The 113,426-nt window shown below is 71.5% G+C and carries 106 protein-coding genes and 1 riboswitch (2 of these 107 only partly in view); of the genes, 31 read left to right on the plus strand and 75 right to left on the minus strand.

Annotation, left to right across the window (positions count from 1 at the left end; genetic code table 11):
• Nucleotides 1-603, minus strand: the 5' portion of a protein-coding gene (locus JYK18_RS41925; protein ID WP_206809525.1) for a nitrate- and nitrite sensing domain-containing protein. The gene continues 3,327 nt to the left of window position 1, outside the view; the window shows 603 of its 3,930 coding nt (coding positions 1-603); it begins with the start codon at nt 601-603; its stop codon lies beyond the left edge, outside the window.
• Between the two features lie 850 nt (nt 604-1,453).
• On the opposite strand from JYK18_RS41925, the gene JYK18_RS41930 reads away from it, so the two are divergent.
• Genes JYK18_RS41930 through JYK18_RS41950 form a run of 5 tightly spaced genes read left to right on the plus strand, consistent with a single transcriptional unit; the run spans nt 1,454 to nt 5,852 of the window.
• Nucleotides 1,454-1,873: a DUF485 domain-containing protein gene (locus tag JYK18_RS41930; protein WP_206809526.1), complete on the plus strand. Its 420-nt coding sequence runs from the start codon at nt 1,454-1,456 to the stop codon at nt 1,871-1,873.
• Complete coding sequence (locus tag JYK18_RS41935) at nt 1,870-3,456, plus strand: cation acetate symporter (RefSeq protein WP_206809527.1); 1,587 nt, start codon at nt 1,870-1,872, stop codon at nt 3,454-3,456. Before JYK18_RS41930 ends, JYK18_RS41935 begins: the two co-directional genes overlap by 4 nt.
• A 15-nt stretch (nt 3,457-3,471) precedes the next feature.
• Nucleotides 3,472-4,617 (plus strand): type III PLP-dependent enzyme, encoded by a 1,146-nt coding sequence (locus JYK18_RS41940; protein ID WP_206809528.1) that lies wholly within the window; start codon nt 3,472-3,474, stop codon nt 4,615-4,617.
• Nucleotides 4,607-4,999 carry an adenosylmethionine decarboxylase gene (gene speD, locus JYK18_RS41945; protein WP_206809529.1) on the plus strand — a complete coding sequence of 131 codons (393 nt, stop codon included), beginning with the start codon at nt 4,607-4,609 and terminating at the stop codon, nt 4,997-4,999. The genes JYK18_RS41940 and speD overlap by 11 nt, the downstream gene beginning before the upstream one ends.
• 1 nt (nt 5,000) lies before the next feature.
• Complete coding sequence (locus JYK18_RS41950) at nt 5,001-5,852, plus strand: spermidine synthase (RefSeq protein WP_206809530.1); 852 nt, start codon at nt 5,001-5,003, stop codon at nt 5,850-5,852.
• On the opposite strand, the gene JYK18_RS41955 is transcribed toward JYK18_RS41950, so the two are convergent.
• Complete coding sequence (locus JYK18_RS41955; RefSeq protein WP_206809532.1) at nt 5,838-6,374, minus strand: TetR/AcrR family transcriptional regulator; 537 nt, start codon at nt 6,372-6,374, stop codon at nt 5,838-5,840. The two genes, JYK18_RS41950 and JYK18_RS41955, sit on opposite strands and share 15 nt — an antisense overlap.
• Before the next feature lie 148 nt (nt 6,375-6,522).
• Between JYK18_RS41955 and JYK18_RS41960 the strand changes: the two genes are divergently transcribed.
• Nucleotides 6,523-7,947: an MFS transporter gene (locus JYK18_RS41960; RefSeq protein ID WP_206809534.1), complete on the plus strand. Its 1,425-nt coding sequence runs from the start codon at nt 6,523-6,525 to the stop codon at nt 7,945-7,947.
• On the opposite strand, the gene JYK18_RS41965 is transcribed toward JYK18_RS41960, so the two are convergent.
• The 7 genes from JYK18_RS41965 to JYK18_RS41995 form a co-directional block, all read right to left on the minus strand.
• Nucleotides 7,913-8,245, minus strand: coding sequence for a DUF3817 domain-containing protein (locus JYK18_RS41965; RefSeq protein ID WP_206809535.1), 333 nt, complete (start codon nt 8,243-8,245; stop codon nt 7,913-7,915). The two genes, JYK18_RS41960 and JYK18_RS41965, sit on opposite strands and share 35 nt — an antisense overlap.
• Nucleotides 8,246-8,248: 3 nt before the next feature.
• The gene (locus JYK18_RS41970) at nt 8,249-8,623 is read right to left on the minus strand and encodes a hypothetical protein (RefSeq protein WP_206809536.1); all 375 of its coding nucleotides are present in this window, start codon (nt 8,621-8,623) and stop codon (nt 8,249-8,251) included.
• 96 nt (nt 8,624-8,719) lie between these two features.
• Nucleotides 8,720-9,517, minus strand: a complete 798-nt coding sequence (locus JYK18_RS41975; protein ID WP_206810024.1) for a lytic transglycosylase domain-containing protein — start codon at nt 9,515-9,517, stop codon at nt 8,720-8,722.
• A gap of 140 nt (nt 9,518-9,657) precedes the next feature.
• Nucleotides 9,658-10,143 carry a helix-turn-helix transcriptional regulator gene (locus tag JYK18_RS41980; RefSeq protein ID WP_153030810.1) on the minus strand — a complete coding sequence of 162 codons (486 nt, stop codon included), beginning with the start codon at nt 10,141-10,143 and terminating at the stop codon, nt 9,658-9,660.
• Nucleotides 10,144-10,475: 332 nt separating this feature from the next.
• Nucleotides 10,476-10,643, minus strand: coding sequence for a hypothetical protein (locus JYK18_RS41985; RefSeq protein WP_206809537.1), 168 nt, complete (start codon nt 10,641-10,643; stop codon nt 10,476-10,478).
• A 258-nt stretch (nt 10,644-10,901) separates the two neighbouring features.
• Nucleotides 10,902-12,044 (minus strand): CaiB/BaiF CoA-transferase family protein, encoded by a 1,143-nt coding sequence (locus JYK18_RS41990; RefSeq protein WP_206809538.1) that lies wholly within the window; start codon nt 12,042-12,044, stop codon nt 10,902-10,904.
• A 1-nt stretch (nt 12,045) separates the two neighbouring features.
• Complete coding sequence (locus JYK18_RS41995; protein ID WP_206809539.1) at nt 12,046-13,194, minus strand: acyl-CoA dehydrogenase family protein; 1,149 nt, start codon at nt 13,192-13,194, stop codon at nt 12,046-12,048.
• Between the two features lie 106 nt (nt 13,195-13,300).
• Between JYK18_RS41995 and JYK18_RS42000 the strand changes: the two genes are divergently transcribed.
• The 4 genes from JYK18_RS42000 to JYK18_RS42015 all read left to right on the plus strand — a co-directional run bounded on the left by JYK18_RS42000 (nt 13,301) and on the right by JYK18_RS42015 (nt 17,516).
• Nucleotides 13,301-13,903 carry a TetR/AcrR family transcriptional regulator gene (locus JYK18_RS42000; RefSeq protein ID WP_206809540.1) on the plus strand — a complete coding sequence of 201 codons (603 nt, stop codon included), beginning with the start codon at nt 13,301-13,303 and terminating at the stop codon, nt 13,901-13,903.
• A 79-nt stretch (nt 13,904-13,982) separates the two neighbouring features.
• A complete protein-coding gene (locus JYK18_RS42005) occupies nt 13,983-14,900 on the plus strand; it encodes a hypothetical protein (RefSeq protein WP_206809541.1) in 918 nt (305 codons plus the stop codon).
• A 145-nt stretch (nt 14,901-15,045) separates the two neighbouring features.
• Nucleotides 15,046-16,656 (plus strand): succinic semialdehyde dehydrogenase, encoded by a 1,611-nt coding sequence (locus JYK18_RS42010; RefSeq protein ID WP_206809543.1) that lies wholly within the window; start codon nt 15,046-15,048, stop codon nt 16,654-16,656.
• A 14-nt stretch (nt 16,657-16,670) separates the two neighbouring features.
• A complete protein-coding gene (locus JYK18_RS42015; RefSeq protein ID WP_206809544.1) occupies nt 16,671-17,516 on the plus strand; it encodes a carbon-nitrogen hydrolase family protein in 846 nt (281 codons plus the stop codon).
• Here the strand turns inward: JYK18_RS42015 and JYK18_RS42020 are convergent.
• The 6 genes from JYK18_RS42020 to pyk form a co-directional block, all read right to left on the minus strand.
• Nucleotides 17,513-20,515, minus strand: a complete 3,003-nt coding sequence (locus tag JYK18_RS42020) for a helix-turn-helix transcriptional regulator (protein WP_206809545.1) — start codon at nt 20,513-20,515, stop codon at nt 17,513-17,515. The two genes, JYK18_RS42015 and JYK18_RS42020, sit on opposite strands and share 4 nt — an antisense overlap.
• A 69-nt stretch (nt 20,516-20,584) precedes the next feature.
• Nucleotides 20,585-20,770, minus strand: a complete 186-nt coding sequence (locus JYK18_RS42025; protein ID WP_206809546.1) for a hypothetical protein — start codon at nt 20,768-20,770, stop codon at nt 20,585-20,587.
• A gap of 160 nt (nt 20,771-20,930) precedes the next feature.
• Complete coding sequence (locus JYK18_RS42030) at nt 20,931-21,137, minus strand: DUF397 domain-containing protein (RefSeq protein ID WP_153030800.1); 207 nt, start codon at nt 21,135-21,137, stop codon at nt 20,931-20,933.
• Between the two features lie 12 nt (nt 21,138-21,149).
• On the minus strand, nt 21,150-22,013 hold the full coding sequence (locus JYK18_RS42035; protein WP_153030799.1) for a helix-turn-helix transcriptional regulator: 864 nt from the start codon (nt 22,011-22,013) through the stop codon (nt 21,150-21,152).
• Between the two features lie 632 nt (nt 22,014-22,645).
• The gene (gene tesB, locus JYK18_RS42040) at nt 22,646-23,551 is read right to left on the minus strand and encodes an acyl-CoA thioesterase II (RefSeq protein ID WP_206809547.1); all 906 of its coding nucleotides are present in this window, start codon (nt 23,549-23,551) and stop codon (nt 22,646-22,648) included.
• Nucleotides 23,552-23,593: 42 nt separating this feature from the next.
• Complete coding sequence (pyk, locus tag JYK18_RS42045; RefSeq protein ID WP_206809548.1) at nt 23,594-25,018, minus strand: pyruvate kinase; 1,425 nt, start codon at nt 25,016-25,018, stop codon at nt 23,594-23,596.
• Between the two features lie 110 nt (nt 25,019-25,128).
• Between pyk and JYK18_RS42050 the strand changes: the two genes are divergently transcribed.
• On the plus strand, nt 25,129-26,229 hold the full coding sequence (locus JYK18_RS42050; protein WP_206809549.1) for a hypothetical protein: 1,101 nt from the start codon (nt 25,129-25,131) through the stop codon (nt 26,227-26,229).
• On the opposite strand, the gene JYK18_RS42055 is transcribed toward JYK18_RS42050, so the two are convergent.
• Together JYK18_RS42055 and JYK18_RS42060 are read right to left on the minus strand one after the other, a co-directional pair.
• Nucleotides 26,207-26,872, minus strand: coding sequence for a DUF2461 domain-containing protein (locus JYK18_RS42055; protein WP_206809551.1), 666 nt, complete (start codon nt 26,870-26,872; stop codon nt 26,207-26,209). The genes JYK18_RS42050 and JYK18_RS42055 overlap by 23 nt on opposite strands.
• An 81-nt stretch (nt 26,873-26,953) precedes the next feature.
• The gene (locus JYK18_RS42060; protein ID WP_206809552.1) at nt 26,954-28,201 is read right to left on the minus strand and encodes a glycoside hydrolase family 18 protein; all 1,248 of its coding nucleotides are present in this window, start codon (nt 28,199-28,201) and stop codon (nt 26,954-26,956) included.
• A 203-nt stretch (nt 28,202-28,404) separates the two neighbouring features.
• Here JYK18_RS42060 and JYK18_RS42065 point away from each other — a divergent pair, with 203 nt between their 5' ends.
• Complete coding sequence (locus tag JYK18_RS42065) at nt 28,405-29,847, plus strand: aromatic amino acid ammonia-lyase (protein WP_206809553.1); 1,443 nt, start codon at nt 28,405-28,407, stop codon at nt 29,845-29,847.
• A gap of 68 nt (nt 29,848-29,915) precedes the next feature.
• Here the strand turns inward: JYK18_RS42065 and JYK18_RS42070 are convergent, their stop codons facing one another.
• Complete coding sequence (locus JYK18_RS42070) at nt 29,916-30,941, minus strand: 6-phosphofructokinase (RefSeq protein ID WP_206809554.1); 1,026 nt, start codon at nt 30,939-30,941, stop codon at nt 29,916-29,918.
• A 475-nt stretch (nt 30,942-31,416) separates the two neighbouring features.
• On the opposite strand from JYK18_RS42070, the gene JYK18_RS42075 reads away from it, so the two are divergent.
• Nucleotides 31,417-32,490: a 3-deoxy-7-phosphoheptulonate synthase gene (locus tag JYK18_RS42075; protein WP_206809555.1), complete on the plus strand. Its 1,074-nt coding sequence runs from the start codon at nt 31,417-31,419 to the stop codon at nt 32,488-32,490.
• 252 nt (nt 32,491-32,742) lie between these two features.
• Here the strand turns inward: JYK18_RS42075 and JYK18_RS42080 are convergent, their stop codons facing one another.
• Together JYK18_RS42080 and JYK18_RS42085 are read right to left on the minus strand one after the other, a co-directional pair.
• On the minus strand, nt 32,743-33,243 hold the full coding sequence (locus JYK18_RS42080; protein WP_206809556.1) for a polyadenylate-specific 3'-exoribonuclease AS: 501 nt from the start codon (nt 33,241-33,243) through the stop codon (nt 32,743-32,745).
• 32 nt (nt 33,244-33,275) lie between these two features.
• A complete protein-coding gene (locus tag JYK18_RS42085) occupies nt 33,276-34,037 on the minus strand; it encodes a 1-acyl-sn-glycerol-3-phosphate acyltransferase (protein ID WP_206809557.1) in 762 nt (253 codons plus the stop codon).
• A gap of 225 nt (nt 34,038-34,262) precedes the next feature.
• Here JYK18_RS42085 and JYK18_RS42090 point away from each other — a divergent pair, with 225 nt between their 5' ends.
• The 3 genes from JYK18_RS42090 to JYK18_RS42100 are packed head-to-tail and all read left to right on the plus strand — an operon-like array spanning nt 34,263 to nt 36,707.
• Nucleotides 34,263-35,033: a carboxylesterase gene (locus tag JYK18_RS42090; RefSeq protein ID WP_206809560.1), complete on the plus strand. Its 771-nt coding sequence runs from the start codon at nt 34,263-34,265 to the stop codon at nt 35,031-35,033.
• A complete protein-coding gene (locus tag JYK18_RS42095) occupies nt 35,030-35,542 on the plus strand; it encodes a hypothetical protein (RefSeq protein WP_206809562.1) in 513 nt (170 codons plus the stop codon). The genes JYK18_RS42090 and JYK18_RS42095 overlap by 4 nt, the downstream gene beginning before the upstream one ends.
• A 22-nt stretch (nt 35,543-35,564) precedes the next feature.
• The gene (locus JYK18_RS42100) at nt 35,565-36,707 is read left to right on the plus strand and encodes a glutamate--cysteine ligase (RefSeq protein ID WP_206809564.1); all 1,143 of its coding nucleotides are present in this window, start codon (nt 35,565-35,567) and stop codon (nt 36,705-36,707) included.
• On the opposite strand, the gene JYK18_RS42105 is transcribed toward JYK18_RS42100, so the two are convergent.
• The 7 genes from JYK18_RS42105 to JYK18_RS42135 form a co-directional block, all read right to left on the minus strand.
• Nucleotides 36,700-37,539, minus strand: coding sequence for an NUDIX domain-containing protein (locus tag JYK18_RS42105; protein WP_206809566.1), 840 nt, complete (start codon nt 37,537-37,539; stop codon nt 36,700-36,702). The two genes, JYK18_RS42100 and JYK18_RS42105, sit on opposite strands and share 8 nt — an antisense overlap.
• 107 nt (nt 37,540-37,646) lie before the next feature.
• Nucleotides 37,647-38,672 (minus strand): ROK family protein, encoded by a 1,026-nt coding sequence (locus tag JYK18_RS42110; protein ID WP_206809567.1) that lies wholly within the window; start codon nt 38,670-38,672, stop codon nt 37,647-37,649.
• Nucleotides 38,673-39,077: a hypothetical protein gene (locus JYK18_RS42115; protein WP_206809568.1), complete on the minus strand. Its 405-nt coding sequence runs from the start codon at nt 39,075-39,077 to the stop codon at nt 38,673-38,675.
• Entirely contained in the window at nt 39,077-40,252 is a 1,176-nt protein-coding gene (locus JYK18_RS42120; protein WP_206809569.1) for an ArsA family ATPase, read from the minus strand. The genes JYK18_RS42115 and JYK18_RS42120 overlap by 1 nt, the downstream gene beginning before the upstream one ends.
• A 2-nt stretch (nt 40,253-40,254) precedes the next feature.
• Complete coding sequence (locus JYK18_RS42125; protein WP_206809570.1) at nt 40,255-40,692, minus strand: SRPBCC family protein; 438 nt, start codon at nt 40,690-40,692, stop codon at nt 40,255-40,257.
• A gap of 27 nt (nt 40,693-40,719) precedes the next feature.
• The gene (locus JYK18_RS42130) at nt 40,720-41,508 is read right to left on the minus strand and encodes a metallophosphoesterase (RefSeq protein ID WP_206809571.1); all 789 of its coding nucleotides are present in this window, start codon (nt 41,506-41,508) and stop codon (nt 40,720-40,722) included.
• A gap of 14 nt (nt 41,509-41,522) precedes the next feature.
• Nucleotides 41,523-41,921 (minus strand): polyketide cyclase / dehydrase and lipid transport, encoded by a 399-nt coding sequence (locus JYK18_RS42135; protein ID WP_206809572.1) that lies wholly within the window; start codon nt 41,919-41,921, stop codon nt 41,523-41,525.
• 120 nt (nt 41,922-42,041) lie between these two features.
• Here JYK18_RS42135 and JYK18_RS42140 point away from each other — a divergent pair, with 120 nt between their 5' ends.
• Entirely contained in the window at nt 42,042-43,838 is a 1,797-nt protein-coding gene (locus JYK18_RS42140; RefSeq protein ID WP_206809573.1) for a long-chain fatty acid--CoA ligase, read from the plus strand.
• Between the two features lie 25 nt (nt 43,839-43,863).
• Here JYK18_RS42140 and JYK18_RS42145 read toward each other — a convergent pair whose 3' ends face one another.
• Nucleotides 43,864-44,580 carry a TetR/AcrR family transcriptional regulator gene (locus JYK18_RS42145; RefSeq protein WP_206809575.1) on the minus strand — a complete coding sequence of 239 codons (717 nt, stop codon included), beginning with the start codon at nt 44,578-44,580 and terminating at the stop codon, nt 43,864-43,866.
• A gap of 112 nt (nt 44,581-44,692) precedes the next feature.
• Between JYK18_RS42145 and JYK18_RS42150 the strand changes: the two genes are divergently transcribed.
• Nucleotides 44,693-45,655: an ATP-binding cassette domain-containing protein gene (locus tag JYK18_RS42150; RefSeq protein WP_206809576.1), complete on the plus strand. Its 963-nt coding sequence runs from the start codon at nt 44,693-44,695 to the stop codon at nt 45,653-45,655.
• Entirely contained in the window at nt 45,652-46,476 is an 825-nt protein-coding gene (locus tag JYK18_RS42155; RefSeq protein WP_206809577.1) for an ABC transporter permease, read from the plus strand. Before JYK18_RS42150 ends, JYK18_RS42155 begins: the two co-directional genes overlap by 4 nt.
• Before the next feature lie 12 nt (nt 46,477-46,488).
• On the opposite strand, the gene JYK18_RS48200 is transcribed toward JYK18_RS42155, so the two are convergent.
• Together JYK18_RS48200 and JYK18_RS48205 are read right to left on the minus strand one after the other, a co-directional pair.
• Nucleotides 46,489-48,135: a DUF885 domain-containing protein gene (locus JYK18_RS48200; RefSeq protein ID WP_307796306.1), complete on the minus strand. Its 1,647-nt coding sequence runs from the start codon at nt 48,133-48,135 to the stop codon at nt 46,489-46,491.
• Nucleotides 48,132-49,784 carry a DUF885 domain-containing protein gene (locus JYK18_RS48205; protein ID WP_307796307.1) on the minus strand — a complete coding sequence of 551 codons (1,653 nt, stop codon included), beginning with the start codon at nt 49,782-49,784 and terminating at the stop codon, nt 48,132-48,134. The genes JYK18_RS48200 and JYK18_RS48205 overlap by 4 nt, the downstream gene beginning before the upstream one ends.
• A gap of 83 nt (nt 49,785-49,867) precedes the next feature.
• Between JYK18_RS48205 and JYK18_RS42165 the strand changes: the two genes are divergently transcribed.
• A complete protein-coding gene (locus JYK18_RS42165) occupies nt 49,868-50,869 on the plus strand; it encodes an AsnC family protein (RefSeq protein WP_206809578.1) in 1,002 nt (333 codons plus the stop codon).
• Nucleotides 50,870-50,875: 6 nt separating this feature from the next.
• Here JYK18_RS42165 and JYK18_RS42170 read toward each other — a convergent pair whose 3' ends face one another.
• The 7 genes from JYK18_RS42170 to JYK18_RS42200 all read right to left on the minus strand — a co-directional run bounded on the left by JYK18_RS42170 (nt 50,876) and on the right by JYK18_RS42200 (nt 58,680).
• A complete protein-coding gene (locus tag JYK18_RS42170; RefSeq protein ID WP_206809579.1) occupies nt 50,876-51,799 on the minus strand; it encodes an RluA family pseudouridine synthase in 924 nt (307 codons plus the stop codon).
• Nucleotides 51,796-52,386: a signal peptidase II gene (gene lspA / locus JYK18_RS42175; RefSeq protein WP_206810025.1), complete on the minus strand. Its 591-nt coding sequence runs from the start codon at nt 52,384-52,386 to the stop codon at nt 51,796-51,798. Before lspA ends, JYK18_RS42170 begins: the two co-directional genes overlap by 4 nt.
• Nucleotides 52,376-53,158, minus strand: coding sequence for a hypothetical protein (locus tag JYK18_RS42180; protein WP_206809580.1), 783 nt, complete (start codon nt 53,156-53,158; stop codon nt 52,376-52,378). Before JYK18_RS42180 ends, lspA begins: the two co-directional genes overlap by 11 nt.
• 4 nt (nt 53,159-53,162) lie before the next feature.
• Nucleotides 53,163-54,593 carry a pyridoxal-dependent decarboxylase gene (locus tag JYK18_RS42185; RefSeq protein WP_206809582.1) on the minus strand — a complete coding sequence of 477 codons (1,431 nt, stop codon included), beginning with the start codon at nt 54,591-54,593 and terminating at the stop codon, nt 53,163-53,165.
• A 32-nt stretch (nt 54,594-54,625) separates the two neighbouring features.
• Nucleotides 54,626-55,957: an aminotransferase class V-fold PLP-dependent enzyme gene (locus JYK18_RS42190; protein ID WP_206809583.1), complete on the minus strand. Its 1,332-nt coding sequence runs from the start codon at nt 55,955-55,957 to the stop codon at nt 54,626-54,628.
• A gap of 37 nt (nt 55,958-55,994) precedes the next feature.
• Nucleotides 55,995-56,109, minus strand: a riboswitch (SAM riboswitch).
• Nucleotides 56,110-56,173: 64 nt separating this feature from the next.
• A complete protein-coding gene (locus tag JYK18_RS42195) occupies nt 56,174-56,851 on the minus strand; it encodes a M23 family metallopeptidase (protein WP_206809584.1) in 678 nt (225 codons plus the stop codon).
• A gap of 350 nt (nt 56,852-57,201) precedes the next feature.
• Entirely contained in the window at nt 57,202-58,680 is a 1,479-nt protein-coding gene (locus tag JYK18_RS42200; RefSeq protein WP_206809585.1) for a potassium/proton antiporter, read from the minus strand.
• 182 nt (nt 58,681-58,862) lie between these two features.
• Here JYK18_RS42200 and JYK18_RS42205 point away from each other — a divergent pair, with 182 nt between their 5' ends.
• On the plus strand, nt 58,863-59,372 hold the full coding sequence (locus tag JYK18_RS42205) for an MOSC domain-containing protein (protein WP_307796309.1): 510 nt from the start codon (nt 58,863-58,865) through the stop codon (nt 59,370-59,372).
• Here the strand turns inward: JYK18_RS42205 and JYK18_RS42210 are convergent.
• Both JYK18_RS42210 and ileS read right to left on the minus strand, forming a co-directional pair.
• The gene (locus JYK18_RS42210) at nt 59,359-60,933 is read right to left on the minus strand and encodes a penicillin-binding transpeptidase domain-containing protein (RefSeq protein WP_307796310.1); all 1,575 of its coding nucleotides are present in this window, start codon (nt 60,931-60,933) and stop codon (nt 59,359-59,361) included. The genes JYK18_RS42205 and JYK18_RS42210 overlap by 14 nt on opposite strands.
• A gap of 221 nt (nt 60,934-61,154) precedes the next feature.
• Nucleotides 61,155-64,319 carry an isoleucine--tRNA ligase gene (gene ileS, locus JYK18_RS42215; RefSeq protein ID WP_206809587.1) on the minus strand — a complete coding sequence of 1,055 codons (3,165 nt, stop codon included), beginning with the start codon at nt 64,317-64,319 and terminating at the stop codon, nt 61,155-61,157.
• Nucleotides 64,320-64,746: 427 nt separating this feature from the next.
• Between ileS and JYK18_RS42220 the strand changes: the two genes are divergently transcribed.
• Nucleotides 64,747-66,480, plus strand: a complete 1,734-nt coding sequence (locus tag JYK18_RS42220; RefSeq protein WP_206809588.1) for an FUSC family protein — start codon at nt 64,747-64,749, stop codon at nt 66,478-66,480.
• Here JYK18_RS42220 and JYK18_RS42225 read toward each other — a convergent pair whose 3' ends face one another.
• The 11 genes from JYK18_RS42225 to JYK18_RS42275 all read right to left on the minus strand — a co-directional run bounded on the left by JYK18_RS42225 (nt 66,481) and on the right by JYK18_RS42275 (nt 75,715).
• A complete protein-coding gene (locus JYK18_RS42225; RefSeq protein WP_206809589.1) occupies nt 66,481-67,140 on the minus strand; it encodes a hypothetical protein in 660 nt (219 codons plus the stop codon). It abuts the gene before it with no gap.
• An 89-nt stretch (nt 67,141-67,229) separates the two neighbouring features.
• A complete protein-coding gene (locus tag JYK18_RS42230; RefSeq protein ID WP_153030760.1) occupies nt 67,230-68,090 on the minus strand; it encodes a DivIVA domain-containing protein in 861 nt (286 codons plus the stop codon).
• Between the two features lie 48 nt (nt 68,091-68,138).
• Nucleotides 68,139-68,423: a YggT family protein gene (locus JYK18_RS42235; protein WP_113693163.1), complete on the minus strand. Its 285-nt coding sequence runs from the start codon at nt 68,421-68,423 to the stop codon at nt 68,139-68,141.
• Between the two features lie 148 nt (nt 68,424-68,571).
• Nucleotides 68,572-69,219, minus strand: coding sequence for a cell division protein SepF (locus JYK18_RS42240; protein WP_206809590.1), 648 nt, complete (start codon nt 69,217-69,219; stop codon nt 68,572-68,574).
• 111 nt (nt 69,220-69,330) lie between these two features.
• Nucleotides 69,331-70,071, minus strand: coding sequence for a YggS family pyridoxal phosphate-dependent enzyme (locus JYK18_RS42245; protein ID WP_206809591.1), 741 nt, complete (start codon nt 70,069-70,071; stop codon nt 69,331-69,333).
• Entirely contained in the window at nt 70,071-70,775 is a 705-nt protein-coding gene (gene pgeF / locus JYK18_RS42250; RefSeq protein WP_206809592.1) for a peptidoglycan editing factor PgeF, read from the minus strand. The genes JYK18_RS42245 and pgeF overlap by 1 nt, the downstream gene beginning before the upstream one ends.
• Nucleotides 70,776-70,804: 29 nt before the next feature.
• Nucleotides 70,805-72,139, minus strand: coding sequence for a cell division protein FtsZ (gene ftsZ / locus JYK18_RS42255; protein WP_206809593.1), 1,335 nt, complete (start codon nt 72,137-72,139; stop codon nt 70,805-70,807).
• 220 nt (nt 72,140-72,359) lie between these two features.
• Nucleotides 72,360-73,121: an anti-sigma factor domain-containing protein gene (locus tag JYK18_RS42260; RefSeq protein WP_206809594.1), complete on the minus strand. Its 762-nt coding sequence runs from the start codon at nt 73,119-73,121 to the stop codon at nt 72,360-72,362.
• Entirely contained in the window at nt 73,118-73,729 is a 612-nt protein-coding gene (sigK, locus tag JYK18_RS42265; protein WP_206809595.1) for an ECF RNA polymerase sigma factor SigK, read from the minus strand. Before sigK ends, JYK18_RS42260 begins: the two co-directional genes overlap by 4 nt.
• Nucleotides 73,722-74,456, minus strand: a complete 735-nt coding sequence (locus tag JYK18_RS42270; protein ID WP_206810028.1) for a DUF1365 domain-containing protein — start codon at nt 74,454-74,456, stop codon at nt 73,722-73,724. Before JYK18_RS42270 ends, sigK begins: the two co-directional genes overlap by 8 nt.
• Nucleotides 74,450-75,715, minus strand: coding sequence for an FAD-dependent oxidoreductase (locus JYK18_RS42275; protein WP_206809596.1), 1,266 nt, complete (start codon nt 75,713-75,715; stop codon nt 74,450-74,452). The genes JYK18_RS42270 and JYK18_RS42275 overlap by 7 nt, the downstream gene beginning before the upstream one ends.
• A 72-nt stretch (nt 75,716-75,787) precedes the next feature.
• Between JYK18_RS42275 and JYK18_RS42280 the strand changes: the two genes are divergently transcribed.
• Together JYK18_RS42280 and JYK18_RS42285 are read left to right on the plus strand one after the other, a co-directional pair.
• Nucleotides 75,788-77,050: a cyclopropane-fatty-acyl-phospholipid synthase family protein gene (locus JYK18_RS42280; RefSeq protein WP_206809597.1), complete on the plus strand. Its 1,263-nt coding sequence runs from the start codon at nt 75,788-75,790 to the stop codon at nt 77,048-77,050.
• Nucleotides 77,047-77,844 (plus strand): DUF1295 domain-containing protein, encoded by a 798-nt coding sequence (locus tag JYK18_RS42285; protein WP_206809599.1) that lies wholly within the window; start codon nt 77,047-77,049, stop codon nt 77,842-77,844. Before JYK18_RS42280 ends, JYK18_RS42285 begins: the two co-directional genes overlap by 4 nt.
• On the opposite strand, the gene JYK18_RS42290 is transcribed toward JYK18_RS42285, so the two are convergent.
• Nucleotides 77,819-78,331, minus strand: a complete 513-nt coding sequence (locus tag JYK18_RS42290) for a DinB family protein (RefSeq protein WP_242584014.1) — start codon at nt 78,329-78,331, stop codon at nt 77,819-77,821. The genes JYK18_RS42285 and JYK18_RS42290 overlap by 26 nt on opposite strands.
• Before the next feature lie 249 nt (nt 78,332-78,580).
• Here JYK18_RS42290 and JYK18_RS42295 point away from each other — a divergent pair, with 249 nt between their 5' ends.
• Nucleotides 78,581-79,198 (plus strand): hypothetical protein, encoded by a 618-nt coding sequence (locus JYK18_RS42295; protein WP_206809600.1) that lies wholly within the window; start codon nt 78,581-78,583, stop codon nt 79,196-79,198.
• Between the two features lie 2 nt (nt 79,199-79,200).
• Here JYK18_RS42295 and JYK18_RS42300 read toward each other — a convergent pair whose 3' ends face one another.
• From JYK18_RS42300 to JYK18_RS42395, 20 genes are all read right to left on the minus strand, one after another.
• Nucleotides 79,201-80,007, minus strand: coding sequence for an FtsQ-type POTRA domain-containing protein (locus JYK18_RS42300; protein ID WP_307796311.1), 807 nt, complete (start codon nt 80,005-80,007; stop codon nt 79,201-79,203).
• Between the two features lie 3 nt (nt 80,008-80,010).
• Nucleotides 80,011-81,429: a UDP-N-acetylmuramate--L-alanine ligase gene (murC, locus tag JYK18_RS42305; protein WP_206809602.1), complete on the minus strand. Its 1,419-nt coding sequence runs from the start codon at nt 81,427-81,429 to the stop codon at nt 80,011-80,013.
• Nucleotides 81,426-82,550 carry an undecaprenyldiphospho-muramoylpentapeptide beta-N-acetylglucosaminyltransferase gene (murG, locus tag JYK18_RS42310; RefSeq protein WP_206809604.1) on the minus strand — a complete coding sequence of 375 codons (1,125 nt, stop codon included), beginning with the start codon at nt 82,548-82,550 and terminating at the stop codon, nt 81,426-81,428. Before murG ends, murC begins: the two co-directional genes overlap by 4 nt.
• Nucleotides 82,547-84,043 carry a putative lipid II flippase FtsW gene (gene ftsW, locus JYK18_RS42315; RefSeq protein ID WP_206809605.1) on the minus strand — a complete coding sequence of 499 codons (1,497 nt, stop codon included), beginning with the start codon at nt 84,041-84,043 and terminating at the stop codon, nt 82,547-82,549. The genes murG and ftsW overlap by 4 nt, the downstream gene beginning before the upstream one ends.
• Complete coding sequence (murD, locus tag JYK18_RS42320; protein ID WP_206809607.1) at nt 84,030-85,430, minus strand: UDP-N-acetylmuramoyl-L-alanine--D-glutamate ligase; 1,401 nt, start codon at nt 85,428-85,430, stop codon at nt 84,030-84,032. The genes ftsW and murD overlap by 14 nt, the downstream gene beginning before the upstream one ends.
• A 17-nt stretch (nt 85,431-85,447) precedes the next feature.
• On the minus strand, nt 85,448-86,530 hold the full coding sequence (gene mraY / locus JYK18_RS42325; protein WP_206809608.1) for a phospho-N-acetylmuramoyl-pentapeptide-transferase: 1,083 nt from the start codon (nt 86,528-86,530) through the stop codon (nt 85,448-85,450).
• Nucleotides 86,527-87,993: a UDP-N-acetylmuramoyl-tripeptide--D-alanyl-D-alanine ligase gene (murF, locus tag JYK18_RS42330; RefSeq protein WP_206809609.1), complete on the minus strand. Its 1,467-nt coding sequence runs from the start codon at nt 87,991-87,993 to the stop codon at nt 86,527-86,529. The genes mraY and murF overlap by 4 nt, the downstream gene beginning before the upstream one ends.
• Nucleotides 87,990-89,528 carry a UDP-N-acetylmuramoyl-L-alanyl-D-glutamate--2,6-diaminopimelate ligase gene (locus JYK18_RS42335; protein ID WP_206810031.1) on the minus strand — a complete coding sequence of 513 codons (1,539 nt, stop codon included), beginning with the start codon at nt 89,526-89,528 and terminating at the stop codon, nt 87,990-87,992. The genes murF and JYK18_RS42335 overlap by 4 nt, the downstream gene beginning before the upstream one ends.
• Before the next feature lie 146 nt (nt 89,529-89,674).
• The gene (locus JYK18_RS42340; protein ID WP_307796347.1) at nt 89,675-90,163 is read right to left on the minus strand and encodes a hypothetical protein; all 489 of its coding nucleotides are present in this window, start codon (nt 90,161-90,163) and stop codon (nt 89,675-89,677) included.
• A 289-nt stretch (nt 90,164-90,452) separates the two neighbouring features.
• Complete coding sequence (locus JYK18_RS42345; protein ID WP_307796312.1) at nt 90,453-90,941, minus strand: hypothetical protein; 489 nt, start codon at nt 90,939-90,941, stop codon at nt 90,453-90,455.
• 26 nt (nt 90,942-90,967) lie between these two features.
• Nucleotides 90,968-92,209: an MCE family protein gene (locus JYK18_RS42350; RefSeq protein ID WP_206809610.1), complete on the minus strand. Its 1,242-nt coding sequence runs from the start codon at nt 92,207-92,209 to the stop codon at nt 90,968-90,970.
• Entirely contained in the window at nt 92,206-93,369 is a 1,164-nt protein-coding gene (locus JYK18_RS42355; RefSeq protein ID WP_206809611.1) for an MCE family protein, read from the minus strand. Before JYK18_RS42355 ends, JYK18_RS42350 begins: the two co-directional genes overlap by 4 nt.
• Complete coding sequence (locus tag JYK18_RS42360; protein WP_206809612.1) at nt 93,366-94,559, minus strand: MCE family protein; 1,194 nt, start codon at nt 94,557-94,559, stop codon at nt 93,366-93,368. The genes JYK18_RS42355 and JYK18_RS42360 overlap by 4 nt, the downstream gene beginning before the upstream one ends.
• Nucleotides 94,556-95,587: an MCE family protein gene (locus tag JYK18_RS42365; protein ID WP_206809613.1), complete on the minus strand. Its 1,032-nt coding sequence runs from the start codon at nt 95,585-95,587 to the stop codon at nt 94,556-94,558. Before JYK18_RS42365 ends, JYK18_RS42360 begins: the two co-directional genes overlap by 4 nt.
• On the minus strand, nt 95,584-96,618 hold the full coding sequence (locus JYK18_RS42370; RefSeq protein WP_206809614.1) for an MCE family protein: 1,035 nt from the start codon (nt 96,616-96,618) through the stop codon (nt 95,584-95,586). Before JYK18_RS42370 ends, JYK18_RS42365 begins: the two co-directional genes overlap by 4 nt.
• Complete coding sequence (locus tag JYK18_RS42375) at nt 96,615-97,931, minus strand: MCE family protein (RefSeq protein WP_206809615.1); 1,317 nt, start codon at nt 97,929-97,931, stop codon at nt 96,615-96,617. Before JYK18_RS42375 ends, JYK18_RS42370 begins: the two co-directional genes overlap by 4 nt.
• A complete protein-coding gene (locus JYK18_RS42380) occupies nt 97,928-98,782 on the minus strand; it encodes an ABC transporter permease (protein ID WP_206809616.1) in 855 nt (284 codons plus the stop codon). Before JYK18_RS42380 ends, JYK18_RS42375 begins: the two co-directional genes overlap by 4 nt.
• Nucleotides 98,782-99,567 (minus strand): ABC transporter permease, encoded by a 786-nt coding sequence (locus JYK18_RS42385; RefSeq protein ID WP_153030734.1) that lies wholly within the window; start codon nt 99,565-99,567, stop codon nt 98,782-98,784. The genes JYK18_RS42380 and JYK18_RS42385 overlap by 1 nt, the downstream gene beginning before the upstream one ends.
• A 16-nt stretch (nt 99,568-99,583) precedes the next feature.
• Complete coding sequence (locus JYK18_RS42390; RefSeq protein ID WP_206809617.1) at nt 99,584-100,345, minus strand: glucose 1-dehydrogenase; 762 nt, start codon at nt 100,343-100,345, stop codon at nt 99,584-99,586.
• 37 nt (nt 100,346-100,382) lie between these two features.
• The gene (locus tag JYK18_RS42395) at nt 100,383-101,255 is read right to left on the minus strand and encodes a 3-oxoacyl-ACP reductase (RefSeq protein WP_206810034.1); all 873 of its coding nucleotides are present in this window, start codon (nt 101,253-101,255) and stop codon (nt 100,383-100,385) included.
• Nucleotides 101,256-101,517: 262 nt separating this feature from the next.
• Between JYK18_RS42395 and JYK18_RS42400 the strand changes: the two genes are divergently transcribed.
• The 3 genes from JYK18_RS42400 (at nt 101,518) to JYK18_RS42410 (ending at nt 104,835) form a co-directional block, all read left to right on the plus strand.
• The gene (locus JYK18_RS42400; RefSeq protein WP_206809618.1) at nt 101,518-102,699 is read left to right on the plus strand and encodes an acyl-CoA dehydrogenase family protein; all 1,182 of its coding nucleotides are present in this window, start codon (nt 101,518-101,520) and stop codon (nt 102,697-102,699) included.
• A 13-nt stretch (nt 102,700-102,712) separates the two neighbouring features.
• The gene (locus JYK18_RS42405; protein WP_206809619.1) at nt 102,713-103,774 is read left to right on the plus strand and encodes an acyl-CoA dehydrogenase family protein; all 1,062 of its coding nucleotides are present in this window, start codon (nt 102,713-102,715) and stop codon (nt 103,772-103,774) included.
• A gap of 74 nt (nt 103,775-103,848) precedes the next feature.
• Nucleotides 103,849-104,835 (plus strand): isopenicillin N synthase family oxygenase, encoded by a 987-nt coding sequence (locus JYK18_RS42410; RefSeq protein WP_242584017.1) that lies wholly within the window; start codon nt 103,849-103,851, stop codon nt 104,833-104,835.
• Nucleotides 104,836-104,842: 7 nt separating this feature from the next.
• Here JYK18_RS42410 and JYK18_RS42415 read toward each other — a convergent pair whose 3' ends face one another.
• From JYK18_RS42415 to JYK18_RS42425, 3 genes are read right to left on the minus strand one after another with little or no spacing between them, the layout of a single operon-like run.
• A complete protein-coding gene (locus JYK18_RS42415; protein ID WP_206809622.1) occupies nt 104,843-107,554 on the minus strand; it encodes a bifunctional GNAT family N-acetyltransferase/acetate--CoA ligase family protein in 2,712 nt (903 codons plus the stop codon).
• 2 nt (nt 107,555-107,556) lie between these two features.
• Complete coding sequence (locus JYK18_RS42420; protein WP_206809623.1) at nt 107,557-108,729, minus strand: acetoin utilization protein AcuC; 1,173 nt, start codon at nt 108,727-108,729, stop codon at nt 107,557-107,559.
• A 29-nt stretch (nt 108,730-108,758) separates the two neighbouring features.
• Entirely contained in the window at nt 108,759-109,607 is an 849-nt protein-coding gene (locus JYK18_RS42425; protein ID WP_206809624.1) for a sulfurtransferase, read from the minus strand.
• A gap of 126 nt (nt 109,608-109,733) precedes the next feature.
• Here JYK18_RS42425 and JYK18_RS42430 point away from each other — a divergent pair, with 126 nt between their 5' ends.
• From JYK18_RS42430 to galE, 3 genes are all read left to right on the plus strand, one after another.
• Nucleotides 109,734-110,429: a metal-dependent transcriptional regulator gene (locus JYK18_RS42430; protein WP_153030725.1), complete on the plus strand. Its 696-nt coding sequence runs from the start codon at nt 109,734-109,736 to the stop codon at nt 110,427-110,429.
• A complete protein-coding gene (galK, locus tag JYK18_RS42435) occupies nt 110,426-111,613 on the plus strand; it encodes a galactokinase (RefSeq protein ID WP_206809625.1) in 1,188 nt (395 codons plus the stop codon). Before JYK18_RS42430 ends, galK begins: the two co-directional genes overlap by 4 nt.
• A gap of 92 nt (nt 111,614-111,705) precedes the next feature.
• The gene (gene galE, locus JYK18_RS42440) at nt 111,706-112,707 is read left to right on the plus strand and encodes a UDP-glucose 4-epimerase GalE (RefSeq protein ID WP_206809626.1); all 1,002 of its coding nucleotides are present in this window, start codon (nt 111,706-111,708) and stop codon (nt 112,705-112,707) included.
• Nucleotides 112,708-112,817: 110 nt separating this feature from the next.
• Here the strand turns inward: galE and JYK18_RS42445 are convergent, their stop codons facing one another.
• On the minus strand, nt 112,818-113,426 hold the 3' portion of the coding sequence (locus JYK18_RS42445; protein WP_206809627.1) for a DUF4192 domain-containing protein. 465 nt of this gene lie beyond the right edge of the window; the window shows 609 of its 1,074 coding nt (coding positions 466-1,074); its start codon lies off the right edge, out of view; its stop codon occupies nt 112,818-112,820.

Raw genomic sequence — 113,426 nt, forward strand, 5'->3', positions numbered from 1 at the left:
CACCAGCAGGTCGTGCAGCGCGGTCGGCGTGCCGCCGATGGCGTCGTCGCTGACGCCCGCGGTGAGCGCGGTGTCCAATTTGAGCAGTCCGGTGGTCACCGCGGTGTACTCGGTGATCGCCTCGACCGGTTCCAGCTGCCCGCCGTCGACCTGCTCGCGGATCTGCGTCAGCCGCGAGACCTGCGCGTCGGCCTCCTTGGCCGCGCCGACCACACCGGTGTCCAGCGCGGTGGCCCGCTCGATCGCGGAGTCCAGTCCGGGCAGCGCGCCGTCGGTGCGCAGGCGGATCTCGGCCAGCTCGGGCGAATCGCGCACCGTCGTCTGCACCAGCAGTTCGGCCGTGCGCACGCGCTCGGCCTGCAGGTGTTCCAGCGTGGTGCGGACCTCACCGCCGAGGGAGACCAGCCGGTCCATCCGCTGGTAGCTGCTCGAGCGCTCCACCTGGCCGCCGATGGTCAGCACGCCGAGCACGATCGCGATGAGGATCGGCACCAGCGTCACCGCGGCCAGCTTGACCGGCAGGTTCCAGTCGCGCCAGCGCGCCAGCGAGCGCCATCTGGACGGCCTCCGGGGTGGCCGGCCGAGCAGCTTTCCAACAGGCACTTGGCCTTCTCCTGCACCAGTCACGAAAGTGACTCCCTGTTCGCCATCGTCGAGCACGTCGATCCACACCCGGCGTGCGGCCACCGGCTTCGCTCAGCTGCTGCGGCTCGTGCATCGCCCCGAGCGGATGCACGGCACAACGCAACATGCCATCTGCACGTGCACGGGGACAACAGCAGCACCCAATCGATCACAAAAGTCAGCGTGGTGCCGGAATCGTACACCAATAGTGTGATTGTTCGAACGGCTCAGCAAACAGGGACTGACCTGCAAAAATGGCGATCGGGGCGGCCGGGCGGCCGGACATTGCGCACCCGGACGGGCGGCGGCCGGAATTCCGGTTACAGACCTCACCCCTTTCCCCGAACGCCGTGTCACCCACATAGCCCAGCACCCGCTGTCACCACCGGCAAACTCATACCTACCGTGCCACTTGGACCGGACTTGAGCTGCAATTTATCCCCGATGATGTGGTGTTGATCCTGGTTCAACGGAAGTCGGGATCTTCTTTCCATCCACTGTCGTGAATGGAGAATCATTCCCGCGGAGCACCGGAGACGCGGCGGGTCACCACCGGCTCCGCGGTACACACAACCACGGTCACCTGTGGTGATCCAGCCGGGTGACACATATCCGGAACAGGGGCGCCGATGTCGCACAGGCCACCCTAAAAAGGAACGGTGCGTCACCACTACCTTCACTAATTCGTGTGACGGCGCGCATTTTTACCTGCTTTCTTTACGCTCCGAAGATCATTTTTCGGACTCCCACGATTCAGGTCCGGTCGCTTTCCGGACACGAAACGGCCGTAGTTACGATGACCGCCGCCCAAGCTCGTGGAGGAGGAACGATGCCGGAGCTCACCAACGAGCCCCACGCCCGGAACGCCATGGAGGACACCGGGCAGCTCCCGATCATGTTCGGTGGCCCCGGCCCGTCGCTGCTCCGCGACGTGCCCGCCGAGCCAGCCGGTCCGGACTACGAGGCGATCCAGCGCAGCCCGGAGTTCACCAGCCTGCGCTCGCGGCTGCGCCGGTTCATCTTCCCGGTCAGCCTGCTGTTCTTCGCCTGGTACCTGGCGTTCGTGCTGCTGGCCGCCTACGCGCACGAGTTCATGAGCACCAGGGTCTTCGGCGCGGTGAACGTGGCCATGCTGCTCGGGCTGGCCCAGTTCGCCTCCACCGTGCTGATCACCGCCGCCTACCTGCGCTTCGCCAACCGGCGCCTGGACCCCCAGGTCGCCGCGATCCGCCGGAGCGCGGGCCGGTGACCGCGCTCGCCGCCGGGGTCCCGGAGAGCGAGCCGGTGGTCAACATCGCCGTGTTCGCCCTGTTCGTGGCGATCACCCTGTACGTGGTCTACCGGGCCAGCAGCCGCAGCTCGTCCACTTCGGACTACTACGCCGCGGGCAGCGCCTTCACCGGACGGCAGAACGGCATCGCACTTTCGGGTGATTTCCTGTCCGCCGCCTCGTTCCTGGGTATCGCCGGCGCGATCGCGATCCACGGGTACGACGGATTCCTCTACTCCATCGGGTTCCTCGTGGCGTGGCTGGTCGACCTGCTGCTGATCGCCGAGCTGCTGCGCAACACCGGCCGGTTCACCCTGGGCGACGTGCTCAGCTTCCGGATGCGCCAGCGCCCGGTGCGGGCCGCCGCGGCCACCTCGACGCTGGTGATCTCGCTGTTCTACATGCTCGCGCAGATGGCCGGGGCCGGTGGGCTGATCGCCCTGCTGCTGGACATCGACAGCGGGTTCGGCCAGGCGCTGGTGATCGGCGTGGTCGGCCTGGTGATGGTGATCTACGTGCTGGTCGGCGGGATGAAGGGCACCACGTGGGTGCAGATCATCAAGGCCGCCATGCTGCTCCTCACCGTGGCGCTGATGACGGTGTTCCTGTTCGGCAAGTTCGGCTTCAGCTTCTCGAACCTGCTCTCCTCGGCCGCCGACAACAGCCCGATGGGCGACGCCCTGCTCGAACCGGGCGGGCTCTACGGCGCCACCGAGACCAGCAAGCTCGACTTCGTCTCGCTGGCGATCGCGCTGATCCTCGGCGCGGCCGCGCTCCCGCACGTGCTGATGCGCTTCTACACCGTGCCCAACTCGAAGGAGGCCCGCCGGTCGGTGGTCTGGGCGACCGCCTGCATGCTGGTCTTCTACCTCTGCACGCTGGTGCTCGGCTTCGGCGCCGCGGCGATCGTCGGCTCCGACGAGATCCTCGGCGCGCCCGGCCGGGAGAACTCGGCGGCCCCGCTGCTGGCCCTGCACATCGGCGGCACGCTGCTGCTCGGCGTGGTGGCCGCGGTGGCGTTCGCCACCATCCTGGCCGTGGTCGCCGGGCTGACCATCACCGCGTCGGCCTCGTTCGCGCACGACGTGTACGCCAACATCTTCAAGGACGGCAAGGCCGAGCCGGTCCAGGAGGTGCGGGTGGCGCGGATCACCGCGGTGGTGATCGGCGCGCTCGCCATCGCCGGCGGCATCCTGGCCAGCGGGCAGAACGTGGCCTTCCTGGTCGCGCTCGCCTTCGCGGTGGCGGCCTCGGCGAACCTGTCCACCCTGCTGTACTCCCTGTTCTGGAAGCGGTTCAACACCACCGGCACGCTCTGGGGCATCTACGGCGGGCTGGCCGCCTGCCTGGTGCTGGTGCTGTTCTCCCCGGTGGTCTCCGGCGCGCCGGACTCGCTGTTCCCGCTGGTGGACTTCAGCTGGTTCCCGCTGAAGAACCCCGGTCTGGTGTCCATCCCGTTCTCCTTCCTCTGCGGGATCGTCGGCACGCTGCTCGGCGAGAAGGCCGATCCGCGCAAGCACGCCGAGATGGAGGTCCGCTCGATCACCGGCATCGGCAGCTGACCTACCCTCGATCGGGTGAGTGCTGATCGGATCCGGGAGTTCCTCTCGCGGGCGGACCCGCCGACGCCGTGCCTGGTGGTCGACGTCGATGTGGTGCGCGCCCGCTACCGCGAGCTGTCCACGCTGTTCGACGGGGTTTCGCTGTACTACGCGGTGAAGGCGAACCCCGAGCCCGCGGTGGTGCGCGCGCTGGTCGCGGCCGGGTCGCGGTTCGACGTGGCGAGCCCGGCGGAGATCGAGCTGTGCCTGGCGTGCGGTGCGTCCCCGTCGGCGCTGTCCTACGGCAACACGATCAAGAAGCCCGCCGACATCGCGGGCGCGTACGCGGCGGGCGTCCGCGACTTCGTCTTCGACGCCGAGGAGGACCTGGAGAACCTCGCCCGCCACGCGCCCGGCGCGTCGGTGTCGGTGCGGATCCTGGTGGACGGACCGGACTCGGTCACCCCGTTCGGCCGGAAGTTCGGCTGCGAGCCGGAGCTGGCACTGGTCCTGCTGGAGCGGGCCGCCGAACTGGGGCTCGACGCGGCCGGGGTCGCCTTCCACGTCGGCTCGCAGCAGTTGGACCCGCTGGCCTGGGACACCGGCATCGCGGCGGCCGCGAAGATCGCCGCCGAGGTGCCGGTGCGCCGGCTGAACCTCGGTGGCGGCCTCGGCACCACCTACCGCGAAGGCGCCCCGGCGCCCGCCGAGTACGCCGACGCCATCTTCGCCTCGCTGCGGCGGCACTTCCCGGCCGGGCTACCCGAGCTGCTGATGGAGCCGGGCCGGGCGCTGGTGGCCACCGCCGGGCTGATCCGCACCGAGGTGGTGCTGGTCGCCCGCAAGTCCACTGTGGATGATCACCGCTGGGTCTACCTCGACGTGGGCCGGTACAACGGCCTCGCCGAGACCGAGAACGAGGCCATCGCCTACCGCCTGGTCCCGGTCACCGCGCAGTCGGCCGGGACGGGCCCGGTGATCCTGGCCGGGCCGACCTGCGACGGCGACGACGTGCTCTACCAGCGCACCCCGTACCGGCTGCCGCTCTCCCTGCGCGGTGGTGACCGGCTGGACATCCTCGACGCCGGTGCGTACACCGCGAGCTACTCCTCGGTGGCCTTCAACGGGATCCCGCCGCTGCGCACGTATTGTCTTGGCGAGGGGGTGGAGGATGACCGCTGAGGTCGGGTTGTTCGCGGGCAGGCACGTGCTGGCCGAACTGCACGAAGTGGACCCGGCGCTGCTGGACGACGCCGCGTTCCTGCGGGCCACGCTGCGCGAGGTGATGGAGTCGGCCGGGGCGACCGTGGTCGGCACGCAGGCGCACCGGTTCGAGCCGCAGGGCGTGACCGTGCTGGCCATGCTCGCCGAGTCGCACGCCTCCGTGCACACCTACCCGGAGCTCGGCGCGATGTTCGTCGACGTGTTCACCTGCGGGGAGCGCGCCGACCCGGAACTGGCCGTGCGCCTGCTCGCCGAAGCGCTCGGCACGCGCTCGGTGATCTCGTCCACAGTCGACCGCGGACACCGCGTGGTGTTGCCGCACAACAACATCGGGAGCTGACTTGCCGAGCATCGTGGAGCCGGTCGGTGCCGGGCTGACCAGGACGTGGGAGCTGGACGAGGTCCTGCTCGACACCCGCACGGCCTACCAGCACCTGGTGATCGCGCGGACCGCGCAGGGCGTCTCGTTGTTCTGCGATGACGAGCGCCAGAGCACCGAGGCCAGCCAGCTCGTCTACCACGAGGCGCTGATGGTGCCGCCGCTGCTGCTCGCCGACGGCCGGTCGCGGGTGCTCGTGGTCGGCTCCAGCGAGGGCGTCGCGACGCAGATCGCGGTGGCCGCCGGGGCCTTCGTCGACCACGTCGACATCGACACCGAGGCGGTGCGGGCCTGCGCCGAACACCTGCCCTACGGCTACTCCCCCGCCGAACTCGCCGCCGCCGAAGCGGGTACGGACACCGAGCGGGTGTGGTACCAGGACGGCTGGTCCTTCCTCGCCGAGACCGAGCACCGCTACGACGTGGTGGTGATCGACCTGCCGGACGAGAACACCGACCCGGCGGCCCAGCACAACCGCTTGTACGGCACGGACTTCCTGCGCCGGTGCGCGAGCGTGCTGGCGCCGGGCGGGGTGGTCTGCTGCCAGGCGGGCTGCCCGACGCTCTGGCGCAACGAGACCCTGCTCGCGCTGTACCGCCGGTTCACCGAGGTGTTCGGCACCACCGTCTACTTCGGATCGGACGAGCACGAGTGGGCGTACCTCACCGGACGGCGGGACGCGGTACCGGACCCGGTGGCGACGATGACCGCGCGACTGGCCACCCTGCCCTACCGTCCGTCCTCAGTGGACTCGGAGACGCTGCGCGGCGGCACCGTGCCGCCGTACTCGGTGCGGCACTCAGGCCGGGCGTAGGCCGCTGACCACGACGTCCAGGATGCGGTCGGCTTCCTCGGGCGTCGCGCGCTCGGTGGCCACGCACAGACCGTGCCCCAGTCGCAGCAGGTCCACTCGGGTGACCTCGGGCCGAACGTGCTCCCGCGCGGCGGCGAGCACCTCGTCGGCGACCTCGTGCAACACCGAATGCGCCCAGGAGAACACCTCGCGCTCCTTGTCCAGTGACGCCTTGAGCGCCACGGTCAGCCCCTTCTTCCTGGTGAAGAACTGGACCTGCTCGCGGAACCAGAGCGGCAGGACGTCCTCGGGCGCGGCGCCGGAGACGAGCTTGCGGCCGTAGTCGGCGAGCGCCTCGATCTCCTCGCGGTAGACGGCTTCGACCAGCGCGTCGCGGTTCGGGAAGTGCCGGTACAGCGTGCCCGCGCCGACCTCGGCCCGTTTGACCACGTCGTCGAGCGGCACCTCGGTGCCCTTCTCGGCGAAGAGCTCCCGTGCGACGGCGACGATCCGCTCGTAGTTGCGGCGTGCGTCGGCCCGCATCGGCGACCTCCTCGTCAGCTAAGCGGATAGATTCTCCGGTTAGGCTTGCCGAAGCGGAGACTCTCTCCCTATGCTAACCCCACGGCTAAGTGGAGAGTTTCTCCGCTTAGTTCCTCTGGGGTTCCCGCATCCGCTTGGAGACGACTTCATGTCCGCACCCACGCTTCCGGCACCACCGGCCGCCCGGCCGGGGCTGGCGCTGGCCACCGTGCTCACCGCGCAGCTCATGCTCATCCTCGACGTCACCGTGATGAACGTGGCGCTGCCCGGCATCCAGGCCGAACTCGGCTTCAGCCAGACCGGCCTGTCCTGGGTGATCACCGCGTACAGCCTGGTCTTCGGCGGGCTGCTGCTGCTCGGCGGCCGGGCCGGCGACCTGTTCGGCAGACGGCGGCTGTTCCTGTTCGGCGTCGCCGTGTTCACCGCCGCCTCCCTGCTCGGCGGCCTCGCCGACTCGGCGTTCTGGCTGGTCACCGCGCGCATGCTGCAGGGCGTCGGCGCCGCGGCCGCCGGGCCGAGCACGCTCGCGCTGATCACCACCACCTTCACCGAACCGGCCGCCCGCACCAGGGCCCTGGCCCTGTTCACCAGCGTCGCCAGCGGCGGGTTCGCACTCGGACTGCTGGTCGGCGGCCTGCTCACCGACTGGTTCTCGTGGCGCGCGGCGTTGTTCATCAACGTGCCGTTCGGCATCGCGGTCTGCCTGCTCGCCACCCGGTACGTGGTCGAACCACCACGCACCCGCGCCCGGCTCGACCTGCCCGGCGCGCTGCTGGCCACGCTCGGCATCGCGGCGCTCGTCTACGGCTTCAACCAGGCTGCCACCAGCGGCTGGACCGCGGGCACCACGGTGCTGAGCCTGGCCGGCGGGCTGGTGCTGCTGGCGGTGTTCGTGCTGGTCGAACTGCGCACGCGGCAGCCGCTGATGCCGCTGGGCCTGTTCGCCGACCGGGACCGCGCGGCGGCCTACCTCAACTTCTTCTTCGGCCCGATGGCGATGATGTCGATGTTCTACTTCCTCACCCAGTTCATGCAGGAGCTGAGCGGGTTCGGGCCGCTGGCCACCGGGTTCGCCTTCCTGCCGATGGCGGGCGCGGTGTTCGGACTGAGCCGGTCGGTGCCGCGGCTGCTGCCCCGGTTCGGGCCGAAGGTGCTCACCATCACCGGGTGCGTGCTGATGATCGCCGGGCTCGCCTGGCTGACCCGGCTCACCCCGGACACGGCGTACTTCCCCGGGTTGTTCGGGCCGATGCTGCTGATGGGCCTGGGCGCGGGGACCGCGTTCACCCCGCTCAACGTGATCGTCATGGCGAGCGTGCGCCCGGAGGACGCCGGGGCGGCGGGCGGGGTGCTGCAGACCATGCAGCAACTGGGGTCGACCGTGGGGCTGGCCGTGCTGGTGACGGTGTTCGGGGTGGCTTCGCGAGGGGTGGAGGGGGCGCTGGGGCTGACCGAGGGCATGACCGCGGCGTTCACCGCGGCCGCCGTGATCGCCACCGGGACGCTGGTGGTGGCGCTGACCTTCCGGCGGAAGGGGGTTACAGCTTCTCGCCCGCCTGGGTCTTCGCGGTGACCTTGCGTTCGACCAGGAAGGACACGAACGGGATGCAGCCGGCCAGCAGCACGCCGGCCACGGCCTTCCACGACCAGCGGGCCTTGATCGCCAGGTCGACGGTGAGCGCGGCGTAGACCATGAAGACCACGCCGTGGATCGGCGAGTAGACCGCCGAGGGGCCCGGGTTGTCGAACACGTACCGCCAGATCATCACCACGACGAGGCCGAGGAGGCCGACGCCGGTGACGTAGGCGGCCACGCGGAACCGGGTCAGCGGCCCGCGCAGGTCGGCAACGCGCTTCTCGGTGCTCACCATCTGCTACTTCCTGCTTTCTTCGTCGCGTGCCGCCAACTCGGCGAGGTACGCGTTGTACGCCGCCAGTTCGGCGTCCTCGGGATCCGCGGGCTGCTCCTGCGCGGGCCGCGGCTTCGGGAGGCGAACCGGCTTCGGCTCGGGGGCCTCGGCCGGGGGGTTGGCTTCCGCGCGCAGGCGGAGCTGGCGGATGCGCCAGAACATGAACGCCGGGAAGAGGCCGAACAGCGGCCACTGCAGGACGTAGCCCAGGTTCTGGAAGGTGCCGTTGGCCGAGGAGAACTTCTCCCACTGCCACCAGGCGAGGCCGCAGCAGAGCACCAGGCTCAGCAGGCAGACCCCGGCGATCGCCAGGCGCCGCGCGACGGGTGACGTGGCCATGGACACCCTTCGACGCTAGCACCCCCGTCCGGGTGAGCCACCGCACACCTCCACCCGATATGCCCGATTGACCCGGGTTGCGGGAAGGGGGCCGGATCAGTTCGCGGTGAGGGTGCGCGCGGATTTCGCGTAGCCGTCCGCCAGGCCGAAGACCTTTTGCGCGTACTCGATCGAGTTGTTGTACGACATGATCCCGGCCCACCAGCCCTGCGCGGCCGCCATGTCGCGGCCGCCGGCGCACAGGTAGCGCGCGGCGGCCAGCGCGGCGTCGTCGATCTGCTGGGGGTCGCCGACGCCGTCGCCGTTGCCGTCCGAGTTGTACTTCGCCCACGTGCTCGGGATGAACTGCATCGGCCCGACCGCGCGGTCGTGCGTGGAGTCCCCGTCGAAGCGGCCGCCGTCGGTGTCGCCGATGGCCTTGACGCCCGGCGAACCGTCCAGCGGCACACCGATGATCGGCTTTGACGGCAACCCGTCGGCGCCGAGCGCGGCCCCGCCGTACTGCCCGTGGTTCGACTCGATCCGCCCGATCCCGGCCAGCGTCGCCCAGGAGAGCTTGCAGCCGGGCAGTTCCGCCCGCGCCGCCAGTTCGGCGTTCCCATAGGCCTGCAACGCCCGCGGCGGCACCCCCATCACCGGCGCCGCCCGCTGCGACCAGTCGGCCAGCAGGTCACCGGTCGAGCGCTGCTGGGGCTGCCCCTGCTGCTGCGCCCCGCCCACCGAAGCGTCCACCGGGGCCTGCGTGCCCGGCTCCACCGGCGCGGCCTGCACCTGCAGCGCGGGGATCTCCGTGGTGACCGGCCCCGACTCCGGGACGCTGGCCTGGGCGACCACCCACACCCCGGCGCCGGCCACCGCGAGCACCGCGGTCACGATCCCCGCTCGCCCGGCCATCGCGCCGGCTCGGACCTTGGTCAACTCGAAAACCCTTCGCCGACTTCGTCAGGACAACGACTCGGCGCAGGCTAGCGTTACGCACGTCCTCCCGCGGACGCGGCTCGCCAGGTGGGACTCGTCAGAGGAAAGAAGAGCTTTCAGCCCGCGTCGCGGCGCTGGCGGGCGAGCCTGGCCACGCACCACGCGGGCGCGCTGCCCCGGCGCAGGTGCTGCAACACGGTCATCGGGCCGAGCCGCTTGCCCAGATCGGCCGGGGTGAGCCCGGCCGCGCGGTAGTCCAGCGCGCGCTGGTCGAGCGGGCTGAGCCCGGCGTCCCACCACTTCTCGGCCTCGGCCACCGGGCCGATCATCTGCCACCAGCCGGCGGCGGCGCTGAGCAGTTCCACCGGAACCTCCGGCAGCCTGCCGCGCATGGCTTCCACGTACCCGGGGTCGGCCGCCTCGAGCGGCGCCCACCCGGTCGAGCCGGTCCGGGCCCGCTGGCCGGGAATGCCCGGCGGGGCCTGTGGCATGTCGGCGAGCCACGCCGACGCGATCCGGTCCGCCTCACGCTCTTCCGCGCTCTGCTCGCGCTCGGCAGCCCACTGCTGGATCAACGCGTCCACTCCGGGATCCCCGGTCATCCCTGCCTCCTTACCCATGCGCCGCGTTGGGTTCAGCCCGGGTCGAACAGCTGAGGGCTTTGTTCGAAACGGGGGAACCGAACGCGGATCCATGAGAACCAGACGATCACGCAATGTGAGCACCGTAGGGGGCCCGGGCCCGCTTCCGCCAGTGTTTGCCGCGGATGAATCGGTCTACCAGTGCATTAATCGACGATATCCACCCGGATGGTCGAGCGATCCGCCCGGATTCTGGGAATGGTGACTCAGCGTGAATTCGCCCTATCCGGACACAACTTCGGCCGGCCCCGCGTCGCACGCGCGGGGCCGGCCGAAGTGGACAGTGTTCAGGTCTAGGCGAACAAGCTCTTCACGAAGGTGACGAGGGCTTCCGCGCCGTCGCGCAGCCAGCCGAGCGCGGTCTGCACCGCCTCCGCGGACTGCGTGGGCTGGGTGATCAGCAGGAACAGCACGAGCGCGACGACGCCGACGAGCAGAATCTTCTTGATTTGCGGCGACATGGCTCCATCCTGAGGTCCCCGGCGGCCACGCGCTCAGCGTCGCCGTAGTCCACAACCACCTACGACCGTCATCCTGCCCCCGCGCCCCCGATTCGAACAGGCTTTCACGCCAATGCGCACTACCGTTCACGCCGAGTAGGTGACGATCTCCTACTCAGTGTAGAAGTCGCGGAGCCGATTACCCGGTCGGACACGCCCGGTACTCGATGGTGGAGCGAACTGACCGAGCGTGTTCCGACCACGGGCGGTTACCGCACGTTAACTAATGACTCCGGCGTTCCGAAGCTCCGCCACTCCGGTAACCCCGAACTCCGCCAGCACCTCGTCGGTGTCGGCGCCCTTTTCGTGCGGTGGCTCCGGCGTCGCGGCCGGGGTCCGGTCGAACCGCGGCGCCGGCGCGGGCTGCACCACCCCGCCGATCTCGACGAAGGTGCCGCGCGCCCGGTTGTGCGGGTGCTCGACCGCCTCCCACGGCGAGAGCACCGGCGTCAGGCAGGCGTCGGTGCCCTCGGCCTTGGCCACCAGCTCGTCCCTGGTGTGCTTGCCGATCGCCTCGGCCAGGATCTTGCGCAGCCGCGGCCATTCGTTCTTGTCCACGTGCACCGGCAACTCGGCCGGGTCGAGGCCGAGCACCTTGACCAGATCCGCCCAGAACCGCATTTCGATCGCACCGACCGCGACGTACTTGCCGTCGGCGGTCTCGTAGGTGTCGTAGAAGGGCGCACCGCCGTCGAGCATGTTGTCGCCGCGCTCCCCCGGCCACACCCCCGCCGCCCGCAGGCCGTGCAGGTGCGTGGTGAGCAGGGCCGCGCCCTCCACCATCGAGGCGTCGACCACCTGCCCCCGCCCGGACGAGGTGCGCTCGTGCAACGCGGCCAGCACGCCCATCGCCAGCAGCAGCCCGCCGCCGCCGAAATCGCCGACCAGGTTCAGCGGCGGCACCGGCCGCTCCCCCGCCCGGCCGACCGGCTCCAGCGCCCCGGCCAGGCCGATGTAGTTGATGTCGTGCCCGGCCGCGGGCGCCAGCGGACCGTCCTGGCCCCAGCCGGTCATCCGGCCGTAGACCAACCGCGGGTTGCGGGCGTGCACCTGCTCCGGGCCCAGCCCCATCCGCTCGGCCACGCCCGGCCGGAAGCCCTCGATCAGCACGTCGGCGGTTTCGGTCAGCTTGAGCACCAGCTCCACGCCCTCGGGCGTCTTGGTGTTCACCCCGATCGAGCGCCTGCCGCGCATCAGCGGGTCGTACGCGAAGCCCAGCACGTCCTCCCCCGGCTTGGCGCGATCCACCCGGATCACGTCCGCGCCGAGGTCGGCCAGGATCGTGCAGGCGAACGGCGCGGGCGCGAGCCCGGCCAGTTCGATCACCTTCAGCCCGGCGAGCGGGCCAGCTTTGGTCGGCATCTCAGAGCGTCCTCGAAATGATTTCCTTCATGATCTCGCTGGTCCCGCCGAAGATCCGGGAGATCCGGATGTCCGCCCAGGCCCGCGCGATCGGGTACTCGGTCATGTAGCCGTAGCCGCCGAACAGCTGCAGGCAGTCGTCGACCACCTTGTTGATCCGCTCGGTGGTCCACAGCTTCGCCATCGCCGCGCCCTGCACGTCCAGCTCGCCCTTGAGGTGGCGCTCGATGCACTGGTCGAGGAAGGCCCGCGAGACGGCGGCCTCGGTGGCCGCCTCGGCGAGCTTGAACTTGGTGTTCTGGAAGTTGTAGATCGGCCTGCCGAAGGCGGTGCGGTCCTTGGTGTAGGCGATGGTCTGGTCGATCGCCGCCTCCATGCCCGCCACCGCGGTGACCGCGATGATCAGCCGCTCCTGCGGTAGCTGCTGCATCAGCTGGATGAAGCCGTGGCCCTCCTCGCCGAGGAGGTTCGCCGCGGGCACGCGCACGTCGTCGAAGAACAACTCGGCGGTGTCCTGGCCCTTGAGCCCGACCTTGTCGAGCACCCGACCGCGCCGGAAGCCCGGGGTGTCGGTCTCCACCGCGATCAGCGAGACGCCCTGCGCCCCGGCGTCCGGGTCGGTCTTGCAGGCGACCACCACCAGGTCGGCGTGGTAACCGTTGGTGATGAAGGTCTTGGCCCCGTTGAGCACGTACTCGTCGCCGTCGCGGACCGCGCGGGTCTTGATGCTCTGCAGGTCCGAGCCGGTGCCCGGTTCGGTCATCGCGACCGCGCCGACGAACTCACCGGAGGCGAACTTCGGCAGCCACTCGCGCTTGCGCTCCTCGGTCGCGTAGTGCAGGAGGTAGTGCGCGACGATGCCGTTGTGCACCGTCACCCCCCAGGCGCCGTCCCCGCAGCGAGCCTGCTCCTCGTAGAGCACGGCCTCGTGGGCGAAGGTGCCGCCACCACCGCCGTACTCCTCCGGGATGGACAGCGCGAGCAGGCCGACCTCACCGGCCTTCGTCCACAGCTCGCGGTCGACCTTCTTCTCCGCCATCCAGCGTTCCTGGTTGGGCACCAGTTCCTTCTGGCAGAAGGTGCGCGCGAGGTCGCGGAAGTCCTCGAGATCGGGGTTGCTCCATGAGCTCTTCTGAATCTGCAGTGGCACGGCGGACCCTCCGGACTGGAAAACATGCCAATCGGAATGTAAGTTCTGCTCGGAATGTACATCTGGAGCCCAGGTCGGGTAAAGCCCACCGGAACGGGGTTTCGCTGTGACCGGCACAACACACCGCACCCAGGCGGAGCGACGGGCGGCCACCCGGACCGCCCTGCTCGACGCGACCATCGACTGCCTGGTCGAACTCGGCTACGCCCGCACCTCGGTGCAGGAGATCTGCGCCAGGGCCGGGGTGTCGAAGGGCGCCGTGCAGCACCACTTCTCGGCCAAGGCGGAGCTGATGGCCGCCGCCGTGGAGCACCTGACGAACCGGCTGAAGTCCGAGCTGGCCGCCTCGCTGACCCGGCTGCCCTCGGGCGCGGACGGCATCCCGGCGGCGATCGACCTGCTCTGGGAGGGCTACTCGGGCACGCTGGCCACCGCGGTCACCGAACTCTGGGTGGCCGCACGCACCGACGACGAACTGCGCGCGGCGATCCGGCCGGTGGACCGGGCACTGGGCCGCTCCACCCTGGAGCAGATCTCGACGGTGGCCGGTGACCTGCCGCAGGACCGCGCCGAAGTGCTGTTCTGGCTCACCGTCAACCTGACCAGGGGCCTGGCGCTGGACGCGGAGCTGGGCGGGGATCCCAAGCGGCGCAAGCAGTTGCTCGACGAGTGGAAGCGGATCGCGGTGCTGTTGTACGGGCACGGTTAGGTCTCGAAGGTCGCGGTCCGGCTACGCTCCGGCAGGTTTCCCGCGATGGTGAGGACGTCCCCAGGATGAGGAGTCCTCGATGACCGCAGGCGCGGCCCCACCGCAGTTCCCGCCGTACCACCAGCCACCACCACCCCCGCCGCGACGCCCCGGAGTGCACGGGTTCTCGGTGGCGGCGGGCGTGCTCGCACTGGTGGCCGCCGGACTGCTGATCTTCGGCAGTTTCCTGCCGTACCTGGAATACGTGGTGGTCAACGACGGCGAACAGGCCTTCTCCCAGCAGACCACCGGCTGGGAGTGGATCATGGAGTCGTCCGACGACGACGGCCCGTCCCTCGCCCAGGCCGAAGGGGCGCACCCGCCGCGGTTCGGCATCGTGCTCACCGTCGCCGCCGCGGTCCTGCTGATCGGCGCGTTCGTCACCGTCGCTTCGGCCGGTCGTGGCGCGAGCGCCGGGGTGCGCGCGGGTTCGCGCCTGCTGCTCAGCACCGCGACCGCGGCCGCCGCGGTCGCGGTGTGGATGGTCGCGCTGACCGCGTCGGGCATGGAAAGCATGGCCGTGGTGGACGAAGAGAGCAGCTCGTTCCGGACCGTGTACAACCTCGGCACCGGGTTGTGGGTGCTGATCTGCGGTGGCGGCACGGCACTGCTCGCACTACTGGTCTCCTGGCTGCCCAACCCCGATCGGCGGGTGGCGGCGGGTCCGGTGCCCGGCGTGCAGATGTACGTGGAGCCGAGGACGCCGCCGCACGGTTTCGCGCCGCCGATGGCGCCGCCGCCGCACGCACCGCCACCCGGACCAGCTGGACCGCCCGCGCCGCCGGCGCCCGAGCCGTACATCTCGCCGTTCACCCAGGTGGCGCCGACCGAATCGCTGGCCGCGGAACCGGCGGCGGAGACTCCCCCGAAAGAGGCGGAAGAGGCGGAAAAACCCGTCGCAGCCGAGCCGGACCAGGAGCAGGACCCGGAGAAGGACAAGGCCAAACCGGCCGAGTAGTGGCCCTCGCTGCCATGAACGGTCCACCGGGTGGACCGTTCATGGCACCCGCGTTCAGAGTAACGTGAGGCGGTTTCACGTTCTACGGTTCGTACCGTCGGTATGCTGTACTGACGAGTAACCTCGCCACGGAACGGAGCCGCTCATGACCAGCACCACGCCCGCGCCCACCGGTCAGCAGTCCTCCCGGCCGAGCACCGTGGGCGGCGTGGTCGGCGCGCCTTCGGCCGCGCGGGCGGCGCAGCTGGTCCGCCGGGCCACCGGCGGGGCCGACCGGGCGCCCGCCGAGATCACCTCGCCGTTCACCGGCCTGATCACCGCGGCGCTGCCCCAGGCGGACGACACCGAGGCCCGCACCGCCTTCGCCGCGGCCAGGGAGGCGCAGCGCGCCTGGGCGGCGGTGCCGGTGGCGGAACGCCAGCGCATCCTCATCCGCCTGCACGACCTGCTGCTCGAACGCCAGGACGAGGCGCTCGACCTGGTCCAGGTCGAGGCGGGCAAGGCCAGGATGGACGCCTTCGACGAGGTCAGCGGCTCGGCGCTGGTCGCGGCCTACTACGGCAAGCACAGCGCGCGCATCCTGTCCCCGCGCCGCGCCGCCGGGGTGATCCCGGTGCTCACCAAGGCGGGTGAGATCCGGCACCCGAAGGGCGTGATCGGGGTGATCACCCCGTGGAACTACCCGCTCGCGCTGACCGCGATGGACGTGCTGCCCGCGCTGGCGGCGGGCAACACCGTGGTGCAGAAGCCGGACAACCAGACCGCGTTGTCCGCGCTCTGGCTGCACGAACTCGCCGAGGAAGCCGGGCTCCCCGCCGGGGTGTGGCAGATCGTGCTCGGCCGCGGTTCGGCGATCGGCGACGCGCTGGTCGAGGAGTCCGACTACCTCTGCTTCACCGGGTCCACGCCGACCGGCAAACGGCTGGCCGAGCAGGTCGCCGGCCGGCTGACCGGGTACTCGCTCGAACTCGGCGGCAAGAACCCGATGATCGTGCTGCCGGACGCGAACCCGGCCAAGGCCGCCGCCGGCGCGGTCACCGCCTGCTTCTCCTCGGCCGGGCAGCTGTGCGTCTCGGTCGAGCGGATCTACGTCCACGAGAGCATTCGCGAGGAGTTCACCAAGGCCTTCGTGGCGAAGACCGAGGCGCTGCGGCTCGGCGCGAAGCTCGACCACTCCGCCGACATGGGCTCGCTGACCTCCGACAGCCAGCTCGCCACCGTCTCGGCGCACGTCGAGGACGCGAAGGCGAACGGCGCGACCGTGCTCACCGGCGGGCACGCACGGCCCGATCTCGGCCCGCTGTTCTACGCGCCGACCGTGCTCACCGACGTCACCCCGGCCGCGAAGCTGTTCGCCGAGGAGACCTTCGGCCCGGTGGTGGCGGTCTACGGCTACACCGAGATCGACGACGCGGTGGACCGCGCGAACGACACCGTCTACGGCCTCAACGCGAGCGTGTGGTGCCGCGACACCCGGGCGGGCGCGGCCGTGGCCGCCCGGCTGAAGGCGGGCACGGTCAACGTGAACGAGGGTTACGCGGCCACCTTCGGCAGCGTCGGCGTGCCGATGGGCGGGATGAAGGAGTCCGGGTTCGGCCGCCGCAACGGCGCCGAGGGGCTGCTCAAGTACACCGAGGCGCAGTCGATCGCGGTGCAGCGCGGGCTCAAGCTGCGGCCGTTCCGCGGTCTGCCGCCGAAGCTCTGGGTGAAGAGCATGACCTCGAGCATGAAAGCCTTGCGTCGCCTGCCCCGCTGACGCCAGGAGGTCCGATGCCCGAAGCCACCGTCTCGGCGCTGCAGCTCGCGGCGAGCCGGGACACCCGGACCACGCTGGACCGGATTCTCGGCTACGAGGCGGAAATCCGGGGTTCGGACGTGGTGGTGCTGCCCGAGGCCGTGCTCGGCGGTTATCCCGCCGCCGGGCTGAGCGGCGAGCGGTTCACCCGGTACTTCGAGCAGGCCGTCGAGGTACCGGGGCCGGAGATCGACGAGCTGGCCGGGTTGTCCGCGCGCACCGGGGCGACGCTCGTGGTGGGCGTGGTCGAGCGCGACGGGTCCACTTTGTACTGCACGGCGGTGTTCCTCGACCCGGTGACCGGGTACGCGGGCAAGCACCGCAAGCTGGTGCCGACCATGCGGGAACGCCTGGTGTGGGGCCGCGGTGACGGTTCGACGCTGCCGGTGGTGCCCACCGCGGCCGGGCTCGCCGGGGCCGCGCTGTGCTGGGAGAACTACCTGCCGCTGCTGCGCGCGGCCATGTACGCCAAGGGGATCCGCGTCTGGTGTGCGCCCACTGTGGACGATCGTGAGGTCTGGCGCTCGACCGTGCGGCACATCGCCGCCGAAGGGCGTTGCTTCGTGGTCAGCGCCTGTCCGTACGACCCCGAGGGGGACGACCCGTTCGCCGGGGGCAGCCTGATCGCCGGGCCGTCGGGTGACGTTCTCGCGGGCCCGCTGCTCGACGCCGAAGGCCTGGTCACCGCGAAGATCGACCCGGACGAGACGATCGCCTCACGCGTCGAGCTCGACGTGTCCGGCCACTACTCGCGGCCGGACGTGTTTTCCCTGACGGTGGACGAAACCCCGCGTCCCGGCGTCACCTTCCACCGCGACTAGGCGCTCAGCAGACCGCGGTCCTTGGCGATCGCGACGGCTTCGGCACGGCGGCTCGCGCCGAGCTTCGCCATCACGCGGGACAGGTGCACGCTCACCGTTTTCTCGCTGATGTACAGCTCTTCGCCGACCTGCCGGTTCGTCCGGCCCAGCGCCACCCGCTCCAGCACCGCGCGCTCGCGCTCGGTCAGCGGGTCCACCACGTCCCGCCGCGGTGCCTGGCCGGGCAGCTCGATCCGGGCGCGGTGGGCGAGCTCGCGAATGCTGTCACCGAGCGGTTTCGCACCGAGCCGTTCGGAAACCTCGTACGCCTTCAGCAGTTCCGCCGCGGCGAGTTCGGCGTCGGCGGCTTCGCCGGTGCTCAGCAAGGCGGTCGCGTACCGCTGCCGCGCGCCGGCCTGCTCGTAGACGGCGCCGTACCCGAATTCGGCCACCACCGCCGCCCAGGCCGCCGCGTCGAACCGGCCGTGCAGTTCCGGTGCCTCGGCCGCCAGCCGCGCGGCCCAGGCCCGGCCTTCCGGGCCCATCGTGCCCGACCGCGGTTTGCCGTGGTCGAGGCAGGCACGGCCGTGCGCCAGCAGTTCCTCGCCCTTGGCCACCGCCTCGGCCTCGGCTTCGGCGTCCCCGCGCACCCTCGCCGCCGCGGCCAGCGCCGAACAGGCACGCAGGGCCAGCGCCACCATGCGCACCCCGCCGAGCAGCCACGGCTCGAACTCCTCCAGCTTCTGGAGCACCTCGTCGGCGCGGCGCACCGCCTCGGCGTGGTCCCCGCGCCAGCACGCGACCTCGATGCCCACGGCCCCGCCCGCGATGGCGATCTGGATGTCCGAACGCCACTCCGCGCGCAGGCTCTCGACCAGCTTCTCCGCTTCGGCGAGCCGTCCCCGCGCGGCCACCAGGTACACCCAGGACGCGGTCATCCTGGCCGCCACCGCACTGGACACCCCGCGCTGCGGGCGCCCGTCCTCGGTCGGCCAGTCCCCGGTGGCGTAGCGCAGGTACAGGTGCCGGGCGCGCGCCTCCAGGCCGAACGAACTCCAGGTGAGCCCGTTTTCCTTGGCGAAATCGGAACTTTCCTGGTAGGCGGCGAGCGCCTTGTCCATTTCGGACAGATCCTCGTAGCTGGCCGCGAGGAAGTAGCGGGCCCGCAGCTGGACGTTGAGCGCGCCCGCCTGCTCCGCCTTGCGCCGGGCCTGGCGCAACCGGTCGCGGGCCTCCTCGATGTGCCCCTCGGCCTCGGCGAGCGCGCCGAGCGTGACCAGCGCGTCGGCCTCGGCCCCGTTCGCACCGACCGCGCGGGCGTCGGCCACCGCGCTCTGCGCGCTCCACAGCGCGTCGGCGATCTTGTCCTCACCGCGCTGGATGATCGCCCTGGTGGCGAGCACCCAGGCACGCGTGCTCGAGGCGGGCAGGTGCTCGACCAGTTCCCAGGCCTTGGCGATCGCCTCCACCGACTCGTCCCACGAGCCGTCCATCGCGCCGAGGACCTGCGCCAGCCGCCGCCACAGCATGGCCGCGCGCTCGGCGGGCACGCCGTCGTGGAGCGCCTCGACCGCACTGCGGGCGTAGGCGATCGCGCGCTCGGGTTCACCGGAGGTCCCGGCGAAGTAGGAGGCGTTGCTGAGCAGCTTGATCTCGTCGACCCCGTCGGGCCGGTCGCCTTCCGGCACCGCGTCCCAGATCGCCAGCGCCTGCTCGGTGTGCTTCAGCGCGGACGCCGGCGCGCCGAGTTCGTCGGCCTCGGTGGCCGCGCGCTTGGACGCGGCCAGCGCGGTGGGCAGGTCGTTGCTCTCCAGGCTGTGGTAGGCCAGCAACGCGTCCCCACCCCGGGTTTCCGGGTTGCGGCGCAGGCGGTCGGCGTACTGGGCGTGGGTGCGCGTGCGCTCGCCGGGCAGCAGGTCGCCGTAGACCGCTTCGCGCAGCAGCGCGTGCCGGAACAGGTAGAACTTCTTGTCCACCACCAGGACGTGGTGCTGCACGGCTTCGCGCAACGCCTCGTCCAGCGCGAGTTCGTCCAACCCGGACAGGTCGTTGAGCACGGCATGCGAGACCCCGCCGTTGGCCACCGAGATCAGCCGCAGCACTCGCCGCGTCTCCGCGGACAGCCGCTCCACCCTGGACAGCAGCACCTCGGCCAGCCCGATCGGCAGCTCCGCCTCGTCGGTGCAGGAGGCGATCAGCTCCTCCAGGAAGAACGGGTTGCCCTGCGACCGCTCGATCACCCCGGACATCACCTCGGGGGTCAGCGTCGCCTCGGCCAGCGCGGTGACGAACTGGCGGGCGTCGGCGTCGCTGAACGGCGGCAGCTCGATCCGCTCCACGCTGGCCAGCCGCACCAGCTCGGACAGCACCGGCCGGAGCGGGTGCCGCCGGTGCACGTCCTCCTCGCGGTAGCTGGCCACCACCAGCAGCCGCTGCGCGCGCAGCCGGGACAGCAGGAAGGAGAACAGGTTGCGGGTGGAGCCGTCGGCCCAGTGCAGGTCCTCCAGCAGCAGCACCACCGGCGTGTGCTCGGACAGGTCGGTGAGCAGGCCCAGCACCGCGTCGAACAACTGCAGCTGGCCGAGGTCGCGCTCGGCCCGGACCGGTCCCCTGGTCTCGTGGTCGCCCGCGGACACCGGGGTGTGCTCCGCGCTCGGCGGCAGCACGGTGCCCAGCTGCGGCAGCAGCCTGGCGAGCGCGTGGCGCACGCGCAGCGCGTCGGCCACCGCGCTGTCCCCCGAGGTGGCCAGCGGGGTGAGCGCCTCGGCGAAGGGCAGGTAGGGCAGGCCGCCCTCGCGCACGTCCAGGCAGCGGCCGGTGAGCACCAGCGCACCCCGGCCGGCGGCGTGTTCGGCCAGTTCCGTCAGCACGCGGGTCTTGCCGACCCCCGCGTCCCCCGACAGCAGGACGGCGCCGGCTTCGTTGCGCTCGGCACGGGCGAGCGCGGCACGAAGCCGGCGCATTTCACTGGTCCGCGCGACGAGCGGGATTCCGGATCCGAGACGGGGCACGGTGTGCATTCTTGCCTACCCGTGGTCCGGGAGCCCTGCGGTTTTCGCTCGTGGCGCACCCGCTGTGACGCACATGGCTCACGCGGCCTTGTCGTGCGCCCCGTCCCGTTGCCGCGGTATGTGCACCTGGGGCTTGTTCCCCCGCATCCAGCGGAACGCCCGGCTGCCGCGGACGACCCTGGTCAGCCTGCCCGCGCGGTACAGCTCGTCGTTGCGGTAGGCGACCTCGGCCTGCACGGCGTCCCACATCCAGTCGGTCCTCATGGTCCGTCTCCTCTGTCGATCCCGGTCTCTTCTGCCGAGTCTCAGAGTCGTGCTGAGGGGTCCGCCGGTGCATCGGGCGATCACGCAGTCCGGACGTGCGTCGGCCCCTTACTCCCGTGTCTCGCCTGCGCGACGGGGGTAAGGGGCCGAGGTGGCTGACTCAGCTGGGGTCGAGGCTGCCGGCGCGCGTGGCGTCCAGCAGCCCCTGCCAGCCCCGGGAGCTGAAGGAGAGCAGACCGCCCTCGACGTCCTTCGAGTCGCGGACGGCCGCGCCGTCACGGGTGAATGCGATTTCGACGCAGTCATTGCCACCACCGCTGTGGCTGCTCTTGCGCCATCGGGTCAGGAATACAGGGTTCTCGGACATGGTCCCCACTCCTTACTTCGCTTGCTCCGCACCGAGCCGCTCGGCCGACTCGGCGATCAGTTCGACCGAGTCATCCGGTTTCAAGGCAGTGGCGCGCAGGTGATCGAACATGAGGGTATAGCGGCGCACATCATCCGGCATCTCCAGGTAAAGGCCGCTGGAAGTGCTGTCCACGTAAACTACGTCCGGATCTGCCTGCTCCGGAAAACCGAGGATGAGAAACGGTCCCTCCATTCCCGGATGAGCACCCGCACCGAACGGCACCACCTGGAGCGTCACGTGCGGCAGTCGCGCGACCTCGAGCAACCGGGAAACCTGTTCCGCCATCACTTCGCACCCGCCGACGCGCCGGTGCAGCACCGCCTCGTCGATCACCGCCCAGTACTCCGGCGGGGCCGGATCGGTGAGCAGTTCCTGGCGGGCCATCCGCGCCGCCACCCGGCGCTTGAGCTCGGTCTCGTCCGCGTCCGGGCGCAGTGCGCGAATCACCGTCCGCGCGTAGCGCTCGGTCTGCAGCAGACCCGGTACCAGCAGCGCCTGGTAGGCCCGCAGCGAACTGGCATCGGCTTCCAGTCCGACGAAGGTACCGGTGAAGACCTCGTTGTAGGCGTGCCACCACCCGCGCTTGCGCGCCTCCCTGGCGAGCTGGACCAGCGCCTCGCGCTCGTCGCCCATCAGGCCGTACAGCTCCAGCATGTCCCGGACGTCGCGCGGGGTGACGCCGACGTGCCCGGTCTCGATGCGACTGATCTTCGACGCGGAGCACTCGAGCTTCTCGCCCACCTCGTCGATGGTCAGCTCGGCGGCCTCGCGAAGCCGGCGCAGTTCCCCGGCCAGCCGCCGACGGCGCACCGTCGGCCCCTGCCCTCGCGCCACTGCCCCACCTCCGCTGTGTTCCTCGCTTGCCGATGTCCCTGTTGCCATATCTAACCAGCCGCCCAGACTCGCCGTGATGAATTGACTACTTCAATTTCGCCCGCGTCCCCAGATGGTGGACTGCAAATTGCACATTGCCGTTGTACGCTCGCAGTGTGCTCCATTTTCCGGCCGGGAGCCAGTACATCGGGCAAAATTCGGAGAGGTCCACTTCCGGGGAGGAGCGGGTGTGCGCGTGGGTCACCCTGAGCTGAACATCGTGAACCCATTAGCGGCCATTGTGGAACGACGGCTGACCGAGCTCACCCGTTCGGCGGGCACCCACGACACGCAAGTCGCCGCGTGGGTAGCACGCCACGAAATCCCGGTTCTGGCCGAAGCATTGCGCGCGGTGCTCGCGGAGCACCGGATGGACGCCCGCGGGCGCTGTGTGGCCTGCCGCGGGCGCCGCTGGCGACAGTGGCGAAATCGTCACCCACCCGTGCCGTGTCGCGCTTTCGTGGCAGCGCGGCTCGCGCTCGGGGACGGCCTCCCGGCGGAAATCACCCACCCGGCGCAACGCCGGAAGCACCGCAGGCGCCGGGCGGCGGGCGAGTAAGGGCCCGGGTCCACCGAGGACTCCGGGTACGCGCTCACAGCACGCGCAGCAGGCCCTCCTGGACCACGGTGGCGATGAGCGTGCCGTCGGCGGCGAAGAAGCGGCCGGTGGCCAGCGCGCGGGCGTTCGAGGCGGACGGCGACTCGGTGTCGTAGAGGAACCACTCGTCGGCCCGGAACGGGCGGTGGAACCACATCGCGTGGTCCAGGCTGGCGCCGAGCACCTTGTCCAGCTCCCAGTAGGCGCCGTGGCGGGCCAGCGGGGAGTCCAGCAGGGTCATGTCCGAGGCGTAGGCCAGCACGCAGACGTGCAGCAGCTGGTCGTCGGGCAGGGTGCCGTCGGCCCGCATCCAGACCTGGTTGCGGGTGGCCGGGGTGCCGGTGCCGCGGGTCACCCACGGCGGGTCGTTGACGTAACGCAGGTCGATCGGGCGCGGGCGGCTGTGCAGCTGCTCCAGCGCGGGGTAACCCTCGATGCGCTCCAGCACGGTCGGCAGCGACTCGGGCGCGGGCACGTCCGGCATCTCGTCGGCGTGCTCGATGCCGGCCTCGGCCTTCTGGAACGAGGCGGACAACGCGAAGATGGCCTTGCCGTGCTGGACCGCGACCACCCGGCGGGTGGTGAACGACCGGCCGTCGCGGATGCGGTCGACCTCGTAGACGATCGGCACCCGCGGGTCGCCACCGCGGATGAAGTAGGCGTGCAGCGAGTGGACCGTGCGCTCCGGCGGCACCGTGCGCCCGGCGGCGACCAGCGCCTGCCCGGCCACCTGCCCGCCGAACACCCGCACCGGCGAGTGCGGCGGGCTGACGCCGCGGAAGATGTTCTCTTCGATCCGCTCCAGGTCGAGCAGGGAGACCAGGCGGTCGAGCACCACCTGGCCGCCACGGGCGGCGTCGGTGTCGAGCTCGGTGGCGGCGGCGCGGGCGGCCTCAGTCATGCCCGAAACCCTAACCCGCCGCGACCCGCGCCCGGGCTGTGCTCAGGCGTGATCGTCTTCACCGAGGCGGTGGACGCGGATCAGGTTGGTCGACCCCACCGTGCCCGGCGGGGAACCGGCCACGATCACCACCAGGTCGCCCTGCTGGTAGCGGTCCATCTCCACCATCGCGTGGTCGACCTGCTGGATCATCTGGTCGGTGGAGCCCACCTTCGGCACGATCCGGGTGGCCGTGCCCCAGGTCAGCGCGAGCTGGCTGCGCACGCTCTCCTCCGGGGTGAAGGCCAGCAGCGGCAGCCGGGTGTGCAGGCGGGCCAGCCGCCGCACGGTGTCGCCGGACTGCGTGAAGGCGACCAGCGCCTTGGCGTTGAGGCGCTCCCCGATGTCGCGGGCGGCGTAGGAGATCACGCCGCGCTTGGTCCTCGGCACGTGGCTCAGCGGCGGGACCTGCGGCGAGTCGGTCTCGACCGCCTGGATGATCCTGGCCATGGTCTCCACCGACTCGACCGGGTAGCGGCCGACGCTGGTCTCCCCGGAGAGCATCACCGCGTCGGTGCCGTCGAGCACCGCGTTGGCCACGTCGGAGGCCTCGGCGCGGGTCGGCCGGGAGTTGCTGATCATCGAGTCGAGCATCTGGGTGGCCACGATCACCGGCTTGGCGTTCTCGCGGGCGATCTGGATGGCGCGCTTCTGCACCAGCGGGACCTGCTCCAGCGGCAGCTCCACGCCCAGGTCGCCGCGGGCCACCATGACCCCGTCGAAGGCCAGCACGATGGCCTCGAGGTTGTAGACCGCCTCGGGCTTCTCCAGCTTGGCGATCACCGGGACGCGGCCCTTGCCGACCCGGTCCATCACCTGGTGCACCAGGTCGATGTCGGCGGGCGAGCGGACGAAGGACAGCGCCACGAAGTCGACGCCCAGCTCCATCGCGAACTCGAGGTCCTCGATGTCCTTGTCGGACATGGCGGGCACGGACACGTCCATGCCGGGCAGCGAGACGCCCTTGTTGTTGCTGACCGGGCCGCCCTCGGTGACCTCGCAGACCACGTCCGGGCCGTCGACCTCCTTGACCACCAGGCCGACCTTGCCGTCGTCGACCAGCAGCCGGTCGCCCGGCTTGGCGTCGTTCGCCAGGCCCTTGTAGGTGGTGGAGACGCGCTCGTGGGTCCCGGCCACGTCCTCCACGGTGATCCGCACGATGTCGCCGTTGCGCCACTCGACCGGACCGCTGGCGAAGGTGCCCAGGCGGATCTTCGGGCCCTGCAGGTCGGCCAGGATGCCGACGGCGCGCCCGGTCTCCGCCGCCGCCGCGCGGACGACGTCGTAGACCTCCTTGTGGTCGCCGTGGCTTCCGTGGCTGAAGTTCATTCTCGCGACGTCCATCCCGGCGTCGACGAGGGCCCGCACCTTCTCCGGGCTGGCGGTGGCGGGGCCAAGGGTACAAACGATCTTCGCGCGTCGGCTCACGTTCAGACAGCGTAGACCCTCGAGGCGGCTACGTCTTTACCGATCCCGAGACCGATTCAACCTGTTTCTTTCCGTGTTCGCTCAGTAGTAACCCTTTGTATGCTCCAGCGGTGCGGAAGGCCGTGGTGGTCCTGCTCAGCGGTGCCCTCGTGGCCTGCGCCCCGGCCCCGATCCCGGCTCCGCCGGCGTGGTCGGAACTCACCCCGCCGTCGCCAGGGGCACGCGTGCTCGGTATCACCGGATCGGGTGAGGAGATCCTGCTCACCGGCTCGGTCCCCGGCCCGGACGGCCGCTCCCCCGCCGCCTGGCTCGGCACCCCGGAGGCGGGCTGGCGCGCGCTGCCGCTGCACACCGGTGGCGGTTACGGCGCCCAGGCCGAACTGGTCGAACCGTCGGCGGGCGGCGGCAGGCTGCTCGCGCTCGGCCGCGCGTACGGCGGGGCGCACGGCAACGCGCGGCTGACCATCTGGTCCGGCGACCCGACCGGGCTGACCGACCACCCGCAGCCGTTCGAACTGCTCGGCGGGCCGCGGGCGATGGCGGTGAACGGCACCGCGACCACACCAGGGGCCTCCGTGCTCTCCGGGCAGTGGGAGCACCCGGCCGCCGGGGCCGGTGCCGCGGTGTGGGTCTACTCGGACGGTCAGGCCTGGTCCCGGCTCGACGAGGCGCGGGCGCTGCTCAGCTCCCCCGGCGCGCCGACCCGCGCGCTCGGCGTGGCCGCGACCGGACCGGGCTTCACCGCGGTCGGCGACGTGCGCGCGGACCGGCGGTTCTCCCCGTTGGTCTGGACCTCCGGGAACGGCCGTGACTGGCAACGCGCCGACCTCCCGCGGCCCGCCGATTCCGGTGACGTCAGCGCCTCGCGGATCGCGTGCACGGAGTCGGCCTGCGTGGCGACCGGACTGTCCCGATCGAACACCGGCCCGCAGCGCCTCGCGTGCTGGCACGGCAGCGGCGGCACCTGGTCGCTGACCGGCGGCCCGGACCTCGATCCCGCGCAGCTGCCCGAAATCACCGGCCTCGCCTTCGACGGCGAGCACGTGCTCACCACCGGCGAACTCGGCGGCCACGCTCGCTTGTGGACCGGGTGCGGGGTCGACCGGCCGCTGCCCGAACCGGCCACGCGGGCCGTCGCCCGGCCGCTCGGCGACCGGATCCTGGTGTCCACCGGCGAAAAGCTGTGGCTCAGCGCCGGGGCAGCTCACTGACGCCGACGTGGTCGCGGGCCCACTCGTTGAACGCGCGCACCTGCCGCCACGACCTGCGGACCCGGTCGAGGCAGCCGCGTTCGTGCAGGGTGTCGTCCGGTTCCCAGAGCTTCACCGCGTAGAGCGACTTGTGCCGCAGCAGGTCGATGCGCGGGTGGTCGGCGTCGTAGCCGCGTGGTTTGGTCTTCAGCGCCTCACCCTTGAGCTCCCAGCCCTGTTTGCGCAGCTTGGCCAGGATGCGCTCCAGCTCGGGGCCGTGCGGTTCGGTGTCCACCGCGCGCCGGAAGGTCGCCAGCTGGTCGGTGGCCAGGTGGAAGCAGCCGCCGCCGACGCGCAGCCCGGCCGAGCTGACCTCCACGTAGTACGCGCCCCCGCCGCGGCCCTGCTCGATCACCCCGCCGCAGTGCGTCTTGTACGGGCGCTTGTCCTTGGCGAAGCGCACGTCGCGGTGCGGCCGGAACACCTTGCCCTTGCCGAAGCCGTCGGAGAACTCCGCGTCCAGCTCGGTGAGCAGCGCCTCCATCGGCGCGCGCACGTCCTCGCGGTAGGTGCGGAGGTTGTCCTCCCAGTACGGCTTCGAGTTGTCGACCAGCAGTCCGTCGTAGAAGTCGATCGCGTATTCGCCGAAGCCCGTGAACGTCACCCGCGCACCCTAATCGCTACCCACGACAGAAAGCGGGCGGGGAACTCGGTTTCCCCGCCCGCTCCTCGGCTACCGCCACTGCTAGCCGCTCTGGATGGCGCTGATCAGCTCGCCATTCGTGGTGTCACCCGAGAGTTCCCAGAAGAAGGTGCCACCGAGGCCCTGGGTGCGGGCGTAGGAGACCTTGCCCTTGATGGTGGCCGGGGTGTCGTAGCTCCACCACTGGCTCCCGCACTTGGCGTAGGCGGTGCCCGCCACGGTGCCGGTCGCCGGGCACTTGGACTTGAGCACCTTGTAGTCCTCGATGCCCTGCTCGTAGGTGCCGGGCGCCGGGCCGGTGGCGGTGCCGCCCGGGGCGTCCTGCGTCACGCCGGTCCAGCCGCGACCGTAGAAACCGAGGCCCAGCAGCAGTTTGCTGGCCGGAACGCCCTTGCCCTTGAGCTTCTGGATGACCGCGTCGGAGTTGAACCCGGCGTTGGGGATGCCCGGGTACGAGGTCAGCGGCGAATGCGGGGCCGTGGGGCCCTGCGCCGCCCACCCGCCGAAGTAGTCGTAGGTCATCACGTTGTACCAGTCGAAGAACTGCGCGGCGCCGCCGTAGTCGGCCGCGTCCACCTTGCCGCCGGCCGAACCGTCACCGGTGATGGCCGCGGTGACCAGCTTCGAGCCGAACTTCGAGCGCAACGCCGACGCCAGGTTCTTCAGCGCGGCGGGCCCGCTGGTGTCGCAGGTCAGGCCGCAGGCGTTGGGGTACTCCCAGTCGATGTCGATGCCGTCGAACACACCGGCCCAGCGCGGGTCGTTGAGCAGGTTGTAGCAGGAGTTCGCGAACGCGGTGGGGTTCTTCGCGGCCTGCCCGAAGCCGCCGGACCAGGTCCAGCCGCCGAAGGAGAACAGGACCTTGATGTTCGGGTACATCTTCTTCAGCCGCTTCAGCTGGCCGAAGTTGCCGCGGAGCGCGCCGTTGTCCCAGGTGTCGGCGACACCGTCGACGCTCTCGGCGGCGCCGTAGAACCGGTCGTAGTCGGCGTAGGTGTCGCCGAGCACGCACTGGCCGTTGACCACGTTGCCGAAGGCGTAGTTGATGTGGGTCAGCTTGGCCGCCGACCCCGAGGTGTGGATGTTCTTGACGTGGTAGTTCCGGCCGTAGACGCCCCATTGGGCGAAGTAGCCGAGGGTCTTGCCGTGTGCGGCGATCCCGGCGTCGGCAGGCGCCGGCGCCTGCGCTGGTGCCTTGGCCGAGGCCGGAGCCACGACCGCGATCGCCATCAGTGCGGCGGCGAGCACGCCGCCCGCACCCAGCCATCTCCGTCTGCGCGATGAGAACATCGGTGTCCTCCGTGAGCCCGGCGGTGCCACGGTGCACCGCTCGATCCCGTCACGCTAAATGGGTCTAGACCAATCCGTCAATGGTTCAGACCACGGTTCGCTGAGTTGCCGGACCCGGCTACCGGGGGTCACCGGGCGGCCCGGCGGGGGCACTGGATCGGCCTAGCGGCACCCTGTGCGCAGACGGCGGGAAGGAGACCGGGTTGGTCAAGGTGGACGGACGCACGCTGCGCTGCGCGGACGTGCTGGCGGTGGCGGGGACCGAGGGCGCGCTGGAGGTCGAAGTCGAGCCGGGCGCGCTGGCAGCGGCCGCGAAGGCGTGGGAGCTGGCCGAGGAGCTGAGCACGCGGCGCGTGGTCTACGGCCGCACCACCGGCGTCGGCGCGAACAAGGACGACACGGTGGCCGGGGAGCACTCCACCGACCACGGCCTGCGCCTGCTGCGCAGCCACGCCGGCGGCAGCGGCGAGCTGATGCCGGACGGGCAGGTCCGGGCGATGATGCTGATCCGGCTGAACCAGTTGCTGGCCGGGCGCGCCGGGATCGCCACCGGGCTGATCGAAGCGCTGGCGAACGCGCTGCGGGCGGGCGCGCTGCCGGTGGTGCACCGGCTCGGCGCGATCGGCACCGGTGACCTGGCGCCGCTGGCGGAAACCGGGCTCGCGCTGGCCGGGGAACGCCCGTGGCGCCGCGGTGGCGTGGCGCCGGTGGCCGTCCAGGCGGGCGACGCGCTGGCGTTCATGAGCAGCAACGCCGCCACGCTGGCCGAGGCCGTGCTGGCCACCCTCGAACTGGACACGCTGACCAAGGCCAGCCACGCGGTCACCGCGCTGACCTACGTCGCGCTCGACGGCAATCCCGAGGCGTACGCGACGGCGGTGCACGAAGCGCGGCCGCACGCCGGTCAGGTCGCGTGCGCGGCCGACCTGCGGCGCCTGCTCGGCATGGAGAGCGCGCCCGCGCCGGGCCGCCGGATCCAGGACCCGTTCGGGCTGCGTGCCTTCCCCCAGGTGCAGGGACCCGCGCTGGACGCGCTGCACCACCTGCGGAACGTGCTGGCGGTCGAGATCAACGCCGGGACCGAGAACCCGATGATCTGCGTGCCGGAGGGCGACGCCTACCACCACGCGCACTTCCACACCGCGTACGTCTCCTCGGCGCTGGACCAGGCGCGGGCGACCGTGCACCAGGTGGCCGAACTGTCGGCGGCGCGGCTGGGCGACCTGGTCGAGCCGGACTTCACCGGGCTGCGGCCGTTCCTCGCCGACGGTCCGGCTGGCAGTTCCGGCGTGATGATCCTGGAGTACGTCGCGCACGACGCGCTGACCGAACTGCGGCAGGCGGCGCTGCCGGTGACGCTGGGCAGCGCGGTCGTGTCGCGCGGGCTGGAGGACCACGCGAGCTTCTCCACCCAGGCCGCGCGGGCGACCACCGCGGCCTGCCGGGCCTACCGGCAGCTGCTGGCGTGCGAGCTGGTCGCCGCGGTGCGGGCCCTGCGCATGCGGCGGGCGGACCTGGTGGACATCCCGGTGCGGGCGGCCTTCGACACGGCGGGCGCGGTACTCGACCCCAGCACCGCGGACCGGCCGCTGACCGAGGACGTCGCGGCCGCCGCCACCGTCCTGGACGCCCTCGCCCGCATCTGAGCCAATGCTATGAGTGGGGCATTACTTGCGTTGATTGCAAGTAATGCCCCACTCATAGCGTTCGAGCCTCAGCCGAAGAAGACTTCGGCTTCCTCGTAGCGGGAGGACGGGACCGTCTTCAGCTCGGCCGTGGCCTCCGCGAGCTTCACGCGCACGATGTCGGTGCCCTTGAGCGCGACCATCACGCCGAAGTCGCCGTCGGCCACCGCGTCGACGGCCTGCAGGCCGAACCGGGTGGCGAGCACGCGGTCGTAGGCGGTCGGGATGCCGCCGCGCTGGGTGTGCCCGAGCACCACCGCGCGCGACTCCTTGCCGGTGCGCTCGGCGATCTCCTCGGCCAGCCAGGTGCCGACGCCGCCGAGCCGCACGTGCCCGAACGCGTCCTTCTCGCCCGAGTGCAGCACCTCGGCCCCGCCCTCGGGCATGGCGCCCTCGGCGACCACGATGATCGGCGCGAACTGGCGCTCGAACCGCCGCTCCACCCACTCGACGACCTTCTCCACCGAGAACGGCCGCTCCGGCACCAGGATCACGTTCGCGCCACCGGCCAGGCCCGAGTGCAGCGCGATCCAGCCCGCGTGCCGCCCCATCACCTCGACCACCAGCGCGCGGTGGTGCGACTCGGCGGTGGTGCGCAGCCGGTCGATCGACTCGGTGGCGATGTGCACCGCGGTGTCGAAGCCGAAGGTGTAGTCGGTGGCGCCGAGGTCGTTGTCGATGGTCTTGGGCACGCCGACCACGCCGATGCCGTCGTCGGTCAGCTTCTTCGCCACGCCGAGGGTGTCCTCGCCGCCGATCGCGATCAGCGCGTCCACGCCCTGGTCGGCGAGCACGCCGCGGATCTGCTCGACCCCGCCCTCGGTCTTGTACGGGTTGGTCCGCGAGGACCCGAGAATGGTGCCGCCCCTGGTCAGGATCTCCTCGACGTCGTCGAGGCCCAGCGGCCTGCTGTTGCCGGTCATCGGGCCCTGCCAGCCGCTCCGGAACCCGACGATCTCCCAGCCATGGACCTCGATGCCCTTGCGGACCACCGCACGGATCACCGCGTTCAGCCCGGGGCAGTCGCCGCCACCGGTCAGCACACCGACTCGCATCAGACTCAGACCTCCGCTTGCCTGCTTTGTCTTGGGTCACACATCCGGCGCCAGCGTAGCGGTAGCGGACTTGATCGGTGCAGCAGCTATGGTCTAGACCATCGTAGCGGGCGGGCCTGGGCGGTTCCACCTGCTCGCGGCGAGTGCCGCCGCCGGGCCGTTCGTCGTGCTGATGGGGCAGGTGGGCGCCGGTGAGCTGGCCTGGCCGACCGCGCTCCCGCGCTGACCGGCGACGGGCTCGGCGTCCCCGTCGGTTTCGGCACTGTTGGCCTGCTGTTCACCGCGGCTGTTCGCCGGGCGGTGATCGGGGCTGTGCTAGCTTCGTGGCGTGCGGCGCTCGTATTTTTGGTTTAGCAGGCCGGCCCCGGGTGGGCCGGTCGGCGACGCCGTGCGCTGACCTTCCACCCTTCGAGCCGGTTTCCCAGCCGGCTCGGGCGGAGTGCGATCGGGCGGCTGGGCCGAAAGGACCCCCGTCATGACGATCACCTTCGACCCCACCCTCTCGCTGGACAACCAGCGCACCACCAGCATCAGCCCGCTGATCCCGCCCGCCTTGCTGCGCGAGGAGCTACCGGTCGGCGATACCGCGGCCCGAACCGTCCATAAAGGACGAACAGGCGCGGTCGGCGTGCTCGACGGCACCGACGACCGCCTGCTCGTCGTGGTCGGCCCGTGCTCGGTGCACGACACCGAAGCCGCGATGGACTACGCCCGCCGCCTCGCCGCGCACGCCGAAGGCCTCAGCGAGCAGCTCCACGTGGTCATGCGCGTGTACTTCGAGAAGCCGCGGACCACGCTCGGCTGGAAGGGCCTGATCAACGACCCCGGCCTGGACGGCAGCTTCGCGGTCAACCGCGGCCTGCGCATGGCGCGGCGGCTGCTGCTCGACGTGTCCGAGCTGGGGCTGCCGGTCGGCTGCGAGTTCCTCGACCCGATCACCCCGCAGTTCATCGCCGACATCGTGTCGTGGGGCTCGATCGGCGCGCGGACCGCGGCCAGCCAGGTGCACCGGCAGCTGTGCAGCGCGCTGTCCATGCCGGTCGGCATCAAGAACTCGACCGAGGGCGACGTGCAGGTGGCGGTGGACGCCACGCGCGCGGCGGCGGCGAGCCACGTGTTCGCCGGGATCAACGCCGACGGGGTCGCGGCGCTGCTGACCACCTCGGGCAACCCGGACTGCCACGTGATCCTGCGCGGCAGCGCCGCCGGGCCGAACCACGACGCCGCCACGGTGGCCGACACGCTGGGCAGGCTCGGCAGGGCGGGGCTGCCCGAGCGGGTGCTGATCGATGCCAGCCACGGCAACAGCGGGAAGGACCACGTGCGGCAGGCGGAGGTCGTCGGGGAGCTGGCGGACCGCATCGAGCGCGGCGAACGGGGCCTCCGCGGGGTGATGCTGGAGAGCTTCCTGGCCGCCGGGCGGCAGGATCTGACCCTCGGCCGGGCCGACGAGCTGACCTACGGGCAGAGCATCACCGACGCCTGCCTGGACTGGCCCACCACGGCCCGCCTGCTCGACCGCCTCGCCGAAGCAGTCCGAGCCCGCTGACCCGGTGCCCACCACGGCCCGGCGGCCCGACCGCCTCGCCGAAGCAGTCCGAGCCCGCTGACCCGGTGCCCACCACGGCCCGGCGGCCCGACCGCCTCGCCGAAGCAGTCCGAGCCCGCTGACCGAAGCGGTCCGAGCCCGCTGACGCTGGCCAAGGGCGGCCCAGCTGACCCTCCGCGTGTGCTGTGAATGTGGCTTTCACTGCAGATAGCGCTGTGAAAGCCACATTCACTGCACGCACGCGGGCGGGTCTCAGCCGGGGAGGCCTCGCCGGTGCCACTCCTCTTCGATGGCGCGCCAGCGGACCAGGTTGTGCCGGGCGTCGGCGAGGGCGTCGTGGGCGTTCGCCGGGGCGGCGGGCAGTTTCGGCTTGCCCACGTCCTCCCAGCGCTGCCGCAGGTCGCGGGTGAACCGGGGCAGCTGCCGCGGCAGCGCGGGCATCGGGCCCCACAGCTGCGCCAGCGCCACGTGGTCGTACGCGGCGAACCACGCCCACAGCTCGATCCCGCCGGCCGGCTTGCCGAAGAACTCCAGCAGGTCGGTCCGGATGCGCTCCCGGCCGCGCCAGGCCCGGTCCGCGGGCGAGGGCAGCTTCGGCAGCACGTTGTCGCGCACCCACGGCCCCGCCCGGTCCGGGTCGAAGTCGGTGGAAACCGCGTAGAACTCCCGGCCGTTCTCGTCCACGACACCGATCGACACCAGGTCGATCGTCACGCCGTCCTCGATGAACTCGGTGTCGTAGAAAAATCGCACCGGGCAACCCTAGTGGTCACCTTCCGGAGCGATCAGGAAGCCTTGGTCTCCGGCACCCGGTCGGCGTCCGCACCCGACGGCTGCTTCGGCACGTCGGGGCGCACCCCGGCCGCCTCGGCGGCGGCCAGCTCCTTGGCCTTCGCCGCGTAGATGTCCACGTACTCCTGCCCGGACAGCTCCATCAGCGCGTACATGATCTCGTCGGTGATCGAGCGCTCGATGAACCGGTCGCCCGCGAGCCCCTCGTAGCGCGAGAAGTCCAGCGGCTCGCCGAAGCGGACCTCGAGCCGCCGCGGCCACCACATCTTCGAGCCGATCGGGTTCACCTTGTCGGTGCCGATGGTGACCACCGGGACCACCGGCACGCCCGCCTGCAGCGCGATCCTGGCCACGCCGGTCTTGCCCTTGTACAGCCTGCCGTCCGGCGAGCGGGTGCCCTCCGGGTAGATGCCCAGCAGGTGCCCCTCACGCAGCACGCGGATCGCGGTGTCCAGCGCGGCCTGCGCGGCCGAGCCGCCGGAGCGGTCGATCGGGATCTGGCCGAGCCCGCTGAAGAACCACTTCTTGAACCGGCCCTTCACGCCCTTCTCGGTGAAGTACTCCGACTTGGCCGGGAAGGTCACCTTCCGGCGGACGTAGAGCGGCATGAAGAAGGAATCGGCGACGGCGAGGTGGTTGCCCGCGAGGATCGCGCCACCGGAGGCCGGGATGTTCTCGGCCCCGGAGACCTTGGTCGGCCACAGCAGCCGCAGCAGCGGGCCGAGCAGCACGTACTTCATCAACCGGTACAGCACCTTGCTCCAGGCCTCCTCGCAGGCGAAACGGTCTCCGACAGCCGATTCCGATCAGCAAGACTACGAACTCGTCCGTACCCCGCACAACGCCTGACCCCCGGTTGCGAGTGCCCAGCGATCGATCTCACATCCGGCCGCGTCCCCTCCAGTGTCCGGCATCGCCCCACGCCGGGCCGAACCCGTGCGAATATGGAGTTCTCGAACCCACTGGAGGAAGGCGAGAGCATGCCCGTGCTCGCCGGCGCGGAACCCTTCGCGCACACCGGCTCCACCGAGGCCGGCGTGCTGCTGTGCCACGGGTTCACCGGGACACCAGCCAGCATGCGGCCGTGGGGCGAGCACCTCGCCGGCGCCGGCTACACCGTGCGCGGGCCGCGGCTGCCCGGCCACGGCACCACCTGGCAGGAGATGAACCGGACGAACTGGACCGACTGGTACGGCTGCGTCCGCGCGGAGCTGCTGGAGCTGTTCGACACCTGCGAGTCGGTCTTCGTCTGCGGGCAGTCCATGGGCGGCACGCTGACGCTGAAGCTGGCCCAGGAGTTCGGCGACCGGATCGCCGGGCTGGTGCTGGTCAACCCCTCGGTGACCACGCTGCGCTGGGACGCCAAGCTGCTGCCGGTGCTCGGCCGCGTGCTGCCGTCGGTGCCGGGCGTGGCCGGGGACATCAAGAAGCCGGGGGTGGTCGAGCAGGCCTACCCCCGCGTGCCGGTGCGCGCGGCGGCGAGCCTGAGCCGGTTGTGGGCGCTGGTGCGCCACGACCTCGGCAAGGTGACCCAGCCGCTACTTCTGCTGCACTCGGTCGTTGACCACGTGGTGGAGCCGGTGAACGCGCGCATCGTGGCCGACGGCGTGCGCAGCTCGCGGCTGATCGACGTGGAACTGACCGACAGCTACCACGTGGCCACCCTGGACAACGACGCCCCGCTGATCTTCGAGCGCAGTGTCGACTTCTTCCGATCGATCACACGCACCGGGCAGGTGGACCCGCGATGAGCCGTTCGAACTCCGCCGACGGGCCGGAGGACATCGACGCCACGTTCGCCGAGATCGTGGCGGACCTGCGGGCCGAGGGCGTCGGCACCACGCTCGAACAGCAGGACGACGAACCCGCTCCCCCGGCCCCGCCGCCCCCCGCGCCGCCGAGCCCGCCCGCCGGTCCGCCCGGTCCGCCCGAGCAGACCGTGGCGGCCAGCGGCTGGCGCGGTTCGGAACGCGAGTGGGAAGCCACCGTGTTCGGCGACGACCCGGCCGCCGACGACGAGCACTACGTGCCGCCGGAGCCGCCGCCGCTGCCGCGGCCCCGCAAGGGCGCGCTGGTGGTGCTGCTGTTCTTCGTGCTCGGGCTGCTGTTGCTGATCGCGCCGGGGGTGATCGGGCTGTCCAGCACGCTGGGCACGCCGATCGGGCTGCTGGTGCTGGCGGTGGGGATCGGCCTGCTGCTGCTCCGCGTCCGGCAGGGCCCGCCGGACGGTGCCGACCCGGACAGCGGCGCGCAGGTCTGACCTTTGCGTCTTAGGCTTGGTCATGCGCATCGACTTCCACCCGTCGCGACGCTCGACCGTGGGCGCCGAATGGGAGCTGGCGCTGGTCGACCGCCGCAGCGGTGAGCTGACCTCGGTGGCGCAGCGGCTGCTGGACGCGGTGTGCCCGCCCGGCGAGGCCGAGCACCCGAAGATCAAGCAGGAACTGCTGCTCAACACCATCGAGATCATCACCGGCGTGTGCGACACGGTGGCCGAGGCCGCCGACGACCTGGCCGCCTCGCTGGACGAGCTGCGGGGGCACACCGATCCGCTGGGCGTGGAGCTGTTCTCCGCGGGCACGCACCCGTTCTCCACCTGGTACCAGCAGAAGGTCACCGACAAGGAGCGCTACGCCAAGCTGATCGACCGCACCCAGTGGTGGGGGCGGCAGATGCTGATCTACGGCGTCCACGTGCACGTCGGGCTCGACCACCGGGACAAGGCGCTGCCGGTGCTCAACGCGCTGCTCAACTACGCGCCGCACCTGCAGGCGCTGTCGGCGTCGTCGCCGTACTGGGGCGGGGAGGACACCGGGTACGCGTCGAACCGGGCGCTGATGTTCCAGCAGCTGCCCACCGCCGGGCTGCCGTTCCAGTTCACCGAGTGGGGTGAGCTGGAGAGCTACGTGGACGACATGTTCGTCACCGGGGTGATCGACCACTTCTCCGAGATCCGCTGGGACATCCGGCCGGCGCCGCACTTCGGCACGGTCGAGATGCGCGTGTGCGACGGGGTGCCGACGCTGGAGGAGGTGGCCGCCATCGCGGCGTTCACCCAGTGCCTGGTCGACGACTTCAGCACCCGGCTGGACCAGGGTGAGACGCTGCCGACCATGCCGCCGTGGCACGTGCAGGAGAACAAGTGGCGGGCCGCGCGGTACGGGATGGACGCGATCATCATCCTCGACGCGGCGGGCAGCGAGCGGCTGGTCACCGAGGACCTGGACGTGGTGCTCGAACGGCTGGAGCCGGTGGCGAAGCAGCTCGACTGCGTGCGTGAGCTGCGCGGGGTGGAGACCATCCTGCGCAACGGCGCGAGCTACCAGCGGCAGCGGGCGGTCGCGCGGGAGCACAACGGGAGCCTGAAGGCCGTGGTCGCCTCGCTGATCGCGGAGATGCGGGACGGCATCACGCCGCTCAGCTGAGCAGGTTCAGCAGCGGGCGCGGGCCCATGACGGTGGCCCCGGCGGCCTCGACGCGCGAGCGCAGTTCCCGGTCCGCGGTGGCCACCAGCACGTGGTCCTCGGCGCGTGCCGAACCCACCACCGAGACGATCTCCGAATCCCCGTCCCGGGTGGCCGGGACGACCTCCACCCCCGGGATCGAGGTGACGCCGCGCGCCTGGCCTTCGACCACCAGCACGACGCGTGGCCACCAGTACCACTCCCCCGGCAGCGGCGGCGCCATCCCGGTCAGTGCCAGCGGGGCCAGCTGGTCGCGCAGACGCGCCGCCGCGCCCGCGCGGTCCCGCCACCAGCCGTCCGGGCGGGAGCCCATCACGTTCGCGGCGTCGACCACCAGCACCAGTTCCCGGCCCACCTGGGTGCGCAGGTCCGGCCACGCCAGGGCGAAGTCCCGGTGGAGGCGGTACTCGGCCACCTCGTCGACCGGCACCCAGCGGAGCTCGGTGCTCTCCTTGTTCCGGACGCGCTCGCTGACCCGGTCGCGGGCGACGGCCAGCACCGTGGTGTAGTCCCAGCCGCCGTGGTCCACTGTGGACGAAGCGAGCGGGCGCACCACTTCGGGCGGCACGGCGGCTTCCTCGTCGGCCTCCCTGGTGGCCGCCTCGGCCGCGGTCTCGCCGGGCCGCTTGGCGCCGCCGGGCAGGGCCCAGGTCCGGCCGTGGTGCGTCCACCACGCGCGGCGCTGCAGCAGGACCCCGCGCTCGGGATCGGTGAGCAGGAGGCCGGCCGCCCCGTGCAGCCCCCAGTGCCGGTGCCCCTGCGCACAGGTCACGAAGGTGTCTTCGACGAACACCCGCCCTCCCGTCGCCCTCCACCGCCCTCAACGGAGCGCTCCGCGCCAACCCTGACCAGCGTCGCCCTCCACCGCCCTCAACGGAGCGCTCCGCGCCGATACCCTCCTTAGCCTGGCACACCCACCCTGGGCCCCGGAGTGGCCGCGGCCTCCCTGGCCAGCGTCGCGGCGCCGACGATCGCGGTGTCGTCGCCGAGGTGGGCGGTGCGGATGCGTGCCAGCGGCCGGTGCCCGGCGCCGGTGATCGCGGTGGCGTAGTGCTCGCGGGCCTCGTCCAGGAACAGCGGCGCCGACTCCGACACCCCGCCCCCGATCACCATGATCTCCGGGTCGAACACGTCCGCCACCAGCGCGAGCCCCTCACCGAGCCACTTCGCCAGCTCCGCCATCGCCCGCTGGGCCACCGGGTCGCCGTCACGCGCGGCCCCGGCCACCCGCCGCCCGGTCACCGAACCGGGATCACCGGCGGTCTCCCTGGCCAGCACGGTGGACCGCCCGGGGTTGCGCGCCAGCAGCTCCACCGCGGTGGCCGCCAGCGCCGTCCCGCTGCAGTAGCGCTCCCAGCAGCCGTACTTGCCGCACGGGCACGGCCGCCCGCCCGGCACCACGGTCAGGTGCCCGAGCTCGGGCCCGACACCGTGCGCGCCCCGGTAGATCTGGCCGTCGAGCAGCAGGCCCGCGCCGATCCCGGTGCCCAGCGCGATCAGCGCCGCCACCTTCGACCCGCGTGCCGCGCCGAACCGGTGCTCGGCCAGCGTCGCCGAGTTCGCGTCGTGCTCCAGGGTGACCGGCAACCCGACCCGCTTGGCGATCCGGTCGGCCACCGGCGCCGCCCGCCAGGCCAGGTGCGGGGCGAACATCACCGAACGCCGGTCGGTGCCGACGAAACCGGCCACCGCCAGGCCGACCGCGGTCACCTCGTGCCGGTTGCGCAGTTCCTCGACCACCCCGGCGATGGCGTCCTCGAGCGCGCCCTCCCCGCCCGGCGTGCCGACCCGGGTGGTGTCCAGCAGCGAACCCTGGTCGTCGACCACCCCCGCGCGCACGCTGGTGCCGCCGACGTCGACGCCGATCGCCAGCTCGGGACGGCGGAACGTCCGCTTGAGCGTCTTCTTCAACCCACGAGAACCCATCTATCGGCCGGTATCCCAGTCTTCCCGGCGCCGCACCGGGACGTGCTGCACCCGCGTCGCGCCGGTCTCCGCGCGGGGTTCCGGCCGCGGCGTGAACCCCGGCATGTGCACGCCCTCCTCCGGTGCCCAGCGATCGGCCAGCACCGCCCGCAGCAGCGCGACCAGCTGCGCGGCCTGCTCCAGCACCCGCGCGGCGATCTCCGGGCGCTCCCCGCGTGCCAGCGACACGACCGCGCAGAACGGGCACCAGCCGCAGCCACCGGCGGGCTCGGCGTGCCCGGACTCGTCGTGCCCGGCCGCGATCACCCCGTCCAGCCACGGCGCGGCCCGCTCCACCACCAGCTCGATGAGCAGGCGGAGCTCCTCGGCCAGGGAGTGCGCCCCGGTCTCCGGCTCAGCGGGCATCAGGCACCTCCGGCCGGCTCGAGCTGGACCACCAGCCCGGCGGAATCGGATTCCGCGCCGGTGATCCGGCACGGGCGCAGCAGCTCGGGCAGGGCGATCAGCCGGCGGACCCCGTCCACCGTGATCGCCAGGTCGTCACCGACCCTGGCCAGGTCCACCCTGGCCGACCGGGTCAGCGGCACGCCCACCCGCAGCTCGTGCCCGCCCTCGGTCTCGGCGACCGACAGCAGCGGGGCGACCGGCCGCGCCGAGCGGGCCAGCGGGTCCTCGGTGCCGTAGAGGTCACCGGCGATCTCCAGCAGCGCGGGCAGGCCGACCGGCTCGACCGCGCGGTGCTCGACCCGGCGCAGCGAGCGCTCCAGCCCGGCCTCGGTGAGTTCGGTGAGCACGGCGTCCTGCTGGGCGCGACGGGTGCGCAGCCACGCCGCCGCCGAACCGGGCATCCGGCCGGGCGCGGGCATCAGGCGGTTGACGATCAGCCCGTCGACGGCGATGCCGCGCAGCGCGAGGGAGCTGAGCGTGCGGCGGGTTTCGGCGACCACCAGCCGTTCCGGCGTGAGCACGAGGCGCACGGTGGTCACCGACGGATCGGTCAGCAGCGTGCGCAACCCGGCCAGGTGGGTGGCGAAGCGCCGGACGGACCGGCCCAGCCCACCGCGCCCGCGCAGCCTGCCGAGATAACCCGAGACCGCCTCGGGCAGTGAGAGCAGGCGCAGCGTCTCCGCCGTCGGCCCGCAGTCGACCACCACGTTCTCCCACGGCCCGGCCTCGGCGAGCCTGCGCACCTCGGTCAGCGCGAGCAGTTCGTCCACGCCCGGCACCACGGTCAGTTCCTCGGCGTCCAGCGCCTCGACCCCGGCACCGGAGAGCAGGCCGCGCAACTGCCCGCGCAGCTCGGCCCAGGCGTCGTCGACCAGCGCGCGCGAGTCGATCTGCGCGGCGTGCAGTGTCAACGCTCGGGGGACGACCCCCGGACCCCCGGCAAAAGCAGCTGGAGTGTCCACTTCGGACGGCTCACCACCCAGCGCGGTGGCGAAGGCGTCCCCGAGCGAATGGGCCGGATCGGTGGACACGACCAGCGTCTTCCTGCCCCGCGCGGCGAGCGAGGCAGCCGTGGCGGCCGCGAGCGTCGTTTTCCCGACGCCGCCCTTGCCGGTGAACAGCAGGATGCGCACGATCAGCCCTCAGCTCGGCGCTTGAGCTCCTTCAGCGCGGTATCCATGATCATTTTCTCCGCCTTGCGGCGCAGCAGCCCGATCATCGGCAGGGCCAGCTCCACCGACAGCGTGTAGGTGACCTTGGTCTTGCCCCCGGCCTGCGGTTCGAGCAGGTACCGGCCGTTCTGCGACTTCTGCATCTGGCCCTTGATCAGGTGCCAGCTGACCGAGAGCCCGTCGGGCGCCCAGTCGTACTCCAGGGTGTAGACGTCCTTGACCGGGCCCGCGTCGAGGGTCATCTTCACCTGCTTGGCCCGGCCGCCACCGGCCTCGGCCAGCACCTCGGTCTCGCGGACGGCCTTGGTCCACTCCGGGTAGGCCGGGAAGTCCGCGATCACCTCCATGATCCGCTCCGGCGACGCGTCGACCTCGATGGACTGCGTGGACTGCTCGGCCATGCGCCAAAGGCTACCGTCCCGTAAGGACTACCAGCGCAGCACGTACGGCTGGGCCGTCTCCTTGAAGTGACCGACGTTACGGCACTCGGTCCGGCCGAGGCGCGCACGCGCGGCCAGCGGCTGGTGCACATGGCCGAAAACGGACCAGCGCGGCTGCCCGGAACGGATGAGATCTAGCAGCGCGTCCGACCCCGGTTCGGCGCGCCGCGCCACCACGTCGTAGGTCAGCTGGGGCACCGCGGGCGGGATGTGGCTGCACAGCACGTCGATGTCCTTGAGCTTGGCCACCGCGGCGTCGAACTCCTCGCGCTGGCGCAGGTACGGCCGCCAGACCGGGTTCGCCCGCGGTTTGACCCCGTCCGGCAGCAGCGCGCCGCCGACGAACCCGAACCGCAGGCCGCCGATCTCGGCCACGTCACCGTCCAGGATCTGGGCGTCCGGCCCGGCGAACTCGGGCCACAGCGCGGGCGTGTCGACGTTGCCGGGGGTCAGGTAGACCGGGGCGGTCAACGCGGCGAACAGCGTCTCGTACTGGGCGCGGATCGCCTCGTCGACCGCGCCGCCGGGGTCGGCGAGGCTGCCCCAGAGCGAACGCGCGAAGGCGACCGTCTCGTCGCGGGTGCCCTCCCGGCGCAGCCGGGCGAACTCCCCCACCTTCTCCTCGCCGAACAACGTGCCGAGGATGCCGTTGCCGTGCCGCCGGTAGTCGACGAAGTCGAGCAGGTCGCCGAGCACGATCAGCGCGTCGGCCCCGTCACCGGCGCGTGCCAGCGCCTCGGCGTTGCCGTGCACGTCCGACACCACATGTACCCGCATCCGTGCCCCTGCCCCTACCCGGCCGGCGGCACACCCGGTGCCCGCCCGTCTTCCAAGATCTCCTTGAGCTCCAGCGCGATGGCCTTGGCCGCTCTGGCGCGCCGGTCGAACTCCCGCCGCAGCTCACGCTGGGTGACCTCGCGGGTGGGCGTGGCACGCAGGAAGTAGTGCAGCAGCGTGCCGTCGAGCACCGGCTCCAGCCACACCTCCATGGTGCCGACCAGCGCTCCGCGCACGGTCCAGCGCTGGCCGCGGTCGCCCCGGTCGGTGTAGACCTCGAGCACCAGATCCGGCCAGTACCTGGTCCAGGAGCGCGGATCGGCGAAGGCGGCGGCGACGGTCGACGGCGGCACCGCGAGAAAGGTCTCGTCGACGATGTCGAGCGCGGGCGGTGCCTGGTTCGAAGCGGACACGACGTGCAGAATGTCATGTCTCGCGTAACGGCCGTGCGCCCACCGTGGCCAATCCCGAGTACGCAAGCTAGGTTAACCCGCGAGTAACACCAAAGCCGGTGGTCGATTCGGAGGTCCCACGTGCGCGAATTCAGCGCCCCCGCTGCCCGGAAGGTGTCCGAAGAGGAGAGCCTCGCCGACGTCGTCTGGTCCAACGCCGAGCGCTTCGGCGAGGTGATCAGCTTCCGGCGCCTGGTCGACGGGTCGTGGCTCGACGTGACCGCGCGGGAGTTCGCCGCCGAGGTGCTCGCCGCGGCGAAGGGCATGGTCGCGGCGGGCATCCAGCCGGGGGACCGGGTCGGGCTGATGTCCAAGACCCGCTACGAGTGGACCCTGCTCGACTTCGCGATCTGGGCGGCGGGCGCGGTCACCGTGCCGATCTACGACACCTCCGCCGCCGAGCAGGTGCACTGGATCCTGTCCGACGCGCAGGCCAAGGCCGTGTTCGTGGAGACCGACGAGCACCGCGCCACCCTCGAGGAGGTGCGCTCGCGGCTCGGCGACCTGGCGCACACGTGGCAGATCGAGGGCGCCACCCCGGCGCTGGACGAGCTGGGCAAGCTGGGCGCCGAACTCAGCGACGACGAGCTGCACGAGCGCCGCCGGTCGGTCAGGTCCACCGACACCGCCACCATCGTGTACACCTCGGGCACCACCGGCAGGCCGAAGGGCGTCGAGCTGACGCACCACAACCTGCTCGCCGAGATCCAGGGCGCGATCCAGGCCTTCCCGCAGCTGATGGAGCAGGGCAACTCGCTGCTGGTGTTCCTGCCGCTGGCGCACGTGCTGGCCAGGGCGCTGGCGCTGACCGGGGTGACCGCGCGGGTGACGCTCGGGCACACCTCCGACGTGAAGAACCTGGTCGCCGACCTGGGCACCTTCCGGCCGACCTTCGTGGTCGCCGTGCCGCGGGTGTTCGAGAAGGTCTACAACGGTGCGAAGCAGAAGGCGCACGGCGACGGCAAGGGCAAGATCTTCGACGCCGCCGAGGCCACCGCGGTGGCCTACAGCCAGGCCAAGGACAGCGGCGGGCTCGGCCTCGGGCTGCGCGTCAAGCACGCGGTGTTCGACAAGCTGGTCTACTCGAAGCTGCGGGCGGCGCTGGGCAGCCGGTGCATCGCGGCGGTGTCCGGCGGGGCCCCGCTGGGCGCCCGGCTGGCGCACTTCTTCCGCGGCATCGGCGTGCCGGTGTTCGAGGGCTACGGGCTGACCGAGACGTCGGCGGCCTCCAACGTCAACACCGAGGCGGCCTTCCGCGTCGGCACCGTGGGCAGGCCGCTGGCCGGCACCTCGGTGCGCATCGCCGAGGACGGCGAGGTGCTGCTGTCCGGCGAGGTGGTCTTCGCCGGGTACTGGAACAACGCCGAGGCCACCGCCGAATCGCTCAAGGACGGCTGGTTCCACACCGGCGACCTCGGTGAGCTGGACGACGACGGCTTCCTCAAGATCACCGGTCGCAAGAAGGAGATCATCGTGACCGCGGGCGGCAAGAACGTCGCCCCGTCCGGGCTGGAGGACAGCCTCAAGGCGCACCCGGTGATCAGCCAAGCCATGGTGGTCGGCGACCAGCGGCCCTACATCAGCGCGCTGATCACCATCGACGAGGAGTACTTCCCGTCGTGGAAGTCCCAGCACGGCAAGGCCGAAGGCGCGACGGTGGCCGAACTCGCCGACGACGCCGACCTGCGCGCCGAAGTGCAGGCCGCGGTCGACGAGGCGAACCGGCTGGTCTCGCACGCGGAGGCGATCAAGAAGTTCGCCATCCTGCCGCAGGACTTCACCGAGGCCGGTGGTGAGGTCACGCCGAGCATGAAGCTCAAGCGCAACGTGGTGACCAAGAACTACGCCGGCGACATCGAAACGCTGTACACGAAGTAACTCGCGGCCATCGAAGCGCTGTAGCTCACTTCCCCGGCAGGTTCGCTTCGATTCCGTCCAGGATCAGTTTCAGGGCGGATTCGAAGCGTTCCTCCGGACTGCGGAACCGCGCCTCGCGCACCGTCCGCTCGAAGTACGGGTACGCCCCGCTGCCGACCACCTGTTCCACGTAGGGCGCGATCGCCGCGTGCGCGGCGTCGCGGTCCACCCCGGAGCGCCGTCGTGCCTCGCGCTCGGCCAGTTCGGCGTCGGTGGAACCGGAGACCCAGGCCGCCAGCACCAGGAAGGTCTCCAGCACCTGCCCGGTGTCCAACCCCAGTCCGTCCAAAATGGACATACCGAACTCCATGCGGCGCAACATGTTCGGCCCGGCGCTGGAGCGGCTGACGGTCATCCGGCTGAGCCACGGGTGGCGCAGCAGGGTGGCCCGGTGTCCGCGCAGCAGCTCGCTGATGTCGGCCCGCCAGCTGCCGGTGCGCGGCGGCAGCTCCGCCCCGGCGAAGCACTGGTCGATCATCAGCTCGAGCAGTTCCTCCTTGTTCGGCACGTAGCGGTAGAGGGTCATCGCGCCGGTGCCGAGTTCCGCGGCCACCTTGCGCATGGACAGCGCCTCGATGCCGTCGGCGTCGGCGAGCCGGATGGCGGTGTCCGCGATCTGGGCCCGGCTGTAGGACGGCTTCGGCCCGCGGCCGCTCCACTCGGGCCGCATCCAGATGTTCCACGGGGCACTGGGCTCGCTCATCAACCGCATCTTCCTCGGTAAAGACTGGGGGAATCATTGTTGCGTACGTCGTACCCAGTTGGCTAGCCTCTGCGTACGACGTACCCGGTCTGTTGTTGCGGAGGTCAGCGGGATGGGCGCACCAGGGCACGAGCCGATCGTGGTCGCCGAGGGGCTGCGGAAGCGGTACGGCGAAACTCAGGCGCTGGCCGGGCTGGACCTGCGTGTTCCGGCGGGCACCGTGTACGGCCTGCTCGGGCCGAACGGGGCGGGCAAGAGCACCACCATCCGCGTGCTCACGACGCTGACCAAACCGGACGCCGGGCGCGCCAGGATCGCCGGCTTCGACGTGGCTGCCCAGCCCGGCGAGGTCCGCCGCCGGATCGGGCTGGCCGGGCAGCACGCCGCGGTGGACCAGGAGCTGACCGGCCGCGAGAACCTGTGGATGTTCGGCAGGCTGTTCCACCTCACCGGCAAGCAGGCCGCGCGCCGGGCCGACGAGCTGCTGGAGCGGTTCGACCTGACCCACGCCGCCGACCGCCAGGTGCGGACCTACTCCGGCGGCATGCGGCGGCGGCTCGACGTGATCGCCAGCCTGATCATCCAGCCCGCCGTGCTGTTCCTCGACGAGCCGACCACCGGGCTCGATCCCCGCAGCCGCAACGAGATCTGGGACGCGGTGCGGCTGCTGGTGGCCGGCGGCACCACGGTGCTGCTGACCACCCAGTACCTGGACGAGGCCGACCAGCTGGCGCACAAGATCGCGGTGATCGACACCGGCCGGGTGATCGCCGAGGGCACGCCCGCGCAGCTGAAGTCGCGCATCGGCGGACGGCTCGACGTGGTGGTCGCGCCCACCGCCGACCTGATGCGCGCGGCCAGGGCGATGGCCGAGATCGCCCGCGCCGCGCCGGACGTCGACCCGGACGAGCGGCGGGTCAGCGTGGCCACCGGCTCGGCCGTGCTGAGCCTGCCGGACGTGTTGCGGTGGCTGAACATGGCCGGGATCGAGGTGGCCGACATCGGCCGCCGCACGCCCACCCTCGACGAGGTGTTCCTCGAACTCACCCAGCGCGTGGCGGAGGTACCGGCATGACCGCGTTGGCCCAGCCCCAGTGGTCGAAGCTGCGGTTCACCGTGCACGACGGCCTGACCGTGTTCTACCGGAACCTGCTCAAGCTCAAGCACAGCCCGGGGCAGGTGATCGCCGGACTGGCCTTCCCGCTGGTCGCGGTGGTGCTGTTCGGGTACGTGTTCGGCAGCGCGATCCCGATCGACAACGGCGCGAACTACCGCGAGTACCTGATGCCGGGGTTGTTCGTGATGAGCCTGACCATGTCGATCGCCGGCACGCTGACGGTGATCGCCAAGGACAACGGGCTCGGCGTGATGGACCGGTTCCGCTCGATGCCGATGTCGCGGGCGGCGGTGCCGTTCGGCCAGACCGCGGCGGACCTGCTGGTCGGGGCCACCGGCGTGGTGGTGATGTCGTTGTGCGGCCTGGCTTTCGGCTGGCGCGCGCACAACGGGTTCGGCATGACGCTGGCCGGGTTCGGCGTGTTGTTCCTGATGAACTTCGCGGTCTCGTGGGTCGGGGTGTTCCTCGGTTCGGTGATCAAGAAGGAGGAGACGGCTTCGCGGGTCGGTCCGCTGCTGATGCCGGTCACCATGATCTCGAACGTCTTCGTGCCCACCAGCGGGATGCCGGACTGGCTGGCGGTGATCGCCGAGTGGAACCCGGTGAGCGCCACGGTCGGCGCGCTGCGGGTGCTGTTCGGCAACCCCGGCATCCCGACCGGGCCGGACGTGGCTTGGCCACTGGCCAATCCGGTCCTGGCCTCGGTCGGGTGGTCGGTGCTGCTGCTGGTGGTCTTCGCGCCCCTGTCGGTCCGGAACTTCAACCGCGCGGGGTTGTAGTCCTCGACGGCCTCAGGCGGAGGCGACCCACGTCCGCACCACGTGTTCCAGCACCGGCAACGGAACGATGCCCGCGCCCAGCACCACGTCGTGGAAGGCGCGGATGTCGAACCGCTCCCCCAGTTCGCGTTCCGCGTCGGCGCGCAGGCGCTGGATCTCCAGGCGTCCCACCATGTACGCCAGCGCCTGGCCGGGGCAGCCCGCGTACCGGTCGATCTCCAGCTCGATCTCCAGCCGCGCCATCGGCGTGTGCTCCACCAGGAAGTCCACCGCCCGCTGACGGCTCCACCCCAGCGCGTGCATCCCGGTGTCCACCACCAGCCGCCCGGCGCGCATGGAGTCCTGCGTCAGCATGCCCAGCCGCGACACGTCGTCCGAGTACAGGCCCATCTCGTCGGCCAGCCGCTCGGTGTAGAGCCCCCAGCCCTCCAGGTACGAGTCCACCGACATGATCCGCCGCACCAGCGGCAGGTGGTCCAGCCCGAGCGCGGTGCACAACTGGAAGTGGTGCCCCGGCACGGCTTCGTGGAAGGCGATCGCCTCGCTGGTGTGCCGCGGCCGCTCCTCGGCGCGGTGGGTGTTCGCGTAGTAGACCCCCGGCCGCGAACCGTCCAGCGGCGGCTGGATGTAGTAGGCGATCGTGCCGCCCTCCGCCTCGGACTCCGGGATCGAGGTGACCTCGCACGCCTGCTCCGGGATGTGCCCGAACCACTGCGGTGCGACGGCTTCCGCCCGCCGGATGGCCGCGCGCGCGGCGTCCAGCAGTTCCTCGCCGTCGCGCCAGCGCAGCTTCGGGTCCTCGCGCAGGCGCCGGAAGATCTCCGGCAGGTCCTCGGTGCCGAGCACACGCATGCCCAGTTCGCGGTACTCCTCGGCGAGCTTCTCGATCATCTCCAGCCCGGTGGCGTGCAACTCCTCCGGCGTCCGGTCGGTGGTGGTGTACACCCGCGCCAGCGAGGCGTAGCGCTCCTTGCCGTCCGGTTGCCAGCAGACGCCCGGCTGGTCTTCCCCGCGCGCACCCGGCTTCAGCTCGGCCACCAGGAAGTCGCGGTACCCGGCCAGCGCCGGGCGCACCACCTCGGCGAGCAACCGGTCCTGCTCCTCGGCGTACCCGGGCAGGTCGACGCCGGGGGTCAGGCGGAGCGGGTCGTTCTCGGGCGCGTTCAGGTACCGCTCCACCCCGGCGATCCCGGCGTCGACCAGGAACCCCGGCGCGCGCAGCCCGTCGGCCAGGCCGGCCCGGTGCCGGGTGATCGCCGCGTCCAGGTAGGCGGGCACCTCCCGCAGCCGGTCCAGGTGGGCGCGGGCACCCGCCTCGTCGGCCACCGACGGCACCGGCAGTACCAGCAGCAGGTGCTGCGCCGGCCCGACCTGCATGTCGCTGACCGAGAAGTCGGTCACCCGCGCGTCGATCTTGGCCACTTCGGACCGCGCGAAGTCGATCAGCGCGAGGCGGGTGACCTCCTCCTCGGCGGATCCGGCCTCCGCCGCCTCGGCCCGGTCCCCGAGTTCGACGTACCTGGCCCGGTAGCCGGGCTCGGCGCCGAAGTCCGGCAGCTGCTTGTCCGGAACGCCGAGGCCGAGCAGCAGCGGCGTCATCGGCTGGTGCTCGAAGTGCAGGTCGAGGAACTCCTGGGCCAGCTCGTTCACGGCGCTCATTTCGCCGCCCACTCGGTCACCACGGCGTCCAGCACGGACAGCGGCAGCGCACCGCCGCCGAGCACCAGGTCGTGGAAGGCGCGGATGTCGAACCGCTCCCCCAGTGCCGCTTCGGCCGCAGCCCGGATGCGCTGGATCTCCAGCCGTCCCACCATGTACGACAGTGCCTGCCCGGGGAAGGCGATGTACCGGTCCACTTCGGACTCGATCTCCACGGCGGGCATCGGGGTGTGCTCGGTCAGGTAGTCCACCGCCTGCTGGCGGCTCCAGCCCAGCGCGTGCAGCCCGGTGTCCACCACCAGCCGCCCGGCCCGCATCGAGTCGCAGCTCAGCATGCCGAGCCTGGCCACGTCGTCGGAGTACAGGCCCATCTCGTCGGCGAGCCGCTCGGTGTAGAGGCCCCAGCCCTCGGCGTAGGCGTTGAAGTCGCCGATCCGCCGCAGCAGCGGCAGGTGGTCGAGGCCGAGCGCGGTGCTGAGCTGGAAGTGGTGCCCGGGAATGGCTTCGTGGAAGGCGACCGCCTCGGACATGTGCCGGAACCGCTCGGTCGCCTCGTGCGTGTTGGCGAAGTAGGTGCCGGGGCGCGAGCCGTCGGCGGCGGGCCACAGGTAGTAGGCCGCCGGGGCGCCCGGTGCCTCCGCCTCGGGCACCGGCTCGACCACGCACGGCTGCGGCGGGATGCGGCCGAACCACTTCGGCGCCTCCGCTTCGGCCCTGGTGATCGCGGCGCGGGCCGAGTCCAGCAGTTCGTCGGCGCTGTTCCAGCGCAGCGCGGGATCGGTGCGCAGCCGCTGGAAGATCTCCGCCAGGTCCTTGGTGCCGAACACCCGGCCGCCGAGGTCCCGGTACTCCTCGGCCAGTTCGCCGATCAGGCGCAGGCCGGTGGCGTGCAGGTCCTCCGGGGTGCGGTCGGTGGTGGTGTGCTTGCGGGCGAGCGCGGTGTAGATCTCGTCACCGCCGGGGAGCCACTTGAGCCCGACCTGGTCCAGCGGACGGCCGTGCGGGGCGATCTCCTCGGCGAGGACCTTCCGGTAGGCGGCGAACGCGGGCCGCACCGACGACTCCAGCAGTTCGGCGCGGCGCCGCTCGAACTCCTCGTCGGGCGCGGACTGGCGGAGCAGCGGGTCCTGCGACGGCTCGCCCAGGTAGCGATCCAGGTGCTGGATCGCCGACTCGACCAGGTGCGCGACCGGGGTGAGCCCGGCCGCGACCCCGGCGCGATGGCGGTCGGCCACCCGCTGGAGGTACTCCGGGATGGCGGCGATCCGGCCGAGGTGCGCCTCGGCGCTCGCGCCCTCGGTCACGGTGATCATCGGCAGCGTGGTCAGCAGGCTCACCGCGGGAGAGATGAACATGTCGGTGATGGTGAACTCGGTCAGGCGGGCGTCGATGCCGTCGATGTGCGCCTTCGCCAGGGTGATCAGCACGTCGACGGTGACCCGGTCGGTCTCGCCGAGTGCCGACCGGTCCAGCGCGGCCGCGCGGTCCGCGATGGCCACCAGCCGGGCGCGCTGCGCCTGCTCGGCCTCGGCACTCGGGTCGCCGAGGCCGGGGCGGGTCTGGTCCAGCCCGAGCAGCACCGGCGTCAGCGGATCGGCTTCGAAGAGCAGGTCGGTGAACTCGTCGGCGAGTGCGACGGCCTCGGTCATCAGGCGTCCCCCAGGGTCGGATCGGCGTAGGTCACCCGAGCCTAGTCCGAACTCGAGTGAGGGAGGCGGTAGCGTGACGGGCTGTGGCCGTGACCGATCCCGTGGATGCCCGCCTGCTCGCCGCACTGGCCGAGGTGGGCAAGACGGCCGTACACGAACTCGCCGCCAAGGTCGGCATGGATCCGCGCGAGGTGGCCTACCGGCTGGTGGCGCTCTCGGGCAGCGGCCTGCCGCTGCTGGTCGGCGTGGAGAGCGACCCGAACGGCCTGCGCGCCGCGCTGGTCGGCGGAGCCGGCCCGCGCCCGCCAGCCCAGCCGCAACAGCAGCAGCCACCGCCCCCGCCGCAGAACGTGGCTGGCACGCCGTCCGGCCGGTACAACGTGCACGGCCAGCCGCCGCGACCGGGCGTCCAGGGCGTGCCGAGCGGCGCGTACGGCGTGCCGAGCGGGGCGTACGCCGTGCAGGGCACACCGTCCGGCCGCTACCAGCCGCCGCCCGCCCGGCCGCCGCAGCAACCGCCGCCACCGCCCCAGCAGCAGGTCCACCGCCCGCCGATGCCGCCCCCGCCCGCCGACCCGGTGATGAGCACCTGGGGACCACCGCAGAGCGCTTCCTGGGCGCGCGGCGACCAGCCGCCGTCGGGCAACGGCGCGCCCGCGGGCAAGCGCACCGGGAAACCGGGTGAGGTGCTGGAAACCCAGGGCCTGGAAGGCGAACGCCTCGCCCTGCAACTGCTCGAGGTGCAGGACCCGGCGGACTTCCTGTTCAGCGCGGCCGGGTACAGCCTGGAGCCGGGCGAGCGCGCGGTGGTGGTGCACACCGAGATCACCAACCGCGGCCAGATCCCGTTCGTCTCGCTCCCGGACAACTACCTGGAGCTGATCACCGCCGAGGGCAAGGCCGTCGGCAAGGCACCGGTCTCGCTGTCGTCGCGGCCACCGCACCGGATCGGCGTGCAGCCGGGCGAGACCGCGGGCGGGCACACCGTCTACGTGCTGCCGGAGGCCACGCGCGTGGTGTCGGTGCGCTGGAACGCCCGTCCCGAGGTGGACGAGCGCTCCCTCACCTGGTCCATCGAGGACTGACGCCGGCTAGGACTCGGCGCGCAACTTCTCCAGCGCGTCAGCCAGATCGTCGGGGTACTCCGCCTCGAACTCGACCCAGCGGCCGTCCGCCGGGTGCGCGAAGCCGAGCGTCCTGGCGTGCAGCCACTGCCGCGACAACCCCAGCCGCCGGGCCAGCACCGGGTCGGCGCCGTAGGTCAGGTCCCCGACGCACGGGTGGCGCAGCGCCGCGAAGTGCACGCGGATCTGGTGCGTGCGCCCGGTTTCCAGCTTGATGTGGGCGAACGACGCGGCACGGAACGCCTCGACCACCTCGTAGTGCGTCACGCTCGGCCGGCCACCGGCGACCACGGCGAACTTGTAGTCGTGCCGGGGGTGCCGGTCGATCGGCGCGTCGATGGTGCCCTTGGTCGGATCGGGATGCCCTTGGACCAGCGCGTGGTAGCCCTTGTCCACGGTCCGTTCCTTGAACGCCCGCTTCAGCGCGGTGTACGCGTGCTCGCTCTTGGCCACCACCATCACGCCGGTGGTGCCCGCGTCGAGCCGGTGCACCACGCCCTGGCGCTCGGCCGCGCCCGAGGTGGAGATGCGCAGCCCGGCGGCGGCGAGCCCGCCGACCACGGTCGGCCCGGTCCAGCCGGGGCTCGGGTGCACCGCCACGCCGACCGGCTTCGACACCACCACGATGTCGTCGTCCTCGTGCACGATCCGCATGCCCTCGACCGGCTCGGCGACCACCTCGACGGTGCGCGGCTCGGGCAGGGTGACCTCCAGCAGGCCCCCCGCGGTGAGCCGGTCGGACTTGCCCGCCGGCCTGCCGTCGAGCAGCACCTCCCCGGCCTCGGCCAGTTCGGCGACCGCGGTCCTGGACAGTCCGAGCAGCTTGGCCAGCCCGGCGTCGACCCGCATCCCGTCCAGGCCGTCCGGGACCGGCAGCATCCGCCCGCTCACGACTTCCTGACCTTCTTCTTCTCGATCGTCTTGCCGTCGTAGTCCTTGCCCAGCAGCGAGAGCAGGATGATCAGGCCGCAGCCGACGAACAGCGACGAGTCGGCCACGTTGAACACCGGCCACACGTCACCGTTGGGCGCGAACACCGAGACGAAGTCGACCACGTGGCCCTGCAGCACGCCGGGGGCGCGGAAGAACCGGTCGGTCAGGTTGCCCAGCGCACCGGCCAGGATCAGCCCGAGGCCGACCGCCCAGCCCGGCGAGCGCAGCCGCTTGGCGAACCAGATCAGCGCGATCACCACCGCGCACGCGATCAGCGCGAGCACCCAGGTCATCCCGGCGGCCATGCCGAAGGCGGCGCCGGAGTTGCGGATCAGCTGCAGGTAGACCGCGCCGCCGAGGATGCGGACCGGCTCGGCGAACTCCAGTTCGGCCACCGCGATCGCCTTGGTCACCTGGTCGACGGCGAGCACCAGCACCGCGATCACCGCGAGCAGCACCACCCGGCGCTTCGGCTGAGGCGGCTCAGGCGTCTCAGGCGCGTCGGGTACGGCGCCGCCCTCGCTCGGTTCGGCTTCAGGCGGTATCGGCTGGTCGCTCACCACGCCATTGTCCACGGCGCGTGACCAGCGCGGCGATCGCCCCGGTGAGCAGCACCAGCCCCGGCACCAGGCCCGGCGGCGCCGGGATCATCTCCAGCGAGCCCACCACGACCAGCAGCGCCACCACCGCGAGCAGCAGGCTGCGCTCCAGCACGGCGAGCACCAGCAGGCCGACCACGTAGACGAGCAGGTCGCCCAGGTCCGGCAGGGCCATCGCCAGCAGCATGCTCGCCACCAGCCCGGTCAGCACGGCACCGGTCCAGCCCGCCACCTTCCGCCCCCGGCCGGTGCCGAAGTACGCCCAAGCCAGGCCGCAGAGGCCGAGCCCGCCCAGCGGCAGCACGAAGGTGGTCAGGAAGCCGGACTCGTCGATCGAGGTCCAGCTCGCCCCGCCGAAGGCCGACAGCACCAGGATCGCGGCCGCACCGCCGGCCACCAGCAGGGCGACCCGCCACGCCGACGGCCGCGACTTGGCCTGGAAGACGTACCAGGCCACGGTCACCGCGAAGACCAGGAGCGCGGCGACCGGCCACCGGCCGAACGCCGAGAACGGCTGCGGGCTCTGCAACGCGACCAGGGCACCCGAATCGGCATAGGCGTACAGGCTCTGGACCATCAGGGGCTCGCCCTGCGGGGCGTAGGCGAACCAGCCGAAGTCCGTTCTCGGCACGAACACCACCGCGGCGAGCAGGGCCACCGCCGCGAGCAGCAGCGGGACCCAGTAGTCCCGCCGGTTCGCCGAAATCGGTTCGCGCACGTACTTACCCCCTGGCCAGCCTGGCCCCGATCTCCCGCACCACCGAGACGAGCAGGGCGATGTCCGCCGCGCCGGTCCGCCAGTTGACGATCGCCGGCCGCAGCGCGACCCGCCCCCGGTACACGGTCGTGCCAGCGTAGACCCGGCCGTCCGCCAGCAACTCGGCCCCCAGCCGCCGGTTCAGCTCGTCCATCCGTTCGTCGTCGAATCCCTCGTGGTGGTACCGGAAACACACCACGTTCAGGCCCGGCGGCGCGAGCGGTTCCAGGTCCGGCGCCTCGTCGACCAGCTTGCCGAGCAGCCGCGCGAGTTCGTGGTGGCGCTCGATCATCGCGCGGTGGCCGTCGCGGCCGTAGGCACGCAGCGTCGCCCAGATCGGCAGGGCGCGGGCGCGGCGGGAGGATTCCGGGCCGAGCGAGTTGTAGTTGATCCTGGCCTCGTCACCGACCGGCAGGTACGCCGCGTCGGGCATGCCGAACGACTGCACCAGGCGCCGGGGTTCGCGCAGGAAGGCGAACCCGCTCTCGTACGGCACGTTGAGCCACTTGTGCCCGTCGGCGGCCACGGAATCGGCGCGCTCGACGCCCTTCACCAGGTGCGCCGTCTTCGGGGAGACCGCGGCGAAGAGGCCGAACGCACCGTCGATGTGCAACCACGCGCCGTACTTCTCGGCCAGGTCGGCCAAATCGGCGATGGGATCGAAGTCGCCCGCGTTGACCTCACCGGCGTTCCCGATGATCACCGCCGGGCCGTCGACCGCGGCGAGTTCCGCTTCCATCGCGGCGAGATCCACCCGGCCGGCGTCGTCGCGGGCGAACACGCGCACGGTGTCGCGGCCGCAGCCGAGGATCTGCAACGCCTTGCGGCTGCTGGGATGCACGTAACCGCTGGAGAGCACCGGCAGGCGCGGCAACCCGAGCAGGCCGTCGGCGCTGACGTCCACCCCGTGCTGTTCGGCCCACCAGTGCCGGGCGGCGGCCAGCCCGGTCAGGTTCGCCAGCGTCGCGCTCGGGGTCAGCACACCGCCGTAGGACGCGGGCAGGCCGAACAGGTCCTTCAACCAGCCCAGTACGACGGTCTCCACCCGGGCCGCGAAGGGCGAGGTCGGCCAGAGCCCGGCGACCTGGTCGAGCAGCGACGTCACCCAGTCCGCGGCCTGCGCCGCCGGGGTCGAACCGCCGACGACGTAGTGGAAGAACCGCGGACCGGACGAATGCGTGGCCGCCTCGGTGCCGATCCGCACCAGCTCGCGGAGGCTGGGCAGGGTGCCGTCACCGCCTTCCGGCAGTGGCCCGTCGAGCTCGTCCAGCAGCGGTGCGGTGGCCGGGTCGTGGACCAGCCGGTCCCCCAGCGAAGCCAGGTACGGCCCGGCGGCGTCGGCCACCAGTCGCAGTGCTTCGGCCGTCGCGTCGCGTTCCTCCAGCGGATCTCCCATACCCGCAGAAGATCACGCGCACGGGCGCGCGTCTAGGCCAGGAAATCCGGCAGGGGCCGGGGATCCGGGGTCGGCGCCCAGCGGCCGTCGACCTTGCCGTACTCCCAGCGGGCTCCCCTGGCGACGATCTGCCGCAGGGCGAGCAGCAGCCGGTCGACGTGCTCCTCGGTGCTGCCGAGGCCGAGGCTGACACGCACCGCCTGCTGCCCCTCGCCGCCCGCGTGCCGGATCAGGCGCCGCGTCGCGATGTGCGCGCAGAACGCGCCGTCCCGCACGCCGATGCCGTATTCCGCGGAGAGCACCGCGGCCAGCCAGCCGGGCTCGAAGCCGTCGATGACGAAGCTGAGCGTGCCGACGCGGTCGACGTCGGCGTCGAACAGGCGCAGTTCCGCGAAGCCGGGAACGGAGGACAGCCCGCGGTGCAACCGCCGCAGCAATGCGTCCTCGTGCTCGCGGATGGCATCCCAGTTCTCCGAAAGCGCTTCGCACGCCACACCCAGCGCGTACACCCCGACCGTGTTGGGCGAACCGGCTTCGTGACGCTCCGGCCCGGAGTTCCACACCACGCCGATCTCGGCGCTTCCGTTGCGCTGCACCGCTTTGGTCGCCCCGCCACCGGCGAGGTACGGCTGCCCGGCCCGCAGCCAGTCGGCCCGGCCGACCAGCGCACCGGCCCCGAACGGCGCGTACAGCTTGTGCCCCGACAGCGCCACGTAGTCCACGTCCAGCTCGCGCAGCGAGAACGGCCGGTGCGGCGCCAGCTGGGCCGCGTCCAGCGCGATCCGCGCGCCGTGCTTCCTCGCCACCGCGGCGATTTCGGCCACCGGCAGCAGTTCGCCGGTCACGTTGGACGCGCCGGTGAGCACCACCAGGCGCGGACCCGGCGCGCACTCCGCCAGCGCACTGTCCACAGCGGACACCGCGGCGAGCCTGGTGCGCGGCGGTTCCACGCGGTGCACGCGCGGGCCGCGCCACGGCAGCAGCGCCGCGTGGTGCTCGGTGTCGAACAGCACCACGGAGGTCTCGCGCGGCAGGCACTTCGCCAGCAGGTTGAACGAGTCGGTGGTGTTGCGGGTGAAGATCACCGCGTCCGAGGAGCGGGCGCCGGTGAAGCGCCGCAACACTTCCCGGGTGCGCTCGTAGACCTTTGTGGACACCTGGGAGGCGAAGCCCGCGCCGCGGTGCACGCTGGCGTACCAGGGCAGGAACTCGTCGACGGCGGTGCGGACCCGCTGCAGGCAGGGCGCGCTCGCGGCGTGGTCGAGGTTCGCGTAGCCGATCTCACCGCCGTTGACCAGCGGCACGGACAGCGCGGCACCGGCGACTTCCGGGACGGTGCAGGTGCGTTCGAGTGCGAGCGTCATGGGGGGCCTCCTCGATGTCGGGACCCCCGACCGAGAGGATCCGCGCTTGCCCGCCACACCTCGTGACGAGCCAGGTCCTCACCCGGGGCACCCCACCGCGGTTGGAGGGTTGCCGGCCAGCTAGCCGGGGCTTGACGCTGGCACTCATGACCTAGCCGAAAAGGTAACCCACTGGGCGGCGCCCGCGCCAGGGCCGCCCAGTGGGTGAGATGGCGATCACTCCGCTTCGTACCGGAACCGGCCGGGGAGCTGGACCGCCTCGCCATCGGCGACACGCGTCGCGACGCCGCTGTACTGCGTGGTGCCCTCGGTGAACCGCCAGCCGCCGAATTCCTTGCCGTCAACGGGTTCCCCGTGCGATTCGGCAATGCGGGAGTGGACCTGGCCGTAGCTGAGGCCGTCCCAGTTCCCGGCGTCCAGCGCGTCCGCCGACCGCGCGGTCCCGTCCGGCAGTGTCCACAGGGTGAAATGCACGTGGGCGCCGGAACTGCTGCCACCGCAGGGCAGCGCGTTGCCGGTTTCGCCGAGCAGCGCGCCCGGTTCGACGGCCTGCCCGTCGGTGACCGCGATGCGCTCCAGGTGGTAGTAGCCGGTGCGCCAGCCACCCGCGTGGTCGATGGTCACCCAGTCGCCGCCGTCGCAGTGCTGCAGCCGGACCGTGCCGGCCAGCGGCGCGCGCACCAGGCCGTCGCGGGGGCTCAGGTCGAGCGCGTTCTTGACCCCGCTGGTGCCGTTGTCCGAATGGATGCCCGCCGAACTGACCTGCTGCCCAGCCTCGAACGGCAGGGCGAAGACGGGGAACGCCTCGGCAGCCGAAGCAGACGGCGCCAGCAGCACCCCACCGGCGAGCACGGCGACCGCCGCCAGCCCACGAAGGTTCGACGAGTCAGCCACGCTTCGTGCTCCCCACACTCGCTACCCACCATTCGGGTTAGTCAATGCGAGCGAAACGTAAGCCATTCGGCGGAAGTTAGGAATACACGAGGTGAGACAAAACCGCGTTAAGTGACCCAAGTCACACTGAATCATCGCTGCTCAGACGGGTTCACACGCCTACTCGAGCCGGGCCGCGGCCACTCCAGCCGGACCACGGCTACTCGAGCCGGACCACGGCCACTCAAGCCGGGCACGGCTACTCAGGCCAGGTCACGGCGACTTGAGCCGGGCCATGGCCGCGAAGGCCAAGTCACGGCTACTCGGCCGGGCCACGGCTCTCGAGCCGGGTCACAGCTGCTCAGGCCGCATCAGCTACCGGATTCGCCTCGCCAGCGAGCCAGTCTGCCCGCCCTGTCGATGGCCCGCAGCCGCCGCTCGGCGGCCGACCGGGCCGCCTCGGTGGTGACCACCAGCAGCTGGTCCAGCTCCTGGAGACGGCTGGTGCTCTGCGGCGTGAACGACTTGCCGCCGCGGACCACCAGGCTCACCGAAGCCCCCACCGGCAGGCGCAGCTCGGACAGGTACACGCCGTGCATCCGCGACCCCCGCTGGATGCGCACCTGGAGCAGTTCGGCCCCCAGCTCGTCCAGCGGCGCGGCGTCGACCTGGATCTCCCTGGCCTCGGTCGAATCGGACAGCCCGAGCCACCGGCCGAGCGGGGTCAGCGTCGCGCCCTGCAGCAGGGTCAGCACGATGACCAGGACAAACACCGCGTCGACCAGCTCCTGCGCCCCCGGCACGCCCTCGGCGAGCGGGATCATCGCGAGCACGATCGGCACCGCCCCGCGCAGCCCCGCCCACGACAGGAACACCTGCTCGCGCCACGGCAGCTTGAACGGCAGCGCGGAGATCAGCACCGAGGCGGGCCGCGCCAGCAGCAGCACCACCGCCCCGGCCACCAGGCCCTGGACCAGGCTCTCCAACAACCTGCCCGGCGAGGCGAACAGGCCGAGCAGCACGAACAACCCGATCTGTGCCAGCCACCCGAGCCCCTCGGCGAACGACAGCGTGTCGGACCGGTGCGGCAGCCGGGAGTTGCCCAGCACCACCCCGGCGACGTAGGTGGCCAGCAGCCCGGACGCGTGCGCGAGCTGACCGCCGGAGTAGGCGACCACGCACACCGCGACCGTGGCCACCGGGTAGAGACCGGTGGCGGGCAGCGCCGCCTTGCGCAGCGCCGCCGCGCCCACCCAGCCGAGCACCAGCCCGATCAGCAGTCCCGCGCCCAGCTCGTAGACCACCAGCAACGGCAGCGTCCAGTCCACTGTGGTCCCGGTGGCCAGCACGACGACGGCGATGTAGGCGGGCGCGTCGTTGATGCCGGACTCGATCTCCAGCGTGCCGACCAGCCGCTTCCCGATGCCCGCCGAGCGGAGCACGGAGAACACCGCGGCGGCGTCGGTCGAGGCGAGCACCGCGCCCCACAGCAGCGCCATCCGCCAGTCCAGCCCGAGCAGCAGGTGCAACGCCCCGCCGGTGATCGCGATGCTCACCCCCACGCCCACAGTGGACAGTGCGATTCCCGGCCACAGCGCCGGTTTGACGGTCTGCCAACGAGTGGTCAGGCCGCCCTCGGTGAGGATCATCACCAGCGCGGCCAGGCCGAGCGACTGGGTCAGCGTGGCGTTCTCGAACTCCAGGCCCAGCCCGGCTTCGCCGATCAGCACGCCGATGCCGAGGTAGAGCAGCAGCGAGGGCAGCCCGAGCCGGATCGAAACCCGCACCGCCAGCACGGAAACGAGCAGCACGGCCGCGCCGGCCCCGAGAATCACCGGGAGCTGGTCCATCCGCCGCCTCCCCTCGCCACCTGATCGCTCACTCAGAATAGTGAACGCGCGTTCGCGTGGTGACATCGGTGCGGCGCAACGGAAAATGGCTGTCCCCCGATTCGGCCGAATGGTTGACTTCCGACATGCCCCTGGTGCACTCGGTGAATATCGGCTCCGCGCAACCGAATCCGTGGAAATCCGTGCCCACCACGGGATTCCACAAGCGACCGGTCCCCGGCCCGGTGCTCGTCCGGGTGCCGGGACCGGCGGGCAGCGGGCTCGACGATGATCACGTGGGTGACCACCGCAACCACGGCGGCGAGGAGCAGGCGGTGCTCGCGCACGCGGTCGAGGACCTGGCGCGCTGGTCGCGGCTGCTCGGCCGCGAACTGCCGCCCGGCTCGTTCGGCGAGAACCTGACCACCAGCGGCCTCGACCTCACCGGCGCCCCGATCGGGCAGCGCTGGCTCGTCGGCGAGGAACTGGTGCTGGAGGTCAGCTGCCCGCGCGTGCCGTGCGCGACCTTCGCCGGGAAGATCGCCGAACCGCGGTGGATCAAGCGCTTCGTCGAGCACGCCCGGCCCGGCGCCTACCTGCGGGTGATCACCCCGGGCCCGGTCCGCGCCGGTGACCCCGTGCGGATCATCGCCCAGCCGGATGGCGCCCCCACCATCGTCGACGAGTTCCGCGACTTCTTCAGGTCGCGCTGAGGAACCGGGCGCTCACCTTCAGCGCGGGCCCGGACGAGCCGGCGTCCTCCACCAGCACCGCGAACGCCAGCTCACCGCGGTAGCCGGTGAACCAGCCGTGCGCGCCACGGCCGTCGCCGAACTGCGCCGTCCCGGTCTTTCCGCGCACCTCGCCGTACTCGGCCAGTTCTCGCGCGGTACCGCCGGTGACGACCTCCCGCATCATGGTGCGCAACGGGCCGAGCACTTCGGCCTCCGGGGCCTCGTACCCGGTGGTCACCACGGACGCGTCGTCGCGCCAGAGCGACGGCGTGATCGGCTGCCCGCTCGCGACCGTCGCCGTCATCAGCGCCACGCCGAACGGGCTGGCCACCACGTCGCCCTGGCCGATGCCCGCCTCGACCCGCTTCGCCTCGTCCTCGTACGCCTCCACCTTGCCCGCCTCGGTGGCCAGGCCGGGGATGTCGAAGTCCGCGTTCAGGCCGAGCCGGGTCGCCGCGTCGGCGAGCGCGCCGGCCGGCAGTTCCCCGGCGAGCCGCGCGAAGGTCGTGTTGCACGACCGCGCGAAGGTGGTGTGCAGCGGCGAGGGCGGAATGGTGAAACGGTCGTCGTTCGGAATGGTGCGCGTGCCGATCCGCGCTTCCCCGGGGCAGTCCAGCACGGTGTCCGGCCCGGTGCCCGCCCGCATGGCCGCGGTGGCGGTGGCGATCTTGAACGTGGACCCCGGCGGGTACAGCCCGGACACCGCCTTCGGCTCGGCACCGCCGGCGGCGTTCTGCGCCAGCGCCAGGATCCGGCCGGTCGACGACTGGATCGCCACCAGCATCGCGGGGCCACCGACCGAGTCCACCGCCTGCTGCGCCGCCTGCTGCGTTCCGGTGACGAGGGTGGACACGAACGGCTCGGCGACCAGGCCGGGCGCGCCGCCGAGATCTTCCAGCACGGTGCCCGCGGCGTCGCGCAGTTCGACGGACCAGGCGATCGGGGCGTGCTCGGCGGCGTATCCGGCGACGCGCGCGATGAGCGGGTCGACCCGCAGCCCCTCCACCGGTTTGGTGCCGTTGCCCTCGCGGACGAACATGGTCTTGCCGTCGCGATCGAGGAGCACCGGGCTGCCCTCGGCGCTCTTGACGGCCAGCCGCTTGTCCGCGGTGAGCTTGGGATGGATTTGCGCAGGGGTCCAGTGAACGAGCCACCGGCCGTCGCGTTGCGCGAATTCGATCGTGCTGTCGTACCGCCAGTCGCTGACCCCGAGCTTCCAGTCGAAGCCGACCTTCGCCGTGGTCTCCGTCAGTTCAACCAGCTTCGCGGTCAGCTTCTCGGCCTTCAGCCCGGTGCGCACGGCGTCGAGCACCGGCAGCGCGGCGGCCGGGTCATCGGTCAGGTCCGCGGCGGCGCGATGGTCCCCGCTGCCGAGCGCGGCGAGGTACCGGGTGACCGTTTCCCGAGGTCCAGGCGCCGGTGCCGCGGCAACCGGCGCGGGCTCGCCGTCGCGGGACAGGAACACCACCGCCGCCGCGACGATGCCCACCACGGCCACCGCCGCGACCGCCAGGACCCAGCGCTTCACCGACCGCGTCACGGCTCAACCCCCCAGTTGTCCGCCCCAGCTTAAGTCCCGGGCACGACCGTTCGGCTCGTTAGCCCGAATGGCCGCTTGTCCAGACCACTGGGAAAGAGGTGTCATGGTTCCAGCACGATTTGTTGTGATCAACAACATACGAGCTGTCACGCTCGGCCCGTGAGTGGCGGTGGTCCCCGGTCCCCGCCAATCCCCCGCCGCCACTCACGGGCCCCCTTGGCTCAGTTCTTGCGCACCGCCACGGTGACCTTGACGCCGTCGCCGACCGCGCCGGTGGACCCGTCGGCCACCTCTTCGTAGGCCACCGAGGTCGCCAGCGTCTCCCCGGCGATGAACTCCTCGTGCGCCTTCGCCGCCTCGGCCACCTCGGCCGGCGCGTCCACCACCAGCGAGATCCGGTCGGCCACCTCGAGCCCGGCGTCACGCCGCGCCTGCTGCACCACGCGCACCAGGTCGCGGGCCACGCCCTCGGCGGCCAGTTCGGCGGTCACCTCGGTGTCCAGCAGCACCAGCCCGGACCCGCCCGGCAGTTCGACCGCCGCGCCCTCGTCCTTGGCCACCAGCTTGCGGTCGTACTCGGTCTCCAGCAGCTCGATCCCGGCCGCCACCAGCGCGCCACTGTCCGATGTGGACCACTCGCCCGCCTTGACCGCCTTGATCACCCGCTGCACGTCCTTGCCCAGCCGCGGCCCGGCGGCCCGCGCGTTCACCGCCACCTCGAACCCGCCGTGCGCGGCCACGTCGGCGGTCAGCTCGACCGACTTGACGTTCACCTCGTCGCGGATGATGTCGGTGAACGGGCGCAGCGCGTCCACGTCCTCGGCGGCCACCAGCAGCTTCGCCAGCGGCAACCGCACGCGCAGCTTGTTGGCCTTGCGCAGCGACAGCGCCGACGAGCACACCTGGCGCACCCGGTCCATCGCGGTGACCAGCGCCGCGTCCGCGGGCAGTTCGGTGGTGCCCGGCCAGTCGGTCAGGTGCACCGAGCGACCGCCGGTCAGCCCGCGCCACACCGACTCGGTGGTCAGCGGCAGCAGCGGCGCCAGCACCCGGCAGGTCACCTCCAGCACGGTGTGCAGGGTGTCCACCGCGTCCTGCTCCCCGGCCCAGAACCGGTCGCGCGAGCGGCGCACATACCAGTTCGTCAGCACCTCGAGGAACTCGCGGGCGGTGGCGCAGGCACCGGCGATGTCGCTGACCGCCAGCGCCGCCTCGACGTCGGTGACCAGCTCGTGCGTCTTGGCCAGCGCGTACCGGTCGAGCACGTGCTTCGAGTCGGTGCGCCACCGGCCCTCGGTGCCCTCGGCGTTGGCGTACAGCGCCAGGAAGTAGTACGAGTTCCACAGCGGGAGCACCGCCTGGCGCACCGCGTCGCGGATGCCCTTGTCGGTCACCACGAGGTTGCCGCCGCGCAGGATCGGGCTGGCCATCAGGTACCAGCGCATCGCGTCGGAGCCGTCCCGGTCGAACACCTCGTTGACGTCCGGGTAGTTCCGCAGCGACTTCGACATCTTCTGCCCGTCCGAGCCCAGCACGATGCCGTGCGAGACGCAGGTGCGGAAGGCGGGCCGGTCGAACAACGCGGTGGCCAGCACGTGCAGCAGGTAGAACCAGCCGCGCGTCTGCCCCATGTACTCGACGATGAAGTCGGCCGGGTAGTGGTGCTCGAACCACTCGGCGTTCTCGAACGGGTAGTGCACCTGGGCGTACGGCATCGAGCCCGAGTCGAACCACACGTCGAGCACGTCCGGCACCCGGCGCATGGTGGACTTCCCGGTCGGGTCGTCCGGGTTGGGCCGGGTCAGCTCGTCGATGAACGGCCGGTGCAGGTTGTCCAGCCGCACGCCGAAGTCGCGCTCCAGCTCGTCGAGCGAGCCGTAGACGTCGGTGCGCGGGTAGCTCGGGTCGTCCGAGGTCCACACCGGGATCGGCGTGCCCCAGTACCGGTTGCGCGAGATCGACCAGTCGCGCGCGTTCTCCAGCCACTTGCCGAACTGGCCGTCCTTGACGTGCTCCGGGTACCAGGTGATCTGCTGGTTCAGCTCGACCATCCGGTCCTTGAACTCGGTCACCGCGACGAACCACGAGGACACCGCGCGGTAGATCAGCGGGTTCCGGCAGCGCCAGCAGTGCGGGTACGGGTGCTCGTAGGTCTCGTGGCGGAGCAGCACCGCGCCCTGGCGCCCGGCCGAGCCGGTGCCGTTCTTCAGGTCCTTGATGATGTTCGGGTTGGCGTCGAACACCTGCTGGCCGGCGTAGTCGGTCACCTCGGCGGTGAACCGGCCCTTCGAGTCCACCGGCGTCACCGGGGTGATCCCGGCCGCGTCGGTGACCACCTTGTCCTCTTCACCGTAGGCGGGCGCGATGTGCACCACGCCGGTGCCGTCCTCGGTGGTCACGTAGTCGGCGGACAGCACGCGGTGCGCGTTCTCCTGGCCGACGAAGTACGGGAACGGCGGCACGTAGCGGGTGCCGAGCAGCTCGGCGCCGGTGTAGCGCGCGAGCACCTCGGGCTCCTCGCCCAGTTCCTTGGCGTACGCGCCGACGCGCGCCTCGGCCAGCACGAAGCGCTGGTCGCCGGACGCGACGAGCGCGTAGGTGACCTCGGGGTGCACCGCGGTGGCCAGGTTCGACGGCAGCGTCCAGGGGGTGGTGGTCCAGATCAGCAGGTGCGCGCCGTCGAGGTCGTTGCCGTTGCCCTCGAGCCGGAAGCCGACGGTGACCGCCGGGTCCTGGCGGCTGGCGTAGACGTCGTCGTCCATCCGCAGCTCGTGGTTGGACAGCGGGGTCTCGTCGCGCCAGCAGTAGGGCAGCACGCGGTAGCCCTCGTAGACCAGGCCCTTGTCCCACAGCTGCTTGAACGCCCAGATGACCGACTCCATGTAGGAGACGTCGAGCGTCTTGTAGTCGTGGTCGAAGTCCACCCAGCGCGCCTGCCGGGTGACGTACTCGCGCCACTCGTTCGTGTAGCGCAGCACCGATTCGCGGCACGCGTCGTTGAACGCGGCGATGCCCATCTCGTCGATCTGCGACTTGTCGGTGATGCCGAGCTGCCGTTCGGCTTCCAGCTCGGCCGGGAGCCCGTGGGTGTCCCACCCGAAGCGGCGCTCCACGTGCTTGCCGCGCATGGTCTCGAACCGCGGCACGATGTCCTTGACGTAGCCGGTGAGCAGGTGCCCGTAGTGCGGCAGGCCGTTGGCGAACGGGGGGCCGTCGTAGAAGACGTACTCGTTGGTGCCGTTCACGCCGGGGTCGCGGGCGTCCACGGTGGCCTGGAAGGTCCGGTCGGCCTCCCAGTAGGCCAGCACGTCCTTCTCCAGCGCCGGGAACGACGGCTGGGAGGGCACCTGGCCGGTCGCTTGCCCGGCCTCGGCCTTGGGGTACATCGAGCGCTCCTCGCGGTGTCCAGTGGTCCCGTTACGGGGACGAAGCCCGGCCGGTCACGACCGAGTTCCGCGGTACCACCCCGCTTGCCCGCACGCGGGCCGCTCGTTGGGCGGCTGTCACGGGCCGCACCCGTCCGGTTCTACTGGGGCTCGCGCCCGTTCTTCCGGAGGCTCCCCGGTGATGGCCGGATCAGCGCCTGTTGTTCCACCAGGTTAACCCGCCGGGGCAACCGGATTCCGAGGAGGTCACCTTTGCCGGGCCGGACGCGCGGTTCGGTGGCTCGGCCACGCGACAGGCTGGAACTCGCCCCGGTGGCTCTGCCGGGTCAGCTTCGTCGCACCAGCCCGCCGGCGTGGCGTGGCGCGTGAGCCGGTCGGCGGGCTGGGGTGGCGGGCTGCGCTTAGGGTCGGTGATCATGGAGGATCGGTGAAGGGGCTGGCACTGCCCGTGATCATCATCGTGGTCGCGGGTGGGGTGGCCGGGCTGGGCGCGCTCGCCGGCCTCGGTGGGGCGACCGTGCTCGCCGCGTTGACGGCGTTGTTCTGCCTGCTCGCGGCCTTCGGCGGCCCCCTGCGCGCCGACCTGCGGTTGCTCGCCGGGTTCGCGCCCGCGCTGGTGTTCGGCGCGGGGGTGCCCCGGCTGCTCGGCGAGGTGTCGGAGTGGGCGGCGATCGGCCTGCTCACCGTGGTGGTGTTCGCCGCGGGGTTGCTGCCGGTGCTCGGCCGCCGCTACGTGACGGTCGGGCTCGGGCTCGGCATGTCCTCGGTGTTCGGCTACGGGTTCCAGCTGACCGGATCGGCGAGCCCCGCCCAGGTGCTCGGCGCGCCCGCCCTGGCCGTCGCCGTGGCCATCGTGCTGCGCCTCCTGGCCGGCCTCCGCGACCCCGGCAAACCCGTCCGCGACGCCCTCGCCGACCTCCTCGAGGGCACCGGTTCCGCGGAACACGCCGCCCGGCAGTGGTTCGGCGACCGCCCCCGGCGCTGGACCGCGCAGGTGCTCGCCCAGACCCTGCGCTACCGCGCCGCCCGTGGCGTGCTGGAAGAACGCGGTGTCCCGGTCGACTCCGACGAGGTTTCCCGACTCGCTTCGCGAGTGCGCGCTCGCTCCACTTCGGACAGTCCGATCCCCGTTCCCGAGCCACCGCAAGGCCTGCCCGGCGCGACCCGCGAGTGGTTCACCTCGATGTGGGACGCCCTCAGCGCGGTCCACCACGCCGCCACCACCCGCGACGAGTCCACTGTGGAGGTTCCACGCGGTCTGCACCGGCGCGTGCTCGACGCCGAGCTTCGCGGTGCCCTGTCGTGGAAATCAGCGCAACTGCGGCACGCCGTCCGGGTGGCGCTGGGCATGTTCGCCGCGCTGGCGGTGGCGCGGCTGCGGCCGGGCGACCCGCTGACCCTGTCCTTCCTGATGGCCACCTTCGCCATCATGCAACCGGAATGGCGCGACAGCCTGAACAAGGCGGGGCAGCGCATCGCCGGTTCGGTGGGCGGCGCGGTGGTGCTGGCACTGGTGATCTGGCTGCTGCCGCCCTCGGCGCTGCTGCCCGTCGGCCTGGTCGCGATGCTCGCCGGATTCCCGTTCATGACCAGCAAACCCGTGCTGTTCAACGGTTGTGTGGTGCTGATGAGCGTCGGCGTGAACGCGGCCAACCGGCACCTGGACCCGGCGCCGGTACTGGTGGAGTACCTGCTGCTGATCCTGCTCGCGGCGATGATCGGCCTGCTGTTCGGTTTCGCCGCCGTGCCGGGTGTCCGGAAGCCGAGCCCTGAGGAGCGCCTCGCCACCGCCGTCGCCGACACACGGGCGCTGCTGGGAAGGCTGGCCGACGCCCTCCGCAGCGGCGACGCCGATCTCCGGGAACTGGGGCGTCTCTTCCGCCAGTCAGCCCGGTCTCAGCAGGACCTGCTCACCGCGGAACCCGGCAGCGCCGAACCCACCGCCCCGCAACGGGATTCGCTGGAACACACCGCCGACGCGTTGCGTGCCCTGCACACCACGGCCGTCGCCATCGCGCTCCCGGGACAGCGGCACGCCGCACTCGCGGATCCCCTCAGCGCCCTTCTGGCCGGCGAGCCCACGCGGTTCTCCCCCGAGGACGACGAGCAACGCCTGTTGCTGAGTTCCCTCAGCACCAATCTGGCCGCGCTCCCCCGGTGACTACTTGCTGGCCTTGGTGCTGCTGTCGCGGTGGGCGGCGGCCAGGTGGGCGTCGGGGCCACAGCGGTCGCAGGGGGTGAAGCCCAGGTCACGCGCTTCGGCGACGGCGATCGGGATGGTGTCCCGTTCGGTCAGCCAGGTGCACTCGGCGAGGTGGTAGCGCGGGTACTCGTCGACCACCAGCACCTCGACGTCCAGGCTCGAGACCACCAGCAGGTCGGCGGCATCGGTGTCTTCCTCGCCCGGGTCGCCGGTGGCCGCCGAAGGCTCGGCCTCCGCAGCGTCCTCGGCGGGCTTTTCCGAATCACCCTCCACGGGGAGGAGGGCGGTGGCCGCGGCGGGCTCCTTCTTCTCGTCGTCCAGCGGGAGCTCGCCGGCGACCTCACCCTCGACGGCGTCGTCCGACTTCGCGTCCGCCTTGGGCTCGGCCGCATCACCCTTGGCCGCATCACCCTCGGCCGCGTCGCTCTCGGCCGCATCGGCCTCGGCAGGGGCGGCCGCCGCGCGTTTCCGGCGGCGCAGCCATTCGGCCAGCATCACGATCCCGGCCACCACCGAAGCACCCACCGAGATCCAGGCCCACAGGGTGTTCGCGGTGATCAGAGCCGCGACAACCAGACCCGCGGCAACCAGCACCAGCACCAGCACGACGTAGAGCACGGTGAATTACAACACGGCCGACATGCCGAAACGGCCCCGACCCTCCCGTCGGGAGGCTCGGAGCCGTCGGTTCACTCGATCGTGTGGCTTCAGCCGGCTTCGGCGCGCGGGCCGAACGAGTAGCCCTGTCCGCTGCTGGAGCCGCTCGCGGACTGGTTCGCCCCCGGCGAAGCGGGTGCGGCCGAACCGCGGTCGTCCAGCTCACGCAGCTGCGACTCGAGGAAACCACGCAGCCTCGTGCGGTACTCCCGCTCGATGGTCCGCAGCTCTTCGATCCGCTTGTTCAGCGTGTTCTTCTCGGAGTTCAGGCTGTTCATCGTCTCGGTGTACTTGCGCTGCGACTCGCGTTCCATCGTGGTCGCCTTGTCGCGCGCCTGCCGCTCCAGGGTCTCCGCCCTGGTCCGAGCGTCGTTCAGCATGGTCTCGGCACGCGTGCGCGCCTCGTTGACCATCGAGTCCGACTTCGCCCTGGCGTCGGAGAGCAGCTGCTCCGACTTGGTCCTGGCCTCGGCCAGCATGCCGTCCGACTCGGTCTTCGCCTCGGCGGTCAGCCGGTCGGCCATCTCCTGCGCCAGGCCCAGCACCTTCGCGGCCTGCACGTTGGGCTCGCCGTTGTCCGGCCCCATGCCGTGGGCCTGGGTCTGCTCCATCGCGCTGGGCGGCGGTACGGGCGCCAGCCGCCGGGGTTCCTCGCGCACCGGCGCGGGCGGGGGCACGTTGCCCACCGGACCGGCGGACCGCGCGGTCTCCAGCTCGCCACGGGTCGATTCCAGCTCGGCATCGAGCTGCTCAACCTGCTGGCGGAGCTCGTTATTGTCCTCGATGAGCCGGGCGAGTTCGGTCTCCACCAGGTCGAGGAACGCGTCCACCTCGTCCTCGTTGTAGCCCCGTTTGCCTATGGGCGGCTTGCTGAACGCGACGTTGTGCACGTCAGCGGGGGTCAACGACATCAGATCACCTCACGCACTCCATGGCCTGCAGGTCACCAGGGTCCCCGATCACCCTGGATACGCCAGTTGCATCAGTATGAACACAACCAACAGCAGCACCATAATCGATAAGTCCAGTCCGACGCCGCCAATCCGCACCATCGGGATGATCCGCCGGACCAATCGGACCGGCGGGTCCGTAACTGTGTAGATGGTCTCCAGCGTCACCGCAACCCCTCCGGCGGGGCGCCACTCGCGCGCGAAGGCGCGCACGAGCTCGACCACGACCCGTGCTGTGAGCAGGAGCCAAAACGCGAACAGCACGTAGTAGAGGACGATCCAGACCGCTTGCACGTCTCCACTCTGCCACACCCGTGCCCCGGCGTGCGGACAGCGGGCTGACCAGGAGCGGACCGGCGTGGCGGACAACACCGTACAACACTCGGGAACGCCGTTCAGGGGCACCGGCCCACCGGCCGATGCCCCTGGTCCGCGACTCGCGTCAGTTGCGCAGGAAGAGCCCGCCCTCGGCAATCCGGCGGCGGTCCTCGGCGGTCACGTCCACGTCCGGCGGTGAGAGCAAGAACACCTTGTTGGTGACCTTGTCCATCGAGCCGCGCAGGGCGAACGCCAGCCCGGCCGAGAAGTCCACCAGCCGCTTGGCGTCGGCGTTCTCCATCTCGGTCAGGTTGATGATCACCGGGATGCCGTCGCGGTAGTGCTCACCGATCGCCCTGGCCTCGGCGTAGCTGGTCGGGTGCAGGGTGGTGATCCGGCTGAGCGGATCGCGGTTGGGCACCCTGGCCTGCTCCGGCACCGGCCGCAGCCGGGCCACCGGGTCCGGCCGGTCGACCGCGAGCGCGCCCTGGACCGCCGGCGTGGCCGCCGGCACCCGGCCGCGCGGGCGCGGTTCCTCGTCGTCGAACTCGTCCATGGCGCGATAGCGGCCCCGGGAGCGGGTGCGCACGGGCGGTGCGGCAGGCTCCTCGTAGGCTTCGTACTCCTCGCCGTCGTCGGCGTAGTCGTATTCACGGTCGCGGTCACGGGAGTCACGCCGGTAGTCGCCGTCGTAGCTGTCGTACCCGTCGTAGCCGTCGCTGTCGGCCGGGACCATGCCGAAGTACGCCTTCAGCTTCTGCAGCGCGCTCATGCGGTGTGCCTCCCTGCCCTCTTCGACCCTCACGGCCACTCACGCCCGAAAGCCACGCCAGTGCCCACCGTTACGCTACGTCACCGAAAGCGGCGCCGCCCGACGATTTCACTACGGTGAGGCTAAACCTCGCCGTCCGAGCAACGCGGTTCCGACACGCACACAGGTCGAGCCGCACGCGATGGCTTGTTCAAGATCACCACTCATCCCCGCAGAGAGTTCCACGGCCGACGGGTGGTCATCAAGGAACTTTTCCCTGGCTGCCGCCAGGCGGGAGAAGGCCTCGCCGGGGTCGGTACCCAGCGGCGCCACCGCCATCAGCCCCCGGAGCCGCAAATCACCCGACTGGGTGAGGTTCTCGGCCAGCGCGGGCAGCTCCGGCAGCGGGCAGCCGCCACGGGCGCGCGCGGTCTCCTCGTCGTCCAGGCTGACCTGGGCGAGCACATCGAGAGGATGATCACGTTCGCCGCGCTCCCGGGCCGCGCGGACGGCCTTCGCCAGCGCCTCGCCGAGGCGGATCGAATCCACCGATTGGACCTCGTCGGCCCAGCGGACCACCGATCGGGCCTTGTTCCGCTGGAGCCGGCCGACCATGTGCCAGCGCACGCGCGAATCCGGGCGCATGGCCGCCACCTCCGCGGCCTTCGCCCCCGCCTCCTGGTCGCGGTTCTCGGCCAGATCGGTCATGCCGAGATCGGTCAGCAGGGCGGCGTCCACCGCGGGAAAGGTCTTGGTCACCGCGAGTAGCCGCACCTCTTCGGGACGGCGGCCCGCCGCCGCGCAGGCCTCGCGGATCTGCGCGCGGACCAGTTCGAGCGACTCGGCCAGCTCGGACTGCCGGTCGGTGCTCATCACGCCTCGACCCAGGTGATCGCGGCGAGCCTCCCGGTGGTGCCGTCGCGGCGGAAGCTGAACAACGTCTTGTCCTCCGCGGTGCACCGCGGGTCGAGACCGATCTTGGCCACCCCGGCGTCGGCGAGTTGGCGCCACAGCCCGGCACGCAGGTCCAGTCCCGGCGTGCCGTTGCGGCTCTTGCACGCGCTGCCCGGCAGGTGCGCCTCGACGTCGTCGGCCATCGCCTTCGGGACCTCGTAGCAGTCACCGCAGATGGCCGGGCCGAGCAGCGCCTCGACCTTGTCGATCTCGGCACCGGCCGACTTCATCGCGTCCAGCGCGGCCGGGATCACGCCCACCCTGGCGCCGACGCGGCCCGCGTGCACCGCGGCCACCACGCCGTTTTCGGGGTCGCCGAGCAGCACCGGCACGCAGTCGGCGACCAGTGCCACCAGCGCGACCCCCTGACGCGCGGTGACCAGCGCGTCGGTGGCCTCGGCGGGCGCGCCGCCGGGCTGGTCGACCACGGTCGCCGTGCGGCCGTGCACCTGTTCCATCCAGGCCAGATCGGACTCGGCCAGCCCGAGTTCACCGGCGAGGCGGCGGCGGTTGGCCGCCACCGCCGATTCGTCGTCGCCGACGTGGTCGCCGAGGTTGAAGCTTTCGTACGGTGCCCGCGAGGCACCGCCCGCCCTGGTCGTGATGACCCTCCGAATACGCACCAACGCAGCCTAATGCGTCCTGCGCTCGCCTAGCGGCGCATGAAGGGCGGAACATCCACTTCGTCGTCGCTGGGGTCGTCGGTGACCGGCACCGGACGGCCCGGGGGCAGGTTGCCCTGGGTGCTCTGCGAGGTGGTGCGCGGCGTCGGGTAGCCGGGACGGCTCCCGCCCGGCTGCGGCAGGCCGCCGGAGATCGAGCCGGTGCCACCGCCGAAGCCGCCGCCGGTGATCCGCTCGCCGGTGGACCCGCCGACCGGCGACTGCGCGCGCTGTCCCGGCGTGGGCGTGCCCGGCCGCTGGGACGAGGTCGGCGGCAGCGCCCCGGCCCCGCCCGAACCACCGATCTGGCCGGCTTCGGCGGTCACCGTGCTGGTGCGCGAGCCGACCGCGGACGGGTCGAGCTTCTTGTGCGTCGGCGCGCCGGCGTCGAACCCGGCCGCGATCACGGTGACCCTGACCTCGTCGCCGAGCGAGTCGTCGATGATCGTGCCGAAGATGATGTTGGCGTCCGGGTGCGCGGACTCCTGGACCAGCGAGGCGGCCTCGTTGATCTCGAACAGGCCGAGGTCGGAGCCACCGGCGATGGACAGCAGGGCGCCGTGCGCCCCGTCCATCGAGGCCTCCAGCAGCGGTGAGTTGATCGCCTTCTCGGCGGCCTGCACCGCTCTTCCCTCCCCGCGCGCGCTCCCTATCCCCATCAGCGCGCTGCCCGCACCTGACATCACGCTCTTGACGTCGGCGAAGTCCAGGTTGATCAGCCCGGGCGTGGTGATCAGGTCGGTGATGCCCTGCACACCGGAGAGCAGCACCTCGTCAGCCGAGCGGAAGGCGTCCATCAGCGAGACGCCGATGTCGCCGAGCTGCAGCAGCCGGTCGTTGGGGATGACGATCAGCGTGTCGCACTCGTTGCGCAGCGCCTGGATGCCGTCCTCGGCCTGCTTGCCGCGGCGCTTGCCCTCGAAGGAGAACGGCCGGGTGACCACGCCGATGGTCAGCGCGCCCAGCTTGCGCGCGATCTGCGCCACCACGGGCGCGCCACCGGTGCCGGTGCCGCCGCCCTCGCCCGCGGTCACGAACACCATGTCGGCGCCCTTGATGACCTCTTCGATCTCCTCGCGGTGGTCCTCGGCGGCGCGCTGGCCGACCTCCGGGGCGGCCCCGGCGCCGAGGCCGCGGGTGAGTTCGCGGCCGATGTCGAGCTTGACGTCGGCATCGGACATGAGCAGCGCCTGCGCGTCGGTGTTCACCGCGATGAACTCGACACCCTTGAGGCCGACCTCGATCATCCGGTTCACGGCGTTGACGCCGCCGCCACCGATGCCGACGACCTTGATCACCGCGAGGTAGTTGTGCGGGGGCGTCATCGGGATCCGCCTTCCTGATCGTGACTGTGCGTGTTGCCCCGCCGGCGGTCGCCCCTCGGACACTTCCCCGCCCGAAACCCTCGACCTCTAGTCGAGGCTTAGAGTTATGTCAACTACCGACGTTGCTCCAGAAGGTAGGGACCACCAAGCCCGGAATCCAGGAGCCACGCCGCGCGCGTCGCAATCTCTTTGACCACAACGCCTTCGTGTGTGGAAAGTGTCAAGCCGCCATTGAGATGGTCAGCAGGGGGGCGGAAGTCGGTGCCGGTGAACCACCGCGCGGCTCCACCGTGACGCCGATCCTGGCCACCCCGGCCAGGCCCTGTGCGGTGAGTACCGACCCCGGGTCCGGGCCACCCGGCACCAGCCCCATCGACCGCACGCCGCCGTCGTCGTGCATCAGCCAGACCTGGTACTCCTGGTCCGACGGCCGCGCGGGCAGGTTCGTCGCCATGAACGCCGCCTTGTCCAGGCTGGGCGACATGACCACGGTGCCGTGACCGCCCGGGTCGTGCACGGTCACCACGTCCGGGGAGGCGATCAGCTCCCCCATCGGCGCGTACTTCGCCCGCGCCTCGGCCGCCTGCTGGCGCGCGGCGTCCAGTTCCCCCTGCGTGTGCAGGGCGAGACCACCGAAAACGCCGCCGAGCGCGAGGCCGACCACCGCCGCGGCGGCCGCGATGAACACCATCCAGCGCGGCGCTCCCCCGCCGCGCCGGGACCGGCCGCCCCGGTCACCACCGGCGGACGGCGGTTCCTGGCGGGTGGCCCGCACCGCGGCCAGCACCTGCGCCTTCATCGCCTCGGGCGGGTCCTCCGCCACCGCGGCACCCAGTCGCGCCGCGGTCGCCCGCAGCTCGCGCACCTCCTGGGCGCAGGACGGGCATTCGGCGAGGTGCCGCCCGAACCGTTCGCGTTCCAGGTCGTCCAGCGCGTCGAGCGCGTAGGCCCCGGCCAGCGTGTGCATGTCCGGCGAGGTCATGCGGTCACCCCCAAGCAGTCCCGCAGCCGGATCAGCCCGTCGCGGAGCCTCGTCTTCACCGTGCCCTGCGGGGTGGACAGCACTTCGGCCACCTCGCGGTAGGTATAGCCCTGGTAGTACGCGAGGAGCACGGACTCGCGCTGCAGTTCGGTCAGGTTGCCAAGGCAGCGGCGCACCTGCTGGCGCTCCCAGCGGGCGGTGACCGATTCGGCCACCTCGTCGAACGGGCGGTTCCTGCTCGCCTCGAAAGTGGCCTTGACCTCGCGATCGGTGCTCGCCCTGGCGGAGCGCACGCGGTCGACCGCCCGGCGGTGCGCCAGGGTCAGCGCCCAGTTCAGCGCGCTGCCGCGCTCCGGCGAGTACCGCGGCGCGGTGCGCCACAGCTCGACCAGCACCTCCTGGGCCACCTCCTCGGACTGCGCGCCGTCGCGCACCACCCGGCGGACCAGGCCGAGGATGGGGCCGGCGAGCCGGTCGTAGACCTGCTCGAACGCGCGCTCGTCCCCCTTGGCCACCTGGACCAGCAGGTCCTCGGTGGTCGGCCCGTCCCCGTCGCCGGTGACCGGCCGGAGTGGCTCGCCGGGCTGGCGAGGTGCCGTCTCATCCATTGAGTCCTCCGAGTCGGTCGGCCGGGGTGACCTTCGGCATCGGCGCGCGGCGGAGCCACAGCGCCACGCCGTGCTTGCGGATCAGCGCGGTCACGCGCTGCGGGACGAACGGCCGGGCCAGCAGCATACGGACCAGGTCCCGGGTACCGGCGGCACGACGCACCCCCTGGAGGGTGGCGGCCAGCGGGGTCGCGCCCGCCTGGTGCAGCACCACCGAGACGGACAGCAGCGAGTCCGGTTCGGGCACGCTCATCCGGTACTCGCCGTCACCCGTCTGGAACGGCGAAACGTAGAACTCCTTCGCCGCGCTCGCCCGGCCCCGGGCGTCCGGGTGCAGCAGGTAGGCGTGCCGGCCGCGGTAGGTGTTGTGCACCTCGGCGACCACGCAGGCCAGTTCCCCGTCCGGCCGGTGGCACCAGTACAGCGTGATCGGGTTGAACACGTACCCGAGCACGCGCGCGCTGGCCAGCATGACCACCCGGCCGCCGTGCAGGTCGACGCCCCGCTCGGCCAGCCACGCGTCGAGCTTTTCGCGAATCGTGCCGGGCTCCCCCGGTGCGAAGTGGTCGCGGCCGTCGAACCGGGCGAACGGCCGCAGCCAGCGCGGCAGGCTCGGGGGTCTTTCGAGATCGACCAGCCACAGGTACATCCGGTGCGCGAAGGTCAGCGGCGGGTCGATCCGCCGCACGTGCGCCACCGTGGCGTCGTAGAGCGCGGCGGTCACCAGCGCACCCCCAGCGATTCGGCGGCACGCGCGCCGGCGGCGCAGCCGTCCTCGTGGAAACCCCAGCCGTGGTAGGCCCCGGCGTAGGCGACCACGCCGTCGTTCAGCTCGGGCAGGCGGCGCTGCGCGGCGACCGACTCCGGCGTGTAGATCGGGTGCTCGTAGGTCATCCGCGCGAGCACGTCCGACTCGGCGATCTCGGCCGACGGGTTCAGCGTGACCACGTAGCCCTTCGGTTCGTCCAGGCGCATCAACCGGTTCATGTCGTAGCTGACCTGCACCGCGCCGTGGTCCGCGCCGCAGCTGGGCGCGGCGTAGTTCCACGACGCGCGGGCGCCCGTCGCGCGCGGCAGCACGCCCGGCCCGGTGTGTAGCCACGCCTCGTTGGTCGAGTAGCGGAACGCGCCGAGCACTTCGCGCTCCCGCTCGGTCGGCTGGTCGAGCAGGCCCAGCGCCTGGTCGGCGTGCGTGGCCACGACGACCTTGTCCACCCGGTGCACGCTGTCCGCGTCGTCGCGCAGCTCGATCCCGGCCGCGGTCCGGCGCAGCGACCGGATCGGCGTGGACAGGTGGACCGCGGTCAGCTGCTTCACCGCGAGGTCGACGTACTCGCGGGAGCCGCCGGTGACCGTGCGCCAGACCGGCGAGCCGGAGACCGAGAGCATGCCGTGGTTGCGCAGGAAGGCGAACAGGTACGGCGCCGGGTAACGCAGGGTTTCGGTGCGGTCGGCGGACCACACGGTGGACACCAGCGGCAGCATGAAGTGGTCCACGAAGTAGCGCGAGTACCCGCCGATGGCGAGGAAGGCGCCGATCGTGACGTCTCCGGCGTCCGGCGAGCGCAGCACCCGCGCGGCGTGCCGGTGGAACCGCTTGACCTCGGCCAGCATCCGCAGGTAGCGCGGGCTGCGCAGGTTCCGCCGCTGCGCGAACAACCCGGGCAGGCCCTTCGCGCCGGCGTATTCGAGGCCGCAGCCGTCGCACCGGATGCTCATCGACATCTCGGTCTCCTGCGTGCGCACGCCCAGCTCGCCGAACAGCTTCAGCAGCGTCGGGTAGGTGCGCTCGTTGTGCACGATGAAGCCGGAGTCGACCCCGATCGTGCCGTGCGCGCCCGCGACGTCGTGGGTGTGCGCGTGGCCGCCGAGCCGTTCGTCGGACTCGAACAGCAGCACGTCGTAGCGGCGTTGCAACAGGTAGGCGGCGGTCAGCCCGGCCACGCCGCTGCCGATGACGGCGACTCGTTCTCCAGTGATCTGCACGCCGGTCATTCGGTGCGCGTGCCGCGGTGGATGGGTACCAATCCACGACGGCCGCGGCGCCGAACCACGGGTATGCCGAAGATCGCCGACCGCATCGCCGGGTTTGCACAGGACCTGCTGGGGGCGCCGCTGCCGGTGGGCATCCGCGCCTGGGACGGCTCGCGGGCCGGGCCGCCGGGCGTCACCGTGGTGCTGAACTCGCGGCGGGCGCTGCGGCGGCTGCTCTACGCGCCCGGTGAGCTCGGGCTGGCGCGCGCGTACGTCACCGGAGATCTCGACGTGGAGGGCGATCTCGCCGAGGGCTTCCGCCGGATCTGGGCGCTGACCAGGTCGGGCGCGGTGCGGCGGGTGCGACCGGGGCCCGCCGACCGGGCCAGGGCGGTCGGGCTCGCGGTGCGCCTCGGCGTCATCGGACCGCCGCCCAAACCGCCCGCCGAGGAGGCGCGGCTGACCGGCAAGCTGCACACACCGCTGCGCGACCGGTCCGCCATCGCCCACCACTACGACCTCGGCAACGCCTTCTACCAGCTGCTGCTCGACGAATCGATGGCCTATTCGAGCGCGTACTGGACCGACGACCGCCCCGGGTACGACCTGGCGCAGGCGCAACGGGACAAGCTCGACCTGATCTGCCACAAGCTCGGGCTGCGGCCCGGCATGCGCCTGCTGGACGTCGGCTGCGGCTGGGGCTCGCTGCTGGTCCACGCGGCCAAGCACTACGGCGTGCACGCGGTGGGCGTGACGCTGTCCGCCGAGCAGGCCGAGCACGTGCGCGGCCGGGTGGGTTCTCACGATCTGGATGACCGCGTCGAGGTCCGGCGACAGGATTACCGCGACCTGGCCGACGAGCCGTTCGACGCGGTGGCCTCGGTCGAGATGGGCGAGCACGTCGGCGAGGCGAACTACCCGCGCTACACCGACACCCTGTTCCGCCTGCTCAAACCGCGGGGACGGCTGGTGCTGCAGCAGATGTCACGGGGTGCGGTGGCCCCCGGCGGCGGGGCGTTCATCGAGCGCTACATCGCCCCCGACATGACCATGCGCCCGCTCTCGCGCACGCTGGGCCATCTGGAGGTTTCCGGCTTCGAGATTCGCGACGTGCACGCGTTGCGGGAACACTACGTGTGGACCGTGCGTGCTTGGACGGACACGCTCGAGTCACGGTGGGACGACGTGGTCGCGCTGATCGGCGAGGCGGGGGCGCGGGTGTGGCGCCTCTACCTGGTGGGCGGCGCGCTGGCCTTCGAGGAGAACCGCATGGGAGTCGACCAGGTGCTGGCGGTACGACCGGGTGAAGCCGGGGAGAGCGGACTTCCGGCCACCCGCGAGCGATGAACCTGCTGATCAGCGCCGCCGTGGCGCTCGGCATCGCGCTGGTGGCGGTCTGCGCCACCTTCGCGATCGCGCTGGCCAGGCGGCGGTACGACACCATCGACACCTTCTGGGGACTGGGGTTCGCGCTGGTCGCGCTGGTGGCCTTCCCGTACGGCACCGGGGACCTGGCGCTGCGCGTGGTGGTCACCGCGCTGACCGTGGTCTGGGGCGTGCGGCTGGCGGTCCACCTGCACCTGCGCAACCACAAGCTGCCCGAGGACCCGCGGTACGCCCGTATGGTCGAGCGCGCCGGTGACCGGGCGCGCTCGCGCATCTTCGTGCGCGTCTACCTGCTGCAGGCGCTGGTGCTGTGGTTCGTCTCGCTGCCGGTGCTGGCCGCCCAGCACGGGACCGGGATCGGCGTGCTGGGGTGGCTGGGCCTCGCGGTCTGGCTGGTCGGGTTCGGCTTCGAGACCATCGGCGACGAGCAGCTGCGGCGGTTCAAGGCGGACCCGGCCAACCGCGGCCGGGTGCTGGACACCGGGCTGTGGCGGTACACGCGGCACCCCAACTACTTCGGTGACGCCTGCGTCTGGTGGGGGTTCTACCTGCTGGCGTGCACCACCTGGCCGGGCGCGGCCACCGTGCTCTCGCCGCTGGTGATGACCTTCACCCTGGCCAAGGGCACCGGGAAACCGTTGCTGGAGAAGGGGCTCCACCGCAGCAGGCCGGGTTACGCCTACTACGTCGAGCGCACCAGCGGGTTCTTCCCGCTGCCGCCGCGGCGGACTACTCCCCGGTCTGCCCGTCGGTGAGTTCGCGCAGCAGGTCGAGGTGGCCGGCGTGGCGGCCGGTCTCCTCGATCATGTGCATCAGCACCCAGCGCACGGTCACCTCGCGGTCGCGGCGGAAGGTGATCACCTGGTCCAGTTCGAGCTTCGCGACGATTTCGCGGCCGGCCTGGCACTCCGCTTCGTAGGCGGCGACGAGTTCGGCGATCGGGACCGAGGCGGCGGCGGTGAACTCGGCGTCGGGGTCCTCTTTGAACCGGTCCCGCCACGGGTCCTCCTGACCGCCGAGCACCACGGAAAACCAGTACGACTCGACGTAGGTCAGGTGGCCGACGAGCCCGGCGATGGTGGTGTGCCCGCTGGTCGGCACGTGCACCGCCCGTGCCTGTTCGTCGGTGAGCCCGTGCGCCTTGAGCACGACCGCGCTGCGCAGGAAATCGAGGAAGCCGTTGAGCTGCTCGCGTTCGGAACCGGTCATCGGCGGTTCCGGGCGCGGTTCGGGGTTCACCATGCCCGGCATTCTGCACGGTGCAACTCGATCAAGCTAAGGAATTGCCCAGTGCGCGACGGGCGGCATCCACCAAGAGGTTGATGCGGCGGGTTCCGGCGGCGGGACATGCTCGATCACCTACGGCCGACCGAAGGGGGTCCGATGCCGGCATACCGCTCGCTCGCTGAGACTAGTCATCTCCGCAGTGGCCAGTTGGTTCACTGGCCCGGCTCGCTCCACACACGACAGTGCGCGCCGGAAGGAGGTCGCATGGGTGCGGTGACGGCCATGCTGGTCTACTCCGAGGACGACGCGAAAGTGGTGCTGCCCGGTCATCCCGTGCCCGACCGCGAGGCGACGCGGGCGATGGCGCGCCGGCTCCACCCGTACGGCGCGCTGGACGAAATCGGCGACGGGAACCTGCTGGAGAACGTGAATCCGCCCGACGGCCGCATGTACGTCGGCTGCTTTCCCGGGCTCACCGTGATCTGCGCGCCCGAAGCCGCCGTGGACCAGCCTTCGCAATTGCCGCCGAGCCTGCTGGAACCGGCCGGGAACGCCACGGTGTACCTGCACGCGATGCACAGCGCGGTCGACTGGTTCGCCTACGCGATGTGGGAACGCGGCACGCTGGTGCGTTCGCTCAGCCTGGCCCCGGAATACGGCATCCTCGAAGAAACCGGGGACGCGCTGATGTTCGAAAAGCCGTACTGGTCCGGGGATCGCGCGCCGTTGCGGCCGGGCCCGTTCCCGTTCCACCCGCTGGATCTGGGCGAAGAGGCGTTGCGCGCCATGTTCGGCATCACCTACGAGGGCAAGCCCTTCGACGGCGACCCCGACCTGAAGGAGATCACCCTGCTCGGCTTCGAGTACGAAGATTCCCTCTGAGCTCAGGAAACCGTGGGCAGTTCCGGGCTCGACACGTCGTAGACCTTGCCCGGCTGGGTGAGCAGCGCGGCGAGCACCTTGGTCTTGCGGTCCAGCTGGTCGGCGTCGCCCCAGCGGATCTGCCTGCCGTCGTTGAGGTCCAGCCGGACGCTGCCCGGTGAGTCGGCCCCGACCGCGGCGACCTGACCGCGCAGCTGGCCGGGCAGCGAGATCAGCACCGCGGTGGCCGCGCGGGTGGCCAGGTCGTCCGGGCCGACGCGCGCCAGCTTCAGCTCCGGGAGCCCGGCGGGCGCCACCGGCACCTTCTTGAACACGAACCCCGAATCGTCGACCAGGTGGATTTCCTGGCCGGTGTTGAAGAAGCCGATCGGGGTGCGTTCCGAGACGGCGATCTCGATGGTCGACGGCCACGAGCGCGAGACGTCCGCGGTGGCCACGCCCGGCAGGGTGAGCACCCGGTCGCGGATCTCGTCGGTGTCCACCCGCAGCATCGCGCGCCGGTCCGGCACGGCGGCGACCGCGCGGATCTGGTCGGGCGAGAGGCTGGTCGCACCGACCACGTCCACCGTGCGCACGCCCAGCAGCGAAGTGAAGAAGATCAGGTACAGGCCGGCGACCACGCTCAGCGCGCTGAGGATCGCCACCCACCGGCGCTGCATCGCCTTGCGCCGGCTCGGCCGGGTGCCGGTGCGCTGCCGCGCGCTCTCCGGGCGGCGGCCGCGCCGGCTGGCCGACGCCGACCGCGCCGGTCCGCGCTCCTCGCCCGGACCGCGCCGCCGTCGCTGCCTGGCTTCCCTGGCCGTGGTCACGCGCTAGCCCTGCTCGCTCCGGCGGTCCAGCTCGGCGAGGATCTCCGGACCGAGCTGCGTGACGTCACCGGCGCCCATGGTGACCACCAGGTCACCCGGCTTCGCCAGGTCGGCCGCCAGCGTGACCACCTGGTCGAACGCGGGCTCGTAGTGCACGGACGAGGACGCTGTGGACACCTGCTCCGCGATGAGAGCACCGCTCACGCCCGGCTCCGGCTCCTCGCGCGCGCCGAACACGTCGAGCAGCACCACCTCGTCGGCCAGGCTCAGCGCCTCGGCGAACTCGGTGGCGAACGCCTTCGTCCGCGAGTACAGGTGCGGCTGGAACAGCACGATCACCCGCCCCTGGCCCGCCGCGTGCCGCACCGCGCGCAGCTGCGCGGCGACCTCGGTCGGGTGGTGGGCGTAGTCGTCGTAGACCCGGACGTCGCCGGAGCGGCCCTTGAACTCGAACCGCCGCCGGACCCCGCCGAACGCGGCCAGCCCCTCGGCCAGCTCCTCGACCGGCGCGCCCAGCTCGATCCCGGCCAGCAACGCGGCCACCGCGTTGAGCGCCATGTGCTCACCGGGCACCGCGACCAGCACGTCCAGTTCCTTGCCGCCGATCGCGACCCGCACGACCCCGCCCTCGGGGCCGGGGCGGTAGTCGAGCACCTTCGCGTCGTCGGAGCCGGTGGCCGTGCGCCCGTACCGCCGCACCCGCACACCCTCGGCCTCGGCCTTGTCCGCCAGCTCGGCGGCGGGCGCGTCGTCCGCGCAGACGATCAGCAGGCCGCCCGGCTCCAGCCGCCGGACGAACTTGGTGAACACCTCGACGTAGGCCTCGGCGGTGCCGTGGTGGTCGAGGTGGTCGGGTTCCACGTTGGTCACCACCGCGACCGAGGGCGAGTAGGCCAGGAACGACCCGTCGCTCTCGTCGGCCTCGGCGACGAAGATGCCGCCCGTGCCGTGGTGCGCGTTCGAGCCGGACTCGTTCAGGTCGCCGCCGATGGCGAACGACGGGTCCAGCCGGCAGTGCTGCAGCGCCACGGTCAGCATCGAGGTGGTCGAGGTCTTGCCGTGGGTACCGGCGATGCAGGCCACCCGGTGGCCCTCCATCAGCCCGGCCAGCGCCTCGGCCCGGTGCAGCACCGGGATGCCGCGCTCACGCGCCGCGGCGAACTCCGGGTTGGTGTCCTTGATCGCGGTGGACACCACCACCGCGCTCGGCCCGCCGTCGAAGGCGTCCAGGTTCTCCGCCGCCTGCCCGACCGCGATCTTCGCGCCCTGCGCGCGCAGGCCGGGGAAGGCGCGGGAGTCCTTGGCGTCCGAACCGGACACCTCGGCCCCGCGCGCGAGCAGGATGCGGGCGATCCCGCTCATCCCGGCGCCGCCGATGCCGATCAGGTGCGCGCGCCGCAGCACCTCGGGGAGTTCCGTCATTTCGCCGCCGCCTCCAGCACGATCCGGGCCAGCACCTCGTCGGCCTCGCGGTGGCCGAGGCCGACCGCGGCCGCGCTCATCTCCGCCACCCTGGCCGCGTCGGCCACCAGCGGCACCACCAGCTCGGCCACCTTGCCCGCGGTCAGGTCCGCGTCCTCGACCAGCAGCGCCGCGCCGGCGTCGACCGCGGGCTTGGCGTTGAGGCCCTGCTCGCCGTTGCCGTGCGGCAGCGGCACGAAGATCGCCGGCAGGCCCACCGCGGAGACCTCGGCCGCGGTCATCGCGCCGGACCGGCAGAGCACCGCGTCGGCGGCCGCGTAGGCCAGGTCCATCCGTTCCAGGTACGGCACCGGCACGTAGGCGGGCTTGTCCGGGAACTCCTGCACCACCAGCGTGTTCTTCGGGCCGTGCGCGTGCAGCACGCCGATGCCCGCGTCGGCGAAGTCCTTGGCCGCGCCGGAGATCGCGGTGTTGATCGAGGCGGCGCCCTGGGAACCGCCGAACACCAGCAGGGTCGGCGCGTCCGGGTCCAGCCCGAAGTGCGCGCGGGCCTCGGCCCGCAGCGCGGCGCGGTCCAGCGAGGTGATCGAGCGGCGCAGCGGGATGCCGACCACCTCGGCGTTGGCCAGCGGCGTGCCCGGCACGGCGACCGCGACCCGCTTGGCGAACCGCGCGCCGACCTTGTTCGCCAGCCCGGCCGTCTTGTTCGCCTCGTGCACCACGATCGGCACGCGGCCGCGGGCGGCCAGGTACGCGGGCAGCGCGACGTAACCGCCGAAGCCGACCACCACGTCGGCGCCCACCCGGTCCAGCACCTCGCGGGTCTTCTTCACCGAGTCGCGCACCTTCAGCGGCAACCGGAGCAGCTCCGGGGTCGGCTTGCGCGGCATCGGCACCGGCGGGATCAGCTCCAGCGGGTAGCCCCGCTCCGGCACCAGCTTGGTCTCCAGGCCGCGCGCGGTGCCGAGCGCGACCACCTTCGCGTCCGGCCGCAGGCGCTTGACCGCGTCCGCGAGCGCGAGGGCGGGTTCGATGTGGCCCGCGGTGCCGCCGCCGGCCACCACCACCGTCGGCGCCGCCTGATCGACGGCTCTGTCCGCTCCAACTGCCGGGTCTGTCACCGACGTCCTCTCCGTGTCGAACTTCCGCGTGCGGTACTGCCACGTGCTGTGCTGCCCCGTGCGGTGGTGGCCCTGGTCGCGCCGCCGCGCCGCTCCCCGGCCACCGGCCTGCCGTCCCCGCGCGCCGCCGGGCGGCCGCGTCTGGTGCCACCGCCACGGGTACCGGCGGAGCCCCGGCGCTTGGTCGGCGGGCGGTACGGCTCGGGCGCCGGCAGGCGCAGCAGTCGCCCGAACTTACCCGGCCCCTGGGTGCGCAGCGCGGCCACCGCCTCCGGTTCGTGCCGGGCGCAGTTGGCCAGGATGCCGAGCAGCAGCATGGTCACCACCAGTGAGGTGCCGCCGTAGGAGATCAGCGGCAGGGTCACCCCGGTGACCGGCAGCAACCCGATCACGTAGCCGATGTTGATCGCCGCCTGCGCGACCACCCACACCGTCAGCGTGCCGGCCACGATCCGGATCCACGGGTCCAGGTTACGCGTGGCGATCCGCATGCCGACCACGGCGAGCAGGCCGAACAACCCGATCACCACCACGCAGCCGACGAACCCGAGTTCCTCGCCGATCAGCGCGAAGATGAAGTCGTGCTGCACGTTCGGCAGGTAGCGCCACTTCGACTGGCCCTGCACCAGCCCCTTGCCGAAGAACCCGCCCTCGGCGATGGCGTAGAGCGCCTGGTTGGCCTGCAGCCCCTTGCCCTGCGGGTCGGCACCGGGGTTGAGGAAGGTCATCACCCGGTCCAGGCGGTACTGCGCGACCAGCGCCAGGATGACCGCGCCGCCGACCCCGCCGGCCAGGATCACGCCGAACAGCCGCTTCGGCGCACCGGCGAACCACAGCAGCGCGACCAGCACCACGCCGAGGGTGACCGTGCCGCCGAGGTCGGGCTGCGCCATCACCAGCGCGAACATCAGCAGTGCCGCGGGCACCACCGGGACCAGCAGGTGCCGCCACTGGTGCAGCACGTTGTACTTGATCACCAGGATGTGCGCGCCCCACAGCGCCAGCGCCACCTTGGCCAGTTCGACCGGCTGCAGCGAGAACGGCCCGACCACGAACCAGCCCTGCGAGCCGTTGACGTTCTTGCCGAGCGGGGTGAGCACCAGCATCAGCAGGCCGAGGCAGACCACCATCGCGGTGGAGGACAGCGCCCGGATCCGGCGCAGCGAGACGCGCAGCCCGATCAGGAAGGCCAGCGAGCCGATGCCGACGAACATCAGGTGCTTCTGGAACAGCGCGTACACCGACGAGCCGGTCTCGGGGTTGTAGGAGGACGGCGACGAGGCCGACAGCACCATCACGATCCCGATCACCGTCAGCGTGCCGGTGACGGCGAGCACCAGGTGGAACGAGGCCAGCGGCCGCGACAGCCACGCGGTCAGCGCGAACTGCTCGGCGGAGAAGCTCCTCGGCGGCCGCTCGCCCTTCGTGCGGCGCCGCGCGACCCGGCCCGCGCCGGTCCTGCTCCCCTGGTCCGGCTGGTCAGCTGCGGTCACTGTTCGGCCCCCGGCCCGCCAAGGCGTGCACCGCGGCCGTGAAAGCGTCGCCCCGCTGGGCGTAGTCGCGGAACATGTCCAAGGAGGCGGCCGCGGGCGCGAGCACCACCGCGTCCCCCGGGCGTGCCATGGCACTGGCCGCACTCACCGCCGCTGTCATGGGCTCATCGTCACCCGGGCGGAGCATCTTCACCGGGACATCCGGCGCGTGTCGCGTCAAAGCGGCGGCGATCACCGGCGCGTCCACGCCGAGCAGGACCACCCCGCGCAGGCGGTCGGCGGCGGCTTCGACCAGCGCGTCCACCGCGGCGCCCTTGAGCTGGCCGCCGGCAATCCAGACCACAGCCGGGTAGGCGCCGAGCGAACCGGCGGCGGCGTGCGGGTTGGTGGCCTTGGAGTCGTTGACGTAGCGCACCCCGCCGACCTCGGCGATCTCCACCGCCCGGTGCGCGACCGGCTGGAACTCCCGCAGCCCCTTGGCGATCGCCTCGGCGGGCACGCCGTGCGCCCGCGCCAGCGCCGCCGCGGTGAGCGCGTTCAGCACGTTGTGCGGCCCGGCCGGGCGCACGTCGGACAGCGAGGCCAGTTCTTCGGCGTGGTGCACCGGGTCGGCCACGAAAGCGCGGTCGACCAGCAGGTCCTCCACCACGCCCAGCTCGCCGGGGCGCGGGGTGTCCACCCCGATGCCGACCCTGGCGGCGGTTTCCGGCGCGTACGCCGAGGCCAGCCGGACCGACCACTCGTCGAGCGAGTTGTGCACCACGGTTTCCGAGAACTGGTGGATCTTGCCCTTGGCGGCGGCGTACTCGGCCATCGAGCCGTGCCAGTCGATGTGGTCCTCGGCCAGGTTGAGCACCACCGACGCCCGCGGCGCCAGCGTCCGCGACCAGTGCAGCTGGAAGCTCGACAGCTCCACGGCCAGCACCCGGTGCCCGGCGAGCACCGCGTCCAGCACCGCGTAACCGACGTTGCCGCAGGCCACCGCGTCCACCCCGGCCGCGCGCAGCACCGACTCCAGCATGGCCACCGTGGTGGTCTTGCCGTTGGTCCCGGTGACCGCCAGCCAGACCGGCGGCTCCGGCAGGTCCTGCCCGATCCGCCAGGCCAGTTCGACGTCGCCGATCACCTCGACCCCGGCCGCCTCGGCGGCCACCAGCAGCGGCGCGGTCGGGCGCCAGCCGGGGCTGGTCACCACCAGCGCGGTGCCCTCGGGCGGTGCGGTCAGGCCGGGGGCCAGCGCGGCCCCGAGCCCGTCCAGTGCGGCGAGGCGCTCGGCGTTGCCGTCGGTGACGGTGACCTCGGCGCCGAGGCCGAGCAACGCGGTGACCACGGACTTCCCGGTCACCCCGGCCCCGGCCACGAGCACCCGGCGTCCGGCCAACTCCATCTTCAACGCCCTCCTGGTCAGCCGCCGCCGGCGAGCTGCTCGCTGTAGAACAGGCCGAGGCCGAACATGCAGCAGATGGCCGAGAGCAGCCAGAACCGGATGATCACCGTGGTCTCGGCCCAGCCGGCCAGTTCGAAGTGGTGGTGGAACGGCGCCATCCGGAACAACCGCCGCCGGGTGGTGCGGAAGACCGCGATCTGCAGCACCACCGAGATCATCTCGACCATGAACAGGCCGCCGATGACGATGGCGAGCAGTTCGGTGCGGGTGGTCATGGACAGCCCGGCGACCAGGCCACCGAGGGCCAGCGAACCGGTGTCGCCCATGAAGATCTTCGCGGGCGCGGCGTTCCACCACAGGAAGCCGACGCAGGCGCCGGTGGCGGCCGCGGCGACCACCGCGAGGTCCAGCGGGTCGCGCACGTTGTAGCAGGCGGCGGCCGGGCTCTCCGCGCAGCTGAGCCTGGCCTGCCAGAACGAGATCACCACGTAGGTGGCCAGCACCATCGCCGCCGCGCCACCGGCGAGGCCGTCCAGGCCGTCGGTGAAGTTCACCGCGTTCGACCAGCCGGAGATGACCACCAGGGTGAACAGCACGAACAGCGGGATCGGCAGCACGATCAGCTCGATGTCGCGCACGTAGGACAGGTTCATCGACGCCGGGCTGAGCCCGTTCTCGTCGGCGAACTGCAGCGCGAGCACCGCGAAGGCGACGCCGACCACGACCTGGCCGACGATCTTCGCCGTCTTGTTCAGGCCGAGGTTGCGCTGCTTGCGGATCTTGATGAAGTCGTCGAGGAAGCCCACCACGCCGAGGCCGACGCCGAGGAAGAGCACCAGCAGGCCGGAAGCCGACGGGCCGCTGCTGGAGTCGTCGCCCATCCAGTTGATCAGGTGGGCGACGAAGTAGCCGACCACCATCGCGATGATGATCGCCACGCCACCCATGGTCGGCGTGCCGCGCTTGGACTTGTGCCCGGCCGGGCCCTCCTCGCGGATCTCCTGGCCGAAGCCCTGCCGGGAGAACACCCGGATCAGGTAGGGCGTGAGCAGGATGGAGACCAGCAGGCCGACGGATGCCGCGATCAGGATGCTGATCACGCCTCACCGCCAGCGGGGGTGAGCACCGCGTCGGCCACCCGCCAGAGCGCGGCGACCTTGGATGCCTTGACCAGCACCACGTCCTGCGGCCGCAGCTGTTCGCGAAGCAAGGCGATGGCGGCGTCGGTGTCGGGCACCAGGACGGACTCCTCTCCCCATGAACCTTCGTGGCTTGCGCCTTGATGCATCGCGGCGGCGTCCTCGCCGACCACCACGAGCCTGCCGATGTTGAGCCGGACGGCCAGGCGGCCGATCTCGTCGTGCGCGGTCACGCTATCGGCACCGAGTTCGCCCATCACACCGAGGACCGCCCAAGATCGGCGGCCCGCGCTCATCGAGGCGAGCGTCTTCAGCGCCGCCCGGACCGATTCCGGGTTGGCGTTGTACGAATCGTTCAGCACGACCAGGCCGTCTTCCCTGGTCGTGACCTCCATGCGCCGGGCCGAGCGCCGGGTCACCGCCGACAGCTGGGCGGCCACGTCGGCCAGCGAGGCGCCGAGTTCCAGTGCCACCGCGGCGGCCGAGAGCGCGTTGCCGACGTGGTGCTCGCCGTGCAGCGGCAGCTTCACCTCGGCGGAACCGGCCGGGGTGACCAGCCGGAAGGAGGCGCGGGCCTGCTCGTCGAGCACCAGGTCCTCGGCGCGGACGGTCGCGTCGGGGTGCTCGCCGACGCCGACGATCCGCGCCTTCGTCCGCGAAGCCATGCCCGCGACCAGCGGATCGTCGAAGTTGAGCACCGCGACGCCGTCCTCGGGCAGCGACTCGGGCAGCTCCCCCTTGGCCTGCGCGATGCCCTCGCGCGAGCCGAACTCGCCGACGTGCGCGCTACCCACGTTGAGCACCACGCCGATGCGCGGCGGCGCGATCTTCGCCAGCTCGGCAATGTGCCCCGGCCCGCGTGCGGACATCTCCAGCACGAGGTACCGGGTGCTCGCGTCGGCACACAGCGCGGTCCACGGGTGGCCCAGCTCGTTGTTGAAGGAGCCGGGTGGCGCGACCGTCGGGCCGAGCGGTTCGAGCAGCTGCGCGATCAGGTCCTTGGTGGAGGTCTTGCCGGAGGAACCGGTCACGCCGACCACGGTCAGCCCGGTTTTCGCCAGCTCGTCGACCACGTGCCTGGCGAGCTTGCCGAGCGCGGCCAGCACGGCGGCGCCGGAACCGTCGGTGTCGCCGCTGAGCACCATCGCGCGCTCGTTCGCCTCGCCGTCGGCCAGCGGCGGCACGATCACCGATGGCGCGTCGACCTCACGAGCCGCGAGCACCCCGGCCGCCCCGGCGGCGACCGCCTTCCCGGCGAAGGTGTGCCCGTCGACCTTCTCCCCCGGCAGGGCGAGGAAGAGGCCGCCGTCGGTCAGCTTCCGCGAATCGAACTCCACCGAGCCGGTCACCAGCGGGCTGCCGTCGGTGCCGTGCAGCCGTCCGCCGACGATCTCGGCGATCTCGGCCAGGGTCAGCGCGATCACGCGTGCACCCCCAGCCGGGTGCGGATCGCGGCTTCCAGCTCGTCGCGGTCGGAGAAGGGGTGCACCACGCCGTGTGCCTCCTGCCCGGTCTCGTGGCCCTTGCCCGCGACGAGCACGATGTCGCCGGGGCCGGCCAGTTCCACGGCACGCGCGATGGCGGCGCGCCGGTCGCCGATCTCCTCGATCTCCACCCCCGCGGCACCGGCCGCACGCGCACCGGCGAGCATCGCCGCGCGGATCGGCTCCGGTTCCTCGGAGCGGGGGTTGTCGTCGGTCACGATCAGCACGTCGCTGCGCTTGGCCGCGGCCTCGCCCATCATCGGGCGCTTGGCGGTGTCGCGGTCGCCACCGCAGCCGAGCACGGTGATCACGCGGCCGTCGGTGCGCGCGCGCAGCGCGTCGAGCGCCTGCGCCACCGCGGCCGGTTTGTGCGCGTAGTCGACCACCGCGGTGAACGGCTGTCCCAAGTGGACGCGTTCCATCCGGCCGGGCACCTCGACCGCGCCGATCCCGCGCACGATGTCGGGCAGGTCCACCCCGGTGACGTCCAGGATCGCCGCCGCCAGCAGCGCGTTGGCCACGTTGAACTCACCGGGCAAGGGGATCTTCGCCGCGGCGGTGCGCCCGCCCGGCGCGTGCAGCACGAACGACTGCTCGCCGGTGGGCAGCGCGGTCAGCTCGGTGGCGGTCCAGGCCGCCTCGTTCTCCGGTTCGGTGGACACGGTCACCGTGTGCGGGGTGACCAGCGCCTGGCCCCACGCGCTGTCGACCACCACCACCTCGGTGGTGGACCGGCCGTCGAACAGCAGCGACTTGGCGGCGAAGTAGTCCTCCATGTCGCGGTGGAAGTCCAGGTGGTCCTGGGAGAGGTTGGTGAACGCGCCGACCGCGAACCGGGTGCCGGTGACCCGGCCCAGCGCCAGCGCGTGGCTGGACACCTCCATCGCGGTGTGCGTGACGCCCTGCTCCACCATCACCGCGAACAGCGCCTGCAGATCGGGCGCCTCGGGCGTGGTGAACGCACTGGCCAGCCGCTCACCGGCGATCCGGGTCTCCACCGTGCCGATCAGCCCGGTGGTGCGCCCGGCCGCGCGCAGCCCGGAGTCGATCAGGTACGCGGTGGTGGTCTTGCCGGAGGTCCCGGTCACGCCGAGCACCGAGAGCTTCAGCGACGGCTCGCCGTAGATCCAGGCGGCCATCAGGCCGAGCGCCTGGCGCGGTTCGGGGTGCACGAGCACCGGCACCCCGGCGTCGCGCACGGCCGGGCGCTCGGCACCCGCCTCGTCGGTGAGCACCGCGGCGGCACCGGCGGCGATCGCGGCGTCGGCGAAGTCGGCGCCGTGGGCGCGGGCCCCGGGCAGGGCGGCGAACAGGTCACCGGGCAGGACGTGCTGGGCGCGCAGGGTCGCGCCGGTCACCGCGTTCTCCACGCTCTCGGGTGGCGCGATCAGCCGGGCGTCCGCACGGGCGACCAGCGTGTTCAGCGGTACCGGCTGGGTCAGCGCCGGCCGGGGCGGTGCGACGACGGCCTTCACCGGGCTGTCCGGCACCTGCCCGCCGGACCTGCCAGGCCCATCGTTGTTGACAGACACAGGCGGCAGGTTACCGGCGGCGCATCCGGGTGACCCAAGGCGGTACTGGGTGCGAGCGGCCGATCGCGCTTTGGTAGCGGTGAGCCCGGTTAGAGCGCGGTGAGTTCGGCGATCTTCCAGGAACCGTCGATCTTCTTCGCGTGCACGTCGAGGTGGGCGGCCGAGGAGGTTTGCCCGTTCTCGCCGGGGCGCAACGTCTGCTGGTCGAGGAACACCAGCAGACGCGCGCTGTCGGCCCGCAGTTCCCGCACGCCGGTCGAGCGGATCGTCGTGGTGCGCACCAGTTTTTCCGCCTCGGCCTGCCGCTTCGCCGCGGCGAAGCTGTCCCGGTACTGGGTGACCGCCTTGTCCACCAGCAGCCCGCCCGCGGCCCGTTCGGTGCGGTCGAGATTCGCGTAGTCGTAGGAGAAGATCGCCTTCACCGCGTCGCCGACCTGATCGGTGACCTCGGCCGTCGCCGCCGCGTCGACCAGGGCGAGATTCGCCGACGGGTCCCCTTCGGACAGCCGGCCCGCCTCCACGCCGAACCACACCGCGCACCCGGCGGCGAGCACCACCACCGCCACCAGCACCGCGATCGACGTCGCGAGCCGGGAATCCGTTTTGCCCGTTTCCAGCGGATCTTCGGCTTCGGCCGCTTCGGCGTCTCCTCCTCGCCCGGTTTTGCCTTGCGCGGGCTCTTCAGCCCACTCGTCACCGTCGTCCATCGCGGCGTCTTCGTCTTCGGCTCGGAGGGTCCCCTCGACCCGCGCGACACTGTCGTCGTCGGGCCGGGCGGTGTCGTCGGTGCCGGAGTCGGCTTCCAGTTCCAGCGTGCCCGAGTGGGTTTCGGCCACATCGTCTTCGTCGTGCTTGTTCTTGGTCATCTCAGCCCGCCTGGACGGCGCTCACCTTCCACCCCTGGTCGGTCCGGGTCAGCTCGACGGACAGCCGGCTGCGGTTGGGCACCGGCGCCTCGTTGTTGATCCCGATCCGCACGTCCAGCACGGCGACCAGCCGCGCGGTGTCCGGCAGCAGCTCCACCAGCGCCGCCTGCCGCACCGAGGCGGTGGCCATGGTCTTGGTCTCCGCCGTGCGCTTGAGGTGTTCCTCGCGGTCGGCGGCCAGGTCCTTGCCGAACTGCCCGGTGCTGACCTGCAGCCAGCGGTCGTAGTCGAACTGCACGGTCCGGTAGTCGACCGTGTTCAACGCGGTCAGCGCGGTCGACGCGGTGGAGAGCACGTCGTCGCGCTCCCGCGCGCGGGTCAGCTCGTCGTCCTGCGCGGCGGCCCGCCAGGACCAGCCGAACCAGGCGGCCGCGGCCACGGCGAGCACCGCGAGCGCGAGCAGGCCGCGCCGCAGCTGACGGAGGTTCACGGATTTCACACGCGCACGATTCCAGATCAATCGGGCAAGCCCAAGAGCCCGCCGACATTTTCCGAGCCGGGCAGCCCGGCCAGGTCCAGCAGCCCGGGCAGCTTCACCTGCCCCGGCGGCGCCGGGGCCTGCGGAGACGGCTTCGGCACCTCCACCGGCTTGCCCGCGTACGGCGCGTTCTGCGCCCCGCGCACCCCGGTCGGGCTGCCCGGCGGTTCGGCGCAGTACGCCTGGGTGTTCGCCGGGAGTTCACTGGTGTCGTTCGCGGCTCGTTGCTTCGTACCCTCGTACCCCTTCGTGCACGAGTACGGGTCGAACAGGTTCAGCACAAAACCGAGGTGCCCCTCCCCGTTGGAGGTGACCGAACGGCTGAACGCGGAGATCACCGGGTACGCCACCAGCAGCTGCTCCACCGCGTCCACCCGCACGGTGGTGATCTGCGCGGTGGTCAGCAGGTTCGCGAACACCACGCCGAGATCGGTGCCCGAGGTGGCCAGCACGTCGCTGACCTGCCTGCTCAGCTTCGGCGCGTCGTCGATCACCTTGCGCACCTGCGGGTCGGACTCCTTCAGCTGCGCGCTGATGTCCTTGAGCCCGCTGGCCAGCGAGGTGAGGTTGTCGCCCTGGCGCCGCTGGGTGTCGAGCACCACGCGCGCGTCGGCGAGCAGCGCCCGGGTGTCGGGCAGGTGCTCGGTGGCGGTGGTGGTGAACGAGCCCGCGGTGTCCAGCAGCAGCCGCAGGTCCGGCCCGGCGTCGGCGAAGGCGAGATAGGCCTCGTCCACCACCGTGCGCAGCGACTGGGGGTCCACACTGGACACCAGGGAGTCCAGATTGGACAGCACGGTGTCCGGCGAAACCGGGATCTGCGTGCGGTCCTTGGTGATCACACTGCCCTCCTCGAGGTAGGGCGCGTTCTCGTGCAGCGGCCGAAGATCGACGTACTGCTCCCCGACCGCCGAGCGGTTGGCCACCACCGCGGCGGTGTCGGCGGGGATCTTCGGCCCGTCGCTGTCCAGGTCCAGCCGGACGTCCACGCCGTCGGGGCGCAGCACCAGCTCGGTCACCTTGCCCACGGTCACCCCGCGGTAGGTGACCTCGGAGTTGACGAAGATGCCGCCCGAGTCGGCCAGCCGCGCGGTGACCAGGTAACCGCGGGCGCCGAGCAGCCGGTCCAGCCCGGCGTAGTTGCCACCGGCGTAGACCACCGAAACGACCGCGATCACCACGAAGGCGATCAGCTGGATGCGGTGCTTGCGCCCGAGGGTCATCCCCCACCTCCCAGGATGCCGCCGAGCAGGCCGTCCAGCCCGCCCAGCACGCCGCCGCCCGGCACGCCCAGCTGTGGCGGCGCGGTCGGCAGCGGTAGTGACGGCGGCGGCGGGACCGCCGGGTTCTGCGGCAGGGCGATCGGCGGCTGCGAGGAGTTGAGGAAGTTCTGCACCAGTGAGTCCAGGTTGAGGTCGACGCGGGCGCGCACGTTCGCGTAGTCGCCCTTGACCACCGCGCCCGCCGCGTCCGGGAACGGGTAGGTGGGCAGGATCTTCAACGCCGTCGGCAGGTTCGACCCGGCTTCGGCGAGCTTCTCCAGCGTGGGCTCCAGCGCCCGCAGATCGGCGATCAGCTCGTCTCGGCTGGCGTTGACCGTGCTCACCGCGACCCCGGAGAGCTTGTCCAGCGACTGCAGCATGCCGACGAGCTGGTCGCGCTGCGCGGTGACCACCCGCAGGCCGGGCGCGAGGTCGTCCAGCGCCACCTGGAGGTCCCCGGTCTGCGTGTTGAGCGTGCTGGACAGCCGGTTCAGCCCGTCGATGGCCCGGACGATCTCGCCCTTGTGCCCGTCCAGCTCGGTGGCCACTTCGTCCACTCTGGACAGCAGCGCGCGGATGTCGGCCTCGTTGCCGGACAACGCGTTCGTCAGCTCCTGGCTGATCGTGCGCAACTGGTCGATGCCACCGCCGTTGAGCAGCAGGGAAAGCGCGCCGAGCACCTCCTCGACCTCGGGGTTGCGGTTGGTCTTCGCCAGCGGGATGACCGCGCCCTCCCCGAGCCTCGCCTCCGCCGCCTCCCCGGCCGCGGGCCCGCGCAGTTCGACGAACTTCTCGCCGAGCAGGCTGGACTGCCGCAGTTCGGCACCGGAGTTCCCGGGCAGCACCACGTCCCCGTTGACCGCGATCTTCACCACCGCGTAGTGCGTGTCCTCCGAAAGCGCGATCTCCTCGACCCGCCCGACCGGCACGTCGGCCACCTTCACCGCCGCCTGCGGCACCAGGTCCAGCACGTCGGTGAACTGCACGGTCAGCCGGTACGGGTGGTCGCCGAGATCCGCCCCGCCCGGCAGCGGGGTGTCGTACATCCCGGAGAACTCCCCGCAGCCGCCGAGCAGCAGCGTGCCCGCCAGCACCGCGGTGATTCTCGCCCGCCCGCTCATTTGACCCCCAGGTTGCCCGAGAGCAGGTCCACCAGCGGCAGCGGCAACGGCGGCAGTTCGCCGTTCTGGATGGAGTTCAGCATCTGCGAGAGCGAGGGCACCTTGAGCGTGCCGTCGATGATCGGCGCGAGCCCCTGGCACAACTGCCCGAGCGTGTCCGGCAGCTGCGCCGGCGTCCCCGCGCTGACCAGCTTGCACACGGTGACCATCAGCGGGTGCGCGAGCTCGTTGGCGTTGTACCGCACCGCGATGCTGCCCGAGGCCGCGTCGTAGGTGTTGATGAAGTTCGTCATGCCGGTCGGCCCGACGTCGAGCACCTCGGCGAGCGCGCCCCGCTGGTCCACCAGCACCTTGGTGATCCCGGCCAGTTTCTCCACATTGGACCCGAGCAGGTCGCGGTTCTCTTCCACGAAGCCACGCACGTCGTCCAGCGAGGTGGCCAGCCCGGTCAGCGCGGCGCCGACGTCGTCGGACTCCGAGGACAGGTAACCGGCCACATCGGACAGCCGGGCGTAGAACTCGTTGAGCTGCTTGTCGCTGCCCGCCAGCATTTCGGTGAACGACTTGAGGTTCTTCACCGTGGCGAACATGTCGCCCTTCGAACCCTCCAGCGTCCTGGACAGTTCGGCGAGCTGGGTGACCGTGTTGTTGAGGTTCTGCCCGTTGCCGTCGAGGTTCGCCGCCGCGGTGTCCAGCACGCGCGACAACGCGCCGTCCTGGTTGGCCCCCTGCGGTCCCAGCGCGGTCGACAGCTCGTTGAGACTGCCGTAGAGATCGTCCAGTTCGGCCGGGGTGGCCGTCCGGTCGGTGCCGATCACCGCCCCGGAAGCCAGCTCCGGTCCTTCGTCGTAGGCGGGCGTCAGCTGCACGTACCGGTCGCTGACCAGGCTCGGCGCCACCACCACCGCACCGGCGCCTTCGGGGATCTGCACACCCCCGTCCACCCGCAGCTCGACCCGCACCTGGTTGCCCTGCGGCGTCACCTCGGTGATCTCCCCGACCGGCACCCCGAGCACCCGCACCGCGGAACCGGCGTAGAGCCCGACGGTCTTCTCGAAGAACGCGGTGATCTTGGTACCACCGGGGTCGCGCACGGCGAACCACAGCCCGGCGGCGAGCACCAGCAACGCCACGCACGCCAGGGAAAGCCACGACAGCAGGCTCCGCCCGGCCCTGGTCTCGACGGTCATCGCGGGGCCACCCCCTGGTTCGGCGCGGCGATCGGCGGGGTGCAGCCCTCCGGGTTGATCTGCGCGCCTGCCACGGTGATCACCGGCGGCAGCAGACCGCAGATGTAGCCCTCGAACCAGCGCCCGTTGCCGGTCGCGTTCGCGCCGATCCGGGTGAACGGGGCGAGCAGTTCCAGGCTGCGGCTGAGGTTGTCCTGGTTGCGGTGCAGCACGTCGGTGACCGTGCCGAGCTTCTCCAGCGCCGGTTTCAGCTGCCCGCGGTTGTCCGCCACCAGGCCGGAAAGCTGGTCCGACAGCTGCTTCGTGCCGTCCAGCAGCCGGGAGATCGCGTCCTGCCGGTTCTGCAACTCGGTGAGCAGGAGGTTGCCGTCCCCGATGATCCGCGACAGCTGGGCGTTGCGGTCCGACAGGGTTTTCGAGACCTGGCTGGTGTTCGACAGCAGGTTCGCGAGTTCGGTGTCCCGCGAGGACACCGTCTTCGACAGCGAGGACAGCCCGTCCAGCGCCTCGCGCAGGTGCGGCGGGGTGTCCTTGAGCGCGTCCGAGAGCACGTTGAAGCTCTGCGCCAGCTGGTCGGTGTCGACGTCCTGCACGGTGTCGGACAGCTTCTCGAAGGCGTCCTGCAGTTCGAACGGCGTGCGCGTGCGTTGCAGCGGAATGGTGTCGGCCGGGTCCTGCGGTGCCTCCCCGGCCGGGTGCAGCGCGAGGAACTTCTCCCCCAGCAAGGTCTTGATCTCGATCGAGGCGACCGTGGCGTCCGGCACGCCCACCCGCTCCACCTCGAACTCGACCAGCACCTTCTTCCGGTCCAGCTCGACCGAGGTCACCTCGCCGACGGTCACCCCGGCCACCCGCACCTCGTTGCCCGCGGCCAGCCCGGCCGACTCGGCGAACTCGGCCGAGTAGCCGATCCCCTTGTCCAGCAAGGGAAGGTCGTTCCAGGCGTAGGTGACCACGGCGACCAGCGCGAGCAGCACCAGCGCCACGCCGCCGACCGCGGCCTGGTTCCGTTCCCGCAGCGGCGTCATGACGGCTGGCACCTCTCCGGCATCTCGTTGGTGGGGATCGGCAGGAACGGCACGGTGATGTTCAGCGAGGAGATGCCGATCGTGCCGGAGAGCCCGCACAGGTAGTAGTTGAACCAGCTGCCGTAGCTCAGCGTCCGGGTGAACTTCTCCAGGTTGCCCGGCATCACGCCGAGCAACTCGTCCAGCAGCTGCTCGGAATCGGCGAGGTTGCCGGACAACTGCCCGAGCGCGGCGATGTCCTCCTTCAGCGGCGGCCTGGCTTCGGCGAGCAGCCCGGCGGTGGTGTCGGTCAGCTCACCGAGCGCGGACACGGCCTCCCCGATCGGCTGACGCTGCTCGGCCAGGCCGGTGACCAGCTGCTGCGTCTGGTCGATCAGCTCGCCGAGGCCGGGTCCCGGCCGGTTGACCGTGCCGAGCACGTTGTTCAGGTTGGTGATCACCTCGCCGATCACCTTGTCCCGGTCGGCGATCGCCGAGGTCAGCGACGCGGTGTGCGAGAGCAGGCTGCGGATGGTCCCGCCCTCGCCCTGGAACACCTGGATGATCTCGTAGGACAGCTGGTTCACCTGTGCCGGTTCGAGCGCCTTGAACAACGGCTCGAACCCGTTGAACAACACGGTCAGGTTCAACGCGGGCTGAGTGCGCTCCAGCGGGATCCGGCCACCGTCCGGCAGCTTGCCGTCCCCGTCCACGGAGGTCCCGAGCGCGAGGTAGCGCTGCCCGATCAGGTTGCGGAACTTGACCGTCGCGGTGACCGCCTCCGGCAGCTCGCGCACCGCGTCCACGCCGAAGTTCACCTCGGCCCGGTGGTCGTCCGAGACGGTGATCGACTCCACCTGCCCGACCTTGACCCCGGCGATGCGGACGTCGTCGCCCTCCTTGAGCCCGGACGAGTCGGTGAACAGCGCGCTGTAGCGGGCGCTGTCCCCGAAGTCGGTGTTCGCGATGGTGGCCCCGAGCACCGCGGTGAGCAGCACGGTGACCACCGCGAAGGCCAGGATCTTCAGCAGCGCAGGCACGAAGCTCCTCATTCGAGCGTCACCTCCGCTCCCCGGTACAGCGGCGCGACCAGCAACCCACCCCAGCCGGGCACCTCGGCGGGCGGCAGGCCCAGCGCCGGCGCGGTGAGCGCGGAGATCAGCTCCTGCTCCTCCGGCGAGTTCGCCAGCGAACTCGCCCCGCCGCCACCCCCTGGCAGGTCCGGCCCCGGCGACTTCGGCGGCGCGGGCTTGCTGGAGCCGTCGTCGATCGGGCCGCCCGGCGGGTACTGCGGCCACCGGCCCGGCGGCGGCACGTCCGGATAGCACCGCGGGCCGCGCTTGTCGTCGTAGCGCGGCTCGTCCACCCCCGGCAGGTACTTGCCGCGGCTGGCGGTGATCCGGATGGTCACATGGTTCATCTCGTCGGTTCCCTTGCCGAACGCTTCCTCCGCGCGGGGCACCGATTCGGCGAGCTGGCGCAGCAGGCACGGGTACTCGGGCGCGTACTTCGCCAGCACGTCGAGCGTGGGCCGCACGGTTTTGGTCAGGTTGATCAGGTTGTCCTTGTTGACCGCGAGGAAGCTGGTGAGGTCGTTGGAGGCGTCGGTGACCGTGCCGAGCATCTCGGCCAGCCCGGTCTGCTTCTCCACCAGCGTCCGGGTGGTGGTGGTCAGATCCGCGAGCGCGTCGAGGAAGTCGGGCGCGGCGCGGTTGTAGATGTCGGCGGTGTCGGCGAGCCCGGTGATGTCGGCCTTGATGTCGGGCAGCGAAGGGTTCAACCCGCCGAGGTAGTCCGAGAGCTGCACCAGGGTCTGCCCGAGTTGCTCACCGCGACCGTCCAGCGCGGTGGCCACCGCGTTCAGCGTGCTGGACAGCTTCTGCGGCTGCACCGACTGCAGCAGCGGCAGCACGTTGCCGAGCACCTGCTCCAGCTCGATCGCGGTGCTGCTGCGGTCCTGCCCGATCACCGCGCCCGCGGCGATCGGCTCCGCCGGGCGCTCCGGCAGCTGCAACGCCACATACCGTTCCCCGAACAGGGTTTTCGGCAGCAGGCGCGCGTTCACGTTGCCCGGGATCACCTCGGTCTTGTCCGGGTCCAGCGCGAGTTCCAGCACGGCGGCGTCCCCGGCCGCCCTGATCGAGCGCACCTCGCCGACCACCATGCCGCGCACCTTCACGTCGGCGCCCTCGCGCATCTGGTTGCCGACGTGGTCGGTCTCCAGCGTGACCGCGGTGTAGGAGACGAACTTCTTGTTGTAGACCGCGATCGTCACGGTGAAGAACAACGCGACCACGACCAGGAACAGCACGCCGAGCGCCTGGTGGCGCAGGCGGCCGAGGAGGATGCGGCGCCCGGGGTTCATCCGGAGATCCGCACGGTCGTGTTGGTGCCCCAGATCGCCAGGCTGAGGAAGAAGTCCAGCACCGAGATGAGCACGATCGAGGTGCGCACCGCGCGGCCGACCGCGATGCCCACCCCGGCCGGTCCGCCGCGTGCGGTGTAGCCGTAGTAGCAATGGGACAGGATCACCAGCACGCTGAACACGATCACCTTCAGGAACGACCAGAGCACGTCCTCCGGGGGCAGGAAGAGCGCGAAGTAGTGGTCGTAGGTGCCCGCCGACTGCCCGTAGAACCAGATGGTGATCTGCCGCGACGCCAGGTACGAGGACAGCAGGCCGACCGCGTAGAGCGGGATGACCGCGGTGACCCCGGCCAGCACGCGGGTGGTGACCAGGTACGGCAGGCTCGGCACGCCCATCACCTCGAGCGCGTCGATCTCCTCGGAGATCCGCATCGCGCCGAGCTGCGCGGTGAACCCGCAGCCCACCGTCGCCGACAACGCCAGCCCGGCCGAGAGCGGCGCGACCTCGCGGGTGTTGAAGTAGGCGGAGATGAACCCGGTCAGCGCCGCGGTACCGAGCTGGTTCAGCGCGGAATACCCCTGCAGGCCGACGATCAGCCCGGTGAACAGGGTCATCCCGATCATCACCCCGAGCGTGCCGCCGATCACCGCCAGCGCGCCGGTGCCGAAGCTGACCTCGGTGAGCAGGCGCAGCGTCTCGCGTGAATAGCGGCGGATCGTGCGCGGCATCCAGGCGATCGCGCGGGCGTAGAAGGACAGCTGCGCGCCGAACCCCTCCAGGAAGGCACCCGGCCGCGCGATCATCTCGAGCGTCCGGTCCGGCACCCGCTCGGTCTTGGTTTCCGTCATCACAACGCCTTCGGGGGAACGATGCGGAGGTAGATCGCGGTCAGCACCACGTTGATCGCGAACAGCAGCAGGAAGGTGATCACCACGGCCTGGTTGACCGCGTCCCCGACGCCCTTCGGCCCGCCGGACGGGTTCAGCCCGCGGAAGGCGGCCACCACCCCGGCGACGAACCCGTACAGGAACGCCTTGATCTCGCTGATCCACAGGTCCGGCAGCTGCGCGAGGGCGTTGAAGCTGGCCAGGTACGCGCCGGGCGTGCCGCCCTGCATGACCACGTTGAAGAAGTAACCGCCGAGCACGCCGACCACGCTGACCAGGCCGTTGAGCAGCACCGACACCACGATCGCGGCGAGCACCCTCGGCACGATCAGTCGCTGGATCGGGTTGACGCCGAGCACCTCCATGGCGTCGATCTCCTCGCGGATCTTGCGCGCCCCGATGTCAGCGCAGACCGCGCTGCCGCCTGCCCCGGCCACCAGCAGCGCGGTGATCAGCGGGCTCGCCTGCTGCACGATGGCCAGCGCGCTGGCCGCCCCGGTGAACGACTGCGCGCCGATCTGCTGGGTCAGCGAACCGAGTTGCAGCGCGATCACCGCGCCGAACGGGATCGCCACCAGCGCGGTGGGCAGGATGGTCACGCTGGCGAAGAACCAGCACTGCTGGATCCACTCGCGGAACTGGAACGGCCGCCGCGGAATGGCGCGCAGCACTTCCCAGGCCAGCGTGGCGAGCCTGCCCACCTGGGCCAGTGCCGCCGTGCCGGGCATCGTCGCCAGGCCAGCCATCGCGCCTCCGGACTCGTCAGACCTTCAGGGCGTGCGTGGCGGTCGCCCCGCCATCCGCCACGAACTCACTCCCCGTGCAGTACGAACTGTCGTCACTGGCCAGGAACGCGACCAGCGCGGCGATCTCCTCGGCCTGGCCGACCCGGCCCAGTGCCACCTTCTTGCCGACGAACCCCATGTCCACCGGCGCGCCGCCGAGCGCGTCGGTGATCATCGCGGTGTCGATCGCGCCGGGGTGCACCGAGTTGACCCGGATCCCGCGCTCGCCCAGTTCCAGCGCGGCCACCTTGGTCATCCCCCGGATGGCGAACTTGCTCGCCGTGTAGGCGGTCAGGAACGGCATCCCGGCCAGACCCTCCACAGAGGACACGTTCACGATCGAGCCGCCGCCTGCCTCGGTCAGCGGGCCGACCGCCGCACGCATGCCGAGGAAGGTGCCGATCTGGTTCACCCGGATCACCCGCTCGTAGTCGGCCAGCTTGGTCTGCTCCAGCGCGGAGAAGAACAGCACGCCCGCGTTGTTGACCAGGACGTCGAGCCTGCCGAACGCCTCGGCCGCGCGGCCGGTCGCCACCGGCCAGGCGTCCTCGTCGGTCACGTCGAGGTGCTGGTAGACGCACGCGTCCCCGAGCTCGGCGGCGAGCTTCTCGCCCAGTTCGTCCGCCACGTCGGCGGCCACCACCCGCGCGCCCTCGTCGACGAACCGCCGGGCCGCGGCCGCACCCTGTCCCCTGGCCGCGCCGGTGATCAGCGCTACCTTGCCGTCGAGCCTGCCCATTCGCACCTCACCTCGTTCCGTCGGTCAACGACCTCTGCTACGGCAGGGAAAGGACCTCCTGCGTGACGAACATGCGCTCCGGATCGCGGTCGGCGAAGTACCCGCCGAGCTGGTCTTCGAGTTCGTCCTGGCGCCACAGCTGGTTCCCGGTGTCGAACCGCTGCTCGATCGACGGCGGCGCGAGCAGCGCCACCATGCCCCCGTGCACCACGAAGACCTGGCCGTTGATCCGCGCCGCGCCGGGTGAAGCGAGGTAGGCGACCAGCGGCGCCACGTGCTCGACCGACAGCGGGTCGACGCCTTCGGGCGCGTCCCCGAAGACGTCTTTGGTCATCGCCGTTCGGGCGCGCGGGCAGATCGCGTTGGCGCGCACGCCGTACTTGCTCAGGCCCCGCGCGGTGGACATGGTCAGCGCGACGATGCCCGCCTTCGCCGCCGAGTAGTTCGGCTGGCCGGGCGCTCCGAGCAGGAACGCCTCGGACGCGGTGTTCACCACCCGGCCGTACACCGGCTGTCCGTCTACTTTGGACTTGTTGCGCCAGTAGGCGGAGGCGTTGCGGGAGAGCAGGAAGTGCCCGCGCAGGTGCACCCGGAGCACCAGGTCCCACTCCTCGTCGGACATGCCGAACAGCATCCTGTCGCGCAGTACGCCGGCGTTGTTCACCACCACGTGCAGTCCGCCGAACTGCCCGACGGCGGCTTCGAGCAGCGCGTCCGCGGTGGCGCGTTCGCCGATGTCCCCGGTGACCGCGACGGCCTTGCCACCCGCGGCCTCGATCTCCTCGACCACCCCGGCGGGTTCGGTCACGTCGTTGACCACCACCGAGGCCCCGGCCTTCGCCAGCGCCAGCGCTTCCGCGCGGCCCAGCCCGCCACCGGCCCCGGTGACGATCGCGGTCCGGCCGTCCATGGGGTCAACGGTCACCAGAACTCCTCACGCTGCGGCCTGCGGCCGTCATTGGCCGCCAGTTGCAGCAAGACTAGAATCTGTTCTTGTTGATGGCAAGGCCGCTTTGCAGCGCGTTCCGCAGATTTTCGAGAACGCGTTCTAGTACAAGCGACGGCCACCGGCTTCCTCCGGCCGGCGATCTGCGGTACAACTAGAACCTGTTCTAGATTAACGCGGTTAACGGGCATACACCAGAACGAGACCGGCGGGCGGAGGTGACGGTATGCGGATCGGTTACACCGAGGCGCAGGAAAAACTGGCGGACGAACTGCGCTCCTACTTCGCCCGGCTGATGACCCCCGAACGCCGCGAGGCACTGGGTGCCGGCGGTGCCGAGTACGGCAAGGACGGCGCCTACCAGGAGATCGTGCGCGAGCTGGGCCAGGACGGCTGGCTCGCGATCGGCTGGCCGGAGGAGTACGGCGGGCAGGCGCGGTCGATGCTCGACCAGCTGGTGTTCACCGACGAGGCGGCGGCCGCGGGCGTGCCGGTGCCCTTCCTGACCATCAACACCGTCGGCCCGACGATCATGCGTTACGGCACCGAGGAGCAGAAGGCGTTCTACCTGCCCCGGATCGCCGCGGGCGAGTTGCACTTCTCGATCGGCTACTCCGAACCCGGCGCCGGCACCGACCTGGCCTCGCTGAGCACCCGCGCGGTCCGCGACGGCGACGAGTACGTGATCAACGGCCAGAAGATGTGGACCAGCCTGATCGAGTACGCCGACTACGTCTGGCTCGCCGTGCGCACCGATCCCGAGGCGAAAAAGCACCGCGGCATCAGCATCCTGGTCGTACCCACCACCGCCGAGGGCTTCTCCTGGACCAAGGTCCGCACGGTCGCGGGCCCCGGCACCAGCGCGACGTACTACTCGGACGTGCGCGTACCGGTCAGCGCGCGGATCGCCGAGGAGAACAAGGGCTGGCCGCTGATCACCAACCAGCTCAACCACGAACGCGTCGCGCTGACCTCCGCCGCCCCGATCCGCACCGCGCTCGCCGAGGTGCGGGAGTGGGCGCAGAAGACCCAGGCCCCGGACGGGCGGCGGGTGATCGACGCCGAGTGGGTCCGGTTGCACCTGGCCCGCGTGCACGCCCACGCCGACTACCTCAAGCTGCGCAACTGGAAGATCGCCTGGGCCGCCGCCGAACAGGAGCTCGGCCCCGGCGAGGCCTCGGCGACCAAGGTGTTCGGCACCGAGTTCGCGCTGGAGGCTTACCGGTTGCTGATGGAGGTGCTCGGTGCCGGTGCCGTGGTGCGCGAGGGTTCACCGGGCGCGCTGCTGCACGGCCGGATCGAACGCCTGCACCGCTCCGCGCTGATCCTCACCTTCGGCGGTGGCACCAACGAGGTGCAGCGCGACCTGATCGCCGCCACCACGCTCGGCCTGCCGGTCACGCGCTGAAAGGGGACGCCAGATGGACTTCTCGCTGACCGAGGCGCAGCGCGACCTCGGCGGGCTCACCCGCCGCATCCTCGCCGGGAAACTGGACCCGAAGTCGTGGGAACCCCACGGTTCCGGCGGTTTCGACCGTGCACTGTGGACAGAGCTGGCCCGGGCGGGCATTCTCGACGCCGCCCTGCCGTCGGCTGCCGGGGGCGGTGGTTTCGGCCTGCTGGAGCAGTGCTCGGTGCTGATCGAGCTCGGCCGCATGGTGGCCCCCGTGCCGTACCTTCCCAGCATCACCATGGCCGCCTCCGCACTGGCCGAGTTCGGCGCCGGCAAGCAGTTGGAGACCCTGGTGCCGGTCCTGCGCGGCGAGCGGGTGCTGACCGCGGCGGTGCCCGACGCCGGTGACCCCGCCGCCTTCACCGCCGAACCCGACGGCGACGGCTGGCGCCTCACCGGCGCGCAGACCGCCGTCCCCGCCGCCGTCTTCGCCGACGCCCTGCTGATCGCCGCCGGTGACGCGGTTTTTGTGGTCGACCGGGACGCGGCGGAGATCTCCGCGCAGGAGGTCGTCGACCGCGGCGACGCGGGTCTCGTCGAACTCGACGCCGTCCACGTCGACGCCTCGGCCCGGCTCGGCGGCACCGGGGTCGCCGAGTGGATCCGCCTGCGCGGTACCACCGGCCTGTGCGCGTACCAGCTCGGCACGGTCGAGCGCGCACTGGAGATGACCACCGAGTACGCCAAGGAGCGCAAGCAGTTCGACAACGTCATCGCCTCCTTCCAGGCCGTCCGGCAACGCCTCGCCGACGCCTACACCGACGTGGAAGCGGTCCGCCTGACGCTGTGGCAGGCCGCCTGGCGCCTGTCCGAAGGCCTGCCCGCCGACGAGGAGGTGGCCACCGCCAAGTTCTGGGCGGCCGAAGCCGGGCACCGGGTCGCGCACACCGCGGTGCACCTGCACGGCGGGATCGGCATCGACGTGGACTACCCGCTGCACCGGTATTTCGTGGCGGCCAAACGCGCGGAATTCACCCTCGGCGGCGCCACCGCGCAACTGCGGCGGCTCGGTGACCTGATCTCCGGCTGAGACCAGTATCTGGGAGCTGTGGCAGGATTCCGCGGCTTCGTGCTCCCCTGAGTCGGGTGAACACACTGCCGATCTTGGATCTGTCCCGTTTCCGGGTGCCGAGGCAGCGGGAACGATTCCTGGCCGAACTGCGCCACGCCGCGCACGAAGTCGGTTTCTTCTACCTCGTCGGACACGGCGTCGCCCCGGAAACCACCCAGGCGGTCGTCGATTCGGCGCGGCGGTTCTTCGCCCTGCCCCAGGCGCAGCGGCTGGAAATCGAGAATGTGCATTCTCCCCAATTCCGCGGGTACACGCGCACCGGCACGGAGCACACCGCCGGTGGCGCGGACTGGCGCGAGCAACTCGACATCGGCCCCGAGCGGCCCGCGCTGGACCTGACCGAGAGCGATCCCCCGTACCTGCGCCTGATCGGCCCGAACCAGTGGCCGTCGGCGTTGCCCGAACTGCGGGACGTGGTGCTGCTCTGGCAGTCCGAGGCGCTGCGCGTCGCCCGTGAGGTGCTGCGGGCACTGGCCGTCGCGCTCGGCCAGGAACTGACGTATTTCGACCGCTGGTTCGACGCGGAAGCGGCGGTGCACCTGAAGGTGGTGCACTACCCGCCCCGCGAACCCGGTGGCACCGACCAGGGCGTCGGTTCGCACAAGGACTACGGTTTCCTCGCTCTCCTGCAACAGGACGAAGTCGGCGGCCTCCAGGTCCAGACCGCGGACGGTGCCTGGATCGACGCCACCCCGATCCCGGACAGTTTTGTGGTGAACATCGGCGAAATGCTGGAAATCGCCACGAACGGCTACCTGCGCGCGACACAGCACCGCGTCCTCAGCCCACCCGCCGAGGTCGATCGTTATTCCATCCCCTTTTTCCTCGCCCCGCGCCTGGACGCGGTGATCGAGCCGATCGACCTACCGCCCGACCTGGCCGCCGCCGCCCGCGGCGTCACCCAGGACGAGAACAACCCGCTTCTGGCCGCCTACGGGGAAAACGCGTTGCTCGGCTGGCTGCGCTCACACCCCCGCGTCGCCGACCGCTGGTGGCTCACCGCGGCCGAGCAGCACTGAACCCCGCTCAATCCCGCGGCGCGTTGATCGGGCGAAGGCGGCGCGGACCGGTGTCCGGGCGGGAAGGTGGCGGCCCGAGCACCACCCGGCCGTAGACCACGAAGGCACCGTCCGGCGAGGCCAGGATCGGGTCCAGCACGAGCGACCGGACCTCCGGGTTGTCCTCGGCGAGTGCCGCCACCCGCAGCACCAGGTCCTGCAGCGCGGCCAGGTCGGCGGGTTCGTCACCGCGGTAACCGGTGAGCAGCGGCGCGGTCCGCGGCTCCCGGATCAGCGTCGCCGCGTCCACGTCGGTCAGCGGCACCGCCCGGTAGGCCCGGTCCCCCAGCAACGTGCTCACCAGCCCGGACAGGCCGAAGGAGACCAGCGTGCCGAAGGACGGGTCGTCCTGCAGCCCGATCACGCACGACAGGCCCTTGGGCGCCATGGCCTGCACGTACATGTCGTCCTCGCCGGAGACCTCGCGCAGGTCGCGGTAGGCGGCGCGCACCGAGTCCTCGGCGGACAGGTCGAGCCGCACCCCGGCCAGGTCCGGCCGCCCGCGCAGCCGTTCGTCCACCGCCTTGAGCACCACCGGGTAACCCAGTTCGGCCGCCGACGCGACCGCCTCGTCGGCGGAGGACACCACCTGGAACGGCACCACCTCGATGCCGTAGCAGCCGAGCAGCCGCACCACGTCCTCGTCGGCGAGCACGGTGGTCTGCCCGTCCTCCGTGCCGAGGATCTCGTTCACGATCACCTGTGCCTGCTCGACGTGCAGTCCGGCCGGCCGGGTCAGCGCCCCCTGCGGCCGCTGCTGCCACGCCGCGTACCGGATCACCCGCGCCAGCGCGTTCACCGCGCGTTCCGGACTCGGGTACGAAGGCACCGAACCACGGGTGGGCGCCCCGTCGTCCGCGCGCACGGCCAGCTCGTCCGGCACCCCTTCCGCGGCGAGGAAGGTCGAGACGATCGGCTTCTCCTTGCGCAGTTCCTGCACCACCTCACGCAGCGCGCGGGCGTAGGTGGTGCCCGGAATCGCCAGCGGCGGCACAAAAACGACCACCAGCGCGTCGGTCTCAGCCGAGTTCAGCGCCTCGCGCACGGCACCGGCGAACTCCTCCGGCGAGGCCTGCGGTCCGACGTCCACCGGTTCGAACGCGAGCCGCAGCCCCTGCGCCCGAGCGGTGTCCGCGGCGAGCAGCCCGATCGCGCTGGAGTTGCCCACGATGCCGACCCGCGGCCCCGCGGGCAGCGGCTGGTGCGCGAAGACCAGCGCGGTGTCGAAGAGCTGGGCGAGCGTGTCCACCCGCACCACCCCGGCCTGCTCGAACAGCGCCTGCACACTCGCCTCGTCCACCTCGGCCGAGGTCGCGGCGAGCTGCGGCCGCACCGCGTGACGCCCCGACTTCACCGCCACGATCGGCTTGGTCCGCCCGAGCCGCCGCGCCAGCCTGGCGAACTTGCGCGGATTGCCGAACGACTCCAGGTACAGCAGCACCAGATCGGTACCCGGGTCCGTTTCCCAGTACTGGAGCAGGTCGTTGCCGGAGACGTCGGCCCGGTTGCCCGCCGAGACGAAGGTCGACAGCCCCAGCCCGCGTGCCTCGGCGTCGGCGAGGATCGCGGTGCCCAGCGCACCCGACTGGCAGAAGAACCCGGCCCGCCCGCTCGCCGGCAGCCGCGGCGCGAGCGTGGCGTTGAGCCGGACGGTCCGGTCGGTGTTGAGCACCCCGAGCGCGTTCGGCCCGACCACCCGCATCCCGTGCGCACGGGCCTCGCCGACCAGCCGCAGTTCGGCGTGCAACCCGTGCGGCCCGGCCTCGGCGAACCCGCCGGAGACGATCAGCAGGGTTTTCACGCCCTTCTCCAGCGCCCCGTCGAGCACCGACTCGACCTGGTCGGCGGGCACCGCCACCACCGCGAGATCCACCGGGTCGGGAATGTCCACAACGGACGGATAGGCCCGCACCCCGCGCACCGACCGGTGTTCCGGGTTGACCGGGTAGACGGTGCCGGCGAAGTCCGCGGTGAGCAGGTTCGTCAGCGCCACGTACCCGATCTTGGTCGGATCGGTGGACGCCCCGATCACCGCGACCGAACGAGGGTGCAGCAGGTTGTGCACGCTCCGGGCCTCGGCGGCCTGCTCACGCGAACGCGCCACCGCCAGCGACTCCTCAGTCGGGTCGATGTCGAACTCCAGGTGCAGCACGCCCTCCTCGATCGCCCGGCTGACCTGGTACCCGGCGTCGCGGAACACCCGCACCATCTGCGGGTTCTCGGCGAGCACCTCGGCCACGAACCGGCGCAGCCCCCGCTCGGACGCCGCCGCGGCGAGGTGCTCCAGCAGGATCGAGCCGAGCCCGCGCCCCTGGTGCGCGTCGTCCACAACGAAGGCCACCTCGGCCGACGGCCCCCGGTCGAGCCGCTCGTACCGCCCTACCGCGACGATGTTGTCGCCCAGCATCGCCGCGAACGCGACCCGGTCGTGGTGGTCCACCCGCGAGAACCGCTCGAGGTCGCGCTGCGGGATGCGCGGGTAGGCGCCGAAGTACCGCAGGTACCGGGTGCGCTCGGAGAGCCTGCCGTGCAACGCGACCAGCCCGTCCGCGTCGTCGGGCACCACCGGTCGCAGGTGGACGGTGCCGCCGTCGGAGAGCAGGACGTCGGCCTCCCAGTGCCGCGGGTAGTCGTAGGACTCCCGCAGATCGGGCTCCGCCGAGTCGTTCTCGGTGCTCATCCTCAGTCCCTCGGATCGTCCGGATCGAGCCCGTGCAAGGGAAAGACCGCGCGCCGGGTGTCGCGGATGGCGATGTCCACCGGATCGTCCTGCCCGTCGCCCCACGGGCGGTGGGTGGTGTCGGCCTCGTCGGTCATCTTCAACGGCAGCTCGGCCTCGGGCGCGGCCCGGCTCACCGTGTCCCGCCACCCCGGCGGCAACGGGGTTTCCGGGCTCACGTCGCGGTCGAGCACGGTGGCCAGCAAGTGCGTCCACGACCGCGGCACCACGCGGATCAGCTGGTAACCACCACCGCCGACGGCCAGCCACTTGCCCCCTGCGTACCGCTGCGCCAGCTCGCGCAGCGTCCGGTAGATCTCGCGGTGCCCGTCGACCGAGAGCGACAGGTCGGCCAGCGGATCCTCCTCGTGCGAGTCCACCCCGCACTGCGTGACCAGCAGCTGCGGCTGGAACTGCTCCAGCAGCGACGGCACGATCGCGTGGAACGCGCGCAACCACCCGGGATCCCGCGTGTGCGGCGGCAGCGGGATGTTCACCGAGGTGCCCTCGGCCCCCTCCGCTCCGGTCTCCGCCGAGTAGCCGGTGCCGGGCCACAACGTGAACGGGTGCTGGTGCAGCGAGACGGTCAGCACCCGCGGGTCGTTGTAGAAGGCCGCCTGCACCCCGTCACCGTGGTGCACGTCGGTGTCCACGTACGCGATCCGGTCGAACCCGTGGTCCAGCAGCCACGAGATCGCGATCGAGCAGTCGTTGTAGACGCAGAAGCCGGCGGCCCGGTCGGGCATCGCGTGGTGCAGCCCGCCCGCGATGCTGACCGCGCGATCGGCCTCGCCCTCGGCCAGCTTGCGCGCGCCGAGCAGGGTGGAGCCGACCACCAGCGCCGCCGAGTCGTGCATCCCCGAGAACACCGGGTTGTCGGTGGTCCCGAGCCCGTGCCCGACGTCCCAGCCGACCATCGGCGCCTGCTTGACCGCCTCCAGGTACTCGGGCACGTGGATCCGGTACAGCTCTTTCTCCGTGGCCGCCTCCGGCACCAGCAACTCGACGTCCTCGAGCACGCCCAGCTCACGGGCGAGCCGGATGGTCAGCTCCAGGCGGACCGGGTTGAACGGGTGCTCACCACCCAGGTCGTAGCCCAGTAGCGCGGGATCCCAGACGACGGCGGAGGGGTGCATGCCCGAAACCCTAGTGCGTGCGCGGGCGCTCAGCCGGGCTCGTGACCGGTGGCCGCCGGCCGTTCCGGATCACGCGACCAGTGCGACCAGGACCCGGTGTAGAGCGAGGCGGGCGCGGGGTGCCCGGCGATCTCCAGCGCGAGCACCACCGAGCTGGCGGTCACCCCCGAGCCGCAGTACGCACCGACCGGCGTGATCGTTCCCACCCCGAGGTCGGCGAAGTGGCGGGCCAGCTCCTCGGGCGTGCGCCAGTGCCCGTCGCCGTCGGAGTGCGCGCTGAACGGGGCGTTGCGCGCGCCCGGGATGTGCCCGGCCCGCGGATCGACCGGCTCCGTCTCGCCCGCGTACCGCTCCGGAGCGCGAGCGTCCAGCAGCACGCCGTCACGTGCCAGCTCGGCTGCTTCATCGGCGTTCAACACCGGCATGCCACCCGGCCGCACCACGACGTTGCCCGGTAGAGGCGCCTCTTCCTCGGTGGTCACCGGCCTGCCCTCGGCCTCCCACGCGGCGAACCCGCCATCCAGCACGGCCACCTCGGCGTGCCCCGCCCAGCGCAGCAGCCACCAGGCCCGCGCCGCCACCGACGAGTCGGCATCGTCGTAGGCGACCACCAGCCTGCCCTCGTCCACCCCGGCCAGGCGCAGTGCTTCCTGCAGCGCGGTGGGCTCGGGCAGCGGGTGCCTGCCGCCCTCCCCCGGCGGCGCGGCCAGCGCGGTGTCGAGATCGGCGAACACGGCCGAGGGGATGTGCCCGGCACGGAACGACTCGACCCCGGGAGGCCCGGCGAGACGCCAGCGGACATCCAATACGGTGGGTCGCGAATCGAGCGGGCCGTCCAGCAGGCCGGCCAGCTCCGCGGTCGTGATCAAGGGGGACATGCGGCCATCTTCCAGCAGGCAGGGCGGCCCGCGCAGCCCGGCCGCCCGACCGGGGATTTCCAGGTCACCTGCCGTAGTCGTCGGGGAAAGCGACTACCATGAGGGACGCGGACGAAGGGGACAGAAGTGAACGAGCTCATCGACACCACAGAGATGTACCTGCGCACGATCTACGAGCTCGAGGAAGAGGGCGTCGTTCCGCTGCGCGCCCGCATCGCCGAGCGTCTCCAGCAGAGTGGCCCCACGGTGAGTCAGACGGTCGCCAGGATGGAACGCGACGGCCTGGTCATCGTCGCCGACGACCGGCACCTCAAGCTCACCGATCACGGCCGTGAGCTGGCGATCGCGGTCATGCGCAAGCACCGCCTCGCCGAACGCCTGCTGCTCGACGTGATCGGCCTCGAGTGGGAGCACGTGCACAAGGAAGCGTGCCGCTGGGAGCACGTGATGAGCGAGGCGGTCGAGCGCAAGCTGGTCAAGCTGCTCAACAACCCGACCACCTCCCCGTACGGCAACCCGATCCCCGGCCTGGACAAGCTGGGCGCCGGTGACCCGGCCCCCGACGCCGAGGCCGACCTGGTCCGCCTGGACGAGTTCGCCCGCGCCGGTGGCGGCAAGGTGGAGATCCGCCGGATCGCCGAGCACGTGCAGCAGGACGAAACCCTGATGACCGAGCTGAACTCGGTCGGCCTGGTCCCCGGCCAGACGGTCAGCGTGAGCCGGGCCAACGGCGCCGGTTCCACCATCGAGATCACCGGCGAGAGCATCAGCGTCCAGGTCGCGCCCTCGGTCCTGCACGCGGTACTGGCGCAGGCACGGTGAGCGCGGCCAGTGACGCCGCCGCCACGTTCCGCTCACTGCACGGGAAGGAGCCCATCGGGGTTTTCTCCGCCCCCGGCCGGGTGAACCTGATCGGGGAGCACACCGACTACAACGACGGGTTCGTGCTCCCCTTCGCCCTGCCGCACCGGCTCGCCGCCGCCGTCGCGCCGCGTGACGACGAGCAGCTCACCGTGGCCACCCTTGGCTCGGATGGCCGGGTGCAGCAGGCCGACCCGATGAACATCCCGACGCTCGAGCCGGGCCAGCTCGAAGGCTGGGCCGCGTACCCGGCCGGTGTCGCCTGGGTGCTGCGCTCGCAGGGCTACGAGCGCGGCGCCGACATCGTGCTCGCCGGCGACGTGCCCACCGGAGCCGGGCTGTCCTCCTCGGCCGCCCTGGAATGTGCCGTGGCCCTCGCCCTGCTCGGCGCGGCCGGTGAACCCGACCCCGACGAGCACCGCCGCACCGAGATCGCCCGCCTCGCCCAGCGCGCCGAGAACGAGTTCGTCGGCGTACCGACCGGCGTGCTCGACCAGACCGCCTCGATGCGCTGCGTCGACGGCTGCACGCTGTTCCTGGACGTGCGTTCCGGCGAGATCGAGCAGGTCCCCTTCGACGCCGAGGCGGCCGGGCTGCGCGTGCTGGTGATCGACACCCGCGCCAAGCACACCCTCGCCGATTCCGGCTACGGCGACCGCCGCCGCGGCACCGAACGCGCCGCCGACCTGCTCGGCCTCAAGGCCCTGCGCGACATCGAGCCGGACGGCCTCGACCACGCACTGGCCCGGTTGCCCGAGGAACTGCGCCCGCTGGTGCGGCACGTGGTCACCGAGAACCAGCGCGTGCTCGACGTGGTCGCCCTGCTCAAGGCCGGTCGCCTGGCCGAGATCGGCCCTTCGCTGGACGCCTCCCACGTCAGCATGCGTGACGACTACCGGATCTCCTGCCCGGAACTCGACGTCGCCGTCGAGTCGGCCCGCGCGGCGGGCGCACTGGGTGCCCGGATGACCGGCGGTGGCTTCGGCGGCTCGGCGATCGCGCTGGTGCCCGAGGCCGAACTGGCCAAGGTCGAGGCGAACGTCAAGGCCGAGTTCGAGCGCGCGGAGTTCAAGGCACCCCGCACGTTCGTCGCCGTGCCGTCGCCCGGCGCGCACCAGGACCCGCCCAGCACCTGGGCCGGGTAAGGCAACCCCGGCTGCGCCGGAACGTCGGTCAGGGTGGAGACTTTCCGCCACCTGAACCCGTAACCGCACGTACTGGAAGGGCCACCGAGCAGATGCCTACCGACACCCCGAACACGCCTCTGAAGCTGGTCGTCACCGGCGGCGCCGGTTATGTGGGCAGTGTCTGCACCCAGCGGCTGCTCGAGGCCGGCCACCAGGTCACCGTGGTGGACGACCTGTCCACCGGCCACGCCGACGCGGTGCCGGAAGGTGCCCGGTTCGTCGAGGGCGACGCCGCGGACACGCTGCGCACCCTGCTGGCCGAGGGCTTCGACGGCGTGCTGCACTTCGCCGCGAAGTCCCTGGTCGGCGAGTCCATGCAGGACCCGGCCCGGTACTGGCACGGCAACGTGGTCACCTCGCTGAAGCTGCTGGACGCCATGCGCGAGCACGGCACCCCCCGGCTGGTCTTCTCCTCCACCGCGGCCACCTACGGCGAGCCGGAGGTGTCGCCGATCGCGGAGACCGCCCCCACCCGGCCGACGAACACCTACGGCGCCACCAAGCTCGCCGTGGACAACGCCATCACCACCTACGCGCGGGCCCACGGCCTGGCCGCGATGAGCCTGCGGTACTTCAACGTGGCCGGCGCCTACGGCAGCATCGGTGAGCGGCACAGCACCGAGACCCACCTGATCCCGCTGGTGCTGCAGGTGGTCACCGGTGACCGCGAGCAGATCCAGATCTACGGCGAGGACTACCCCACCGAGGACGGCACCGCGGTCCGCGACTACATCCACGTCGCCGACCTCGCCGACGCCCACCTGCTCGCGCTGCGCCACGCCACCGCCGGTGAGCACCGCATCTACAACCTCGGCAACGGCACCGGCTTCTCGGTGCGGCAGGTGATCGAGGCCTGCCGTGAGGTGACCGGCCACCCGGTGCCCGCCATGGTCGCCCCGCGCCGCGCCGGTGACCCGGCGGTGCTGGTGGCCGCGAGCGACCGGGCCCGCGCCGAGCTGGGCTGGCAGCCCCAGCGCGCCGACCTGACCGGCATTGTCGCCGACGCCTGGCGCTTCACCCAGGAACGCCGCGGCGCCGCGAACCCCGCCTGAGCACCCGGCCGGTGTCACCGCATCCCGCGGTGGCACCGGATTCAGTTTTCAAACACCATCCAACATCGCCACAGCGCACTCGGCCGGCGGCCACCAACAGCCGAGTACAACTAGGCGCGGTCTGTGAAAAGGTCCAGGTCAAGCGCCGGATTCGCGCGGCCGAGGTCAGCGAGGCGGTCCGGCGGCAGCATCGCTTCCATCGCCCTGGACAGCAGCCCCGCCAGCAGGTGCCCGGGGTCGGCGGCCAGTGCGTTGTCCACGGCCATACCCGCGAAGGTGCCGTCGCCGCGCAGGTAGCTGCTGAACGCGAGCAGGGTGGCGAACTGCGCGCGCTCCGGCGGCGGGCATTCTCGGACCAGCGTCAGCCACACCTGCTCGGCCGCCATCCCGACCTGCTCGCGCGGTCGTACCGCCACTGCGAGGCACGCGTCACGGACCTCGGTGTTCTGCATGGCGAAAACCAGGTCGAGCACGTCCTTGTCGGTCAGTTCGAGCCTGCCGCGATGGGCACGGCGGATGGCGTCCCGCACGACGGCGAAACCCTGCTCCGGCACCATCGTTCGCGAGTCCGGTTCGGCTTTGTCGGCTGCCGCGTCGAGCTGGCGGGAACGCCGGGCGATCGCCTCCGGATCGACCGCGTCCAGCCTGGCCACGCTGGCCTCCCGGCTGCTGAAGGTGACCAAACCCGCGCTCGCGGCCACCGCCGCGATCCGGCCGCC

It is taken from the genome of Amycolatopsis sp. 195334CR (genome assembly GCF_017309385.1).
GTDB lineage: Bacteria > Actinomycetota > Actinomycetes > Mycobacteriales > Pseudonocardiaceae > Amycolatopsis.

Excerpts from the sequence above, each read along its gene's own strand:
- JYK18_RS41980 (WP_153030810.1), bottom strand. The coding sequence starts at position 10,143 with ATGACCGGGGATCCCGGAGTGGACGCGTTGATCCAGCAGTGGGCTGCC.
- JYK18_RS42295 (WP_206809600.1), top strand. The coding sequence starts at position 78,581 with ATGGGTGCGGTGACGGCCATGCTGGTCTACTCCGAGGACGACGCGAAA.
- JYK18_RS42285 (WP_206809599.1), top strand. The coding sequence starts at position 77,047 with ATGAACCTGCTGATCAGCGCCGCCGTGGCGCTCGGCATCGCGCTGGTG.
- JYK18_RS42375 (WP_206809615.1), bottom strand. The coding sequence starts at position 97,931 with ATGAACCCCGGGCGCCGCATCCTCCTCGGCCGCCTGCGCCACCAGGCG.
- JYK18_RS41955 (WP_206809532.1), bottom strand. The coding sequence starts at position 6,374 with ATGCGGGCCGACGCACGCCGCAACTACGAGCGGATCGTCGCCGTCGCA.
- JYK18_RS42100 (WP_206809564.1), top strand. The coding sequence starts at position 35,565 with ATGCGCATCGACTTCCACCCGTCGCGACGCTCGACCGTGGGCGCCGAA.
- JYK18_RS42230 (WP_153030760.1), bottom strand. The coding sequence starts at position 68,090 with ATGTCGTTGACCCCCGCTGACGTGCACAACGTCGCGTTCAGCAAGCCG.
- JYK18_RS42365 (WP_206809613.1), bottom strand. The coding sequence starts at position 95,587 with ATGACGCCGCTGCGGGAACGGAACCAGGCCGCGGTCGGCGGCGTGGCG.
- JYK18_RS41975 (WP_206810024.1), bottom strand. The coding sequence starts at position 9,517 with ATGGCCGGGCGAGCGGGGATCGTGACCGCGGTGCTCGCGGTGGCCGGC.
- JYK18_RS42030 (WP_153030800.1), bottom strand. The coding sequence starts at position 21,137 with ATGTCCGAGAACCCTGTATTCCTGACCCGATGGCGCAAGAGCAGCCAC.
- JYK18_RS42350 (WP_206809610.1), bottom strand. The coding sequence starts at position 92,209 with ATGACCCTCGGGCGCAAGCACCGCATCCAGCTGATCGCCTTCGTGGTG.
- murC (WP_206809602.1), bottom strand. The coding sequence starts at position 81,429 with ATGACGGAACTCCCCGAGGTGCTGCGGCGCGCGCACCTGATCGGCATC.
- JYK18_RS42090 (WP_206809560.1), top strand. The coding sequence starts at position 34,263 with ATGCCCGTGCTCGCCGGCGCGGAACCCTTCGCGCACACCGGCTCCACC.
- JYK18_RS41970 (WP_206809536.1), bottom strand. The coding sequence starts at position 8,623 with ATGGCCACGTCACCCGTCGCGCGGCGCCTGGCGATCGCCGGGGTCTGC.
- JYK18_RS42200 (WP_206809585.1), bottom strand. The coding sequence starts at position 58,680 with ATGGACCAGCTCCCGGTGATTCTCGGGGCCGGCGCGGCCGTGCTGCTC.
- JYK18_RS42405 (WP_206809619.1), top strand. The coding sequence starts at position 102,713 with ATGGACTTCTCGCTGACCGAGGCGCAGCGCGACCTCGGCGGGCTCACC.
- JYK18_RS42125 (WP_206809570.1), bottom strand. The coding sequence starts at position 40,692 with ATGGCCGAGCAGTCCACGCAGTCCATCGAGGTCGACGCGTCGCCGGAG.
- JYK18_RS42005 (WP_206809541.1), top strand. The coding sequence starts at position 13,983 with ATGACCGCAGGCGCGGCCCCACCGCAGTTCCCGCCGTACCACCAGCCA.
- JYK18_RS42155 (WP_206809577.1), top strand. The coding sequence starts at position 45,652 with ATGACCGCGTTGGCCCAGCCCCAGTGGTCGAAGCTGCGGTTCACCGTG.
- JYK18_RS42390 (WP_206809617.1), bottom strand. The coding sequence starts at position 100,345 with ATGGGCAGGCTCGACGGCAAGGTAGCGCTGATCACCGGCGCGGCCAGG.
- JYK18_RS42185 (WP_206809582.1), bottom strand. The coding sequence starts at position 54,593 with ATGGGAGATCCGCTGGAGGAACGCGACGCGACGGCCGAAGCACTGCGA.
- JYK18_RS42355 (WP_206809611.1), bottom strand. The coding sequence starts at position 93,369 with ATGAGCGGGCGGGCGAGAATCACCGCGGTGCTGGCGGGCACGCTGCTG.
- JYK18_RS42240 (WP_206809590.1), bottom strand. The coding sequence starts at position 69,219 with ATGAGCGCGCTGCAGAAGCTGAAGGCGTACTTCGGCATGGTCCCGGCC.
- JYK18_RS41965 (WP_206809535.1), bottom strand. The coding sequence starts at position 8,245 with ATGGTGAGCACCGAGAAGCGCGTTGCCGACCTGCGCGGGCCGCTGACC.
- tesB (WP_206809547.1), bottom strand. The coding sequence starts at position 23,551 with ATGACTGAGGCCGCCCGCGCCGCCGCCACCGAGCTCGACACCGACGCC.
- speD (WP_206809529.1), top strand. The coding sequence starts at position 4,607 with ATGACCGCTGAGGTCGGGTTGTTCGCGGGCAGGCACGTGCTGGCCGAA.
- JYK18_RS42385 (WP_153030734.1), bottom strand. The coding sequence starts at position 99,567 with ATGGCTGGCCTGGCGACGATGCCCGGCACGGCGGCACTGGCCCAGGTG.
- JYK18_RS42015 (WP_206809544.1), top strand. The coding sequence starts at position 16,671 with ATGCCCGAAGCCACCGTCTCGGCGCTGCAGCTCGCGGCGAGCCGGGAC.
- ileS (WP_206809587.1), bottom strand. The coding sequence starts at position 64,319 with ATGTACCCCAAGGCCGAGGCCGGGCAAGCGACCGGCCAGGTGCCCTCC.
- JYK18_RS42420 (WP_206809623.1), bottom strand. The coding sequence starts at position 108,729 with ATGCACCCCTCCGCCGTCGTCTGGGATCCCGCGCTACTGGGCTACGAC.
- JYK18_RS42425 (WP_206809624.1), bottom strand. The coding sequence starts at position 109,607 with ATGTCCCCCTTGATCACGACCGCGGAGCTGGCCGGCCTGCTGGACGGC.
- JYK18_RS48200 (WP_307796306.1), bottom strand. The coding sequence starts at position 48,135 with ATGAGCGCCGTGAACGAGCTGGCCCAGGAGTTCCTCGACCTGCACTTC.
- JYK18_RS42395 (WP_206810034.1), bottom strand. The coding sequence starts at position 101,255 with ATGGACGGCCGGACCGCGATCGTCACCGGGGCCGGTGGCGGGCTGGGC.
- JYK18_RS42010 (WP_206809543.1), top strand. The coding sequence starts at position 15,046 with ATGACCAGCACCACGCCCGCGCCCACCGGTCAGCAGTCCTCCCGGCCG.
- JYK18_RS42130 (WP_206809571.1), bottom strand. The coding sequence starts at position 41,508 with ATGCGGGTACATGTGGTGTCGGACGTGCACGGCAACGCCGAGGCGCTG.
- JYK18_RS42190 (WP_206809583.1), bottom strand. The coding sequence starts at position 55,957 with ATGACGCTCGCACTCGAACGCACCTGCACCGTCCCGGAAGTCGCCGGT.
- JYK18_RS42380 (WP_206809616.1), bottom strand. The coding sequence starts at position 98,782 with ATGACGGAAACCAAGACCGAGCGGGTGCCGGACCGGACGCTCGAGATG.
- sigK (WP_206809595.1), bottom strand. The coding sequence starts at position 73,729 with ATGGATGAGACGGCACCTCGCCAGCCCGGCGAGCCACTCCGGCCGGTC.
- JYK18_RS42400 (WP_206809618.1), top strand. The coding sequence starts at position 101,518 with ATGCGGATCGGTTACACCGAGGCGCAGGAAAAACTGGCGGACGAACTG.
- JYK18_RS42280 (WP_206809597.1), top strand. The coding sequence starts at position 75,788 with ATGCCGAAGATCGCCGACCGCATCGCCGGGTTTGCACAGGACCTGCTG.
- JYK18_RS41990 (WP_206809538.1), bottom strand. The coding sequence starts at position 12,044 with ATGCCGACCAAAGCTGGCCCGCTCGCCGGGCTGAAGGTGATCGAACTG.
- ftsZ (WP_206809593.1), bottom strand. The coding sequence starts at position 72,139 with ATGACGCCCCCGCACAACTACCTCGCGGTGATCAAGGTCGTCGGCATC.
- JYK18_RS42245 (WP_206809591.1), bottom strand. The coding sequence starts at position 70,071 with ATGAGCACCGACCGGCAGTCCGAGCTGGCCGAGTCGCTCGAACTGGTC.
- JYK18_RS42110 (WP_206809567.1), bottom strand. The coding sequence starts at position 38,672 with ATGGGTTCTCGTGGGTTGAAGAAGACGCTCAAGCGGACGTTCCGCCGT.
- JYK18_RS42370 (WP_206809614.1), bottom strand. The coding sequence starts at position 96,618 with ATGAGGAGCTTCGTGCCTGCGCTGCTGAAGATCCTGGCCTTCGCGGTG.
- JYK18_RS42095 (WP_206809562.1), top strand. The coding sequence starts at position 35,030 with ATGAGCCGTTCGAACTCCGCCGACGGGCCGGAGGACATCGACGCCACG.
- JYK18_RS42115 (WP_206809568.1), bottom strand. The coding sequence starts at position 39,077 with ATGCCCGCTGAGCCGGAGACCGGGGCGCACTCCCTGGCCGAGGAGCTC.
- JYK18_RS41960 (WP_206809534.1), top strand. The coding sequence starts at position 6,523 with ATGTCCGCACCCACGCTTCCGGCACCACCGGCCGCCCGGCCGGGGCTG.
- JYK18_RS42150 (WP_206809576.1), top strand. The coding sequence starts at position 44,693 with ATGGGCGCACCAGGGCACGAGCCGATCGTGGTCGCCGAGGGGCTGCGG.
- galE (WP_206809626.1), top strand. The coding sequence starts at position 111,706 with ATGCCTACCGACACCCCGAACACGCCTCTGAAGCTGGTCGTCACCGGC.
- JYK18_RS42290 (WP_242584014.1), bottom strand. The coding sequence starts at position 78,331 with ATGGTGAACCCCGAACCGCGCCCGGAACCGCCGATGACCGGTTCCGAA.
- JYK18_RS42075 (WP_206809555.1), top strand. The coding sequence starts at position 31,417 with ATGACGATCACCTTCGACCCCACCCTCTCGCTGGACAACCAGCGCACC.
- JYK18_RS42060 (WP_206809552.1), bottom strand. The coding sequence starts at position 28,201 with ATGTTCTCATCGCGCAGACGGAGATGGCTGGGTGCGGGCGGCGTGCTC.
- JYK18_RS42260 (WP_206809594.1), bottom strand. The coding sequence starts at position 73,121 with ATGACCTCGCCGGACATGCACACGCTGGCCGGGGCCTACGCGCTCGAC.
- JYK18_RS48205 (WP_307796307.1), bottom strand. The coding sequence starts at position 49,784 with ATGACCGAGGCCGTCGCACTCGCCGACGAGTTCACCGACCTGCTCTTC.
- JYK18_RS42145 (WP_206809575.1), bottom strand. The coding sequence starts at position 44,580 with ATGAGCGAGCCCAGTGCCCCGTGGAACATCTGGATGCGGCCCGAGTGG.
- JYK18_RS42025 (WP_206809546.1), bottom strand. The coding sequence starts at position 20,770 with ATGAGGACCGACTGGATGTGGGACGCCGTGCAGGCCGAGGTCGCCTAC.
- JYK18_RS42415 (WP_206809622.1), bottom strand. The coding sequence starts at position 107,554 with ATGAGCACCGAGAACGACTCGGCGGAGCCCGATCTGCGGGAGTCCTAC.
- JYK18_RS42070 (WP_206809554.1), bottom strand. The coding sequence starts at position 30,941 with ATGCGAGTCGGTGTGCTGACCGGTGGCGGCGACTGCCCCGGGCTGAAC.
- murD (WP_206809607.1), bottom strand. The coding sequence starts at position 85,430 with ATGGAGTTGGCCGGACGCCGGGTGCTCGTGGCCGGGGCCGGGGTGACC.
- JYK18_RS41985 (WP_206809537.1), bottom strand. The coding sequence starts at position 10,643 with ATGTCGCCGCAAATCAAGAAGATTCTGCTCGTCGGCGTCGTCGCGCTC.
- JYK18_RS41930 (WP_206809526.1), top strand. The coding sequence starts at position 1,454 with ATGCCGGAGCTCACCAACGAGCCCCACGCCCGGAACGCCATGGAGGAC.
- JYK18_RS42360 (WP_206809612.1), bottom strand. The coding sequence starts at position 94,559 with ATGACCGTCGAGACCAGGGCCGGGCGGAGCCTGCTGTCGTGGCTTTCC.
- JYK18_RS42020 (WP_206809545.1), bottom strand. The coding sequence starts at position 20,515 with ATGCACACCGTGCCCCGTCTCGGATCCGGAATCCCGCTCGTCGCGCGG.